Source organism: Halobacteriovorax sp. GB3 (genome assembly GCF_028649655.1).
Classification (GTDB): Bacteria; Bdellovibrionota; Bacteriovoracia; order Bacteriovoracales; family Bacteriovoracaceae; genus BSW11-IV.
In genome coordinates this window covers 115,343-230,685 of the sequence record NZ_JAQSLN010000003.1, presented here as the reverse complement: position 1 = coordinate 230,685, position 115,343 = coordinate 115,343, and the positions used below count along the sequence as shown (strand labels likewise).

The following is a 115,343-nucleotide window of genomic DNA, read 5'->3' as shown; positions in this document are numbered from 1 at the left end:
GTTTAGTTCGGCTGGAAACTCTGAAGGAGATGTTCCAAGAAGTCTTGGCCATTTGAATGCTCTAAATCCCCAGACATCGTGTGGAAGATTCACAAGGGGCTTTTCCTTTCTATAGTTAAGAGGAAGATTCTTTTTGCGAATGGCCTGTGTCGAATAGATGAGATCAAATGTTCCCGTCTGATTTACTTCTTTAATTGTATAAGCGTGACGGATCGTACTGCCAAAGCGAGCTCTAATTTTATAAGTATAGAGTTTTCCCGATGTCACAGAATCTATTTTAATTGGATAGGTATCGTGACGAGAGAGGTTTTCTGTTCCAACCATATCAGAAATATAGTTAAGGAAAGCTGTAACTCTCTTTGGTCCAGCAGGATATTTATCAAATTTATTGACTTCATTTGAAAACATCGCGTAGCGACCACGACTTCCCGTTGGGTTTTTTAGTGCAAAAGGAAGACCGTGCTTTGATGCGAAGATTGCTCTTAGAGCGTAGGCTGCATCAGCGCAGTCATATCTTCCGCCAAAATAAGGCGAAGATTTACTAACGAACATATCTTTATGGACTTCAGGACTTTCAATCCACTTAGAATAGAGATTTTCATATTCTTGATTCCACTGTGTTGTCGTTTGCCAAACTTTTGCTGTTACTGGAGCGCTAAGCCCGAGTAGAAGCGAAAGTGTGATAAGCTTTTTCATAATAGTTCTCCTTGGTGGCCGTAAAAATTACGTATCCACAGGGGAACGTCAATGAATTTTATACATACTTCACAAAAGTTGTGAATAATTACAACGGCAGCGCAGCAAAATAGGTGTAAGAAAATGTTGTTATAATTCCGATAGGTTAGTCATGGAAAAAATAAAGTTTATCGTTTTATCAATAATTTTAACTCTTTTCTCTTTCAACCAAGCTTTGGGGGCCATCAGTCTTGCCTTTTGTGAAAAAGAGGCCGTTTCAGTTTTTAAAAATCAATTAAGTGATAAGCAAAAAGAGAAATTACTCTCGCGCCAATTTCATTTAACACTTCTAAAAATTGCGACTCTTCAAAATAAAGAAGCTCTTCCAACTATGGAGAGTTATTCAAAACAATTTTTTAATGATCTTAGTGATGATGAAAAATCATCTCTGAGTCAGCTTGTAAAAAACTACAAGCAAAGTGCTTATTTAAAAGATTTAGAAACAATCGAAGAAACGATGGTTAAGGCCAGCTATTGGGAACGTTACGAAAGATTTTCAAACCGTGAAGCTTCGGCCTTTGTTCTCGCTCATAAAGTTATGGCCAAGGATTCTCCTTTTGATGAAAGGGATGTTGCCATTCTTTGGTTTGCCTCTCTTGCCTCTGATCTCGCGATAGACGTTGATGGCGAGTTCTCAGCTCTTTATAACCGTTCAAATGTTTCATCGCAAATTATCCAGTACACAGGGGCAATGAAAGGGAAAAGACCACTAACAGTTAATGAGATTAAGAGACTCGTTGATAAAAACGCAAAAGACTACAATCTCGTTCTCGATGAAATAAAAGAAAAATTACAAATTCATTTAAGGGCCGTTGGTTGTCTTAAAGGAAATGAATTTGCTGGAACTTGCCGCTACAATAACGATCAGGCCCATCAATTCTTTTCTCGCTGGCTCGATGGCCTTAAAGACGAAATTAGCCTAGACGAACTTTCTGGCATTAGTTTTGAAGATGATCTCTCTTTGCGCTATCGCGGTAAGGCCATTTTTAAATTTCAAGGAAACCGTGATTCTCGTGTAGAAAATCCAAAATCAGATCAAGAGCAAGAGTATCAAATCATGGAATGGCCCTATCTCTCTGATAGTGAGGGCATGATTAAAACGAGTGAGATTCTCGCTCTCCAAGAAGAGATTAACGATATTCCCGATGAGCTAGAAAAGATCAAAACTTTTCACAGGCACAGTGATCGTACGCGCTATGGGGTTGTTGATAAAGAAAAGGGTCTTATCTCTGTTTATGATAATACGGGAAGATTAGTTGAATCGGCGAGTTTTGAAAGTGAAAAAGATGATCTTCTCTACAGTGGTGGGGCCGGTGTTTTTCAATTTTTAAAAAGAGGAAAGCATGGAGAGCTCTTTACCCAGGCAAAAAGAGATCAGAAAATTCGCCCTTTTGGTGTGGATATCCATCTTGGACTAGAGCGCGGTGATCCCGTTTATGTTCTACCGACAGATAAGAGTAATACCTTTGTTGCTAAAGAAGGAGAACTTCGTTTTACAACAAAAGCATCCAAGAAAAATTATCAGGCCTATAACTACTCTCCAAGAAAAGTTGAGTATAGAGAGATTAAAATTGCAATTAGTGACAGTGATTTAAGATCCCTTGTCTACCAAAGTCCTCCTCGAAATGGAGAGAAGTACCGTGAAGCTCACGCCGTTTATAAGGCAAAAAAAGAAAAGGAAGAGTTCTTTCTAAGAGAATTTTTAGACACTCTTGAAAGTGAAAAAGAAAATCTCATGAAACTCTATAACTTAGAAAATGATGAGTACAACATGCTCGTAAAATTTTCTTTTGGAGTAATGCAACCTGAAACAAAAATGGGAACTCACCCAAGATATAAAATTAAAGAGGATTTTCCATTTCTCATTTCGCTCGTTAAGAAATTAAAGGGAAATAATAGTCCAAATTCAAGAGGGCCTTCACAGATTAAAATCATCCCTAATAAGATTGTTGAAAAATACAAAATTGAAAAGGGCGATCTACAAGAAGCTAGACCAGCGGCCCTTGCCACCCTTGGCTTTGCAGCAGACCTCTTATCCGATCTTAAGCGCATCGAAAAGAATCATCCTGAAATCGATATCGATAATCGTCTGGATTATCTCTATTACTTATTTCGAGGAAAACGAGGTGAAATCACCAAGGCCACGGCAACTCCTGATCTCAATCGAAATGTTCGACAGATCAAAGGTGTCTCAAAAATGATTACGATTTATCAAGAAGAAAAGGAATAAAAAAAAGGGCCATTAGAAGGCCCTTTATTTTTAATCTCTAACAGAAAGTTTCCCACCACCAGTGAAAATCAAAGCGATAAAGACAAAGAGATACATGAAGGCAAGCTCTTTTGCTTTATAAGGATCGGCACCGTGAACGAGAAAGGCCGCAACAACCATTGTCATGGCCGCTGGAATCGCTGCAAATCTTGTTTTAATCCCAAGAATAATCATAGCAGGACAAACCACTTCACCAAAAATAGCAAGCCCAAGAGAAACACTTCCTCCTAGAAATCCTACTGGATCAGGAAATTTTGGGGCGATCGTGCTAAAGTTTTGTAATTTAGGCAGGCCGTGGGCCAAAATCATTGATAGGGATACCGTCACTCTTAAAAATAGAAGTCCAATATTGACTCCATGACGTTGTAATGCTTCCATACATTGTCCTTTTGATTGTGTTAATCTTAACAGATGAAATATGATTGAAATTATAACATGAGTTCAATTTAACTGAAAAGAATTGGAAAAAATGAGCAAAAAGTCACGCCGTGAAACTAGAGAAAATCGTTGTAAAGTCTGTCGAGTAAATCAGAAGTTTTGCTTTTGTGATGACTTAACACCAATTCAAGCTCAAACACCTGTTCATATCATTATGCATGTTAATGAAAGATCTCTTACAAGTAATACGGCCTATCTTGCCGATCTACTTATGGATAAATGCCAAACCCATTTAAGAGGCATACAAGATGATCCCATCCTAGAGAGTGATCTTCTCGATCCAGCTTATCAACCGCTCTATCTCTTTCCAGATGAAGATGCAAAAGAGCTTTCAATAGAATTAATTGAAAGCTTTGATCGTCCTCTCTCTCTTATCGTTCCCGATGGATCGTGGAGACAGGCCAAGAAGTTTAAGTCGCGCATGCCGTTTCTAAAAGATGTGCCCTCTGTAACAATTCCCTTTAGCGGAGAGAGTCAGTATCGTCTTAGAAAATCTCCTTTTAAAGAAGCTGTTTGTACTTATGAGGCCATTGCAAGGGCCCTTGGTATCATTGAGGGGCAAAACTTAAGAGAGCGCCTAGAAGTTCCCTTTATGTCGATGGTAAAGAATCACTTTTACGCACGTTATGGTCGCGTTGCCTATGAGGAAGCATTTGACTCAAAAAAAGAGTGAAGGTATCCTTGATCTTGCTATGATGAGAATTTTACTTTGTCTTCTATTCATTTTTTCTTTTAGCTACGACACTGTGGCAAAAGAGCTCTTTCACGACGATCACTGTCAAGATGTGAGTGAAGTGAATATTTCGGCCAGTGGCGATTGCCATGACAATCAGGCCCACGAAGACCATTCCACTCATTGTCATACTTGTGGTGTGAGCTGTCTTCGCCACTTAAGCGACAACCGAATGATCAATCACAAACTTATCGATGAGAGCAAAGAGCAGAACAATAGCTTCTTCTATCTCAATCTCTATAAAAATCCCTACATTCTCTCTCTCAGTCCGCCACCCATGGCCTAGTCTCCTGACATTTATTTGCATGTAAATTGATTCTATTATCACAAAGGAGATTTTGTGTTTGATTATCTGATTTCATGGTCCCTAAAACGCAGGGGGATTGTGATCTTTTTGGCACTAGGTATTTTGGCCTATGGTGCTTTTGTCTTAGAAAAACTAAACGTTGATGTCTTTCCCGACCTGAATAGACCAACGGTAACGATTTTAACTGAGTCTCACGGCCTTGCTCCTGAAGAAGTCGAGACCTTGGTTACATTTCCCCTGGAAGTGGCCCTAAACGGAACACCAGGCCTTAAGAGGATGCGCTCAAGTTCTGGGATTGGACTCTCTATTGTCTGGCTCGAATTTGATTGGGGCTCTGATATTTATAGAAACCGCCAATTTGTCGCAGAGAAACTCTCCCAGGTAGGACAGACTCTTCCCGAGGGCATTCGCCCAGTGATGGGACCTGTCACATCCATCATGGGTGAGATTATGCTAGTTGGACTTTCCTCTGATAATCCCGACTATAAAGGAATGGATTTAAGATCTCTTGCCGATTGGACAATTCGTCCAGAGCTTCTCGCCGTAGGGGGAATCTCTCAGGTTATTCCCATTGGCGGGGGAGTTAAGGAATTTAAAGTTCACTTTTCTTCAAAAGAGCTGAAAAAGAGAAATCTCTCTCTTGAAAATGTTCAAGAAAACCTCACTCACTTAAGTGATAACACAACAGGCGGTTTTCTCTATGAGGGAAATAACGAATATCTCGTTCGAAATCTCGGGCGCATTGAAACCATAGAAGATATTAAAATGTCAGTCATTGGAACTTACCAAGGACGACCAGTTTTAGTAAAAGATGTCGCCAAGGTCTTTATTGGTAAAAAGGTTCAAAGAGGTGATGCCTCCATTATGGGAGAAGAAGGAGTTATTCTCGCTGTTAAAAAGCAACCGGGAACATCGACTCTCAAACTCACTGAAGATGTCGAGGTGGCCCTCACAAGAATTAACCAAACACTTCCAGAGGGTGTGACTCTTCACAAGGGGCTTTTTCGCCAAGCTACCTTCATTTCCATGGCCGTAGAAAATGTTAAAGAGGCCCTAAGAGATGGAGCAATCCTTGTTGCCCTGACTCTTTTTATCTTTCTTTTAAATTTTAGAACGACTTTTATTACGCTAACAGCGCTACCCCTTAGTTTCGCTCTCACATTTATTGTCTTCTATTTTTTCAATTTAGAGATCAATACCATGACTCTTGGAGGGCTTGCTATCGCCGTAGGTCTTTTAGTTGATGATGCCATTGTCGATGTGGAAAATGTCTATCGGAGGCTACAGGAAAACAAAGGGAAAAAGCCGATTATTCAAGTTGTTTTTAGCGCTTCTAAAGAGGTTAGAAATTCCATTGTCTTTGCCACAATGATTGTCGTTTTAGTCTTTGTTCCGCTTTTCTTTTTAAGTGGGCTAGAGGGAAGGTTCTTTAGACCTCTTGGTCTTTCATTTATTATCTCTCTTTTGGCCTCTCTTGTGGTTTCACTGACAGTGACTCCGGTTCTTTGCTACCATCTTCTGCCAAAGCTTAAAAATGTTGTGGATGGAGAGGAGACGAAATTAGTTCTCTTTTTAAAGAAATTTGATGAACTGATCATAAAAGGCTTTCTAAAAAGACCTCTTTTAATTGTTCTTCCAACGCTCATTCTCTTTTTCGCCTCTCTTGCAACCCTTCCTAAGATGGCGCGCGAGTTCTTACCAACATTTAATGAGGGAACGGCCATGATTAGTGTGACTCTTCCTCCGGGCGTTAGTCTTAGCTATTCCAATGAAAAAGGAAAACTTGCTGAGGAATTCATAAAAACTCTACCCGAAGTAAAATCGGTCTCTAGAAGAACGGGAAGGGCCGAACTTGATGAGCACGCTGAAGGGGTGAATGTTAGTGAAATCGATGTGGATTTCAATCACACCGGGCGAGAGCGATCAGTTGTATTATCAATTATTAGAGAAAAGCTAGAAGAGATTATTCCAGGCGCTGGAATTAATATTGGTCAACCCATCTCTCATAGACTCGATCATCTTCTTTCAGGAGTTAACGCAGAAATTGCCATTAAGATCTTTGGAAATGATATGGATGAGCTTCGCTTAATTGGCTCAAAGATTTTAAAAGAAATGAAATCAACTGAGGGAATTGTCGATGCCCAAATTGAACAGCAAGTTGAAATCCCTCAGGTAAAATCTTATTTCTATCGCGAAGATGCTGCTAAGTATGGCCTTAACGTCGGTAAAGTATCCGATCAACTGGAAATGGCCTTGCAAGGAGAGAGTGTCGCTCAAGTTATTGATGGAAAGCGAGTTATCGATGTCTTCTCTAGGCTCGATGAAAGTTCAAGAAACAATGTGGAGAGTATTCAAAATCTTGTTATTGATGTTCTTCCAAATGGTCAACAGGTTCACTTAAAAGATATCGCCGATGTCTATAAGGCCCGTGGTCCAAACCTCATTAACAGAGAGAATATGAGACGCCGCCTTGTTGTTCAGGCCAATGTCAGCGATCGTGGACTAAGTGAAGTTGTCGAAGAGATTCAAAAGAAGGTGAGTGATAAGATCAAGCTTCCGGCCGGCTATTCCATTCACTACGGTGGTCAATTTGCCTCAGAAAAAGAGGCAACAAGAACGATGATCATTTTAGGGCTTATTGCCATGGTCATGATCTATATTCTTTTATACTCACACTTTAAAGTTCACTTTATTGTCGTGCAGATTATGTTCAGTATTCCCCTCGCTATGATTGGAGGACTTTTTGCCCTCTATTTCACAGAGGGAATTCTTTCGATGGCCTCTCTTGTGGCCCTTGTGACTCTCTGTGGAATTGCAGCAAGAAATGGAATCCTCATGATCTCTCACTATCTTCATTTGATGAAAGAAGAAGATGAGACGTGGAGTGAAAAACTTGTCATTCGAGGCTCTCTAGAGCGTCTTGTACCAGTTTTAATGACGGCCATTAGCGCAATGCTTGGACTTTTACCTCTTGTCTTTTCAAAAGGGGAGCCTGGTAAAGAAATTCTCTATCCCGTTGCAGTGGTAATCGTTGGGGGGCTCTTTAGCTCAACTCTACTAGATATGTGGATTACTCCGGTTGTCTTCTACAAATACGGAAAAAAAGCAGCTTATAAATATTTAAAAATCTCAAATAAAAAGGAAGAAATTCTATGAAAAAACTATTGATTCTGACACTTACATTAGCTTCTATTAACTCTTTTTCTCACGGAGATCACTCAACTCCTGGTGCCATTCCAAGCGCTCCGCACGGTGGTGTTCTTGGTGAAGTTAAGCACAGTGAAGATCATGGTCACAAACATAAACATGAGCACAAAGAAAAAAAGAACCACGCTAATCACTTAGAAATGTTCTTTGAAGCAAGAGTTAAGGGAGAAGAATTAAAACTCTATCCTTTAGCACTTATGAATGAGAAGGAATTTGTCGCCGTTAGTTTAGACAAATTGAAAATGGAAGAAGTTGAAATTGAACTTCCTCGTTCAAAGAAGTCGATGGATCTTAAGCTTCAAGCTAAGGGAGATCACTATGTGGCAACTCTTCCAAAATTTCGCGATCGTCGTTTTATTTTAGAGATAGAATTTGAAAAAGATGGCCAAGATCACGAAGTAAAAATTCAACTTGAAAAGAGGTAGCCCATGAGAAAGAGCTTACTAACTGTCTTTATTTTCTCTCTAAGTGCACAGGCCGCTCAGGCCAGCGTGCTTAGTTTTGAGGAAGGACTAAAGAAAATAGAGCAAACGAGTCTCTATCAAAAAGAGATTCATGAAAAAAGAAAACTCTCTAAGCTGTCTAAGAAAGAATGGATAGGAGAGTTTGCACCAAAGATCGATCTCGTTGGGGCCCTTGAAAAGACAAAGGGTGATAAGGAAAATGAAAGCGAGTTCGCCCTTTATACAAAACTTCATGGAAGCCTTTATGAAGGAGGAAAGTCTCTTAAAGAAAAAAAGAGAAGCTCACTTCTTTATCAAAGTAGCGAATTGGATCTCGATAGTAAAAAAAGAAATCTTATCGCTCGCTACACACAATCATTCCAGTCGCTGATGGCCCAAAAAGAATGGGAAAAGGCCTATGCTAGCTCCCGAAAGCGTCTTCAAACAATTAAGCGCATTGTTGATAAGGGAAATCGCTCAGGGCTTGTTAATAAAAGGTTAGGGATTGATTTAAAGCTTAAAGAGGAATCTCTTTCTTATTTTCTTTTAGAAATTAGGGCGAAAAAAGAGAAGGCCAAATCGAGTATGAGAGAGATTTTTAAAGGGGAGGATTATCTTTTTAAAGGAAAGCTCTCCCATTATCATTTAACAAAAAGGCCATCTGATCTTTCTACGTTAAATTCTAAAAAACTAGTCTTTCTTGAAAAATCAGCAACTCTTGATGAGCAAATTGAGCGCTCTAAAAAGCTTCCAAAGCTCGATTATGAGATCTCATATGGACGTTTAGATGATCTTGAAAGGCTTGAAAAAGGGGATAATGAGTTAAAAGGAGAGTTGAGTTTAACGATTCCCCTATTTAATTATCAAACAAATAATAGTGTTTCTAAGGCCTATCGCAAGGCCCTTATTGCAAGACTTAAATCCGAGCAAGGCCTGATTTCTGAGCGCGAATCTATTTCAACGCTTTTTAATGAAATAGAATCTCTTCAGGAACAGATACACATTGTTGAGAGAAAAGTTTCACTATTAGAGCTGAAATTTAAAACGGCCATTAAAGAACTTCGCTACGGTCAAGTTGACTTTGATGATCTCGTTGAATCTGAAACGGAATTATTTGAACTCGAAGTTCAAAGACCAGAACTTGCGCTTTCCATAACATCAAAAGTTCTCGAGCTTGAGTCACGCCTTGGTGTGGAATTAGAAAAAGAAATTCATCAATTTTGATCAATTATTTGGCCCCATAGTTTTGGGGCCTTATTTTTGTTAATTTTACCCATACCTAATGTTACATTTTTTTAAAAAACGCCTTAAAATCGAATTTAGAAAGTCACTTTTTTAAGGAAATAAGTCATGGAAGAAAATTTGCGCCAAAGAATGGTCTTTTTAATTAAAAATGAATTAGAAGTTCAAAACTTAAAAACAAAAGATCTCGCAGAAAAAATGGGTGTTCAGGCGGCCGTCATCTCAAGGCAACTTAATAGCGGAAGCTCACAGGTTTCATTTTGGAAATTCGCAGAAATGCTAGAAGCTCTTGGAAGAGAAATCAGGATTGATTTAGTTGATTTAAAATAAGCATGAATTGTAAGGCAAAATTGATCAGCTAGTAAAAGGTTTCAATATAGGAGATACTTTGTAAGTTATCAGAAGTATATTGGCTTTACCCCACATAATTAATATTATAGGGGGTTACTTTTTTGCCCCCTATAGCTGATTATTCTAAAATCAAATGCTATTTTTTTAACGAATGAAAAGTTCTTTCAAGTTGATCTAAAAGTTTTTCTGTTTCTTCGTTGCAACCATTTCTCTTCATTTGTTGATTCAGTCCACTGATGGCAAGTCCAAGTGTGACAAATTGATCTTCAGAAATTTTCTCCACGGCCATGGCATCGACAATATCACCGTCGAGATTGTTCTTTCTAAAATTTAGTGAACCACAATCTGTTGACGTTGCAAAAGAGGCCACAGAAAAAAGTACTGTGGCCGCTGTCGTTATAAAGACATTCTTCATGTTTGATCCCTCTTATTGTTCTTCAATAAGATAACCGTCCAAATCGAAAACCTGATTTCCCTCAGAAAATCCAGATGAATATGTTTTTGAAAGGGAATTCACTCTCCCACTCTGTGGCCATTCAAGACTTAAAAGAGAGCCATACTTCCATTCAACAAAAGAATAATTTTCCGTTTGGTAAATACCATCTGGACCACAGCTAGAACCGACTTTTGCTATATTTAGATAAACGATCCCTGGAACTTTTTTAGAATGTTCGATGGCAGATTCATAGCATTCTTTAGCACTTGCCACTTCCTTTTTAAGGACACGATTTGAAGTCTTTTCTACACAGCCAAATTCTGTATCGATCTGCTTGTAAGTGAGGACACATTCTGAGGCAAATGTTGATCCAGTTGAAAGAAGCGCAAATAGTAAGATGGTATTTTTCATTTGTTTCTCCATTAAGAAATTAAAATAGATTTTCTTGTATTTTGCTTTGAATTTAATTTTTGTGATCTAGGGGTTGTTAAAATTTCTCGAAATGTTAGTTTTTTAGACACTATTGGCAGAGATTACCGAATATCGATAATATACAAAGCTTTGTTAGACTAATAGGACTATGAAAACTAACCTTATAAAGACGTCTTCCCTATCTTTAATGCTCCTCTTGCTTCAGTCCTGTGCGAGTACAGAGTTTCAAGCGGAGAATTCTATTAAGAAATTGATCAAAAATAAGAGTTATAAGAGCGACAAAATTAGTATGTCCACAAGCTTGATGCTCGCTAGAAGTGCCTATTTAAAAGGATGTACTGATCAGGCGGTTGCCCTTTTAAAGAACAAAGAGCGCAAGGGCATTTATAAAATATGCCTAAAGAAAGCAGATCGCTATATCAAAGAAGAGGTTTTGAGTATTCTGGATCAGTCTTGATTGAGAACTTTCCAGTGCTTTGCCATATGGGAGAAAAAACCAGATTCGGTATAGGCCTTTTTGATTTCGCCGTTTTCTCTTAGAATCTTAGCACCTTTAAAAAGATAGTCTTTCAATTCTTTTGGGGCCTTTTTAGAGTAGGCCACCACTCGTTGTCCTCTAAGCTTCACTTTAACACCCTCGACAACTTTCAAATGGTACCCATCCCCTATCAAATCCATATTTTCTTTGTTGGGTAGATTTGCCATAAGAAAATCATAGCGCTTCAAGCTAACAAGCTTCACCATAGAGGTCCAAAGAGGCGCATAGAAAATATGTTTTAGATCTAGCGACTTTAAAACCAGAACATCTTCTTTCCAGTGGATTGAAGTAACAGCAGTTAGGGAATTAAGTTGTGCTTTTTGAATGAGATCTCTTACTTTTGAAGCTGTATGAGATGTGTAGATTCCCGCCTCAAACTCTCCCTCGTTGACAAGAACTGGACCCTTCTCATGGTCTTTTATATCACTCTCCCAAACGCTTGTAGCGGCCAAGTCAACACTTCCACTTGATACTTCTCGAAGAAGCCTCTTATATGTGGCCATTGGGACAAAGCTAATTTTTCCTGTGTGCCCACCAAGCTTTAACATTCTCAATATAAGGACCGTCTCGACGACATCACGTCTTGAAAACTTATCCTCATAACTATCAATGGACTCTATTTCGCGACCTCGCATAAAGGCCAGAAAATCAAGGTAGACATCATCGGGAATTCCTATCCTTATTGTGGCAAAGCTTTGGGTACTAATGAATAGGAAGATTATTAAAAGGCGTTTCATCCCTTTAATTTTACGATTAGTTATAAAAAAAGGGAAACACTAATGTTTCCCTTTTTTATTCTTATTTGATTGTTTCAGTTAAATACTCATCAAAAGAGATGTATTTATCATAAGTAAGCTTACTTTGAAGCTTGATAATACGGTTAGCAACCGTTTGAACAAGCTCATGGTCATGAGAAGTAAAGAGAATGATTTCTTTAAATTTTGTCATTCCCTCGTTCACTGAAGAAATACTTTCAAGGTCTAAGTGGGCCGTTGGTCCATCAAAGATAAGAACGTTTGCTTCTGAGAGCATCATCTTTGAAAGCATACAACGAACTTTTTCTCCCCCTGAAAGAACGTTTGTCTTCTTCTTGGCCTCTTCTCCAGAAAAGAGCATTTTTCCTAGAAACCCACGAATAAAAGACTCGTCTTTATTTTCAGAGAAGTTTCTAAGCCAATCGACAAGATCGTATTTTCCATCTTCAAAGTACTTTGAGTTATCAGTTGGAAAGTATGTATGAGTGATTGTTGTTCCCCATTCATAAGTTCCACTATCTGGTTCCATCTCTCCCGAGAGGATTTCAAAAAGTGTCGTTTGTGCAAGATCGTTATCGGAAACGAAGGCAATTTTATCGCCTTTATTAACAACAAAAGTCACGTTATCGAGGATCTTTTCTCCATCAATCGTCTTTGTTAGACCATCAACTCTTAAAATCTCTTTTCCAACTTCTCTTTTTGGAGCGAAGTGAACATAAGGGTACTTACGCGTTGAGATTGGAAGTTGATTTACTTGAAGGCGATCAAGTTGTTTTTGTCTTGAAGTGGCCTGCTTTGACTTTGATGCGTTGGCACTGAATCGCTGGATAAAGGCCTTAAGTTCAGCGGCCTTGTCCTCAGCCTTCTTATTCTCTGAAGCTCTAAGTTGAAGTGCTAACTCAGAAGACTTCTTCCAAAATTCGTAGTTACCAGCATAGGCCGTAATCTTACCAAAATCGATATCCGCAATATTTGTACAAACCTTATTAAGAAAGTGTCTGTCGTGGGAAATAACGATCACAGTATTTTTGAAGTTTAGCAGGAAGTTCTCAAGCCAATTGATCGCTTTAAGATCCAAGTGGTTTGTCGGCTCATCCAGAAGAAGAATATCAGGGTTTCCAAAAAGAGCTTGTGCTAGAAGAACCTTAACTTTTACATCTGCTTGGAGATCCGCAAGGAGAGTTCCGTGAAGCTCTGTAGGAATACCAAGTCCATCGAGCATAACACCAACTTCAGCCTCTGCTTCCCAACCATTCATATCGGCAAATTGAGCCTCAAGCTCACTTGCTCTAATACCATCCTCGTCTGTGAATGGGTCTTTCATATAGATGGCATCTTTCTCTTTCATGATCTCATAAAGAGAACTATTACCCATCATTACTGTTTCCATAACAGTATACTCATCATAGGCATAGTGATCCTGCTTTAGGATTGAAAGTCTCTCGCCTGGAGTGATATTGATTGCTCCTGTATTTGGCTCGATTTCTCCTGAGAGGATTTTTAGGAATGTCGATTTCCCTGCACCGTTGGCCCCAATAAGACCGTAGCAATTACCTGGGGTAAATTTAATATTTACGTCTTCAAATAATTTTCGCCCACCAAATGCTAGGCTGACATTTTGTACACTGATCATGAAATTTCCTTTTTTATTTTCCCCTTGTTCATAACATATTTAAAACTCGTCTACAATTGGATGGGCCATTGTCATGTAAAGAAAATTTGAGCATAATGAGCGCCCAACGACGACAATGAGATGACACCTATGCCTATCCATATGATTCATTTAGCTATCGCTGCCCTAAGTTCTTTAATTTTCATTACTTCTAGCGCCACAGAGCTGGAAGCAGACAAGAAACTAGAGCGCTATATTCGCCAATTTCAATTCGAAGCGCTGGATCTAGAAAGGGATAAGAACCAGGAGCTCTATGCTCTTGGAAAAAAGCTCTTTTTTGATCCCCTTTTAAGTGGCAATAAAAATATAAGCTGCGCCCACTGTCACGACCCAAAAAGAGGCTCGGCCGATGCCCTGCCACTTGGTCTAGGTCAAGGGGCCTATGGCAGTGACCCCCATGAGATGCCTATTCAGAAAAAAGATTCTCAACTGCTCTCTCGCCACACACCTGCGCTTTTTAATGTCGGCCTTAATGTCAATCGCTTCTTTTGGGATGGAAGAGTTGAATTTATCCCAAGGCTTTATATTTATGAGACCCCATCTGCCGGTCTAAATGGTGATTACCCTGAAGACTATGAGATTAGTGATGCTTTATCTGGTGCACTGGCCGCTCAGGCCCTCTTTCCACTTCTTTCCCATGAGGAGATGAGAGGACTCCCTGGTGAAAATGATCTTGCTAATGCAAAGAGTGATCGCGAAGTGTGGAATTTGATTGTTCAAAGAATTATAAATTCAGCCGATTATAAAGATCTCATCAAAGCTGCCTTTGCAAGTGAGTCTATCAATATTGCTCACCTTGCTAATGCTCTCGCAGAGTTTCAAAGCTACTACTTTCTGGCCAACAATACCCCATGGGATCGCTATCTTCGTGGAGATCTAAAGGCCATGAGCTATAAGCAAAAAAGAGGGGCCCTCGTCTTTGTTGAAAGAGGCCGTTGCGTTCTCTGTCACAGAGGAGCACACTTGAGTGAATTTAGTTTTCAAAATGTGGCCGCTCCTGGAGTTGGTGAAGGTTTTGATATTCACAAAAATGATCAAGGACGATTTGAAATCACAAAAAAGCCTGCTGACCTCTACAAATTTAGAACGCCCGCTCTTCGAAATGTCGCCCTAACTGCGCCGTATTTTCATTCTGGGGCCTATCTTAGCCTAGAGGAAGTACTCAATCATTATGAGTCTGGAGTTAAGGCCCTCGATCAATATAAGGGCAAAGAGATGAATAATCAGTATCAGGACTACTATTTGAAAGCTCTCTATGTTGAAACGGCTCCTTATCGACTCTTTAGAAAAAAAGACACCGCTCATCCGGCCCTGCGCTCAAGAGCGATTCGTCTTAATAGTGATGAAAGAGAGGATCTTCTGGTCTTTTTAAAAGAGGCCTTAACTGATGAGAGTTTTTTAGAACGCTAGAGTCACTTATTCTTCGAATTTACTTAAGCTACAGGATATAAATTAAGAAAACTTTATGCTAAACAGATATCATTCTATCTGGAGTTGCTATAAAATATTAAAAGGTCGATGTTTCAATTTTTAAGTAACTTAATCTATTAAAGAAGAAGTGATAATTCATGAAGATAACTGACTCCATAAGAGCTCTCGCGCATTGGTTTTCTCCGGACTCGGCGAAACAATCAAGTGATGTCTTAGAAAGATCCAATTATGCCATTCTTTCGGCCAGTCAAATCATTGCTTCCATAGTCCTTTTAGTCTTTTTTCTCCTAAATATTGTTAATGAAAATCACCGCGTTGCTATTGCTCAAATTGTTAGTGTCGCCATCTTTACGATCAACCTCTTTTCCTACAAAAGAGACGGTCAATATTCTCGTTCAGCAATTCTCTTTATCTTAACTCTAGGCATGCTTCTTTCATTCCAGCAGCTTTATGCTCCGGAGCTTCTTTTTACAAATCTCATGTGGATGCCATGTTTTTCTATTTTTGGTGTTATGCTGCTTGGAGAGTTTCTAGGATTTTTTACGGGGATTATTGTCTCGCTTCTCATGCTCGCGGCCTATCTCTTTCCTAAGGCCTATACGGTTATACCCGATGTCTTTTCAAGAGAAGAAATCTACGTTTTTGATAGTGTGTCCATCGTCTTTTGTTTTGTTACTTTTTATTTTGTCTCAAGGGTCTTTGTTAAGCAAAAAAATGAGGCCATCATCACTTCGGATCAACAACGATTAGAACTCTTTAAACTCAATGAGAAAAATCGCTCTCTTTTAGCTGTTCTATCGCACGACTTAACAAATCCACTATTTGCCATGAAGATGAGTCTTTTTAAAATAGATCGCAAATATGAGAAAATGAGTGAAGATCAAAAGAAGGACCTCTTTTCAAAGATGGGTGAAATCACTTTGAATATGGAGCAATTAATCCATTCAGTTCGTTCTTTGCAGGCCTTTGAAAATGGAAAATTGGAAGTGGCCATTGAAAAAGTGGATCTTCTAGAAGTCGTTCAAGAGGCCCTCACAAATCACCAAGACCTCGCCACACAAAAGCAAATTCAAGTCAAAATAGCGCAAGATAAAGAGCACTACTTTGTAAAATCAGAGAGAACTTCTCTCAAAAACAGCGTCATAACAAACATCCTAACAAATGCCATCAAGTTCTCACCAAAGGGTGCTGATATCGAGTTCAACTTTAAGGAAGAAGACGAGCAAATCAAGCTTGAAATTAAAGATTACGGAATTGGAATTCCTCATGAGATTTTGAAAAATCTCTTTCGCCACGATGTCACGACATCTCGTTCTGGAACAGGTGGCGAAAAAGGAACGGGCTTTGGTATGCCAATCGTAAAATTCTACCTCGATCTCTACGGGGCAGATATAGACGTTGAAACAAACGAAAATGAAAATATTGGCCCAACTGGTAGTACTTTCAAATTGGCCTTTCAAAAATCTGAGTAAATTTTATCAAAACACTTTCAGTCAAAGTAAATAAGGTTTATGAATAGTTATGGAAATAACCTTAACCACGGCCTTAAAAAGAGAGTATCAGAAGCGTTTCGAAAGAAATAGCAACTACTCCCTTCGCTCATTTGCAAGAGATTTAGGCCTAAGTTCAGGCCGTCTCAGTGAAATCTTAAACAAAGAAAGTGCCATTTCTCAAAAGACTCTCGATCAAGTTCACCAGAAAATAGAACTTACTGATAGAGAGTATCAGCTCATTGTTAAAATCGAAGAAAATAAAAGAAAAGGAAGGGCCACTCTCAACGAGGTTCTTATTGACGAGCAATTTGAGCTATCACCCTTTCATATGGCCACACTGACGCTTCTTGATCATAAACCCATGAGCCTAATCGAATTAAAGAAACACGCTCCATTTGATCTTAAAACGCTTGAGGGCCTACTTCTTGATTTAGTTGAAGGAGAGTTCGTTCGGGTCATCATTGATGAAATGAGTTCTTATTCTCTTTGTGAAGCTAAACATGGAAAACTTCTTTTCAAAGATAAAGATAAGAGAACGACTTATATAGAGTCATGCTTTGATCTTTCAAAAAATGCGATTCGCGAAATTCCAAAACAAGAGCGTATTCATTCTGCATCAATTGTTAAGGTTTCAAAAAATGATATTGCTAAGATAAAAGAAGATTTTGAAAAATTCAGGCTCTCAGTCATACAAAAAATTGATGAAAGTGAATTACAAGGTAATGAAAAACCTCATTTACTATGCCTCTCTTTAAATCCATTTAAAACTGGCGATCAATAATGGTGTTAAATTATTGATCATTAGGTTTATAAAGTTCCATTATTTCAACAGTCTATAGTCATTTCATTATATAGCTTTTGCATATTATGTAGCATGAAACACGGCTGCCCCAATCAAAACTGTAATTATCACAAAAAACGCACTTTCATCGTTAAGGATGGAACATTCAAAAGATCCTCCGATTCTCGAATTATTCAGCGATACAAATGTAAGATTTGTAAGACGAGGTTTTCTTCAGCGACATTTTCACTAGCAAAACATCAAAATAAAAGACGGCTTAATAACGATGTTTACAAACACTATTGTTCAAATACTTCAATTAGAAGAATTGCGCTCTTGCTGAAAACTTCGAGAAAAACGGTAGAGAGAAAAATTGAGTTTCACTCGAAAAAAGCAAAGAAAAGACAAGAAAAGCGACTCAAACAGTTAGAAAAGAATCCTCTTTCCAAAGTTCAGTTTGATGACTTGATAACAATTGAGCATACAAAACTAAAACCTTTAAGTGCTTCAATCGCGGTATGTCCTTTAACAAGGAGAATCCTTGCGATAGAAGTCGCTAGAATTCCTGCATTTGGACACCTCGCAGAGAAATCTCGAAAGAAATATGGAAAGCGTAAAAGCGAACATTTTAAAAAATTAAATGAAATGCTTTTTAAATTAAAGCCTATCGTAACCAAAGATGTCATTTTTGAAACAGATGAGCACCCTCTATATCCAAAGGCAATTTCTTTAAATTTTCCACAGGCAATTCATAAACAATATAAAGGTGGAAGAGGTTGTGTCGTGGGGCAAGGAGAGCTAAAACGACTAAAGTTTGACCCTCTTTTTTCTTTGAATCATACTTACGCCATGCTTCGATACTCTATTAATAGACTTGTAAGAAAGTCTTGGTGTACGACAAAAGACCCGAAGAAATTAGAGGAGCATTTAAATATTTATATGGACTATCATAATGAACATTTAATTAAGTCAGCACCAGGATAGTTAGCCAGTTTGAAATGAATTTAGCGAAAAAGAAGTTTTATTTGCTCTTGTTCATGAAGGGGAATTCCAAGAGTTAATGGGTCCACATACCCTCTGTTTGAAGCAAGTATAAGGCCTCCTTCACTTGCTGGAGCTCTTCGATCATCATCTCCGCCTTCATCAACATCATAAGCTGGGCGTCTCGCGCCGTACTTATCTTGCGGACTAACTTTTCTATAACGATTGCCCGCAATGCGATCATCGTCTCCACCTTCATCGAGATCATAGGCCGGGCGTCTTGCTCCGTACTTATCTTGCGGACCAACTTTTCTATAACGATTGCCCGCAATGCGATCATCGTCGCCACCTTCGTCGACATCATAGGCCGGACGTCTCGCGCCATACTTATCCAGGGGATTTCTTGAAGGGGCCACGTATTTTTTTAAACTTTGCAAGTGCATGAGCTTTTTTTGAAGAGCGAGTTTTTTTACTTTGAGTGTGACGATTTTATCGTAGGAAATTTTATTGTCAGCAAGAAGCTTTTCTTCATACTTTTCAACACGATCGTAAAATTTAGAATAGAAAGAATAGAGTTCTTTTAAAGATGGATTTAGCGTTTGAACTTTCTTTTGGCAATTGGCAAATACTTCTATCTCTTTTAGCTGCTCATCTTGAAATCTTAAATCCTCAGTGGCCCTTAAGGCCAAAGTAGAAAAAGACAGGATAAAAAGAAAAGGGATTAAGATTTTCATAAATACCATTATCAAACAGGTTTCACTCATCTACCTATCGTAAATAAAATATCAATACTTTAACCCCTTGTTTCTAAGGAAATGCTACCAATAATATCGGCCACAAGAGAGCTAGATCAATTTTTCTTGAGATAAATTGCTCCTTATTTTCAAGGAACACTTATGGCCTGCGTTTCATGGCCATTGAAAATTTCCCTGCTTATTTTTTTAAGTGAAATTTTAAGAGGGAGGCTCTTTTGTCAGTATTAATCAACTCAAACGACGATCACTTAACAAGTAAGCCACAGAGTTATTACAAAGATAACGAGGTCTACTTAATGCAATCGAAAGAAGAATTAGAAACCGTTTTTCGCTTTCGCTATTTTGTCTATATCGAGCAAATGGATAGACAAGGCCTTAAGCATGTCGATCATGAAAGAAAAATGATCATCGACGAATGGGATCATCTTAATCCTTATATTCTTGGTGTGTTTAAAGACAATAAAATGATTGGCACTGTAAGACTAAATAAACTAGAAAAAGGTCAAGACTATCCCTATGAAGATCTTTTCAACTACAGTTTCATTAATCACTTAAGTCAAAACAACTGCTGCTACACAAGTAAAATCATAACAGACAAGAAATCTCGAGTGCTCTCGACGACTTTAAAGCTAATGAATGAAGTTTATCGTTACTCTCTACATGAGAAGATCACACATAGCTTACTCGATTGTAACGATCCGATACTTAGCTTTTTCAGCAAGTATGGCTTTGTAAAAACCAGAGATGCTAATCATCCTGAATTTGGAAATATACACATCATGCTTTTAGAAAATTTTAATGAACGTTATCTGCAATCGATTCGTTCTCCGTTTTTTAAAATTCTAAAAGAATACCAAGACATTCAATCAATCAACATATTCAATCATCAAAACACTAAGGAGCAGATTAATGGAAAATTCAATGTTCAATAAGATCTACAGTCACTGGGAAGAAGTCATGAAAGAGGTTAATACTTCAAAGGGCTTCAGTAGAATATTAAATAAAGAAATCACATCAATTCACTATGCTTGTATTTTAGAGCAAATTTTTCACCACACGCGTGAAAATCCTCAGATTCAAACCTTTGCTACGGCTTTCTTTAGAGGTCATCAAAGAACTCAAATTAAACCGTTCTATCGTCACGCTATTAGTGAGATTGGTCACGACCAACTTGCTCTTAATGATATGAAAGCATTAGGTTTTGAAACTGAGCACATTCCAAGTTCAAGGCCATCAAATTCGACGACAGCGCTTTTATCTTATGCCTTTTACCAAATTCAATTTAGAAATCCTGTTGGTTATTTAGGTTATCTTTTTCACCTCGAATATATGCCGACGCATTTTGGTAAAGACTATATGGAGGCCCTTGAAAAAGTTGGTGTCTCAAAAGAGGCCATGAGTTTTATCTTTGATCACCATACAATTGATCAAGGACATATCAAGATGATGCAAGGATATATTAGAGAATTAGTACAAACGACAGATGATTTAGAAGAAGTAAAATATGCAATTGAAGTTACTGCCAAGCTTTATTCTGACATGGTTAGCGATGCCATCGCCAAGGGAGATGTTCTGTTTGAACAGGCCATGAATCAGAAAAAAGAAAGCTTCGCTATGGAGCGAGGATCACTTCAATAAAAAAAAAGGGCCATAAATTTGGCCCTCATTTTTTATAATAACATTCTCATTGTTCTTCGAAGAGGCTCAGCAGCTCCCCAAAGAAGTTGATCACCAACGGTAAAGACATTGAGAAAATCATCGCCAAGATTCATCTTGCGAACTCTCCCCACAGGAATTTTCATCGTTCCTGTCACATAACTAGGAGTTAATTTTTCCATAGTGATTTCTTTATCGTTAGGAACAAACTCAGTCCATTCAGTGTAATTGGCAATGAGCTCTTCTACCCTTTTGATATCTACTTTTTCTTTGAGCTTAATAGTAAAGGCCTGCGAGTGACAGCGAAGGGCCCCGATACGAACACAAGTTCCATCGACTGGAATCTCAGAAGCTTTATCAAGTCCTAGGATTTTATTTGTCTCGCTCATGCCTTTCCACTCTTCGCGCGATTGACCGTTATCTAATTGTGAATCGATCCATGGAATGAGTGATCCTGCTAGTGGTACTCCAAATTGATCCGTTGGTAAGTTTTTCGTACGTAAAAGCTCTGTTACTTTGCTTTCTATTTCGTGAATATTTGAAGCTGGGTTATCATTTAAATCTTTGACTGAGAGTCCTAAGATTTCAAATTGCTTAATGAGCTCTCTCATATGTCTTGCCCCTCCACCAGAGGCGGCCTGATAAGTCATGCTACTTACCCATTCGACAAGATTATTTTCAAAGAGAGATCCAATGGCCATGAGCTGCAATGAAACTGTGCAATTTCCACCTGCAAAGGTTTTAATTCCGCGATCAATTCCTCGCTCCATAACCGCCTTATTTACAGGATCTAAAACAATCAGCGCATCTTCGTTCATTCTTAAAGTCGAGGCAGCATCAATCCAATAACCTTGCCAACCAGAAGATCTCAAATCAGCGTAAACGGACTTTGTATAATCTCCCCCTTGGCAAGAGATGATAATATCCATTTCTTGTAAGTCAGAAAGATTTTTAGCGTCTTTTAATGGACCTTGTTTTCCATTCACCTTCGGTCCTAATTGACCAGCTTGTGACGTTGTAAAAAAATAAGGATCGATGACATCGAAGTCCTTTTCGGCCCTCATTCGCTCCATGAGCACGGAACCAACCATCCCACGCCATCCAATAATACCAACTTTTTTCATTCGATCTCCTATAAAAATGATCTGAAACTAGGGTGATTCAGAGTTTCGTCCTTGTCAAGCACCCCTGTTTCTCTTATCATAATCAGACCAAAGAGGTGCATCTTTCAGATAGCTTGATTAAGATTTCAGTGAATCAATGATTTCAAGTAACGGGAGAAGATGCCGAAACGGTTTTCTACACTGAAAGAAAATTTGTTGGTTACTAGGGCTGAATCCCTAGGACTGTCACATGAACATGTGGAGAACTTTGGGGGTCATCAAATAAGCTTTAATTAAGCTTACGCCTCAAAAAAACCTCTCCCATTCATGGACAAATAAAATTGTTTTCTAATTGAAAAGGGAGATCCATATGTCTAATGATTTAATTGTCGCTAAATTTGGTGGCTCATCTATGGCCGATGCAACTTGTATGAGAAGAAGCGCAAAGGTGAGCTTTGACCAAAAGGCCAATCTCGTCGTTGTCTCAGCAACCTATGGAACCACAAACCAGCTCATTCAAATTTCAAACCTTGCCTCTAAAGGCCAGTGGGACGAGTGTGCTGAGCTTATTGAAAAAATTAAAACGAAACACAATGATATTGCCTCTGATTTAAATTGCTATGAATCTGTTAGAGAGCAACTAGAAACTCTTTATAATGAACTGGAAACGCTCTCTAAGGGCGTAAGCCTGCTTCGCGATCTCACTCCAAAGGCCTTTGATGGACTTCAATCCCTTGGAGAGAGAATGAGCTCACTTCTCTTTACTTATGCAATGAAGGAAGTCCATAGCGAGAATAAAGATGTTAGACTACTCGATGTTCGAAAAGTTCTTAGAACCGATGATCGCTTCAATAGAGCGAGTGCCCAAATTGATGAGATTAAAGAATTATGTGATCTTCACCTTGGTGAGATCTCAAATGATGTCATCTTTGTCACACAAGGTTTTATCGGCTCTACAAAAGATGGTGAAACCACAACTCTTGGACGCGGCGGCTCTGATTATTCAGCGGCTCTACTTGCTGAGGGATTAAGAGCAAGGACATTACAAATTTGGACTGACGTTGCAGGTATTGCGACGACTGATCCCAGAATAGTTAAAGAAGCAAAACTTCTTGGCGAGATCACTTTTCAAGAAGCAGCTGAACTTGCAACATTTGGCGCGAAGATCCTCCATCCGACAACACTTACACCGGCCCTTCGCGCCAATGTTCAAGTCTTCGTCGGCTCTAGCTATGAGCCCGATGCGCCTGGAACATGGATAAAGAAATCCACGAGTGAAGCCCCACTCATTCGCGCTATGGCAAAAAGAGAGGCTCAAAGTCTCATTACTCTTTCGACGCCAAAGATGCTTCACACTCATGGATTCTTATTTGAGATTTTTAAAATTTTTAATAACCACCGCGTTAGTGTCGATTCCATTACCACATCTGAAATTTCCGTTTCCCTTACTGTCGATGATTCGACGCTACTCAATAAAACACTTTTCGAAGAGCTCAGTGCTCTTGGAGAAGTAAAAATCGAAGGGGAACTTTCCCTTGTGTCTCTAATCGGTAATAATATTAACCACACACCAGGTCTTGCCGCTCGTATCTTTAACGCTCTTGGCGATATTAATGTGCGAATGATCTGTCTTGGCGCTAGTAAGCATAATTTCTGCTTTCTCGTTGCCAATGACAAGGCCAGTGAATGTATTGAAAAGCTACACAAGGAATTTATCGCATGAAACTCGCCCTCTTAGGTAAAGGAAAAACGGGATCTAAAGTCATAGAACTCATTGAACAAAAATCTCTTCCAATAGAAGTTAGTATCTTTGATTCAAAAACCCCTATCACGATCGATTCTCTTAAAGGACATGATGTGATTCTCTCCTTTTTGCCAGGTGATGCATTTTTAGAGTATCGTGAAACTTTAAAAAGCTCAGGAATCCCCGTAGTTACTGGCTCAACAGGATTTTCTTGGGAAGAAGATTTTAAAAATGATCTTAAGGCACCATGGGTTTATGCGACCAATTTTTCGCTAGGAATGAATCTCGTTCAACAAATGATTAAAACAATGAGTAATGCTCATAAACTTTTTTCTGATTACTCATTTAATATTCATGAAGTCCACCATACAAAGAAGCTTGACGCTCCATCGGGAACAGCAATCACATGGAGAGATTGGACTGGTGAAGATTTTGAGATTACCTCCGATCGAATTGGAGATGTCGTTGGAGATCACACTCTCACCTTTGAAACTCAAACAGAAAAGATCACACTTCGCCACGAGGCCCTCGATAGAAAGATTTTCGCCGAAGGTGCCCTTTGGGCCACAAAGAAAGTCCTAGAGCTAGAAGTTGGACTCTATGACTTTCAAGAAATAACACTAAAAGAACTTTTAAGTTAACCAAGGATAACGAATGAATGTAAAAGACTACGCCCTATGGACAGCGGTTATTAGTCCAATGAATGAAGATCAAACAATTGATTATGATTCATATGAAAAAGTTCTTCGCGAGCAAGAGCAAGCGGGAAATGGAATTCTTATTTTAGGTTCAACAGGAGAGGCCCTTAACCTCGATGAGGACGAGTCAAAAAAGATTTTAGACTTTGCCCTCTCACTGAATTTGAAGGCCCCACTCATGTGTGGTGTCGGTGGAATCAACCTTAAAAGCACGTTAAAATGGGTTCAATACCTTGAAACATTAAAACTTGATGCCTACCTAATGGTAAGCCCACTTTATGCTAAACCAGGTGAACATGGTCAGTATGAGTGGTTTAAAACTCTCATGGATGCATCGACAAAGCCAGTTATGCTCTACAATGTTCCGGGAAGAACTGGTGGAGAGCTTAATATCAATGCCGTTAAAAGATTAAATGATCATAAAAATTTATGGGCAATTAAAGAGGCCTCAGGTTCAGTTGAAAAATTTAAAAGCTACGTTGAAGCGGCCCCTAAGACCATGGTTTATTCAGGTGATGATGCCCTTCTTCCTGACTTTTCACCGCTTGGAGCTTCTGGACTTGTTTCAGTAGCATCAAATGCATGGCCAAAAGAGACGAATCTCTTTGTCAAAAAATGCCTAGATGGAACTTTAAAAGAAGCCGCTCTTTGGAGTGATTGTTCAAACACACTTTTTCTGGCTTCAAACCCAGTTCCAGTGAAGGCCCTAATGGCCAGTGAGAAAACGATTAAAACAAATACAATGCGCTCACCTCTCGATGCTCGTGATCTTCAATCAGTTGAGCCTCTCCTAAAGGCGAGTGAGCAAATTAGAAATTGGTATAAAAACTTAATGTAACAAAAGGAATAAAAATGAGTGATTTAAATTGGAAAGAAGTTCTCGATCTTATGGAAAAAGGCGAAGTTCGTGCCGCTAATAAAGTCGATGGAAAATGGGTTGCAAATGTTGATGCTAAAAAAGCTATTCTTGCAGCTTTCAAAGATGGAACAAATGTTGATATGGGTGATAATCACTACCCTGGTTTTGTAGACAAGCACAATATGGCCCCAAGAAACTTTACACCAAATGATGGTGTTCGCCTCGTTCCAGGTGGATCAAGCGTTCGTCGTGGAGCTTATGTTTCAAGCGGAGTTATCATCATGCCTCCGGCCTATATCAATATTGGCGCCTATGTTGACGAGGGAACAATGGTCGATTCACACGCTCTTGTAGGTTCGTGCGCGCAGATTGGTAAAAACGTTCACCTTTCGGCCGGTGTTCAAATTGGTGGAGTTCTTGAGCCCGTAGGTCTTGCTCCAGTTATTATTGAAGATAATGCTTTCATTGGTGCAGGTGCCGTTATCGTTGAAGGAATTCAAGTTTTAAAAGGAGCCGTTATTGCTCCTGGTGTTATTCTTTCTAAAGGTGTTCCTGTTTATGACTGTGTAAACGAGAGAAAATTAGAAGTTGGTGAGCCAATTCCTGAAAATGCTATCGTTGTCCCTGGTTCTCGTCCTGTCAATGACAAGCTTGGATGGGCAAAAGAGATGGGGCTTACAATGAATTGTGCGATGATCGTAAAATATAGAGACGAAAAATCAAACGAATCACTAGAGCTAGAAGAATTTCTTAGATAGATTCTAATTACGAGAAAGGACAAAGGCATGGCCCTTACAATTGAGCATAAAAAGAGACTTGAGCGCGTGATTAAAAGACTAGATTCTAGTTTCTTCTTCTACGATCTCGATCATCTCAAATCACGCCTCACTTATATGGATAGCGTGAAAGATCCAGATGTAAAACTTTGGTATGCTTGTAAGGCCAATCCTTTGTCTTCTATTTTAAAAATATTTCGAAACCTCAACTTTGGAATCGATGTCGCCTCCCAAGGAGAACTTAACCAAGTTCTGCAAGCAGGAGTTGAGCCAGAGGACATCCTTTCAACTGGTCCATCAAAAGCGAGAAATTATCTTCGCTCCATGATTAATAATGAAGTTAATGTCGTCGTCTTAGAATCACTCAATCAGGCCTATTGGCTTAGTGAAATCGCTGGAGAACTAGGAGCGAGACCAAAGGTACTTCTTCGCGTACAACTGGATTGGGATGAAGGTTCCTCTGTTCTAGGTGGAGATGCCATTACTCCTTTTGGTCTCGATCAAAAAGAGTGGCTAAAGCTAGATTTTGAAAAAACTAAAAATCTCGATTTTCAAGGGTTCCATGTCTTTCAGTGGGGAAATATTCTCGATCTTAGTAGGCTTGAGACCATCTGGGATAAAATTTCAAAAGAAATGGTTGAACTTGCTAAGACAATGAAAATTCCACTCAATATCTTAGATCTTGGTGGAGGCCTTGGAATCTGCTATGAAAAAGGTGACTCCCCTCTCGATTTTAAAGATGTCAGTGTCACGCTCACAAAAATCAAAGAAAAACACGGGTTGAAAAAGGTTTGGATGGAACTTGGTCGCTACGCCGTAGGAACTTGTGGCCACTATCTAACTCAAGTTATCGATAGAAAAACGGTTCGTGGAAAAGAGATTCTTGTCACTGATGGTGGGATTAACCATATTGCTCGTCCGGCCTTAGTAGATCAGGACTTTCCTTGTGAGATGTTTCGTGATTCTGATGCCGAAAAAAGTTCTTTTCAAGTGCACGGTCCACTTTGTACGGCCATCGATAAACTTGGAACTTTTCAACTGCCAAATGATATCAATGAAGGTGATTGGCTTGTCTTCTCTCAAACGGGAGCTTATGGCTTTACAGAGGCAATGCCTTTCTTTCTATGCCACAATCTACCAGCAGAAGTTGTCCTTTACAATGGGGATCTCATGACGCCAAGACCGATAAAAACAAGCACTGACTGGCTCGTTTAGAATTTTGACTCAATTCCAATAAAGATCATCTCGTCCCATACGAGCTCTTCGCGGTGATCCTCATCGGCCTTTGTTAAAGGGGCCACCTTACTGTGTGAAGCAGATATAAAAAGGTCTGTCTTATCATTTACACGATATCGACGTACAAATTCGATTCCTCGCGGAGTCGTACTACCACCGGCATCGTAGTCAATTTTATCGTAAAACAAGGCCACTTCAAATGATGAGACATCTTTACCATCAATGTGGCGATCGACATACTTATAGCGAAGGTCCCCCTTCATACGTACATAGCCAGAGCTTGTTCCATAGACACCAAACTCTCTTCCAAGAGAGATATTTGAAGTAAAAGAAGAATTATGATCTCGATATATATGAAATCGATTACCAAAGTTAACTTCTGTTGCAAATTCTAAATCATCCACCGACTCACTGGAAACTTCATCTGTAATTGCGCTGGCCGCTTTTTTAGCGATCGCTCCATATTGATTATTAACCCCTTCTTTACCGACAACTTTGATATAGAAGTCATCTTTATCTTCAGAGAGTCTAATTTCAAACTTCGCGCCGTCTATTTCAACAGTCTGTCTTGTGCGCTTATTCTCACCACCAACGGATTCAATAACTGTCTTATACTGACCACCACCAAATTTAATCACAGTCGCTTCACCATTTTCATCAGTAATGATATTCATTTTATCTTTAAACGTTTTCTTTACAGAGGCATAACCATCTTCTTTCATCGTTAACATCTCGGCCAAAGAATTCATGGCATCATTAAGAGGTGAAGTATTTTCAAGTTTTAAGTTTAAAAGATCACCTTTTCCATATTGTCTTGTCTTATAATCACAAGGATTTTTTGCTTCACTCAAATAGCGCATGGCCGTATCTTTAAAATCAAAGGCCTCTGCAATCAATTCTTCATCAGTGGGTTCAACAAGGTTTAAGATTTTATTGTGATTATTTAGAATTTTTTTAAATTCTTCATAGGTCTCAAGTGTTGTATCAAACTGGTGCCTAAAGAGCAGTCGACTTGCAAGATGTCTTGGATAGCGCTCAATTTTTCCATCTTTTTCAACGATATAAAGTCTATCTTCCGTATTATAACGAACGCGAAACCCCTCTTTATCAAAGAGCGTTTTCATAAGATCATTAGCGAAACAATTGAAGCTTAGACCTAGGAAAATAAGAAGTAGAGTCTTACCAACGATACTCGAACCCTCCCCCTAGATGATGCTGTAGATCCATCTCACCGTTGCGATTGATTTCTTCTTGCGAATAATCAACGGCCAAACGATCGGTATCATCAGAGACCCCAGCGGTAAAAAAAACATAACCATTTCTTGTTACGCTATATCTTTTTGTGACATCAAAGCGGATAGACCGATCGGTGACATCGTCTACATATTTTTTTCCTTGAACGACAAGCTTCGCTTCCCACGAAGGAAACTTCTCTCCTCTTTGGTTTTCATTTAAGTACTGGGCCTTCATCGTTGCTTTAGCGCGAAGATAATTATCATCATCTGCCCCACTAGTGAAATTCTTTCCAACTTCAGCATTTCCAGCAACACGAATATTTTCCGTTTTTAAGACTTCAAAATTTGTTCCTAAACGAACCTCAGATGAATAGCGAACACTTTTATCCATATGATCTACGTAATTATACTGAACGGCCTTATCACTTAGTGAGTGCCAATTTTCTTGCATCACCTTAGCAAGGCCCCCTTGATCATCTAATACTTCACGCCTAGCAAGAACTTTCCCATAGACTTTTCCAGAGATGGTTTTTTTAACTTCAAGTTCAAGCCCATCAACAGAGATAAACTCCTGATAAACTCTCCCTTTATCATCTCTTCTTTTTTCAATTTCAAAGGGCCTACCAGCGATAGTGATATAAGATTTTTGTGGTGCTAAACGAGAACACCCCTTTGAGTAACTTCTAAGGGCAAGTCCTCCCTTTTCAAATTCGGCTTCAACTCCTGTTGAAATAGCGAAGGTACAACCTCGATCATCACCTTCTATGCCCTTTCCATTTTTTACAAGGCCAAGGTTTTGCTCATTGGCCATTCCATGAAGGAAGTTATCATTTGAAGTCATCAACTCTACTTTTAATTTCGTTAACTCTCCAAGACTAAAAAAACCTTCATCATTCATCTTTAATTTAAAGAGCGCCTCTCCAACTTCATCTTTCACTTCACTCATATACGGCTTAAAGCGAAACTCAGGAGCAGCCGACTTTTTCTTTTTTCGATCTCTAAAGCAATCATCACTCACTTTAGGAGAGAGTGTTGAAAACGCCTCTTCTTTCATCGCAAGGGCAGTAAGAAAGAGATCCTCAGAAGTTGGTGCACTCGAATGTTCAAAGCGCGAGTGACGAATGAGACTCTTTTTGAGTTTTGAGTAGTCGTTGGCACTTAGATAAGTGGCCTTCTTTAAAACGTCTCTATAGCGATGGCGCTTAAAGTAGGTCTTTTTCTTGCCTTCTTGCCAAAGGTACTCCCCTGTATGACGATCGTAGCTGAGAGTATTTTTACTCTTTCCGACCTTATCTTGGTAGAGGATTAGCCCATAACTTGGTAAACTAAAGACTAGGAAAGTAAGAAGTAGTGAATGTCGTAGATATAGCTTTTTCATCAAAAGGCTTATCGGACTCTAATACTCAATTTTAAAAATTTTCTTAAGATTTCTATAAAAACCAATAAGTTAGCACATAGGTGATTATTCCAAAGGTATTATTCATGATGAAATTAGAAACGATCACAATCGGACAACAAGGAAATGCAAATCCACTAGAGCTTCGCCTCTTTCATTTTGAAGGTCACAAGAGCGATCAATCGGCCTTTATTCAGGCCAATGTTCATGGGGCAGAGATTCAAGGTAATGCCGTCATTTACCATATCCTCGTTACTCTTAAAGCAAACCCTGATATCGTTCGTGGAAACATCACTCTCCTACCTCAGGCCAACCCCCTCGCCGCCATTACTAAAATGGGTACATGGACTCTAGGGCGCTTTAATTCGGTGACTGGAGATAATTGGAATCGTCTCTACAAAGATATTTTCGCTAACCAATCTCTCGATCAATTTGCAAAAAAAGATTTTGATAAAGAGCAATTTAAGGCATACCTAGAAAAGGCCATTGATCAAAAACTATTTGCACTCAAAGAGTACGGTGAAAATGAAAATGCTTTTCTCAACTTACATTTACAAAAGATAGCAGCTAGAGCTGATTATGTATTAGATCTGCATACAGGACCTATTGCTTGTGACTACCTCTATGTTGCTGAGTATCTCACAGAAAAATCAAAAGACCTCAACTTCCCTCATCATCTCATCATACCCAATGAATTTGGAATGGCCATGGATGAAGCGAGTTTCATGCCATGGGTTCACCTTAAAAAGGCCCTCGAAAATTCTGGTAAAACTTACGACATTCCATTTGAGTCTTACACATTGGAACTTGGAAGCGAAGAAGTTATCAATACAAAGCTTGCACTAAAGCAGGCCGCAAAAATTATGCATTATCTTTTAAAAAGAGAGATCATTAGCGAGAATCCGCTTGAAGAGCATCTTATTTTAGAAACTCCAAAAGCTTGCCTACTTTCGGATTATAAGACCTACTATGCGCCAAAAGGTGGCCTTGTTGAGTATCATGCAAAACCTGGACAAGAGGTCAAAAAAGGGGAAATCTTATTTAGTATTTTAAGCTTTGAAGATCCTGAGCGCCTCCTTGAAGAGCATAAAGCTAAAAAAGACTGCCTAATCATCAATCATACGACCTCTGGAAATATCAGAAAAGGTATGGAACTCTATCAAGTTATGGAAAATTATCAATAGGCCCTTGTCTTTGATGCTTGAATCCATTAAATGAAGGACTATGAAAGATAACGACCAAATAAATAATGACCAATACGACTTTCGCTTCGGCGGAATTGGAAGACTTGTTGGTCAAAAAGAGTGGGATCTTCTCAAGAGTTCCCATGTAGCAGTCGTTGGAATCGGTGGTGTTGGATCTTGGGTATGTGAATCCTTGGCAAGAAGTGGTGTTGGAAAAATCACCATGATTGATCTTGATGATCTTTGCCAGAGCAATATCAACAGACAAGTTCACGCTCTTAGCTCTAGTGTTGGCCAAATGAAAACTGAGGTCATGAAAAAGAGGATTCTAGAGATTAATCCCCAGTGTGAAATACAAGAGATTCAATCTTTCTATTCTAAGAAAAATTCCAACGAAATACTTTCTCATCGCTATGATTACATCATCGATTGTATCGATTCATTTGAAGAAAAAATTCAACTAATTTTAGACTGTAAAGAACACGATATTCCCTTAATCGTTTGTGGTGGAGCAGGAGGAAGAGTCGATCCTACCCGCATTAAAATCGATGATCTCTCTAAGTCCTATAACGACAAACTCTTACAACGAATAAGAAAAAAACTTCGCCAAGATCATGGTTTTTCTAGAAATAGAAATTTCAAAGTCCCTTGTGTCTTTAGCTACGAAAGGGCCGTCTACCCTGACCCAGCTGGTGGAACATGCCATAAACCAATTCAAGGGGAGTCCACAAGGCTCGATTGCCAAACAGGATTTGGAAGCGCAAGTTTTGTCACGGGGAGTTTTGCTTTTTTTGCCGTCTCTTACGTCGTCTCAAAAATCACAAAAAATCCAATTTTTAATTAAATCTCTGAAATAAGTTCTTCAAAAGAGTTTCTCTTATCAGGAAAATCACGACAGGCCTTCTCATAGTGCTCTTCAACTTTTTGCTTGGCCAAATTCATTTCAATGGACCGCTTAATGAGAACTTCATAGAGTTCAGGGGATTTAAGACCTTGTTGAATCGTATCTTGTACAAGCTTTAGTCCCTCGGCCGCTGTTGCTTGCAAATCACTCACTAAAACCTCGAGGATACGAATCTCTCGGGACTCAGGAAATTGAGAGAGTGCTTTAGAGAGAATGCGATCGAGAAGTTCAATTTCACGCGCTTCTTTAAGGGCCTCCACAAGTGAGGCATAAATAAGCGGTTTACCATCGCAAATTTCACTTGCGCGTTCAATTACTTCAAGGGCCTTAGAGTAAAGCTCACTAGAAGTCTCTTTCTCTTCTTTAAACTTATCTTTGATAACTTTCTTACCGTAAATTGCCATTGAAGCAGCGATATAATTTTTCATATCCTTATCTGGGTTTACGACTTGCTTAAAAGCACTGTGATACTCGAAAATATCATCATATTCAGCGCAGGCCACAGATAGCCACGTCAATGTTGGAAGTAATTCTGGATTCACTGGATAATGATCAATCAAGCAACGAGCGAGTTTATAGGCCTTATGCTTTTCATCTAATTTCACCATAATTTGAAAAAGCTCACTTAAACATTGATAGTGAAGAGGCTGATACTTGAGCCCCTCTTCAAAACAACTTCTAGCCTTTTCAAGTGACTTCTCTTTTAAATAAAGCATTCCTTCATAATAACAGGCAGCCGTTGGTCCTTTTTCAAGTCTTTTGGCCTTATCAAAATAACTGAGGGCCTTATCTGGGTCAGTATAAAAATATTGCTTACCAAGTTCTACGTGTACCTGATACGGCGTAGGATTCGCTTTAGGCAGCATAACTTTTAAAAATTCTTGCTGCAAACTAACAACGGTAAAAGGAACTAGAACGAGCTTATCTACTTGAGACTGAGCGACATGAACGGAAATTTCGAGAGAGTTATTTTCAGAGAGTAAAATAAAGCCTGAAGTAATGCGCTCTGGTCTCAATTTTAAATGAAGTGAAAGAAGCTCTTCATAACTCTCCCCTCCAATCATATAATTGCAAAAGATCCACTCTGGCTTTTGATTTTTTACAATCTCTTTAGCATCTTCAAAATTATTAGCGCCTAAAATATTTGATTTCGAAACCGCGGTTTGTGAAAGCATCTTTTTAATAGAGGCCTTACCGACACTTGAGTTATCGACAATAAGAAATTTCTTTCCTTTCACATACTTTTTAATCTGAGCGATGCTTTTTTCGTCCATTGCCAACCTATATTTTAAATTTATCAAAAAGGTAATTTACCTTCTCTTGTTTCCATCCATACTTCTTATAGTAAGTGTCCCACTGATTTTTATCGTAGAGTAAAAGTGAGATATTCAATTCAACTAACTGCTCATCTACCTTGTGTATACTTTCGACTTTACCAGTGACCATCATATTCGCAGAAAGAAGAACCCTGTTTTCAGGCATCTTCTTCATGAGCTCCAAGCGCTTATTCTGTTCAAAAAAATGAAATTCTAGTTCGTGACCTAAGGCGCACATATTTTTAGGGCAAATAAGTGAAAAGCTCGTTTCATCAAGTTGCCTTAGTCGATTGTTTTCGTAATTAAAACAAGAGGAACTACTCGTTAAATTATGAAAAACAACATATTCACGGCTCGACTCTTTAGAAATAAGCATCATTCTATTTTTCTTCATGCCTCTATTTTAAAAGCTTATCGTCTGGGGTTAAAGAAAAATTAACTTGGGAAATATTTTTCACTAGTTACAATTAACAGAGGAATCTGCGAAACAACAACGCTTTTACATTAGTTTTACATTTATTTGATCTTCGGCCTGATACTCTAGTCTTTGTAAGGAGTCATCATGGAAAGATATCATTTTAAAAACTTAAGTCCTGTTAACACAACATTTCTTGTGTCAACACCACTACTCGCCCTAGGTCTTGGCGGCTATGTTCTGGCAACAGAGGGGCTTCAGTGGCAACAACTATTACTGGCAATCGTTTATTATTTTATAACTGGTCTCTCTATCACGGCCGGCTACCATCGCCTCTTCTCGCACAGGGCCTACAAGGCATCATGGCCTGTTCGTTTGTTTTTCCTAATTTTTGGAGCAGCAACTTTTCAAAATTCTGCCTTAAAGTGGTCTGCCGATCACCGTCGCCATCACGGAAATGTTGATACAGAAGTAGACCCATACAATATCAACGAGGGCTTCTTCTACGCTCACATGGGCTGGGTTCTCTTAAAAGAAAATCCAAAGTACGCCAACCTCTATCCAAAAGATCTGACAAGTGATCGCCTTATCATGTGGCAACACAAATACTATCTCCTACTGTGTGCCTTTTTTGGCCTTATCCTCCCGGGACTTCTCGGGGCCTTGCTTGGAAGCTTTCTCTACGGTTTTGCCATAGCTGGACTTGCAAGAGTGGTCTTTGTTCATCATGCCACTTTCTTCATCAATTCCCTTTGCCATATGGTTGGAAACCAGCCTTATTCCCTAGAACACTCTGCTAAAGACAGTTGGCTTATGGCCTTCTTTACTTACGGAGAGGGATACCATAACTTTCACCACACATTTCAAACAGATTACAGAAATGGCATACGTTGGTACCACTTCGATCCAACGAAATGGCTCATCTATACGCTCTCAAAGTTCAACCTAGCAAAGGGACTCAAAGTCATTGCCGAGGAAGATATTGAACTAGCAAAATTTCGCGTTCAGATGGAAAAGCTCGAACAACTAGAACTCGATCAAACAATGATTGAAAAAGCTCACGCACTCTTTGAACAAATTAAAAAGAATCTACAAGATCAGAAAAGACTACGTCGAAATAACGAATGGGCACTTAAGGACGAACTTTTAGGTGAAATGAGAGAACTCTCTCACTCATTTTACAATATGATCACGCTCGCCAAGACGGCATGCGCTTAAAATAGACCAAAATATTGCTCCGCTTAGCCTAGCGGAGCTTTTTTCCTCCTCCACTGCCTCGATCCTCCCTGTCATAATAAACATATGGGCCATGCACTCAAAGAAAGCTCTCAAGAGCGCTTTCATCTGTACGATGAATTTTTCGACAACTTCACCTCACTCCATACTCGCGATAATTATCGTCGAGATATGGCGCAATTTTTAGAATGGCTCAGCGATAACTACCCCTTAAAGTCTTACCAAGAAATCGAGCGCATCCACATCATACGCTATAGGAACTTTCTAGCTGAAGTTGGTGGACGAGACGGCGAGCCCTGTGCACCAAAAACGATAGGGCGAAAATTGGCGGCCCTCTCAAGTTACTTCCATTTCCTAGTAGAAAAGGGACAGTGTGACTTTAACCCTGTCACAAGTGTTAAAAGACCACGTACAGAAGTCATGACTCCTACCAACGCCCTCTCCGGTGAACAGGTGCGAGAGATGCTTTTAGCTATTGATAGTAAAAACAACTCAGGACCACTTCATAAGGCCCTTCTTTTGACTTTTTTTACAACGGGTCTCAGAAAGAGCGAGATCTTAAACCTTCGCGTAAAAAACTATAAAGACTTAGATGGTAACAAGATTATTCAATATCGTGGGAAAGGTGGAAAGCTTGGACAAAAACTACTCCACCCAAGTTGTATCAATGCCATAGAAGAATATAAACAATGGATGATCGACAAAGAAAGAGAGCACGATCTCAACGACTGGCTCTTTCAGCCAACTAAAAACCCGAGCAATCCAGAGAATCTCAACAAGCCACTCAATCCAAAAACGATCAATGAGATCATTCAAAAATACGCTAAAAAAATTGGAATTAACTTCAAAGTAAGTCCACACTCTGCAAGAGCGACATTCATTAGTGAACTATTAGAAATAGGTGTTGATATTTATACCGTGGCCCAAGAAGTCAACCACGCATCTGTTAAAACGACTCAAGAATACGACAAGAGAAGAAAGAAAATCACTGACTCACCTGTCGTAAAGCTCGACTTCTAACTTAGGCCACAAGCTTTTTAATCTCTCCGAGAACATCGCTTATGGCCTCTAAGAAAGTTTCTTTCTTAAGAACATTCTTATCAATGAGCTTTTCAAAACCCAGGGTCATCATTCGCATTTTATCCATTTCACTCAAAGCATCTGCTGTAATGAGAAAAATACTTGAATGCTGGAAAATATGATTTTCACTCAATTTTACTATTAAATCCTGCCCGTTCATTCCCGGCATATTGTAATCGAGTAGAACGCACTTTGGACGATGCTCCAAAATAGCACTGAGGGCCTCAGTAGAGTCTGAATAGAATTCATAATTTATTTCATATCCACTGAGCATTGAGGAAAAAACCTTCCCCATAAACTTATCATCATCAACAATTATTAAATCCAATTGCGCCATTGGTTACTCCTCAATTTGGGCCTGCTTATCTTTACGGATTTTTTCGCCTTTTTATTAATGATTTATGTCAGTTTAGTCTTAATATTGTCTTTAGCCACTAGATATAGTGGCTCACGCTACATGTCATGGCCCTATATCTTGTGTAAACACACTGCAAAAGACGCGGAGCGAATAGCAAAAACAATGAATTTTTTTCTAAAATTAGCTTACAAATAAAATGTTTTTTCGACCATTTGAAAAACGTTGACAAGACCCCTAAACGCCTTTGGCAAAGGGGTTTAGAGCTTGTAAAGTCCTAATTTCAAGGTCTTCAAAAATAAAGTTTCAGACCTTTTATTTTTTCTCTCAACAAGACTCTTGAAAAATTGTAATCTAGTGCTACTCTTTAATTATTGAAAAACAGAAGGAATTTTTTGCCTCACACACACAAGAATGATTCAAAAACTTCCCTTTTTTTAACAAATAAACACACACAAAAATAAAAAGAAATTTAGGTTAAAACCCACTTTTGAGACACACACGTAAGGAGGCACTGTGGATCCTATTTTAGCTCCCAACGAAGATCGCTTTGTTATTTTTCCAATTCAATATCACCAGATCTGGGATATGTATAAAAAGCATATGGCAGTATTTTGGACGGCCGAGGAAATTGATCTCGCTCCAGATTTAACAGATTGGGAAAAACTCAACGACAACGAAAGACATTTCATTAGTCACGTTCTCGCTTTCTTTGCGGCCAGTGATGGAATTGTTAACGAAAACTTGGCCCAGAGATTCTATAACGATGTTCAAATCCCTGAAGCAAGATGCTTCTACGGTTTCCAAATCGCTATGGAAAATATCCACTCTGAAATGTACTCACTACTTATTGATACATATGTAAAAGATGGTGCGACAAAAGATAAGCTCTTCCATGCTGTTGAGCACTTTGACTGCGTATCTAAGAAAGCAAAATGGGCCATGAAATGGATTGGTTCAGACAGTAAATTTGCTGAAAGACTAGTTGGTTTTGCGGCGGTAGAAGGAATCTTCTTTTCTGGATCATTCTGCTCAATCTACTGGCTCAAAAAACGTGGTCTCATGCCAGGTCTTTGTACTTCTAACGAGTTCATCTCTCGTGATGAAGGTCTTCACTGTGAATTTGCTTGTCTTATTCACTCTCTTCTTTCTGAAGAAGAGCAAGCGAGCAAAGAAACAATCAGACAGATTCTTACTGAAGCTGTTGAGATTGAAAAAGAATTTATCACTGAGGCCCTACCTGTATCTCTTATTGGTATGAACTCAGATATGATGACTAAATATATCGAATTTGTTTGTGACTACTGGCTAGTTCAACTTGGTTGCGAAAAAGAATTTGGTACAGAGAACCCATTTGATTGGATGGAACTTATCTCTTTAGAAGGAAAGACAAACTTCTTTGAAAAGAGAGTTTCTGAATACCAAAGACCAGGTGTTCTTGGTGAAAAACAAAGTCAAACTTTTACATTAGATGCGGAGTTCTAGAATATGTATGTTTTAACGAGAAGTGGTGAAAGAGAGCCAATCAAATTTGATAAAATCACTGACAGAATCGAAGGTCTATGTTTTGACCTCGATAGAAACTTCGTTGATCCAACACTTATTACACAAAAAGTTGTTGAAGGTATCTACGATGGTATTACAACTCAAGAACTTGATAAGCTAGCAGGTGAAACGGCTGCTTATCTATCGACAAAACACCCAGACTACTCAAAACTAGCTGGACGTATTGCCGTATCAAACCTACATAAAGAAACTAAGGGATGTTTTTCTGAAAACATCAAGTCTATGTACAACTACGTTAACGAGAAAACAGGAGAGCACTCTCCCCTCGTTTCTAAAGAGCTTTACGAAGTTGTTATGGCCAACGCTGAACTTCTTGATAAGCACGTAGACGATAAAAGAGATTTCAACTACGACTACTTTGGTTTCAAAACACTTGAAAAGTCATACCTCCTAAAAATGGATGGTAAAATTGTTGAAAGACCAGGACAAATGCTCATGAGAGTTTCTGTGGGAATCCACATGAACAACCTTGAAGCGGCCATTGAAACATACAATGGAATGAGTGAGAAATTCTTCACTCACGCAACTCCGACTCTTTTTAACTCTGGGACAAATAAGGCGCAACTTTCAAGCTGTTTTCTTTTGACAACAAAAGACGACTCTATTGAAGGTATCTACGATACACTAAAGCAAACGGCCCTGATTTCACAATCAGCTGGTGGTATTGGTCTTTCAATCCACAATATCCGTGCGAAAGGTTCTTTTATTAAAGGAACAAACGGTACTTCAAACGGTATCGTACCAATGCTTAAAGTTTTCAACGATACGGCCCGCTATGTTGATCAAGGTGGTGGAAAGCGTAAAGGTTCTTTTGCGATCTATCTTGAGCCATGGCATGCTGACGTTTCTGATTTCTTAGAGATGAAAAAGAACACAGGGGCCGAAGAAACTCGTGCTCGTGATCTTTTCTACGCTCTTTGGATTCCGGATCTTTTCATGAAGCGTGTTGAAGCTGATGAGCACTGGACTCTCATGTGTCCACACGAGTGTCCAGGTCTTGCTGACACTTATGGAGCCGAGTTTGAAGCTCTTTACACTCGCTATGAAAAAGAAGGAAAAGGTAAAAAAGTAATCCGTGCTCAAGACCTATGGTTTCAAGTTCTTGAATCACAAATTGAAACGGGTTCTCCTTATATGCTTTACAAAGATTCTGTTAACGAGAAATCGAACCAGAAAAACCTTGGGACAATTAAGTCTTCAAACCTTTGTACAGAGATTATGGAATACACTTCACCAGATGAAGTTGCCGTATGTAACCTTGCCTCAGTTGCACTTAACAAATTTGTTAAAGTCGAAGATGGTAAAGCGACGTATGATCACGATGAACTTTACAAGACTGTTTATCGCATGACAGCTAACCTTAACAGAATCATCGACATCAACTACTACCCAGTAGTTGAAGCGAAGAACTCAAACATGAGACATAGACCAATTGGTCTTGGTGTACAAGGTCTAGCAGATACATTCTTCCTTATGAGACTTCCATTTGAGTCGGATGAGGCCCTAAAGCTTAACAATGAGATTTTCGAAACGATCTACTTTGCAGCTTGTAGTGCATCAAAAGATTTAGCAGTTCAAGATGGTCCATACCAGACTTATGAAGGTTCACCAATTTCTCAAGGTCAATTCCAATTTGACATGTGGGGAGTGAAGCCATCAAGCGGACGTTGGGACTGGGAAACTCTTAGAGCTCAAATTAAAGAAAGTGGTGTTAGAAACTCTCTTCTTGTTGCGCCAATGCCAACGGCATCGACGTCACAAATTCTTGGAAATAACGAGTGTTTCGAGCCAATTACTTCAAATATCTATGTAAGACGTGTTCTTTCAGGTGAATTTGCTGTTGTTAATAAATACCTAGTAAATGACCTTATCGAAGCTGGTCTTTGGAATGAAGAGCTAAGAATGGAGATTATTGCAAACAATGGTTCTGTCCAAAACATTGCAAAAATTCCTGAAGAGATCAAAGAGCTCTATAAAACGGTTTGGGAAATTAAGCAAAAGGCCGTTATCAATATGTCGGCCGGACGTGCACCATTCATTGACCAAGGTCAATCTCTGAACGTTCACATGCAAGATCCTAACTTTGGAAAGCTCTCTTCTATGCACTTTTATGCATGGAAATCAGGTCTTAAAACAGGTATGTACTACCTAAGATCACGTGCTGCAGTTAACGCTGTTCAATTCACTGTTGATAAGAAATCAACGAGCGAATCAGCAAAACAACAAAATGAAGCGGCCATGGTTTGCTCAATCGACAATCCAGAGGATTGCGAGATGTGCGGAGCATAGTCCTCCATCAAAATGAATCAATCAAAAGGCCCCTCTTATTCGAGGGGCTTTTTTTTGTAAAAAAAACCTACTCCTTGAAAAGATCCTCATAAAAAAGGTAAGACAATAAATAAAAAACAAAAATGAGGACATAATGCTAAAAGTAATGACTCTATTACTCATGATCTCTAGCTCAACTCTAGCAAATTTAACGATTGGCGATGATCAATTCCAACAGTCCCATGAAAACAACTGTTTCTACATTGCTCGATTTGAACTTGAACTAAGTTCAAGTGACACCATAGAACTTTGTCATGGCAGTTCTCCAACGCCAGCAATGTGCTATCGCTTTTTAAGTAAGGCCCACGACCTTGAACTAGATAGCAAACATGCCATAGCAATTTGCAAAAGAGCGAGATCTCTCATGCAAAAAATAGATTGTGTCATCAATTTAAAAGAAAATAGAAATGATTATAGTGCTGATCTAGCCGTTAGGGAGTGTCGAGGGAGATAACTCTCCCTCTCGAAAATTATTATAAAAGTCCACTAAGAGATTTTTTGAAATGGTTCATTTTCTCAGAGTATTCATCACGCATCTTGCGTTGAATAAAGTCGGGAACACCACTTGTTAGGCCACTCCACCCAAGGACCTCTACTAATACGTCATGATCTTCTAGCTGATAGAGTCCGAAACTATAGAGCGTTCCACTTATAAAGCGATTGTACTGAGTCATAACTTGTGTGAGAACATAGTCTGGCGCCATATCAATTCCACTATTGGCCATGAAAGCATGGTAGTGAGAATTTGAAGAGGAAGCAAAGCTCGCATAAGAGCTCATCTTAAAACTTATAGAATAAGGAAAAGACTTTCTTTTGGCCCAAAAGATATTGTCCTTACCTTTTTGAAATTTCGTCTTGCGATTAAGGCGATTATAAGTAGCGCTTTTTAAGTGAAAACTTTCATCTATCTTTGAAAGATCACCCTTGATAACAAAGCGTGAGCGAAAAGAGAGAAAACGCTCCTGGGAAGTCTTTGGAAAAGATCCGACGATGAGATCATCCTCGACAAAGATAACGTCTGCTTTATCAGAAGGACTAAGCTTCACGTAAAAGGCCATCTGATCATCAAGAATTTGACTCGTTTTAAAAAAGTCCAAAGAAACAGCTCTAATTTGCGCCTTCGTCTGGACAGCAGTAAGAATGAGGAAGATTGATAAAAGTGAGCGAATGAACATGATAATCTCCTTATTTTGAAGACTATTTTCACCATTTAAAGACCAAATGTCCAGAATTCAGGGAAGAGACCTTAGCCAGGCAACTTGCCCTTTGAAAGCCTAATATTGAGATGGATAACGTCATTATTGTAGCAAGGATCAGATTCATCACTCAAGCGAACAAGATCTGAGAGTGAATCAATTTGCTTTTCAATAACATTTAAATAGCGAGGAGAAATACGTCTTATCATCATTTTATTAATGAGCTGATCAAATTCAAACTGAGCTGAAAACTCAGTGTCCCAAAGATCAAAACTCTTATAAATCGAATCGATATTCTTATTATAGGATTTTGGAAAGCGAAATTCACTCGATACAGGACGAATTGCCTCATCTTCAACAACGACAATTGCTCCATCTATAAGCGCTGAAATTGATCGATAGAGATCTTTATAAAGAGAAATATCACTAAGGCTCACCTCATCGCGCGAAAGCGTGAGAAGGAGAAAAAGGAAGTAGTTTTCCTTCTTCTCTCCAAGAAGCTGAATTTGACCTAGAGATAATTCTTTTTGACCGCTATTATTTTTTTTTGTTAGGGTTTGATTTTGACTTGAAGAATCAATATCTAACTTATTTTTGCGCTGTTTCTTAGAAACTTTTCCATCAAAAAGATAAGAAAACCCTTCAAACTGATTTTGACAGTAAGCAAGAATCAACTGCTCACCACGTGCTTTGCAAAGCCCATAGGCCATCTGATTCACAATACCAATCGATGGTTGCGCCTGATTCTTTTCAATCTTCACATAGTATTGATAATTGCACTCGAGCCCTCTGGTTTGTAAATAGAGAAAAAAACTTTTTGCCTGATCATAACCAAGTGACGTTCTAATTTTTATCAATTCCTGACCAAAGCTCATTTAAGTCTCCCACAGTGAGATTGTCGCCTTATAAAAGATTTCACAACCCCTTATCGGCCAGCTAGATTGGCTTCATTAATTATTTAGGGAGCTTTATGAGACTTTTTCAATCACTAATTTTGAGTTTAATAACAATAACTTCGTGCTTTGCTGGCCATGGGGTCGAGCGTGGAAAAATAATTGTTCAAACACCAAGCTCACTACAAAGAGACATTAAAACTTATTTAGAGAAAAAGCTCGTTTCGTGTGCAAGCGATCAGCAAGTTAACCAATTTATCGTTACAGATATGAAGCTTAGAAAAGACAGAGTCGACCAAGGTATTGTTGATCTCTACTACACAATTGATCTTCTTCACAAAAACCAAACAGGAAGAATGCTCAACCTTATTCAGGTTGAAGTTGAAGATGTCGACTACAGTAACTATAGACACTATCACGAAAAATTATCAATCACATTACTAAAAGACTTGAACAACAATTGTCACTTATAAGGAGAACACCATGAAAAAAATGATGACACTTGCCCTTTTAATTTCAACAAGCGCATTTGCGACAGTAAAGAACTCAAGCTACGCAGCTCTTCACAACAAGGCCCTAGTTGAGGCCATTACAAATGAATGTAACGAAATGAAAGATCTTACAATCGTTACAACAAAAGAAGAAATCGACCAAGTAGATCAGGGAATTACAGATTACTACTACACAACTGTTCTAACAGGAAAGCAAAGATATGATCAGAATATCTTTGATAAATACACGATCACAGTTGAGTCATCATACCTTGATGGTTATGACAGATCTACTGGTGAAAGTGGAACATACTTCGTAAATAGCGTTAAATGCTCTATGAATGATTAATAAAAAAGGCCTCGAAAGAGGCCTTTTTTTATGGATCAAATCTTAAAACTTTTACTTTATACATTTGAACTTTTTCTTCAAATATCTCAGGACCAAACTGTGGAGTGATATCAACAAACCCCGTCTCATCGCACTTAGGTACTCTTAAGTAAGATCGTAAAACAATGACAGCACCAGGATTGAGGCCGACTTTAATTTTCTGAAGAAAGCTCTCTTCGAGGTCCCCACTAAAATAACTAGGAACATCGCTTAAAGAGAGAAAATCAAACTTCCCTCTTTTTTCAATACAACTAATCATGTCTTCTTGATACGTTTGAAAACTTGCAGATTCTAATGCCTTTTTATTAGCATAGAAAATCTCTTCCTTGGCCTCCACAGGATTTCCATCTTCGTGGCGAATTTCACCATAAAAACAAAGGTGCATAAAATAGCTATTTCTTGCCAGTTGTTCGCTCATCAGGTGATCAAATGCTTCTGTGTAATAGTCTAAGTATGACTGAGAAACATTCTTTTTAATAAAATCACCCTTGTAGAGTAAAGCATTAAAGATGGCCTTATTTCCTAAAAGAAAAAGGACCGTTTTCCATCTCTTCATAGGAAAATCATTTTCAAAGTAGCGGGCCTGATCCTGAATGTGATGGAATTGAAAGATTTTATCGTAATCACGACCAAGTATTTTCCTATTGATCTTAGCAAGCGTTTTAAAAGTCTTTTCCCACTTACCTTCATAGAGAACCGATTGCCATCCAAGTTCTTTATAGACATCTAAGAAAAACTCTTTGGCCTGATCATCGAGTTCTAAATTATAAAATAGCTCACGTCTCTTATGACCATAATCGTATCCGCCATAAGGAGGAAAACCCCAAAAGAGAAGAAAATCATGAAAATCAAATTGACGAATTGTCTCCATTCTAAGAATCGTTAGATAGAGCTGATGAGAAGAAACATCGGCGCAGACGAGTTTTTCAACACCCTCTTGCATAAGAGGCAAGGCGCGAGATCCACTTCCCGCAACGGCAAAAATACTCTTAGGCTTGAGTTTTTTCACCATTTCAACTTCTAAAGTCGTATCTTCATTACCAAGAGTATAATTGAGTTGATTAAAATATTTTTGCGCCAAAATTATTCCTTCGTTAGTGCATGTTTACGACAAAGATTAAATTCTTCTTCTGTAATTATACCATTATGGCCCATGATTGTGGCCAATTTTACGCCGTGATCTTTGGCCATGCGATCGATTTCTACGACTTTGTGATAGTCAATACGACGTGAAAGCGTGAAAGGCTCATAGCGACCTTCTAAAGCAAGTAGCGCCGTTTCAGCAAGACAAGCATAGACCATGGCACCTTCTAAACCTAAGTCAATCTTAATTTCATTCACACCAGGCAAGAGAACTTCCCCACTGGCCACGACCATAACATCGGGACGACTCATGGCCTCATTTTCAGTAATATCAAATGGCCTCGATACATCACAAATAATCGCACCTGGTTTAACTCTCTTAATATCTAAGATCTTTTTCCCCAAGCCACTGGTTGAGGTGATAATTAAGTCTGCATTTACGATGGCCTCATCGGCCTTTGTAGAAACAGAGACCTTTGAATTTGGGAATTCTTTTGTGATCTCTTCTTTTAACTCGATCAATTTATAAGCACGAGGCGCCATAATCGTGACTTCACTCCACGTATCGGCCAGAAATTTTGAACAAACCGCCCCAATACTTCCCGTTGCCCCAATCACAACAGCTTTTCCAAGATATCGCCCATCTTCTTTTTTTACTAAATTCATTTTATCAACAGCGTACTTAGCGGCCCAAAGTGTAGAACAGGCAGAAAGAGAGTTTCCCGTTGTGACAGGAATAGGGCTTCTCTTATTAACACTTACCCCTGCATCACCAACAATCTTAGTATAAGCACCAAGACCAATAATCTTGGCCCCTTGAATCTTGGCGAGCTCACTTAAGCGAATAAGTTTTTTGTAAACCTTCTCAGGATCTTTACTCATAAGTTTTTTAGGAGTTTCAGTCACAGCATAAATAAGCCCATCAACCGTTTTCCCACTTTTAACACTACGAATGCCAGGAATTTTCCCATAATAAAAACCTGGAGCATGCCCCATGATCTCTTCAGCGCTATCTTTAACTAATTTATTTTTCGGCAGAAACTTTAATAGTGGATGTTTAAACAGATAGTCTCCACTTAGAGGGTGAATAATAAAGGCGAATTTTTCAATGGATTGACGATCATTTGAGTTAACATTCATTAATTCATGGAGATGCCCCTTAGGTGAAGAGCTCTCAATCCACTTTATGAGATCTCTTTGTTCGAGGTCTGCTTTATTTTTAGAAAGAAAAATCAGACCTTCTAAAATAGTATATGAAAGTCCCTTACTAACAAGATCTTCACTCATAATAGAGAGGACTTCGTGAACACCAACATCGACAAGTCTTTTTTTCAAACTAGGCGTAAGCATATCAACGATAATACTTTTCCTATTTAAATGTGAGAGATCAATGTAATTAAAAGAAGCTTCATTTCCGACAAAAACGTCACCTTTAAAAAAAGGCGCTAAAACAGGATTATCTTTTTGAAAAAGTGAAACCCTAGAGCGGCGGATAGTCTTTCTTTTTAAAATAGGTGCCATTAATTTAATAATGCGCTTTACGGCCTTCGTCGTTTTTAAAAATCTAGGCATGCGAAAGAAGAAATAAGGATCAGCAAGCGTAATATCAAAATTCATCTCTTCAAGAACACTTGCTTCTCTAAAATTTACCCCACCAGCATAGATTGAAAAGGTCTTCGAATTGAAAAAGCGAGGACGAGCGCGACACTCTCTTCTTAGAATATAAGGAATGAAGATATCTTTTAAATCTTGCCCAGTAAATATTGGCGTCTCATAGGCAAGTGATTTTAATGTTGCCGTTTGAGGATGAATGAAACTCTCCCCTTTTGAAAGATCAATACGATTTGGAAGACCTGAAATACATATTGCATCACACGCACCATCAAATTTTTTAACAAGCCCTTTTGTTAACTCCATATCAAAATTTGTTGAATATTCACTAACTCTATATGTCTGACCTTCAAACTCAATGGTACGATCAAAATGGCTTGTATCCATTCCAAATGCGATTGATACCAGGTGCTTCATAAGACTTCCTCACTATTTAAAAGTGATTTCTTATATCCATCTATAAAAGAAGGCATGCTTTCTTTGAATGATTGATTTAACCCGTCAAAATCGCGGTTAAAATTGTCATTAGAAAATTGCATAGAGTAATAAAAATAAGAATAGAGATCCTTTGGAATGTGGAGTTTTTCAAAAACTATGGGAGCGATCAATTTTACAAGACGAAAATTTCGTACACTCTTTACTAACCCTTTAATGGCATAAGACTTTAGCATCGCCTTAATAAGTTCTTTATTCGATACAAGATTATTATAGACGAGATGGTAATAATTCTTCTTGCCTAAACTTTCCTTGGAAATCCAACTATCCATGGCCTTTGTAATAACATCAATCCCAACAATAGGGAGAATTGATTTCTCAGAATATGGAATTGGTAAAACAGCGAGAGATCGTAGTACTTTTTTATTCTTAGCGATAAGATCCAAAAGAAAATAAGGGCCATCTTTTTTGAAAATTGTTGGTCTATCATTAGAAGCGATAACTATTCCAGGTCTAAAGACAGTTAATGAAACACCGTCTTTGATATGTTCGTGAACAAACATCTCGGCCATGGCCTTTGTTTTCTCGTAATTATTTCCTTCGTAAACTTCGCTCAAAGCAACTTCGTCTGCCATAAAATTCTGTCTACCAAAGACTGCAACAGTTGAAATGTGGAGAAACTTTTTTAAATTAGGTAATCGATTAGAAAAGTTAACTACACTTATTGTTGCTTGAACATTCGACAAATAAAGCTCTTTATAACTTAGATTAAAATCATAGGCCGCCGCTAAGTGAATAACTTGTTCAATATCTTCCATTTCATTAACAAGTTTTGTAAGAAGATCCGTCTCATTTAAAGGACAGTGGAGCCATTGAATTGAATCATTTTTATTTTTTGCTTGATATGGTCTACGCGTTAGACAAATAAGTGAATAATCTTTTGAAGAAAATTGCCTTAGAAACTCTTTACCAATGAAACCTGTTGCTCCTGTAACAAGGATTTTTTTCATGAAAGATCAACCTCCATCCCCGTTGCATAGGGACAAATCTCTTCGCCTCCATAGACGGTCAAGGCCTTCTTTAAATTGTTGATCTCCCAGTACTGTTCACTCGATTCTTTATGAAAGACTTCCCCATCACCAAAGAAGTTTAAGTCTCTATCTTTAGTGAGATTTGTTATAACGGCACTAGAAGTTTCAAAAGAAATTATATTTGAGTCAAAAACAGAGTCTTGGCCCTGAGAAAAACGCAGCATCGCTTGAGCAAATTGTAAACGATTCTTATGCTTAAAAATCGTTATATTAAATAGTCCATCATCATTCTTTGTATAAGGAGCAATTTCAAAAGACTGACCAAACTTCTTTTGATTATTCACCATAATAAGTGGTGCCTGAATTTTTCCAGTGAATTCTCTCGATTCAATATAGAAATCATAAAGTTGAAAAGAGCTTGAGAATAACTCAGTCGTTGCCATGAAAGGATAGATCGTTCGTCCAGTCTTTCCCATGATTGATTTAAAAAGAGGATACCTAACGCGAAGATCATTAATCTTAGAGACGACATGACTTGCAAGTCCAATTCCGCCATTCGTGGCCATAAAGCGCCTATTCACAGAGATTAGATCGATTTTCTTCTTCTTTTTATTTCTTAAAAGATAAGTAATTTCCTTGATCTTTTTACCAACATTCAACTCGCACGCAAGATCATTGGCAGTCCCACCTGGAGCGATAAGAAGATTAATATCGGAGTAAACGAGATTTTGAATGAGTGTGTGAACTGTACCATCGCCACCAACAGAGATGATTGTATCGACACCATTTAATTTATCTTTTTCAATTTCGTAGATGAGTTCTGAGACAGTTCTCGTATATTTAAAGTTTAGATCGGAGCGAAAAAGAACACGTCGCAAAGACTCTTCCCAACGGATCTGACTTGCATTACTCGAAGCTTTATTAATATAAACACTTATTGCACTCATCTTCTTTCCTATGAATATTCAAGTAGATATATCTTAGGGTTAAAGTGCATTTTCTACTACGCTCCCTATAAATTTTACTTAGATATACATTTACAAAGCAAAACAAAGTAGATTCAAAGATATCAGAGGTTTAGCATGAAAATCGCGATTATATGTTCGAAAGTAACATTTGTACCCAACAACTATATGCCCTTCATCACTAAGGCCATTAATGAGTTAAATAAATTAGACATTGAAGTTCATTTAATCATCTCCCAAAACAACTCCTTGGAGTACGTTAAAAAAGGTGCGCTTCTCTTTCTTGCAGGAGCAAGAGACTGTGGTTTGGAGCTTATGAAAAATGAATTGCAAACCCGTTTAAGTTGTCCAAAAGAGCAATATGCTAAACAATCAAAAATTTCTTTTATCAAAGTTTCGAACTTAAACTCCGATATGACTTTGAACTATATTAGAGAAAAAAAGATCGATCTTCTCGTGAACGCGAGAACTCGCACAATCTTCAAAAAAAGGCTTTTAAAAATCGCCCCACTTGGTGCCATCAACATTCATCATGGACTTTTACCAAAAGACCGAGGAACTCTTTGTGATCTCTACGAAATAGCGGAAAATAGAGATGCTGGCTTTAGCATTCATAAGATGAGCGAAAAACTTGATGATGGAGAGATCCTAAAAACATATTGTGTTCAAGGCGCTGAATCAGAGAATAAAGATTTTAAACAATACCAGCTTAAATCGATGCATGATGAAGCTAACCAATTAATAAATCTCATTAAAGAAACTATTGAGCTGAAGACATTACCAACAGGACATCACAATACACACGAAGAAATTCGTTACTATAAAACACCAAATTTAAAAACGATTAGATCGTTACTGGAAAAAGGAATCAAAATATGAGCAACTGTAAGATCTTATTTCATCACGGCTCACCGGGAACGAGTGAGGACTTTGATATTATTACAGATAAGCTTGATAAACTTACCACTTATAAATTACGCCGCTTTGACGAAATGAATCTCGATGGTCCTATTATAGAAGTCGGCTATTCTTGGGGTTGTTTTTATGCTCTTAAAAATGCACTTAAACATAAAAATAATGTAAGTGCGATTATCCTCATTGCCCCTTACCTTTTCCCAACAAAAGTGGGCGCCTTTAAGAAGCTCATTATTAAAAATAAAAAAGTTGGTGACATTATTATTAATAAGGCCTCGTCAAAATCGATTGAACAACACCTCGTTAATAGTTCATATCCAGACAAAGTACCTAACAACTACAAACAAGCGGCCTTAAAATATACCTCCCCTGATCTTATTAGAGAAAGCCTTCTTGAAAAAGATGTAAAGAAGAGTGAAATTAAAGAATTACTTTCGAAAGTAAAAAAATTAGACATTCCTATTTACGTTATACGTGGAAGTGAAGATAAGACCAGTAATGGAGAAGAACAAATAAATCAAATTCGTGAATTTCTAAAAATCAAGCAAGAAGCTATACTTGCAGATAAAGGGCACGCTCTTCTTTGGACAGCAACAAGTGAAGTTGCAAGCTTCATTGAAGAAGTATCTAATACAATTAAGGGAACTCAAAAGCTTGGTTACGTCCAAGGAGAATCAAAACTTAATAATGTGTGTAGCTTTCTTGAGGAGCACTTAGAAAAAAACCCAAAAAAAGAAGTTCTCTGCTGGGTCTCGCCAGAGAATAGATTAAAATGGGCAAATAATCCAACAGACAAGATTGAACACGATTCAGTTGATGTGGAACAACTCCATTATACAGTTGGAAAACTGGCAGGAGGTCTCAAAAAACAAGGCATTCAAAAAGGTGATCGCGTCATTGTTTTTATTCCGATGTCTTTTCCTATGTATGCCATGATGTTTGCACTTCAAAAGATTGGTGCCATTGCCGTTTTCCTTGATAGTTGGGCCAGAAGAGACCAACTAAATGTTAGTGCAGAAGTTGTTAATCCAAAAGCGATTATCAGCTTTGAGAAGGCCTTTCAATTTCTAGAGGGGATTGAATCCATTGATAAAATTGATTTGAAAATCTCTGTCGGCCCCTGTGAAAAAGCTTATTCAACGAGCTTTGAAAAACTTATGAGTGAGCAAACATGGTCAGAGATAGAACCAGTAGAAAAAGAGCATACCGCCTTGATCACATTTACAACGGGAAGCTCTGGAACGCCAAAAGGAGCAGATAGGTCACATCGATTTCTCGCCAGTCAACATTACGCTCTCAATCGTCACATTCCCTATAAGAGTGATGACATTGATATTCCAGCATTCCCAATCTTTAGCTTAAATAATTTAGCAGCAGGTGTTACAACGACGCTCCCAGCAATTGATGTTGGAGCTCCTAATCCACTTGATGCTCCCATGCTAGTTGCACAAATTAAAACGATGAATGTTTCATGTACAACACTAAGTCCATCTCTGATGAATGCACTATCAAGCTACTGTAATGAACATAAAATAATTTTAAATGAGCTCCGCAGAATCATCACGGGAGGAGCTCCTGTATCAAAAGATGATGTTAGACATATCAAGCAATGTGCGCCTCATGCAGAAGTGTTAATTCTCTATGGATCAACTGAAGTTGAACCAATGGCCCACATCAACGATGTTGATATGCTAAAAGAAGATAAACTTTCAAAAGACCCACAATGGGTAGATGAAGGCGTCAACGTTGGACGTTTTGACGAAGGTCTTCAAGTTAAATTTTTAAAAATTGAAAGAGGACCAATCACAGTCACATCAAAAACAGACTGGAGCTATCTGGAAGTTCCCAAGGGACAGGTTGGTGAGATCATCGTTAGTGGTGAACACGTATGCGAGCGCTACTACAATAATGACGAGGCCTTTTACAAGAGTAAAATTGTCGATATCGATGGAACAATCTGGCATAGAACAGGCGACCTTGGACGTTTTGATTCAAACGACAATCTATGGATTGTTGGAAGAATACACAATGCAATAGAGCGAGATGGACAATATCTCTTTCCAGTAAGAGCTGAAGTAATATTGAAGAGAATGCCATTTACAAAGAATGTTGCGTTTTTAGGTATGAAAGATAACACCATTGGGGAAGCGACATACGCTGTCTTCAGTGCAAAAGATGAAGTTGGATCGGATTTTGAACAATGGAAAAATCAAATCCAATCAGTCATGGATAAAAACGATATCCCTGTTGATAAAATTGTCCAAGTCGATGAGATTCCCATGGACCCTAGACACCACTCAAAAGTAGAGTATGCAAAACTAAAAGAACTACTTTTAAAAAGAGAATTAAGTGAAAGCGTGGATTAGTTTTTTAAAAGAGAGATTTGATCCCTTATCAAATACAGCGATGATCACTCTTCTTATTTATTATCACCAAAGCTTTAGTGTGAAAGTCATCACTTATGACCAGATTGCACTTTGCTTTCTTTTTAGCTTTTCATTTTTTTTGAAGCTTAGAATATATGATGAGATCAAAGATTACCAAACAGATCTAATTCACAATCCAACTCGCCCACTTCCTCGTGGATTACTCACCATCAGTAGTGCAAAGAGAGTTCTTTTACTAACATTTTTTATAGAAGCGACCACACTTTTTTATAATCATAATCTCTCAAAACTATTGATCCCTCTTTGGGGCTATTCACTTCTTATGTACAATGAGTTCTTTATAGGAAAATGGCTTTCAAAAAAGCTTACAACTTACGCCATAACACATACGTTCATCATTTTCATTTACTCTCTTTTTATTCAAGAGTTCTTAGATATTGAATTAGAAACGACATCGACAATTATACTAGCTCTAAGTTGCTGGCTATGCTTCAATGTTTATGAATTTGCAAGAAAGGTCTATTGCTCAGAATTTGAAAAGGAAGTTCCAACGTATAGTAATGTATGGGGAATTAAAGGGGCCTTTTTATTAACACTCTCTCAAGTGCTAATGGCAACAACTTGCCTTCTCTTTTTAAGTCATGACTTAATTTTTGCATCTGTCGCAATTAATCTTATGGCCATTTTATTTATGAGTCCACTTTTAATATGGAATGGCCCAAAACAGGCCAAGCTTTTTAGAATGACGAGTAATCTATTTATCATCATTTTTCTAACAACAACAATCGCGTTCAACACTATGGGATCTTAATATGCTTTTAATAGACAAGAATTCAGATAAATTCTTTGCAAAGAATTACTGTGGGGGAAAGGGACATAATCTCTACAAATTATCAAACGAAGGATTCAACGTTCCTTCGTGGTTTGTCATCCCACCACATTTTTTTGAAAACTATAAAATTGAAAATGAAATTGATCAAAAGATCGCCCTCATCCTAGAGAGTAAAGAAGACAATAAGACAAAAGAGCTTTCAATCAAAAATACTATTCTAAGTGCGAACTACTCTTTAGAAATGACTAAAGAACTCTTAAAAAGAAGAGAAGCTTTAAAAAGCGAATACATTGCTGTTCGCTCCTCAGCATTAGATGAAGATGGAGGCGCTCACAGCTTTGCAGGGATGTTAGAAAGTGCTCTTTATATCAAAGATGATGATTTTTTTTTAAAGGCGATAAAAAATTGCTGGGCCAGCGCTTATAGTGAAAGATCTCTCTCTTATAGAAGTGAAAATAAACTCTCCACGACAAATATCGCCATATCCCTAGTCGTTCAAGAAATGATAAACCCCGATATTAGCGGTGTTGCTTTTAGCACGAACCCAATAAACCAAAAGGCCAGTGAATCAATTATCAATGCCGTTTATGGCGTAGGAGAAGGCCTTGTAAGTGGACTTTATGAACCTGATAATTTTGTTATTAACAAAGAAGATAACACGGTTATTTCTAGTGAAATAGCATCGAAAGAAAAGATGCTTGTTCAAGACTTTGAAAACCAATGTCCTAAAGAAGTTGATGTAGAAATAAATGCTCAAAACAATCCAACTTTGAAAGACAAGCACATTAAAGAATTATCAAAATTAATTAAAAAGATAGAACTTTTTTACAAGTACCCACAAGATATCGAATGGGCCATCTACAAAGATGAAATCTTTATTCTTCAGTCAAGACCTATTACGACAGAGGTAGAAAATCCAATGGGACACCTCTATATATGGGACAATTCAAATATTGTTGAAAGTTACGGGGGGATAACGAAACCTCTTACTTTTGGATTTGCCCACTATGTCTACCATCAAGTTTATGTGCAATTTTGTGAAGTTCTCATGGTGCCAAAATCGCAGATTAAAAAGATGGACTACTTTCTTAAAAACATGCTTGGACATATGAGAGGAAGGGTTTATTACAATCTATTAAACTGGTATAAATTAACATCTATTCTTCCAGGATATAAATACAACAGATCCTTTATGGAAACGATGATGGGTACAAATAGTGCACTTGAAGATGAAATCGCACAGAGGACAAGACCACCAGCATTTCAAAATACTTTTTCAGGAAAGCTTAGAAAAATACTCACAGGTTTTAAGTTTTTCTATTTCCATTTAAACATCCAAAATATCGTCGACAATTTCCTTAGCTACTTCTACAAGGAATACGATTACTTCAAGGCCATAGATTTTGAGACAATGAGTAGCGATGAAATCTATTTAAAGTATCAAGAACTTGAAGAAAAGATGCTTTGGAAATGGCATGCTCCCATTATCAATGACTTTCTTTGCATGGTTCACTTTGGCCTCTTTAAAAAATTAACCGATAAATGGCTAAGTCACCTTGGTGATAATTTTCATAATGACCTCCTCGCAGGTAATGGCAATCTTGAATCGGCCTTGCCAACAAAAGAACTTATCCGACTTGCCGGTGTAGCTAGCAAGACCGAAGGACTTGTAATTTTTTTAAAGACCTATGATAATGACTCACTCATTGAGGCCTTAAGACAAAGTGATTTTCAAGATTTCTATCAAGAAGTTGTCACATACATTGATAAATATGGATTTCGCTGTATGAGTGAAATGAAGCTCGAACAAAAAGATCTGTATCAAAACCCTGGGCTCTTTTTTACTTTTTTGAAAAACATCATTAACTCGGGCCAAACAGATCTTGAAGAATTCGAACAAAGAGAAAAGGCCATTCGAGTCAAGGCCGAAGAACTTCTACAAAACAATATTCAAGGTTACAAAGAAAAAATATACCGATGGTCATTAAAGCATGCTCGAAAAGCAGTAATGAACAGAGAGAACACACGTTTTTGTCGTACACGAGTTTATGGAATCGTAAGAAGAATGTTCTTTGCCATGGGTGAAGACTTCACAAGAAGAAATGTTATTAAATGTCCTGAGGATATCTTCTATCTGGCACTCTTTGAACTTAAAGGTGCACTTGAGGGAACGTTAAACATTACAAACTTAAAAGCAATTATCGAAACAAGAAAGTCTGAGTATCAAGAATTTGAAAAAGAAGATGATCCTCTCTCACGTTTTCACACGAGAGGGCCTGTCTATTGGAATAACACATTCTTTGCCAAAGAAGAGATCGTTATTGATCGTGAAGGACTCAAAGAAAACGAACTTGCAGGCCTTGGTTGTTGCCCAGGAATTATCGAGGGTACAGCAAGACTTGTTAATGGCCCTGATGATGATCTCAATCTTAACGGTGAAATTCTTATAACAAAGAGAACCGACCCAGGCTGGATTCCACTCTACCCTTCAATTTCGGCACTTCTTGTTGAAAGAGGTGGTCTACTCTCCCACTCAGCGATTGTCGCAAGAGAAATGGGACTTCCAACCATTGTTAGTATAGAAGGTCTAACAAAGAAAATTAAAACGGGAATGAAACTTCGTATTGACGGAGAGAAAGGACTCATCGAAATTCTCGAGGAGAATGAATAATGAAACAAGAATTCTGGCTTCAGGCCTGGGAAGAAAATAACATTGGATTTCATCAGAGTGAAACAAATCCCTTACTTCTAAAGTATGAAACACATTATTTTAAAAGAGCAAAGAGAGTTTTAGTTCCACTTTGTGGGAAAAGCCTAGATCTTCTCTATCTAAAAGATATTTGCCAAGAGGTTGTTGGCGTTGAAATATCGAAGAAGGCCATGCAAGACTTTATAGATGAGAATAATCTAAAGGCCATCCGATCGACTCGAGGGCCCTATGAATGTTATCAAATTGATAATTTAACATTACTCTGTGGCGACTTCTTCGAACTTTCTTCCTTTTTAGAAAAGTCCAATCAAAAACCATTCGATCTTATTTACGATCGAGCATCCAATGTAGCTCTTCCCCCTGAAATGAGAACTCTTTACTATGAACATATGAAAAAGCTCCTCTCAGATGAAGGTCAAATCTTCTTAGTAGGACTTTACCAAGATGTGGATCTAAGCTTTGGACCTCCATTTTCGATTTCTAATGAAGAGCTTTTCAATGGCTATGGAGAACATTTTCAAATTAGCGAATTGGAGACCAATGAATACAAAGCAAATGGTCGTTTTAAAGATGCTGGCATCAAAAAATTAAAAAGAACAGTGTACTCTATAGAAATGAAAAAAGGCCCATAAGAGGGCCTTTTTCTTGCGTTAAATTGTCATTTAATCTTAGTACTTAAAGATCTCACCATTGCCATTTACATAAAACAATTCACTCGACTGGATAAACTTTAAAACAGTCTTTGCAGTATAATCAATGCGAATCGATGCTCCTGCCACTGGGTTTTCTGATGATCCCGAGTTTGTGATATTAATAAGTGCTGATAGAGCATTGAAATCAAACCCCCAAGCAACAGATACATTAGAGGCAATCACTTGAACACCTGTTAAATAGCTCCCCTTACCTTCATATTGCCCACCACCTTGCATAATCACAGTATAAACGAAGCTGATTACCTTTGATCCAAATCCGTTTTTGTAAACAACTTTGAAACTCTTCGCCTTAGGCGCTTTCCAATTTGTCATTTCATAGAAAGTAACATCTGGAGAAACTTCTTTTCTAAAAGGTAGAACTGAAATTGGCGTATTCATATTAACATCAACAACAGGCTTACCAGCTTCAACGATAGGCCAAACTTTCTTCCCTAGAGCGATAAGCTTATCAACGATAGTGATAACACTTCCAATTTGATCGGCATAACCTTTGTCTACTAGTGAAATTTCACTAGGCGTTTCAACTGGTTCTACTTCAATTTTTGAAATCGTAAAATAAGGATCATCATTTTTTGACTCAAAACGGTCTTGTTGCGTAAATGGCAGATCTTTAGCGAATGCACTTGTCGATAAAACGAGTGCGAAAACAAATGTTAAAGTCCATTTCATTCGTCATTCCCCCTTCCTTAATAGATCAATATGATCTTGAATAATCGATATGTGTGTTGGTGCGTTTAAAATAAACAGAACGGGGGAATCCGTCAATTGAGGATTTGATGTTTTAATCTAACAAATACTTAATATTAAAGGTAAAAAGAGGTCATAATGACACTAGCTCTCCCAATCTTGAAAGCTCTCTAAAAAGCCTCGAACAATTTGCTGTTCGATCTTTCCCTTTTCATGAGCAGGCACTGTCACACGCACATTTAGTTCTAACTCATTAACTTTACAAAAACGTATATGAACACGTGGTTCAAGCCCTGGAGTTTGAAGATGGGCCTTCTTTTGGACATAATCAATATAACGCTCAGCTTCTTCTTTATAAGGTGTGTAAGCGAGATGGGCCTGTTCTAACAAGATCTTACTGGCCTTACTCCAGTTGGCCTTGACATTTAAAGGAACAACAAATGTATGAAGCACATAGTTTTTAGTGAACGATTCATTTTGAACATTGTGCGAAAGAAAAAGTGAATTAGGTACTGTAATGGAGCGACCTGTGTATTGGTGTGTTCTCTGCCCTGGACCAATTTCTAATAAGCGAGTAGAAAAAAGTCCTCGATCAATAACATCACCCCTAATCCCATTGACTTCGATTCTATCTCCTAGATGAAACATTCCTGATGTAGCTCGGTAAACTCCACCAAGAAAGCATAGAATCAACTCTTTTGTCGCAACGACAACAGCGACCCCAATGGCAACGAGAGAAAGTGCTAAATTTCGAAGTTCATCATTCCAAAGACTAATAAGAAAGAAAACGGTCACAAAAAGAGTGAGAGCATTAAAGTTAAGAACTGTTTTTCTCTTTCTGTCTCTATTATAACTTTCATTTTTTAAAATGATTGCTGAGAAGATATTTTTAAAAAGAATGGCCAAAAGTATGATAACCAATGACCACTCAAATTTAGATAAAGATAAACTTTGAATTTTTTCTAACATAACAATTCTATTTATTTCAGCTCTTTAACCTTAGAGCTTCCGGTTATATTCACTGAGCATACTTTAACATAACTTGGGCACGTGATGCTAGAGCTAGATCGCATCCCATAGGTATCAGAAGTATTTACATGAGCTAATTTTGAAGAAAGCCAATCAATATTATTGAATATTCTGTGGTAGGAATCATTAATTCTAAGATTATAAAGGTGCGATGTTATTTTTCCATTTTCCATCAAAAGTGTTCCAAAGCGAGAAGTTCCAGTGAACTCTCCTTTTGCAGCATTTGTGATATTCATATAGTGAATATAGGGAATAAAGAGGGTTTTCTTTTTAGAATTCTTAACTACCTGATCAAATGTCTCTGGGCCATCTCCTTGATGAACTTTAATTGAGGCCACAGAGAAGTCATTATTTATATCTAAGCTAAAACGGTCACAACTATCTTTATCAGAATAGAAAAGATTTGATAGAACACCATCAGTTATCAGAGGAAAAAACTTTCTTTCAACACCATTTAATCCAACAGGTCTAGCATAGAGAATATCTGGATCATTTGGATCATCGCTAATCGTAACATTATCGCCAAAAACTTTAGTGCCAATGGCGTGCTTATCTTTTTGTAACATTCCCGACTGATACTCAAATCTCTCGCCACTAAGGGCCATCCAAGACATATAATTTGTAATTTCAGCGAAAGCATCACTTGAAAAGACAATATCATACTCTCCTGGCTCAAGATCTAGACGTGTTGTTTCTTTCTTTATCTCATAAGTTTTTTTAAGGCCGTTGATGATCTCATCAGAATTAAATTCATTGAAAAACTCGCCAACACGGGCCTCACGAATTTCTTTTTTATCGTCTTTTAATAACTGTAAGACAACTTCTACGTTCCAATCACTACCTTGGTAATAAATGGCCTTTTCAACAAGAGTATTAATTACGCAATATCCGTGAACTCCAGCACTAAAGGCGCCAGAAAAGTCTACTTCACCTGCATTGATTTCCTCTGCAAAATTGGAGCGAACCTTGGAAAAAAGTTCGACGAGCTTAGCGCTTTCAAGGTTAACAAGCGTTTGATCATATTTGTTTTGATTGAGTTCCCCCTGAGCAATAGGCCTCATAGGTCTTAAGTGCTCTACTTCGCTCATAAAATCAATCTTATTATAAAGCTCGACGATGAAAGTCTTAATAGCATCAAGCTCACGATCTAATTGATTTGAAACAACAGCAGAAATTTTCTTTTTAACTTTAAATAAATCAATATACAGGCGAGTTGAACACTCTTCAACATTGAGTGAGATTTGAGATCGCCCGGCCCTCACCAAATGAGAAACTTCACTTCTATATGTTAGAGAACCTTCAATATGACTATCTTTTAAAAATTGATTCAACTCTTCTAAATATGTTTTTACTTTATTTAATTCTAACATCATTAATCTCCAACCTGAACATTTGAAAAGACACACACGGGAACTCCGTGGCCAAGGCGCATGATTTGATTCGGCTGCCCTTTTCCACAGTTAAATGTTGGCATAAGTTTCCAAGTTGACTGATCTCCAACATACTTAAGAGCATTCCAAAACTCTAAGCTCTCTCCACGATAACTTGGATTTCTAACCACTCCTGTTACTTGTCCCTTTTCAATACGCCATCCTATTTCACAGGCAAAGTGAAAGTTCTCGCGATTAGAACCTATCGACCATGATCGAGGTGTATCGAGAATAACTCCGTTATCAATTTTTGAAATAAGCTCTTCAAAATTTCCATCACTGCCAAAGTCGATATTAATATTATTCATTCTCTCAATAGGCATGCGGTTATAGCTTTCTGCACGGCAAGTAGCACCAGATTCTTTAAAAACCTCACGCTTTGCAAGAGCATTTGCTTCAACGACCATTTGTCTTGATGTGATTGCATCTTTTAGAATTCCCTTTTCAATCATAAGGACATTCTTTGCCTTCACTCCATCATCATCGAGGCCGATGCTTCCTGGTGAATTTTTGACCGTACCATCGGCCCTCGCATTTAATTTAGAGCTACCAAATTTAAGAGTGCCGAAATCTTCAAGGGAAATATGAGAACCACCAGCATAAGATAATTCATAACCAAGAATTCTATCGAGTTCTAAAGCGTGGCCAATCGTCTCATGCGTTTGAAGGGCCATCATATCGTTAAGTAAAACGACATCCATTTTACTTTTATCTAAAAGAGGAGCATCGAGTATTTGCAGTAACTCTTCTTTGATTCTTTGGGCCTGGTCGAATCTCTCTGTTTTAAAGTTCTCAAAACCACTTGTTCCTTCACTATCTAACCAAAGGCCATGGCTTCTTCTTTGATTTAGACCATCACAATCTTTGGCCATGATAAATTGGCCTCCATCGATTTCCATAAGAGAGCGAACAAATTCAGTCCCTTCACTATCGCAGTAGAAGATCTCTCTTTTATAAAATGAACAATAGGCGCCCCAAAAATCGAATCTCTCATGAGAGAGTTTACGATCGACATCAAGTAAGCAATTGAGCTTTTCTTCCAAAGAGACTGAGAAAGGATCAATTTCAAAAGACGATTTATAAGTTGTTTTTACGATTTCCTTTGGTGATTGAACAATGGGGTAACGAATGAGCTTTGAACTTGCCTTGGCCTTATCAATGGCCCTTTTAGCACATTCTAAAACACCTTCCTTTGTTAAGGTCTCACTGCTAGAAAAACCCCAAGCTCCATCAAAAAGAACGCGAATCCCAAGGCCTTTCTTTGTCTCTAACGAGTAATTTTTAAGAGAGCCATTGAGAGTTGAAATATGTTCTTGCTCGTCGCGTAAATGAAGCCGTATATCAGCATAGCTTGCACCCATGTTGATTAATTCACTAATAACTTCTCTAGAAATTTCTTTCATATAAAGGCCCTTTTTATTTTCTTATTTTTTGAATAGATGAATCACACTTTACTTCATCACGATCACACCAAATAGTGGATTTTCCAACTTTGGAAACACAGCGCTTAAGAACTTCAGACTTCGCTTCAAGCTCACTTTCTCCATTCCCTGAAAATACGCCATTGAAACTCGTAGATAAAGTGCAATGATAAATTTTAGTATCTACAAGCGCTGTCTTAACTTCAATTCCACTTTCAAGTTCATAGACTCTATTTTGAAGATGCCAGACCGCTCTTTCTAACTGGTGAATTCTCTTAATCATCTCTTTATTACTTTGATACTTATCTTTTCCAACTTCAATGCGTAAGATTTTTTCTCCATCTTTTAACGTAATCTCTTTAGAAAATGATGAAGCTGAAAACGTTGTCATAACTAACGCAGAGAAAATGGTCATAATTTTAGTTTCGAGACCTTTATTTTTCATTGGAAATACCCCTCAGTATTGATCACTGTTGATTTTGCCCTTTCATAGCAAACGCTGACATAATAGGTAATTTAGCCTCGATATAGAAGTTTTTTTTAAGGCTTGACTTACGCAAAACTTACGCGCAAAATAGATTTATGGCCCTAACAAAGAAACAAAAAGAAATTTACGATTATATCTGTTCATACTTCGATAAAAATGGAGTTGCACCGACCCAAAAAGAAATCAAAGAGCACTTCTCTTTTAAATCTTTTGGCTCCGTTCAGCGCTATATCAAATATCTCAAAGATGAAGGTCTTCTCGAAACGGACTGGAATGCACGCCGCGGATTAAAGCCGCAGACCAAAAAAGAGCAAAATAGCACTAACACATCTTCTGCTAACTCTTTCGAAGAAAATGAAATAGCACTTCTTGGTGATGTGGCAGCAGGTATTCCAATTGAGGCCATTGAAAATCCGACCAATACAATCTCAGTTCCTCCAGGACTTATTAATAAGTCAGGAAAGCACTTTGCTCTTAATGTCTGTGGAGATTCCATGATTGATGATGGAATTTTAGACGGAGATATTATTATCTGCCGCTATCAACAAACGGCCAATCAAGGACAAACAGTTGTGGCCCTCGTTGATGGTGAGGCCACCGTAAAGAGATTCTATAAAACGAAGAATATCATCGAACTTCACCCGGCCAATAAAGCAATGAAACCATTTCGAATTGATCCTAGAGAGCAAGAAGTCTCACTTGCCGGAGTCTTAGTTGGTCTTATTCGCTCTTATGAATGATTACCTAGATAATAACAATTTTCTTCCAAAACAAATTCCTAGAAAAATTATTCATATTGATATGGATTGTTTCTATGCTCAAGTAGAAATGAGAGACGATCCCTCACTAAGAGAAAAGCCACTGGCCATAGGAGGCCCGCCAGGTAGACGATCAGTCCTGTGTACGGCCAATTATGTAGCTAGAAAATATGGAGTAAGGGCGGCCATGCCAAGTACAACGGCACAAAAGCTCTGCCCAGACCTTATTTTTATGGCGCCAAATTTTAGTAAATACAAAGAGGTCTCCTCTGTTATACGCCTTATTTTTCAAGAGTACACCGATCTTGTTGAGCCTCTAAGTCTAGATGAGGCCTATCTCGATGTCACTAATTGCACTAAATGCAACGGCTCAGCGACACTTATAGCAAAAGAAATCAAAGAAAAAATCTATGAAGCGACAAATCTCACAGCTTCAGCAGGTGTTGCGCCTAATAAGTTTCTAGCAAAAGTTGCTAGTGATTGGAAAAAACCTAATGGCCTCTACGTCATCACTCCTTCTGAGGTTAGAGATTTTGTAAAAAGTCTTCCCGTAAAAAAGATAAGTGGTGTTGGCCCGGTTACGGCAGCAAAATTAGAGAAGCTTGGAATCAAAACCTGCCAAGATATCCTTTTAAAAGGAGAAGAAAAACTATCCAGACACTTTTCAAATTACGCCCCCACTCTTTGGCAATATGCTCATGGTATCGATAATCGCGAGGTCGTCACAGATTGGGTAAGAAAGAGTCTCACCCATGAAGAGACCTTCATGGTAGATCTCATTGATCTTGAAGAATGCCAATCTAAAGTCGTTGAAATTCTCGAAGAAGTGATAGTAAGACTTAAGAAATTCAAAGAACAAAAGGGTGAAGAGTGTGAGATCTCACTTGGTATTGTTAAGTTGAAATTTAATGACTTTAAAAGTGTAAGTGTACAAAAAAGCCGATATGATGACTTCTTTGAAGAAATTTGGGAGAATGGAAAGTATCATATAGAGCATGTTGAGTTTTTCAAAGATCTGATGGCCCAGGCATTTTTCAAAGGAAATAGACCCGTTAGGCTCATCGGTCTTGGTTTTCGGTTTAAAGAAAAAGATGAATTCAAACAGCTCAACTTTTTAAACTTATGTCAGGCCAATTCATAGGCAAACAAATGGATACGTCATATGAGTCGTGAGATAGTCTCTCTCTTTGAAAAACAGGCCAATGAAATCTTCATCATTTCAGGTGATGCTTCTTATACCTATGACGATATCTATCAATTATCACTTGCTCACCATGAGACACAAAAACATAATTCGATTATTTACAACGATCATAGTGATCCGATCGACTTTATCACTCTGTTATTTTACACTTTAATTCATTCTAAAGTTCATATTGCCCTTGACTCAAATCTACCAGAGAAAACAAAAGAGCTTCTTATTGAAGAGGTTGAAAAAGAGCCTTTTAATGACCATGATGACCTCGTCATTTTTACCTCTGGAAGCTCTGGAAAACCTAAGGGCGTTATTCACTCCCTCGAAAGTATAATACTTAGCTCAAAGTCAACAATCTCTCATTATTCAATTGATCACTCTGATGCTTGGGGCTTAAGTCTTCCCCTTTTTCATATTGGTGGAATGATGATTGTTTTTCGTATGTTCTTCACTGGCGCTAAAGTTGTTCTTGCAAAAAATAATGATCTATCAACTTTTTTCCATCCTGAGATTACCTTCTTGAGCCTCGTTCACACTCAACTATTACGCTTAGTAGAATCAATTGAACAAGGAAAATTCAAGCGTCCAAACTTCAAGGGAATCATCCTTGGGGGAGCAAAAACATCTGAATCTCTACTTGAAAGAGCGATTCAACTAGACCTCTCTCTTTCAAACTCCTATGGATCTAGCGAACTGTGTGCTCAGGCCATTGCTACGCCACTGACTCAAGACTTAAACATCCTACGCACAGTAGGCTCTGTAATGCCCTATCGACAAATATCAATAAATGAAGGACATCTTCAATTCGAAAGAACAGCTGACAATCAAATTCTCTTTCATCGCTACCTTGGAGATGGACCAAAGAATATTAAAATCTTTCAAACGACTGATTTGGCCAGAATGAGTGAATATGGAATTGAGATACTTGGTAGAAGTGATCATATTTTTCAAAGTGGTGGTGAAAATATCAATCCACAAGAAATTGAAATGGCCCTTAATCAAAATAAAGAGATTAAAGACTCTCTTGTGTGCTCCTTTTCTCACGATCAATTTGATCTTGCGCCAATGGCCTTCATTGAAGTCAATCAACCTCTCGATCAACAAACTTTAAGAGATCACCTCAAACATACCCTTTCCACTTACAAAGTCCCTAAATACTTTATTCAAGACAAGACTTTGAGCTATCTAAAAAAGGGAATTAAAAAAAGTAGGGCACTAGCGAGTAACTTTACCATGAAGCAAAACTCTTACCATTTTAGCTTCTATGGTAACGCTAAGAATCCTGCCCTTGTGATGATTCATGGATTCATGGGTCAATCAAGTGACTTCTTAAATATAGTTAATCATATGATGCAAAATTATTTTATCTGCCTCATTGATCTTCCTGGCCACGGCCAAAATTCGCATAAGACATTTAAAAGTTGGGATATTTTTTTAGCTGACCTTAAATCACAAATCCCTTTTGAAAAATACAATCTATTTGGCTATTCCCTAGGAGGTCGAGTTGCCATTGGCCTTAGCTACATAGATGATCGCATTAATAAAATAATCATCGAGTCTTCTAATTTAGGCATCTATGATCATGAAAAAGAAAAGCGTAGAGAATTTGATCAAACTCTTTTTGATGGCATCCAAACCCAAGCTGATCTCGACTCTTTTCTAGAGCACTGGTATTCGATGGAGATCTTTAAAGGAATAACGAATACACCAAAAAAATCAATCCATTCTTTAAATGGATGGAAACAATGCCTAAATTTTCTATCAGTAGCAGAACAGCCAAATTACTGGGATTCTCTAAGGGCCTTAAAGCCACTTCACTATATTTACGGAAGTGATGATTTAAAATACGCTCGCTTCGCTCTGCGCTTGGGTCTTGTAGGTCATAAAATCTATAAAATTGAAGGTGCCTCTCACAATGTTCACCACATGAAAGAAGATGAATTTCTAAAGTCGTTCAAGAGAGCTCTAACTCTCTGAAATAACATCCGTAAACGATCCTAAACTAAGGCCTAAACGCGAAATAACCGACAAGTAAGGTATGGCAACGATCAACAAAATCATTCATGCCCTCAATAGAAAATCAACAGACAAGCCTGTTCAAAAGCTTGTTGATGAACTTCGTGAAACGAATAAGCGAATCTACGAAACGCAAAGAGAATTAAAATTAGAACAAATAAAGCCTCACCAAGCGAAGGGTTCACCCTATATTGAAGACAGGGAGTTCTTTGACCCCTCCGTCAGACAAGATTCAGACCTTGAGGCCTCGTGGCGAAATGAACCAAAATCCAGAGCGGAAAAAGCGCAGGAAATTTACAAAGAAGAGAGCTTGAAAAAATTGAACATATATTAAAAAAAAGGGAAGCATTAAGCTTCCCTTTTTTTATTTCTTAGACTTCTTTTTCTTTTTCTTTGTTTTCTTCTTACCTTTTTTCATTCTCATAAGAACAAAGGCAACGACTGCAGCACCAATGATATACATGATCATATCATTTGAACCATCACTTGCACCGGACTTCTGTCTCTTTCTAGCTCCTAAACCGATATCCAGAGCATCCGATCCATCTTCAACAAACTCACCTTCACCAGGTAGTGAGCCATCTCTTGCTTGTCTAACAAACTTAGTTGGCGAGTTTTTCATTTGAGCGAAAACTTTTAGCGACTCAACAATTCCGTCAATAACTTTTGAATAACTACTATAGTGATCTTTAGAAACAGAGAATGTTACCAAAACCCCAAGGTCACCTTTAACAGTTGCAAGATAGCGAGTATAAAAACCAGGAACCTCACTAGCGAGATGAAGAGAATCAACCCACTTGTGCCCTTTGATATCTTTGATATTTGTATACTTTGGCTCACTCACCTGCTTCTTTCCACCAGGGATCTTGAACTCTTTTGTATTCTTTAAATACGTTTGGTAGTGAGAAAGACTATCTTGTCCACCTTTAAGCTTGGCAGCAAGAATAATGATTGCCTCTTTCTTTCTATTATTATTTGTCGACTGACAAACCCATTCAGAGCCTTCCATTGCACACTCCCAACCGTTAGGAAGGAGGAACTCTGTAAACTGACTGGTAAAGACTTTAGCGTGAACTCCAAAGGAGATAAGTGCGATGGCAACCAATAAAAAACGTTTCATCATTTTAATAACCTTTTAAATATAAGCGTTAATTTATTTTACTCTAACTTAATCTTAGGCCCAAACAACTGGTCATTTTTTCCTGATTTCAGTTACTTGCTCTAGCAACAAAACCTTTCAAAATGGGCATCTTTTTATAGAGCTTTTGCAGGCGAACGATAGACCAATTCGCTCCAAGCTCGACGATATGCCCACTAGCTACCAAGACGTTTCCACCGAAGTAGTCCGTTTTATAAATATCGAACTTCATTCCCTTTTCGACATCTTGAGCTAAACCATGATCAATTTTTACGAACTTACCTCTCGCAGAAACTTTTAAAACAGTGGCCTCTATTGTGTATTCCTTAAATTTATTAATTTTCTTTTGAGAAGATGTGCTATTGCCCTTAGATTGATAAGTTAGTTGAATCCCAAGAGATGCACCTTGGTCAGTGGAGACCCCACGAAAAACATTAGCAAACTCACCACCAATTTTAAAATTGCCAAAGGCCATGGCCCCACGAATATAACCGGCCGTATGGGCGCGATTTACGGAATTAAAGAGAGCTGAAGAACTTGGAGTTGATTGAAATGGTCTTTCATCTTCACTATCAGCACCGAGAGATTCAATACCTTTCACTCCTAAATCAATTCCAAAACGATTGTAGTGAAAAGATGTTGAAAGATCGTAAACAATCTCTGGACTCAAACCATTTGGAGGAGCGTTGTAGGCCAAATAAGCATCGAATGCATTTGTTTGAGACCTAAGCCAGCTGGCATACATACCAAGCTGAAATTCCGATCCAGAGTCACCAAGAACTTTATCTTCAGAATCGACAGCTGCTGAAGTTGCATAGTCTGTATTTGTATACATTGTCTTTCTAAAGCGAGCGTTTAGAGCATAGCGCATATTTCCAACAGGAGAGAAGGGATACTTAACACCTAGCCAATATGACTCTCCACCACTAACAGTTTGAGCTTCTCCCGATACGGTGTCTTCATATGTACGATAGCGACCACCGAGGTTGAATTCGAAACTATCATTGAAAGAATAATACAAATTTGTATCAATATCTCTTTTTATAAAACCATCATCTTCATTGTCGTAACTAACTTCATTACCATCAACATCGTATCGAGCAAGAGTTTCAAATTGCGTTGCTGAAACACTTAATTCAAATTGTTTTTGATAGAGGATCTCAGCTTTTGGACGATAGACAATATCGTGAGCATAGACAGAAGATATTGACAGACATGAAATGAGAAGAGAATTTTTAATATTCATATGCATCCTTAGTTGATTCAACTATAGGATACTAAAAAAGTTCTTTATCTTGTAGAAAGCGAAGCTTTTGCCCTAGGCCGATTTTTTCTCTTCAAATTGTCCTGGCCTTGGAAAATAGATTTGACTCACCCACTGGCCATTCTCTATTTTAAAGGCGAAATGACCACCGATAGAGCGAAGAATTTCATTAACGGACTCGAGCCCTAGACCCGATTCATTTTTCACCTGATCCATCATAATAATTTTCCCTAAATCATCGGCCAGGCTAGAAGATCTCTTTTCTGAGAGTTTTGATATTGTATTTTTAACTGTTAAATGAAGGCCATCATCTGTGTAATCAAAATTAAATTCTACGCTTGAAGGTCCAGCTTCTGCGATATTCTTAATGATATTATTTACGACTCTATAAAAAGATGGGTAGTGCACCATTGCACTCGAGCGAATTTCAAGAGGTGCCTCTGATGCCGCTGCGCCTTTAAAAAAGAAAAAACAATTAAATTGCTCTGAAGGTAAAAAATTATCGACAAGATTTAAAAGCCCAATGCGCGCAAAATCAAAACTAACAACATCATATGTATTCACAAGATTTTTATGTTGATAACCGAAATGATCCTTTACTAAAGATTGAATTAATTTAATCTCTTTATAGAGAATGAGAGTGTCCTCTTTTGTTAAACTCCCATCGCCGTTTTCCTTAGTCGCTAAGAATAGATTTAACCCATGTGTGTGATTGATGAGATCGTGAAAAAAGAGGCGGTTTTTTCTTTGCTCACTGACAGGCATCGTTTTCTTAGAACGTCGAAGGAGAAAATCAACCAAGGACTTCTGTCCTGCTAGAACAAATTCATTCGAAGTATAGATCAATCCCATAACCCACGATGAGAAAATAAGAAAGAGCGCTCCATCGACATAAGAGATAAATTGAACATCATTAAAAGTCCCAAGTGCTAAAAATGAACATCCTCCAATGAGAAAGAGAAACATGCCCTTTCTTTCATTAGCACTGATTCCGTGTTCGTCTCGATAGAGAAAAAAGAGCGTTGCACTCACACAGGGAATTAATCCCAAATAGAGCCCTGCCAACGACTGATACTTAAAAGTAAGTCCAATAAAACATAACGTCTGGAAAAGAAAAAATAAGGGGTAATTTTTCAAGGCCTTATATTCTTTTGCATGATGGTAATTTGTTGTGAAAAAGAGATAACTTCCAACAATAAGAGTGCTTTCTATAAATGAGTTTGGAAGAAAAGTTCGATCTTTGAAATAAAAACTCAACCAAAGAGTTGCTGAAACAACGAGTGAAAAGAAGCAATAGAGATCAAAAACGTGTAGTTTTGAACTTATTTGTCTTAATTTATGAACCATAAAAAAGGCCTCAATAGAGAGGCCTTTATTATTGATACTTATTTAATAACATTAAATTTTGCATCACTACCAAGGGCCTCTTCGATTCTTAGTAGCTGATTGTATTTTTCCATTCTGTCTGAGCGGCTGGCAGAACCTGTCTTAATATGTCCAGCGGCACAAGCAACGGCAAGATCAGCAATGAAGCTATCACCAGTCTCACCTGAGCGATGTGAAATAATGGCACTATAGTTATTCTTAAAAGCAAGATCGAGTGTCTCAAACGTCTCTGTTAAAGAACCAATTTGATTCACTTTTACAAGAATTGAGTTGGCCATTTTTCTATCAATTCCCTTTTGGAGAATCTTTTTATTTGTTACAAAAACGTCATCTCCAACGAGAACGACCCTATCTCCGAGTTCGCGAGTCAGTTTTTCCCAACCCTCGTAATCAGACTCATCAAGTCCATCCTCAATAGAATAGATCGGATATTTATCGCAAAGATCTGAGTAATATTTCACCATTTCTTCACTGGAAAGAGCTTTGTTTTCGATGTGATACTTACCATCTCTGTAGAACTCACTAGAGGCTGAATCAAGTGAAATAGAGATATCGCGACCTGGCTCATAACCAGCATTCTTAATGGCCTTTAAAATACATTCAATGGCCTCTTCGTGCCCTTGTAAATTCGGAGCAAAACCACCCTCATCACCTACGTTAGTTGAGTAATTCTGTTCAGAAAGAACTTTCTTAAGAGCATGGAAAGTCTCAACTCCTGCTCTAAAGTTTTCGGAGAAACTTTTTTGCATATGAGGGACAATCATAAATTCCTGAATATCAAGATTATTAGAAGCGTGCTCTCCACCATTAATGATATTCATGAGAGGAGCCGGTAGATTCATAGAATCACTATCCATAGGAATCTTCAAAAACTCATTCATATAACGGAATAGTGGCATCTTCTTATCCATTGCTCCAGCACGACAAACGGCCATTGAAACGGCAAGAATAGCATTTGCTCCAAGTTTTTCTTTATTCTCTGTTCCATCAATCTCAATCATTTTATAATCGATATTTCTCTGTTCAGTAACTTCCATACCAAGAACCTGAGGCTTGATGATGTCGTTAACATTAGAAACAGCTTTTCTAACTGACTTTCCTACATAATAAGACTTGTCACCATCACGAAGCTCAAGTGCTTCACGAGTTCCTGTAGAAGCTCCAGAAGGAACAGCTGCTAAGGCAACACTACCAAGTTCCGTGTGAACTTCGGCCTCAACTGTTGGGTTACCTCTTGAATCGAGAATTTGACGGGCAATAATATTTGTAATCTTTGACATGAGATTCCATCCTTTCAAAGTGAATTTATTACGTTAAACTATAAACTTTCTTCAAAGCTCTGGCCACGGCCTAGTGATTGGAAATTCCTGCTTAATGAAATCTTGATGTCGGGCACTAGAATAAAAATAGAAATCGATCATTGTACCATCTACAGAGGTAGAGGCCTGTCCCATCAAATCACTAATACGATTGGCCACAGCGCGACAGGGACTCAAGACCTTTGCGCCACTTATTCTTTGAATATACTTTGAGACCAATGGGTAGTGCGTACATCCTAAAATATAATACTCGTAGCCTTTTGTAAGAAGTGAAGAGAGTTCATTGCGAATCTCGCTTTCAAGGCGCTCTTGTTCTTTTTTTTCCCAATAAGCAGTCTCTACGATTTGAGCAAGGCCTGGACAACTATAGTGTGAGAGATAGTTATTGGGATCGAGTTTTTCTTTCAATTTATTAAAACGACTACTCTTACCTGTAAGTGGCGTTGTAAGAATAACCGCCTTCTTCTTATCATCCCAAGGAATTTGATTCACAATATTTACATAGGGCTCAATTCCTACAAACTGAATCTCTGGATAGCGCGTACGTAAGTCATCAATACACACGGCCGTTGCGGTATTGCACGCAAGGACAATGAGATCGATTCCAAGCTCAATAAATTTATCAACAATGACAATTGATCGCTCTAAAAGGACCTCATCACTCTTACTGCCATAGGGTGCGAAAGCATCATCGGCGAAGTAGTATACTTGTGCATCAGGTCGAATTGTCAGTAAACTAGACAGAATACTGAGACCACCAATTCCTGAATCAAACATTCCAACTTTCAAACAAATCCCCAAAGATAATCAATTATGTTATGTTTAAAATATCATAAACCTTTTCACTAAAGATGTTAATGGAGAGAATGTGGCAAGAGTTAAAATATCTATTCCATCCAATAAAATTTATGAGACTCAGTTGAGCGTTCGAGTTAACGATATTAACTACGGAAATCACTTGAGTAATGATGCTCTTTTAAGATTTGCTCATGAAGTCAGATTACGCTTTTTAAATGAACTGTCTTTTGACGAGTTAAACTTCTACGGTGGCGGGCTGATCATGTCCGATGCTGCACTCCAATATAAGAATGAAGGCTTTCTCTTTGATCAGCTTCATTGCGAACTTTATATTGATGAGATTACGACACATGGATTCGAATTCGTTTATAAATTTATTCGATCTAGAGACAAGGCCACTATTTGTGTAGTAAAAACAGGCATGGTCTTTTTTAACTACGAAACAAAGAAAATTGCTTCGTGCCCACAAGGCTTTGTGGACAAATATAAGGGTAGCTAAAAATGTTTTCTCTCTTCAAAAAATTAACGATCGATGAAGTAAAAGAAAAACTCTCGAAACTTTCTCTTGATGAGTATCAATGGTTATCTCTAAGTATTAACGAGGGAATCAAGTTTCAAGATGAGAAAAAGAAAACATTCCAGTTAATTGGAAAGAAATCATTCACAATAGAACTGAAAAAAATAAACAGCGAACTAAAGCTGACACTCGACAATCAAAACCTAACGATAGCACATGATAACGAAGTAACGTTTAATTTCGATCAGTTCTTGAATGAGAGTATTAGTTCATTTATCGATAGAAAGAAGGAATGCCTAAACGAGGGAAATAAAGACGTACTTGATTTTGAAGGAGAAACAAAGGCGCATGAATGGATTCGGGTGAGCTTCGAAGTATTAAAGCGCGCGCTAGAAGAAGCAAAGAAAAAAGAAGATTTACTCGTTGAATATCGTCTTTTTATGGGCAGACGACCAAATAGCAATGAAAACCTCATACGCCTTCTCGCTTACAATCTCGATATAACTTATCACTTTCGTTCTAATGGAGATCTTCAAGTTATTATCTATAACGATAAAAATGCGAGTAGAGGAAGCGCAAAGGAGCCTTCACTTTCGGTGATTTTTAAGGCCATGAAAAACCAGGCCTACGATGAGCTCATTAACTTGCTTTCTATATGTGCTAAGAGCTCAAACTTTTAATTTCGACAAGAAATATTATACTTGTCCATGACCGCCATAAATTTCACATAAACTCTTTTTTGGACCTCAGATTCTGATTTCTTCAAAGGACATAGTGTTTTGCTAAGTTCTAGGGCCTTGTCTTTGCCAATATCTTGTTTTATGGCAAAATTTATCGATGCTATTTTTCGATTACTCTGTCCTTGTTTCACACTTTTCACGATACATTCATCTCTTATATCTTTACGTTTTTTTGAGTTCATTAACTCTGCACTTGATAATAAATGAAGGACACTTGAGAGTGAATTATCGACAATTGAGTCGCAAGATTCATAGAGCGATGTAATCAACTCATCGTCATTTAGAGAAGAGATTAAGAGTGCTGCAGATAATTGAACTCGTGCATTTTTAATTTTTAGCGCTCTTTTAATTCCTTCCTTATTTTCAACAGTATAAAGGCCATCGTTTATTTGCTCAGTTAACAAATCAAGACTCTTTGAAAGCGCTCGATGATATGTTCCCTCATTAGGATCATAGTAGCGATCAAAAGACTTAGAATCTTTACAGGAATCAGACTTTATACACCGAGATAAATCATTAATAACCACTTCTACATCTCTAATATCTTCAAGAGTCAATGCTTCATCACGATATTCTTTACGGATGTCTCCACCTTTGGGGTCTACAATCTTTTCAATGAGTTCTTTATTCTCTATTTTTACTGTCTGTTCAACAATTCTCTTACTCTGCGTCTTCACGTCTTCAAGTTCCGTAGATTTGAAAACATTTTCTCCAAAAATCGGACTCTCTTTTCTATTGAGATAAAATAGTGAAACAAAGGCCGCAATAACAACGACTATTCCAATCTTCTTCATAAAGACTCCACATAACGAATTCGCATCCAAACCCAACCTTCAAAACCGCTCTCAGTTACAATTCGATACCAAGGGTCTCCCCAATCTTTCTCTTCTAGAACAACAACGCGCTCTCCCGGATGCAGGACCTGACCAGTATCTTTTCCACGATTGTAATCAGTTCGAATACGCACACCGCCAGTAGCAATACCATAAGTTTTGCCCTGTTCGCCCTTTAAGATTTTTTTAATAAAAGTTGAATACACATAAGCTTCACCTGATTCACACTTAGACCCTTTAAATTCTTCAAAAGAAGGTGAATAAACTTTTTGATATCCGTTTATAATCTTAGGTTCGACAATTGAGATTTGAATCAATGAAGAATCCGAAAGGCTTTTAGTGTTACCACAAAGAGTCTCTCCTGATTTAGGTGCAAATCGGATATTTATTCCCTGACCTGAAATATAATGGTCAAATGTTTCATTGTGAACCTTTGGTAACTCCCCTTCATAATCGACAGTCTGTTTAGAGGCCTGTAAATCTTCTTGAAGCTTTTCTTTTTCCTGTTCAGCATCTTTTGCCGTTCTTTCAATTTCTTTAATTTCACTTAGAGTTGACTCAATTTCGTTTGAATAATCGTGTTGATTATTTGAATGCTCTAAAATTTTGAATTCTACTTCAAGAAGCTCTTCATTAATAACTCTTAAAGAATCACTCTTTTTAATGTTAAAGTTTTTAAGCATGCGAAGCTCTAGCTCTTGATAAAATTCTTTTGTTTTAGAAACAGTTGATGCATCTTGATACTTCGAAATAATTTCACTCATTTCCTGTTCTTGTTTATTAATTCGATCAAGAATAACCTGAATACCACTTTTTTCTAATTCGGCCTTTGCCTCTTGCAATTCTTTTCTTTTAGCATACAGTGACTTAAGGACTTCACTACTTCCACTTGCTTTACTTTGTTTACTCTCTAAATCTTCCAACCTCTTATAGAGTCCAGGTAATTTAACTCGATATATATCGTTATTAGATTTCTCCGTCAGGTCATCAATAAGTTTTTCTAATTTGCTCTGGGCCTTCTTTAAGCTCTTACTCACACTTTCATCTACATAATCACTTGCGGCCCCTTCCGTATAAGGACGATCCAAATAATTCATGTAATCAGTTTTAAGAACTTGCTCAATGTATGTTCTTTTATTCGAGCCATTCTTAACGTTATTGACAATTTCCTGTAAGGCCTTTCTCTCAAGAGAGGCGGCCGGAAGATAGAGATGAAGATAGGATTTCTCTTCAAAAAGAAATGATACAAAGTTTTCCATGAAGTCCCAGTCATTCTTTTGGAAGCGACAAGAAAATGAATTCAAGTCAATATTTCCATCGAGCTGATTGTACTCGTATCTCTCAATAACATTCTTTAAACTTTGGTTATTTTTTTGAAAAGCGTAGTTATAATCGAAAAAAGTCTTCTCATGACCATCTCGATAACGCTTATAAATTTTCTTTAAACAATTCATACTGTCATGAAATCGACAGGCCCTTTCAATAGAGTGTCCTCCATTATAATTCGACCATGCAGAACGAATAAGATTATAGTAGTACGGGGCCCCTTTTATATCGAGACAAGGAAATTTCGATTTATCATTCCCCTCACCTGCGTTTCGATTAAATGAGTAGTACAAGTGATCGATTCCATCATCAATGAACTTCTTCGTTGAAAAGACTCGACCAGAACTAAAAGCATCTGGATTTGCCTTCATGTTAAACATCATAATACCAATATCATTATAATCGTAACTAACAAGGAGTTGATCTACATCACTTCCAAGTTCATCACACTTAACGATTTCATTTTCACCAGTTAACTGATCAAATTTAGAAAGAGCTTTTTTAGCTGAGAATGCCTTCCCCTCATTAGAAAGAATATTTTTTTTCTCTTTCTCAAGTGCTTTCTGGTCAATTTTAAGATTCTTTACAGCTCTTCTATTTTCAGCATTTTCACTTGCTGTCATTTTTTTCTTATAAGCGATATTAAGCTCATTTATTTCATTCTGTATTGAAGCGATTTGTGCATCTATTGTCATTCGCTTCTCTTTAAATAGTTCACGAATTTCATCTTTATTTAATTTGTAACTATCATTAGTTACAGAGGAACATCGAGACTGATCCCTTCTTCTCATATGTACATAGCGACTTTCATGGTAAGGAACTAAAAGAGTCGCAAGTAGAAATGCATTGTAGGTTTGATAAATTCCATCACTTTCAAAGTACCAGTCATCACGAGCATGTCTATCTGCTGATTGCACAAGAAGACCAAAGATCCTCTTCATGTACTCTCCATTTCGATCAGCACTCTCAATCGGCCCCTCTAGCTTTGTCTGTTCATCCAAGGATAGATATATATGATCAGGAAAATAATCAGGAAAAGTTCTCGTAACAACGGATGCCGGGCGTCGATCCTTATTTCTTTGATAAAAAAAGTGACCAACCCCTAGGGTGATGGCCAAAAAGAGGATAGAAATTTTGCGCACAATTTACTCCTTAATCCGACTTATCGTCTCAAAAATTAGAAAATTTGATCATAAAACGATAAAAGGCAATAACTCTAAATACTTACAAGTCCTCTTCAAAATAAAACGAATAGAAAAAACCGATAAATTTTACCGAACTTATTGAAAATAATAGGGCCTGACCTAAGATAGGCCATCACGAAATTTATGGATGGTACACGATCATGAAAAAGGCCCTCATTTCAATATTCACTCTCTGTATTGCAAATGCCACTATGGCCAAATTAGATCGAAACCAAACCCTTAAAGTCATGGATCACCTCTTCTCTATTTATGAAGTTGAGATGCAAAAAAACCTACCATTAAGAGTTGAGCTAAACTGGGATAGTGATAAAGCTCAAGCATCTATTGGACAAAACGACAAAGAAGTTCATGCAACAGTCCATGGTGGACTAGCAAGGCTAAAGTATATGAGCACTGATTCCCTTGCGCTTATTCTCTGTCATGAAATTGGTCATATTATTGGGGGTGCTCCGATGGTGCAGCCATCAAGAAAGTACTCATCTGAAGCGCAATCCGATTACTTCGCAAATAAAACTTGCTTCAAAAGGTATATGAAATCAACTAGTACAGAAAGCGAAATGAATTTAACCCCTGAAGAAAAGAGACTTTGCCCTGAAGAAGACCAGGCCTGTATTCGCCATCTCAATGCTATCAAAACAGAGTCCTTATCATTTAAAGAAGCAGGTCTAGACTATCCAACGACTCTACTAACCAGCTCGACTCACTATGCTTCTATTACACTATATAATGACTATCCTGATAATGTATGCAGACAGGAAACGGCCATCAAGGGAGCTCTTGATAAAGAGAGACCGATTTGTTGGTACAATTCAAATGAGGCCAATATGGAAACGGGTTACATTATATTGAAAGATGCACCTGAAGCACAAATAGTAGCAACTGTTCAAGATACAAAAAAATGGAAACATGGCTGTGCATACAAAGTTAGCTTTCTCGAGTTATGGAACCCAAGCTACTTCAATCCCTTATCAGACAGAGAGATTACACAAAACTATATTCATAGCTACCAAACATGTAAGCTATCCAAGGGAGATACACTTTCAACTGTTGTGACAAAAGTTGATGAGCGGCTCTATATGAATGTAGAATCAAAGGACAAGTGAATTTATTTCATTTCAAATTCAACACGAACCTTTGCAACAACACCAACACTACCTTTCTCAATCGCAGGCGCTGAACTCATTGCCTTCATCTCATAACGAACTGGTGATGGCATACCAGAGCGCTCAAAGCTCTCTTCAATCTTAAGCACTTTGCCAAGTTTTAATTGAGCTCTTTTGGCCAAACGATCAGCTTTATCTTTAGCGTTATCAAACGCCATCTCTAACGCCTGAACTTGCACGAGATCTGATTTTGAAGAAGAAAAGTTGATAGCACCAATTTTAGTGACACCTTTCTTTGTTAGAAAATTAATGATTGTTGAAATATCATCAATTTTCTTAATTGAGACCGTCATTTCATTGTGAATTTTCATGCCTTCAAAAACAGGGGCCTTGCCACGAGGGTAACTGTAATAAGGGTTCAATTGATAGCGAGATGTCTTAATATCAATTTCTTTAATTTTAAATTTATTTTTTAGCCCCTTAAGCGCCTTATTCATAATTTTTGAATTTTCATCTTGTGCAATGAGACTATCTTTATTCTGCGTCTCAACACTGAAAGATAAACTGGCGAGATCTGATGTTGTAAAAACTTGAGATATTCCATCGACGACAACACTAGAGGCCATCGTATTTAAAGATAAAAAGAATAATAAAATAAGATTTTTCATAGAGTCCTCTTAATAAACGTTCTAATTCTATTAGGTCACAGACTCATGAACTTGACAAGGATTGGTTTGTAAGGTGTTTGTAAGGACTATGTTTTAAAACGCTTAACAAGCATCTTCATGTCTTTTTGGTGCTTGTCATTAACTTCAACCATCCTCTCTTCGAAATCTTCACGTTGCTCTTTTAATTTTTCATCAGAGCGATTTCTGGCCTTCTCAATGGTCGTTTCATATTTTTCTTTAAGCTCACTAAGCTCTCTGTCTTTACCTTGAATAACATTTTTAAATGATTTTGTGATTTGAGAGAGTTCATTTTGAAATTGCTCCTGCATTTCTTTTCTCTCTTTCATAAAGCGTTTTGATATTTCTGAACGCTCTTTAGCTCCGTCTTCTTTTACTTTATCGAGTTTATCTTTCATGTCCTTTGAAACTTCACTAACGTTTGCATCAAAAGATTTCTGAGCATCAATTCGATCTTCAGTATAGGCCGTTTTAATATTCTCTATTTTTTTATGATTTTGGGCCTCTTTAGTATCGAGAACCTCATCATTATTCTTACGAATCTCATCGATTTGATCGCGTCTTCTGCTTTCAAGTTTTTGAATTTTCTGATTGTAGTAATGGCTATTTTGATCGATTGTTGTCATTGTTAAATCCTCACATATCTATTCTATCGGGAATTAACTGAAATCTTAATGGTGAAGAACTTGCCTAAAATGAAGTGAAATTTTATTGAAAAGACTTTGAAACCTATCATCTCCCAGACTGAAACGATCAACTAATAGGTGATGATATTTATTATGTGGAGATTTTTGAAAATAACTGACTGAAAGACCCTTTTTTTCATAAGAGCTAACATCTACGAGTTCATCTTCTTTATCAATGATAAAAAGATATTTCGAGTGGTTTTCAAATTGAAGATGATCCACTAAATGACATAGGCCTTGATAGGCTGATTTATTAGTAAATGAATGAAGTCTGTAATTTGGGTAATTAAAGCTTGGAACACTTTTCCATAGAGGAAGTTTACTCATTAAGCACATAAGCCGACCTGGAAGATTCAAGGCCAATGGAAATGAGAGAAAGGCCATACTTTTAAAACTTTTCTCATAATCAAGAAATAAGAGACCTCCAAGAGATTGACCGATAAAATACAGATCCCGATTCTTATAATGATCGATGAAATCAATTACTTTTTGCTGCCACTCAGCTAAAGAGCCTTGATTGTAGTCTATAGAAAAAATATGAGTTTCATATTGAGTAGAGAACTCTTGAGCTAATTCAGAAAGAGCTTTTGGATTTAAATTCAGGCCAGGGGCCAATATCAAAACAGGTAACGACCTTGTTTCAAGGGCCATTGAAATAGAAGACATGCATAAAAAAAGGGCCACAAAAATGGCCCTCATTATTTTATTAGAAATCACAGCTTTTTGGTGTTCTTGGAAAAGCAATAACATCACGAATATTTGGCATTCCCGTAATGTACATAATGGCCCTTTCAAAACCTAATCCGAATCCTGAGTGAGGAGCCGTACCAAATTTTCTAAGTTCTAGGTACCACCAGTAACCCTCTTTTTCCATTCCATCTTCATCCATCTTTTTGATGAGTTTATCAAGATCTTCTTCTCTTTGCGATCCACCAATAATCTCACCAATTCCAGGAACAAGGACATCCATAGCACGAACAGTTTTACCATCTTCGTTTTGCTTCATATAGAAGGCCTTACAATCTGCAGGATAATCCGTTACAATGACAGGCTTCTTGAAATGCTCTTCTGTAAGATATTTCTCGTGCTCAGTTTGAAGCTCTTTCCCCCACTCAGTAGGGTACTCAAATTTAACATTTGTTTTACTTAAAATCTCAACTGCTTCAGTATATGTGATCTTTAAAAACTCACTATCTCTTACATTTTCAAGTACCGAGCGGTGAGATTTATCAACATCAGAAAAAGGAATCCCCCAAATAAAGTTCAACTCTTTCTCACATTTCTCAAGCGCCCAAGCGACAAGAAACTTGATATAATCAGCAGCAAGATCGGCCACTTCATCCAAATCGGCAAAGGCCACTTCTGGCTCGATCATCCAAAACTCAGAAAGGTGACGTTTTGTGTTCGAATTTTCAGAGCGGAAAGTTGGTCCAAAAGTATAAACACTTCCAAGCCCTAGTGCGTGACACTCCCCTTCTAATTGTCCAGTAACACACAAAGAAACATCTTTACCAAAATAGTCTTTTGAATAATCAACATTTCCTTTATCGTCTTTTGGCAAATTCTCAAGATCAAGAGTTGTAACTTTAAACATCTCTCCAGCACCTTCACCATCAACTGCCGTGATGATTGGTGAGTTCAGATAATAAAATCCTCTATCAGAGAAGAATTTATGCGTAGCCTGAGCTAGTTCGTGACGAATTCTAAACACTGCTCCAAAGAGGTTTGTTCTCGCTCTTAAGTGGGCCTTCTCTCTTAAAAATTCAAGAGATGAACCCTTTTTTTGCAATGGATAAGACTCATCCGTCTTTCCATAAATATGAATCGATTCAGCCTGCATCTCAACGCTTTGACCTTTTCCACCAGACTCAACAACTTTCCCTGTAACAGAAACAGAAGATCCTGTTAGAAGAGAAGCTACTTCTTCATAGTTTTCAAGATCAGCATCGATTACAATTTGTAAGCTATCTTGATAGGAACCGTCATTTAAGACCATGAAGCTAAATTTCTTTGAATTACGGATAGAGCGAATCCATCCTTTCACAGTAACTGTTTGTCCAACAGGCTCAGTTTCAAATACTTTTTTAATTAACAATCTACCAGTCATGTTTCACCACTTAATTTATAATGTTTCTTTTTTAATTTGTTCTACTTGTGATTTTTTTAGTCTTGCCCCAAATTGAGTTACAAGTTGGCTAGATAAACTACAGGCCAGTCTTGCAGACTGAGCATACGATAGTCCATTTGTGATCCCGTAGAGAAAAGCTCCTGCGAAAAGATCGCCCGCACCATTTGTATCAACGGCTTCAACCTTATTTGTAAGTACTTCAATAGTCTCTTGACCATCAAAGACATGAGCGCCTTTTTCACCAAGTGTAATCGCAAATGTTTTCGCAATTTTCTTAAGCTCAACACTCGCTTGCTCAATTGTTTCAGTACCAGTGTAAGAGAGAGCTTCCGCTTCATTACAAAAGAGAAGATCAACACCCTCACCAATCATCTCGTTAAATCCCTCTTTAAAAAAAGAAACAACTCCTGGATCAGAAAAAGTAAGGGCCGTTTTAACGTTATTTGCCTTGGCAATTTCTTTGGCCTTAATAGCAGCAGCTTTTCCAGTTGGTCCAGTGACAAGGTAACCTTCCATATAAAGGTATTTGGCCTTCTTAATTTCTTCTTCTCTTAATTCACTTTCACTAAAAGTGGCCGTAATTCCAAGATATGTATTCATCGTACGATCAGCATCAGGAGTAACAAAAACCATACATTTTCCTGTCGTCCCTTTTTCACGCTGTTCATTAATATTTGAACTGACACCCTCTTTAACAAGGTCTTGATAGTAGAAATCACCTGTTTCATCACTAGCAACCTTACAAGAATAAAAGGCCTTTCCACCTAGTTGTGATACTGCAATCATTGTATTAGCAGCACTACCACCACACGATCTCTTATGTTGTTTACCATCTAAATTTTCAAGAAGTTCACTCTGACGTTCTTGTTCTACAAGAGTCATAAGTCCTTTTTCTACATTCATCTTTTGAAGAAAATCATTTGTTACTTCAAACTCCATATCGACGAGTGCATTTCCAATTCCATAAACATCATAAAGACTCATAATCTTTCCTTTTCAAAATGAGACGGTTTCAACAAGGCCTTAATATTACAGGCAGAAACACAAGTTGCAAAGTTTCGAACTTGGCAATTTTTGATAAAGGGAAACGCAAAATCAAGGAATCTACGAAGCTTCAAAAAACATATAAACCCATGAAATTACGAGATTAAGAGAGATACTTTAAACAAAAAGCATTCATTAGTCGATAATAATAGTGCCCTATACAAAAAGGATAGAGATATGAGCTTGCAGGATTTTTTGAAAAAAAATAATAAGAAAATTGGAAAATCAGTCAAAACCGGCCAGGAAGAACTTCGAAAGAAGTGTCATCAACTTCTGACAAAACTACAAGAAGAAGGCCACGATAAATACGAAGAGCTCTTCAAAGTTTTCATGTTCCGCTACGACCATCTCAACGTACAAATCCATAAGATAGAGAAGTTCTACGATGATCTTTGCGATGAATTGAAAGATATTGGAAAAAGACCAGCAGAGGTCTTTAAAGAATTTGAACAAAGAGCTGAAAAATCCATTAACAAAACCAAGGCCAAAGAAGTCTATTCACAAGTAAAGAAAACAACAAAAAGGGCCATCTCGAAAGCAAAAGAAATTAAAGAAGAAATCGAAGAGGAAATCTCAAAAAAAGCAGCAAGCTCCACTGCGAAGAAGAAAAGCGCTTCGAAAAAAGCTTCTAAAAAAGTTGATAAGAAGAAAGTCACTAAGAAAAAAACGGCCTCTAAAAAAGTAGATAAAAAGAAAGTAACTAAAAAAGCTCCAAAAAAAACGGGTTCCAAAAAGACAAAAAAGAAGACAACAACGGCGGCTAAAAAGTCTGGTAAAGTGACAAAAAAGAAAGTTGCCAAGAAAAAAACAGCTAAGAAAACAGTAAAAACAAAATGATCTAAAAGATATCTCGGGGCCTTAGGGCCCCAAACTTGAACAAAGTACAATTATCCTTAGATCTTAACAATTTTTATTAAACAAACCATAACTTCAATTAAAATAATCAAGAGTTATAAATGATTAAAAAAGGCAACCCCTATTAATGTTGAAGCTTAACCTGACCAAAAAATTAATACTGGGCATCTTTATATACGCCTTAGTCTTCGCTTGTGCGCTCTTTATGATCGTAGAAAAAGAAGTCATTCCGGCCATGTTAAGCAATAAAGTTAATCAGGAAATTGAAATTGGAAATAATGTTGTCTCCAAGCTTCACGCAAAGATTATTCGCTTTGAAACACTTGCAAGAACATTAGCAAAAATCGGTAAATCAAAAATCCAAGATGAAACAGTCTTAAAGAAATTACTTGTTGAAACAATAGACTACGATCAATCTCTATCTATTGCCGGTGGAGGAATTTGGTATGAACCCTATGCCTATGATTCAAAGAAACGTCAAAAAAGTTTTTTCTTAGCGAGAAATGAAGATGAGAATCTTCAATTTATAGATGATTATAATATTCCTTCACCAATTTTTGATAAAGAAAGATTTGAAAAAGATCGTGACTATAGAAGAGAGTTTCTTCACTCTCCAGGATACCATAATGAAAACTGGTATGTGACAGCTTCTTTTTTGAAACGATCGAGTAGAACCATATGGAGCAATGCCTACACAGACCCTCATAGCTTAGAGCCAATGGTCACAGTTTCTGCTCCAATTATTGAAAATGATAAGTTCATTGGAGTTGCAACAATAGATGTTCGCTTATCATGGCTTACCTTATTTCTTTCAGAAGTTAACTCGTCAAATGTTAAAACGCAATTATTTGATAAAGACGACAACCGAATTATCAAAAATCCACTCGCCAAAAAGAAGGAAGAAACAGTCGAGCGTCTATTAACAAAAATAGAGACGACAATTAAAGATAATAATAATTATTCTAAAGAAGAGACTGAAACTATAAAGCAGAAGCTCTTAAAAAATACTTACAATTTGAATAACAAGGCCGCTTTCTTCTATGCTCTATCCATACTGAATATCTTTTATGACAATCATCAATTAAATAACTACAAGCTCTACAATGAAACTAACCAAGAAACTAAAGTCCTCTATACTACCTTCTTAGTTCCCTATACATATTGGAAGATAATTAGGACTGTTCCTTTAAAGGAAAGTTTTGCTAGAACTTATGAAACAAAGAACAATATTCAAGCTATCTTTTTAATTCTAACAATTCTCTTAACGATTTTGGCCATTACAGGACTTAGGAAACTTGTTTTCTCTCCGATGAATAAAATTAGAGAAAAGATGGCAATGATGGCCGGTAAAATTAAATCACAAGATAATCTCGATGAAGTTGAGCCCATTAGAATCAAAGGCCTAGCAAGAGAGCTGCATGAGTTTACAAGTTCCTATAATAAATTGCTTACTCTTCTCCAAGAGAAAGACGCTAATTTAAAGAAAAGTCTAAGCTCACTTGAGCAAACAGTTCAACGTCAAAAGGACACGGAAAAAGAACTCCTCTACTCAGCAAAATCTAAGGCCCACTTCCTGGCCAATATTAGCCATGAAATAAGGACCCCTCTCAACATTCTTCTTGGCGCCATAGAGCTCGTTCATGAAAATAAAATGAACAAAGAGCAACTTGAGTACTTTCAGATGATTAAAAACTCTGGAGAAAATATAAAGTCTGTCGTGGCCAAGATCCTCTACCTTGCCAAGATCGATCACTCTACAAATATTAAACTCGAGGAACATTACTTTAATCTTAGAAAAACTTTCGAAGAAATAAATGCACTCATGAGAATTCACGCTTCAGAACTAAATCTTACTTATGATGTTGAAATCGATCCTCTTTTAGAATTCGATGTTATGGGTGATGAAACGAGAATTAATCAGGTCTTCACCAATCTCATTAGCAATGCCATTAAGTATACAGATGAAGGGAAAATTCATATCTCTTTAAAGCGTTACAATACAACAAATGCAAACAAAGAAGGATTCCTTTTAACTGTAGCCGATACAGGAATTGGTATCCCTAAAAAGCAACTCGACTCTCTCTTTCTTCCCTTCTCGCAGCGAGCGATCCAAGAGGTTGTTAGAAATGGACTGGGACTTCAAGTATCCCGATCAATTATAGAGGCCCTTGGTGGTGAAATACATGCATCGAGTGAAATAGGAATAGGAACAACGATTGTCGTAAAATTTGAACTCAATCGTGTTCAAAAAGATAAAATGATTGAAGAAGAAATGATCGAAAAAACAAGAGAGATAAAGTTTAGAAAGAGAAGTGAAAACGATAAATTTAACATTCTCATTGCTGAAGATACTGAAGATAATAGAAAACTCCTCGATTTCTATTTCAAAGACACCGAGTTTAAAATTCAATTTGCAGAGAACGGAAAAAGGGCCGTAGAGCTTTTTGAATTAAATGAATATGACCTTATCATCATGGACATGCAAATGCCCGTCATGGACGGCTATGAAGCCACTAAACTTATCACGAAGCTTAAGAAAGAAAGAAATATCCTTACTCCAATCATTGGTCTTTCTGCCAAAAGCTTTGACGAGGATATTCAAAGAGGACTTAAGGCCGGTTGTACAGAGTACATAGCAAAGCCAATCAAGAAGAAATCCCTAATGAAAAAGATTTTTAAATACGCCAGTTAAATTTGATTGAGAAAGTACAAAGGTACAGATAAAGAAGAACTTATCTCAGGCTCAACAATATCGACAATCTTAATATTCTTATCCTTTACTGTTGAAGGCCAAACCAAATTGAGCTTTGAAACACCTTTTTGGTAAGCTGGCCTTGCGACATAGACAGGCCTTTTAAAGACAATATTATCCATTGAAGAATACTGCTCTTTTGATTTAAAAGGAATTCCTACAGAAATTAGATAGGCATCATATCTCTTTTGGTTTTTCAAAGAAAAAACATCTCGCCAGGCCTTTAGATCTTGCCTGCCCGACTGATGAAAAACAGTAACAAGAGTTATTTTCAATTTGGCCTTTTTTTCCAACTTCTTTTTTGAATAGTAATACAAGAGTTTCTCTAAGACCTGATGTCCATGATACTTACGGCCTTTGAGATCTTCTTTTTGACAAGTGTTCTCAATTGTAGTCTCTACAAAGTCCAACTCAATTCCACTTGGTAATACAAGGGCGCTTGGACAAAAAAAGGTATCCACCAATGCGATATGATATTGTTTAATTGCCAAAGAAGATATTGAAAAGAAACAAAGGGTCCCAATCACGAGACCCTTTGCCATATAAGATGAAAAATTAAAGAGAGAAGTCAAAAGGTGCATGTAAACCTTGGTTACTATCAACTTTATTGTAAAGTGAACGTGAATGCGATTTAAGCTTTTTGTGACCATCTTTAACGTCTTCAAGAGCTCCATCAATAAATAGCGCACCGTAAAGTCTATTTGTAATTGCCATTGTAAAATCTCTCGAAGTTGGCTTCCAAGAAGAAGTCGCACTCTTCATTACATAGTAATAGTTGTAGGCAAAAAGATAAAGTCCAATATTGGCAACTTTAACGCTCTTTTTTACTATTTTTCCAAGTTTATTGTGAAATAGATTCTTATCTCTTTGAACAATTCTTGCAATATCCTTATCTCTTGATACGACACTTCCACTAGCAAGATAAGCTTGGTTGATATTATGGTTTTCATGAATAGAGCGAATCATTGCAACCTGAATTCTTTTTTGTATTTGATCATTTGTATGAAAGTAGCTTTCATCACTGATCTTGCGAATCCCTTCAATCAACTCATCATTCGTTTTAGAAAAGAGTGAAGATAATGTCTTAAGATCAACAATATCAGAAGAATCCGAAACAAGTAAAACAGACGAGGAACTCAACTCTCTATTGAGTCTATTGTTTAATAGAATAGTTTGAATTTCTTTTTTCTCACTTCCATACTTGAATCCAAGCGACTTCGAATGCTTTAGCGCTCTCATCTTAGAAGAATATTCATTAAAGTTTTTATCATCATTTAAATACACAAATGACGAGTCTTTTGCTTTTAACATCAATTGATCGAGTGACGAAAGACTATTTTTATTATTTGTAAAGACCTTGGCCTTAGATAGACCCTTTTCTAAAACAGATTTATTACCAGAAAGAGAAGTATCTAAAACAGCTACTCTTGAAGCTCCACCGAGTTGTTCAATCAAATGATAAATGTCATTATTTCTATCACTTCCATTAACGAGTGCAACAATTCCCGAATCTTTCATTGAGAATCCCTCTTTGGCCACGACTTTAAGCTGTTGCTCATTTTGCCCTAGTAGGATTCCATCTTTATAGATTTTTGCTTGAAGATAAAGATCTTGGTAAGCATCTTTTTTATCGGAAACCAAAATCGAAGCTCCCTTTAGTGCAGCACTCCTAGAGATGGACTCAAGATCATTAAAAGAAGATCTAACCATACCATCTAAGCTAGCTTGTAATTTGATTTCAATCTTCCCCTTGTACGAGCGAATGGCACGCGTTGAAACAGTAGCTTTAACCTGATTTTCTTTACCAACAATTAGATCACCACTAATCGATAAATCTTCTACTGTTAAAGGATAAAGGACATTGAAAGAACCACGAATACTAGAATTTAGAATATCTCCTCTTTCGTGATATAGACCCTGGATTTTTGTTTCAGCTGTAAGCGGATAACGGACCGTCACATTGGAAACAAAAGAAGACCCGAGTCGGTTGGGTGCGATATCTTTTGCTGCGCCTTGTACCGTAACGCTAGATGCCCCAGGAATTTCATTGATCGTATAGGTTTTATTTGAACCAACTTTAACTTCAACATTTTTCGCTGGAGCTTTCCCAAAGTTTGAAATCGTCATATTTATGTAAAGGGCCTCATTAGGCATGACAATTCCATCTCTTTGCCCAACTTTATTAACCCCACCATCGACAAATGAATGACTTTCATACTTTAAAACGGCATGTTTTTGATAAATATCAAGGACATCATTTTTTCTCTTTACTCGAGATTGTTCAAGATAGAGAGGATACTTTAATTGATAAACACGGTTTTTCTCTTGAGCGAAAACCTTATCCTTAAGAATATTGTACTCTTTTTCGTAAGCAGTTTTAAAAGTTACTTTATATTGCTGTTGATATTCAGATGAATCTTTCAACGGTGAACGTCTATAGTGTTCCAACTTATCTTTATAAGCCTTTTGATAGTACCCAGTGTAGTGATCACCGTAGGCCTTTTTATGACCAGTCGATCTTCCTCTAGCAATTTCTTCTTGATAAGTTAGTTCAAATTTTGATCGATAATTTTCATTATACACATCTTCATAGACTGATTCATAGATGCTTGAAACGTTCTTATAATAAGATCTTTGAATCTCATCTGAATATTTGAACTCATAACCATCACGATATGATTTCTCTACCACTTTTCTTTTAAAATCTTTATTAGGATTATAGGCCTTTCCTCTATAATTCAGAGGCATCTTAGGAATAACTTTTGTAAAAGCTCCAGCGAATTGACCAGGAAGTGAGACTTTTTTAAGTTTCTGACTCTCTTTCTCCTTGATCGCTTCTTTCATTCCAAGATCAGAACCATCTAAATTTCCCTCTTTTAGCGCAAGTTCATTACCAGCGATTGAGCCTTCTCGAAGTCCCTTTGCTTTTGCATCAGATATTTTAGCAGCTTCAAAGGCATCTTTTTTTGCTTGATCGATAGCAGCGAGTTTATTTCCTTGAATTCGACCCTCGCGCTCACCATTTTGCCTTCCTTCAATTTGTGCATCGGCCTTTCCAAGTACTAGCCCCTCAGCATAACCTTTATCATAATCTCTGCGCTTAGCGTCACTTGCCCCTTCGCTCAGTCCATCCTCACGGCCATCTCTTTCCCCGTAACTTTTACCCAGACGATAAGCAAGTTCATAACCATCATCATAAGCATCTTCAGTAGCTCTTAGCGCCCCTTGATCGTTCACAATGAGCACTCTCTTTATCAGGTCTTGACGATATTGATCACGTCCTTTTTGTGCACCAATTAAAGTATTCTTTGCTCTAGTTGATTCGCGCTCAGCTTTTTGAACAATACTGTGGCGGTTTTCAACATCACGCTTTAATGGAATGAGATCTTTTTTATTCTTTATATTTTGCTGAACCTTCTTTTGATTCGCTAACTCTAAGGAAGAACTTCTCTTTTCAAGACGACTAATAACAGCGCTATTTTTAGTAAGGTTACTTTGAATCTTATCTCTGGTTTTGATGAGTGATGCTAACTGAACGACCAATTGATCTCTAAGTGTACTTTTGTTTTTAATATTTAGTTTTAAGCTAGATATTTTTTGCGTACATTGATCAGTTGGTGCTGCCTGACACTCTGCTTGTACTTTTTTAAGGCTTGCCTGAAGATTACTAATATCTTTTTTAACACCTTCAATTTGGTTATTCTTCTTAGTAATCTCTTCCTTTTTAGAACTGAGCGCCGTAGAAAATTGCTTGTTTGAATTTTTTAATTTTCCAATCTCCGCCCTATTAGTTGAAATTTCAGTTACATGATTTGCTATTTCAGTTTCGATTTGACTGATAGCTCGCTCCATAAGAGAGAGCGATTTAACGGCTTCGTTTAAGCGTTTAACTTCACGATCAGTAAGTTGTTGTTTGCTGTTGTAGAGTCGTTCTAAACGTGAAACTTCTCTCGTTAGATTAGAGAGATTTAAGTCCTCATTTAATTTGAAACTTGGATTCCCTATAAAATCATCTTGCCATCTAGCCTGAGCTAGTGGAGATGAAAGCAAGATCGTTCCTATAGATAGTAAGACCAATTTGGATTTCACAATTCCCCCTCGTGAATATATCGAAATTAAAAATGTGTCATTTTGAAACCAATAAGAAGACATCAGGGCCAAATTGCCCTTTAAAATAGTGTCAACTTGAGAAGAATCCTTCTTCTATAGCTCAATTAACACAATTAGGAGCAAGAACAATGCCAAAGAGAAAATATGAATTATTTACAACGAATAAATTAAGTTTAATGGACAAATGGGCCTTTCAAAGGCCCATTTTAATTGAGAATAATTAAGACTGATCTCTTTTGAAAACTAAGTTGAGATCATCAGAGGCCTTTGCATCATAGAGATAACCCTGCTCGTTGAAATCTTTAAGACCAGATACTTTTGTAATTTGATTTTCAATGATGTAACGACTCATCATTCCCCTTGCTCTTTTAGCAAAGAGGCCAACGACTTTATAACCATCATTTTTCTTTTCCATAAAGTGGCATGTGATAACGGGTACACTTAACTTAGAAAAGTCGAGAGAACTAAAGTACTCTTTAGAAGCGAGGTTAATAAGAGCACAATCTTTATCTTTTTTTAACTCTTTATTGAGGTCTTCAGTTAGCGTATCTTTCCAAAAACCGTAGAGGTTCTTATTTCCTTCACAAGGTAGTTTTGTTCCCATCTCTAAGCGATAAGGTTGAATAAGATCGAGCGGTCGAAGGACGCCGTAAAGACCAGAGAGAATACGAAGAGACTTTTGAGCATAATTAGCCTCGTCTTTTGAAAAATCAACAGCTCGAAGACCTTTGTAAGTATCACCTTGAAAAGCATACATGGCCTGTTTAGCATTTTCTAGATCAAATGGTGGATTGAAAGATTTGTAACGATCGACGTTAAGCTTAGCTAAGCTATCAGAAAGCTTCATCAGTTTAGCGATATCAGATTCTGTATATTTTCTAAGAACATTGATAAGCCTTTTTGACTCGTCTAAATATTTTGGACTGGTGAATTTGCTCACAGGAGCGAATTCATCAAAATCAAGCTTTTTAGCAGGTGAAACAATAATTTTCATAGTGACTCCTTTTTCAAGGAGTCTACCACGAAGAATTTAATTTTTAAAATGAGAGATCGATTAAATCACGATACCATGAAAGTCCACGATAACCGTAGTGACCGCCAGATTGGAGCGTGATGGTTTTTTCGATTGGAGAAAAAGCTGATATTGGCTCATTTAAAAAGTCGTTATCAGTAGTTAAAATACGAATATCGTCGTATCCCCCATCTCTAGCGAGATCTAACCAATAGTTAATATCACCTTTTTTACTCATCATCTCAATGCGAGCTTCTTTAGCGTAAGTATCAAAATACTTTTTGAACGTTAAATTCTTTCTCCACTTTAAATGTTTTTTAGAAAGTGTGCGCCAAAAACGACCAGGAATTTTATTAAGATTATTCAATCGATCGTAAAGTATTGTAGAAGCAATGAGATCACGATGAAAGCCAGCACCAATAACTAAACTCATCGCCCTATTCTCAGAAAATTTTTCGTGATCTCTATAGTCAACATTTCGACAAAAGGACACCAAACGATACAGAGACTTTACCAAATTATCATTTATATAAGGCCTAGACTCATTAACATAATAATCTAATCTAGAAATCGTTTCTCCCAAATGGAAAGGAGGCGATAAGATCGTCGTGTCTTTCAAAGGAAGAGGATAATTATCTTTTACATTAAAAGCACTGATCATGGCGGAGAGAAAACTTCCATAACTCACACCTACTAATCGTATGCTTGGAACAGCGTAGCCATCGCGCTTAAGTTTTTTGAAAGTATTTAAAAACGTCTCATAGAGAACTTCACCCTCGTAAACAAAACTACCTATTGGTGCTTTAACTCCTAATTTAATGAAGTCAGTTCCCCATGGATTTGGAGTTGTCACAACGTTATAGCCTTTTTGTAGAAAGAGATCCATAAGGTGTCTTCCTTGATTGTCATCAAGGTTATTGAAGGCCCCTGGAATAAAAAAGACAAAAGGAGCACTTTTGTCGATAACATCTTGTCTCTTATATACACTCGCTAGGCGAATATTCATCTTCTTACCTTTAAGAAATGAATTTTTAATAGCAACTTTCTCAACATGACCACCCATTCTTCTATAGTGGCCTTTAGGCTCCATACAGGTCCCCGTTAGAGTTGTTGCAAATTGTCCCTGTAATTGCATAGGAAATTGATCAGCATGCTCATAAACTTCTTTAGACCAAAAAGCGTGAGAGCTAGAACTAACAAAGTAGAGAAAGAAAAAGGCGTACAATAGACGACACATAAAAATCCCCAAATTAAATCGTTTTAGTTCTTAACGGAAATTTTTGCCGGCACTTTAGAGAGGTAAACGCTTGGTTACTTATGGTAAATTTTGGTTAAATTATGATGAAATTAAACAAAAGGAGATTTCTACCTCTTGAATGGAACGGAGCTTTGAGAGAAATTAACTAGTGACAGTGAAACTCTCCATGGAGGCCCATCAATGCTTGTTGACCTTTTAGCTAAAACAATGAAATCAATTTCCAGGTCCCACTCATTAGGACAACTCGAATATGGAAGCCCACTCAATCTCATCCTTTCCGATGATAATTTTGAGACACTATGGGATGTTGAAGTTCTTAAAATGAACGGGGCAAAACTCTACCTCAAAAGACCTGCAGATTTCATTTCAAAAAGCGATCAAGTCGTCATTCGACTTGTGGGAGAAAGAGCTAAAGTTGAGCTCAACTGCAAAAAAGATTTAGAAGAAAAAGAAACAATTCTCTTAGACTTCATGGATCTTGAAAAAAATGAGCAAAAGCAAATAAAGAAGTTACTTCTTGCCAGTTAAGTAAACGTCATAGCGCGTACTCTTTCCAGCAAAATCCATTGAAGGGTTCTTAATCTTCTTTTCTTTAATGGGCCTTTTTAGAATGACGCGCTTAAATTCTGAATTTAAAAAACCATCAATCTTATCATCAACATCTTGATCACCTTCCATGATTTCATGAAAGATCACCATCTCTTTTCTAGGCTTGGCTTTCCTTTTTTTAGGCTCGCTTGGATACATTGGATCGTAATAAAGACCATATTCAGAACTCTCCACATCCCCAATTTGAAACTCTCCATATCTAAGCTCAAAGCGTTCTTTTAAAACCATGGACAATGGACCATCGGCCTTATAGGCAAGATGAAGAGCTGTCTGCAAGAGTAAGTGAATTGTTGGAACCCTTTCATAGGCGATAATTTTTGCGCCAAAAGAGAGCATCAACAAACTATCTTTACCGCTACCACAAGTTGCATCAATAATTTTAGGACACGGCTCCTTTGTTCGACCTATGGCCTTAGCTAAGGGCTCTTTTTTGAGTGTATAATTTTTCTTAGAGTGATAATTCCAAAGTTTAACGAAATCAAAGGCAATAGAGTCCCCAGATTGTGACAAATAAGAGATCGACTCAGGTTCTTTATAAAAAAGTCCAGAAGTTATCTCATTGGCACAAAGCGTAACCTCAACTTCATAAGGAAGCTTTAATAATTCTACAAATTTTTGACACGAGGCTATTTCATCCTCATTTGAAACAAAGAGCGTTATATTATCCATAAGACTACTAAACATTGAAAGTTACTAGCAAAAGCCATGACATTCATGGTAAAACATAGCGCATTTTATCTATTTTAAAGGGTGATATCAATGAGAAAAGAATTTGAAAAATTAGGCTACGACCCAGAGAAACTCGAAAGAGAATTAAAACCATATTATATAAGTGCAACAGAAGAAGAAATCTCACAGATGCTCGACTACTTAGGTTACGAAAAAATCGAGGATGTCTTCTCTCACCTTCCTTCAAATATTCAATTCAAAGAAACACCCAACGTGTGCGAAAGACTTGAGTATATCGATCTCATCAATGACGTTGAAACGATTGCCAATAAAAATAAAATTAAAACATCGTTTCTAGGTGATGGACTTGCTCAATATAAAGTTCCAAGTATTGTTCCCTATGTATGTAATATTCGCGGGCTAACTACGGCCTATACTCCATACCAACCAGAGCGAAGCCAAGGGACACTTCACACTCTTTGGCTCTATTCAAGTGCTCTTTCAATGCTAACAGGTTTTGAAGCAATCAATGCTTCTCTCTACGATCGTTCAACTTGCCTTTTTGAGGCCTTTAATACGAGTCTTCGAATTGTTAGAAAAACAGATACTGTTTTTGTTTCAGAAGGTGTTTATCCAGGAGATCTAGAAGTTGTTCAAACTCTTTCAAAAGAAACGAGTATGAACATTGTGACAATTGCTGTTAATGATCAAGGAACTGTGGATCTCAATGATCTCAAAGAAAAACTTGAAACTTACAAAGGTCGAGTTGGCTCATTTGCCTTTTGCCAAGTGAACAACCTTGGTATTTTAGAAGATGTTAACGCTTTAACAGACCTATGTAGTGAAGCTAAAATTCAATCTATTGCCATCATCGATCCAATCCTTCTCGCTACAGAGGGACTTCTTTCTCCATCAAAGTACGGCTCGAATGAACAAGGTGCAGACATGATCGTTGGAGAGGGACAACACCTTTGCCTTGGCCCTAATTACGGAGGCCCAGGGCTTGGAATCTTCGGTATTCGTTTTAATGACAAATATAAAACGGCCATTCGTCAAACAGCGGGAAGATTTGTTGGGAAGGCCATTGATAGCAATAATCAAGAGTGTCTTGCCATGGTTCTTTCAACGCGTGAGCAACACATTAGAAGAGAGAAAGCGACAAGTAATATTTGTTCAAACCAATCATTTATTGCAACAATTGCTGGTGCCGCAATCCTAGAAAGAGGTGAAAAAGGTCTGACAGAATCAATCTTAAAAGCAAGACTTTCTGCCATTAAAACACTTGAAAAGCTTCAATGTCTAAAAGGAATTGAGCTTGCTTACGAGCAACCATTTTACAATGAATTTACAATTCAACTCGACAGAGATGTCGATCAGCTCATTGAGCTAGCCAACGAGAAAGATCTCCAGATTGGTATCAATGTTTCCAAGAGAACAGAAAAAAATAATCTTTTAAAGATGTCCTTTTTTGATATCCATGAACAACAAGATCTCGATAAGCTTGTTGATTTTTTCATGAGTCAATTTGAAGTGGAAAAAGATCATTCCGATGTCATCGACATACCATCAGAGCTTAAGAGAATGGACTATGTCGATCTTCCAAACTTTTCATCACAAGAATTAAAAGACTTCTACGATAAATTAGGAGAACTCAATGTTTCTCCTGATGACAATATCTACCCTCTTGGTTCGTGCACAATGAAATACAACCCGTATATCAATGATTATGCCGCTGGACTCAAAGGTTTTACAGATCTTCACCCGCAATCAAATGTTGAAGATTCACAAGGAGCACTAGAAATCATCTATGGGCTTCAAGAAATGTTTAAGGCCATCACTGGACTACCGGCCGTAACGACACAACCTGTGGCAGGAGCTCAGGGAGAACTCGTCGGTATTAAAATGTTTCAGGCCTATCACCGTGATCGTGGGAATGCTGAGAAAAAAGATATTATTCTTATTCCAAGATCAGCACACGGAACAAACCCAGCCACGGCAACCATGGCCGGTTACGAATCGAAAAAAGTTGGTGATCAAGTTTATGGAATCATCTCAATCGAAGCCAATGATTGTGGTCAAATCGATATGGATCAATTCAAGTCTCTCGTTCAAACTTATGGTGAGAGAATTAGTGGGATCATGATTACGAACCCAAATACTTCAGGAATTTTTGAAGCAGACTTCAAAGAAGTTGCCGAGCTGATTCACTCAGTTGATGGTCTTGTCTACATGGACGGTGCCAATATGAACGCCATTGCGGGATGGGTTGATCTCAATGAGCTTGGAGTCGATGCTGTACACAACAACATTCATAAGACATGGACAATTCCACATGGAGGAGGAGGCCCTGGAGATGCATTTGTTGCTGTTAGTGAAAAACTTATTCCTTATATGCCCGGAATTCAGGTTAAAAAAGAAGGTGAAAGCTTCTCTACCTTTACTCCAGAAAAGACTATCGGATCATTCCACAGACATTGCGGAAATTTTGCTCATAAAGTTCGTTGCTACACTTACTTACGTGCACTTGGGAGTGAAGGTGTTAAGATGATGTCGGCCGTTGCTGTTCTTTCTGCACAATATCTGTATAAAAAATTACAATCGACATATCCTGTTCTTCCTCAAAATAAAGAAGTAACAAGAATGCACGAATTCATCCTCACTCTTAATGATCAAACTTTTGCTCGTATCCAAGAAGGTGGAACACCAAAAGCTAATGCTATTGCAAAAGTTGGAAAGCTCTTTTTAGATTTCGGATTACACGCTCCGACAGTGGCGTTCCCAGAAGTATATGGACTTATGGTTGAGCCGACTGAGAGTTTTTCGAAAAAGGAACTCGATGACTTTGTAGAAGTTGTTGAAACAATTCATACGATGATTAACGAGAATCCAGAAGTACTGACAACGGCCCCTCACTTCACACCTGTTTCTAAGGTTGATGAAGTCTATGCCAACAAAAACTTAATATTAAGTGAAACAATTACTTCACTACCAAGCTTGCCTCAAAACAAGGTATCACCTAAGGAACTTTCTACTCTTGGAGTTAAGAAGGTTTATGAAATGATCCTTCAAGCGCACAATTCTTAGAGTATCTATAGCGGAACTTAAGCTTTCTTAAGTTCCGCTTTTAATCGTAACGATTTTTACTTAAAACAGTTAAAATAATAGTAATGAAAAAAATACTACTTACATTACTATTACTTACTGCATGTTCGACGTCTATAGCACAAGAGAAAGCACGTGAAGTCTTTTTAACGACGATTGAATATCCACCCTACGTAGATTCCAATCAAATCGACAATGGCTATGTGGCCCATATAGTAAAAAGATCATTTGCTGAAGAGAATATTGACGTCACAATCTTATTTCGCCCCTGGGCACGTGGTCTCAAAGGGACAATAAACGGTACTTTCACAGGAGTTTTTCCAACTTTTAAGACCAAAGAAAGATTAAAAGACCTTCTTTATTCTGACATTATTGATTACAACATTCTAACCTATATCGCACGCTCTGAAGACCAAGGTAAGATAGAACGTCTGAATGGAGATATCAAGTCATTGCGCCTTGGACTTGTAAATGGATACGCAAACACGGCAGCAATTGATAATAACGATAATCTTACGAAAGACTTTGCACTAGATGACGTTAACAATATTAATAAACTTTGCAGAAATCGAGTTGATCTAATCGTCATTGACTTGTATGTCTTTAAAAGCCTGTACAAAAAAGGGCGATTTAAAGACTGTCCTAAGATCAAACCGATTCTTCAACCTCTTGCCTATAAACCTTTCTATTTAACTTTTAATAAAAATGATGAACATGCAAAAGAATACAGAGAAAAGTTTAATAGAGGTCTAGAAAAAGTAAAAAAACAAATGGATAGAATTAAAAAGAATTATCAATTAGATTAGAAACAAATCGCAGGCACTAGACCGGGGAATCACACGAACTTGAACATCACATGGGAACTTTATTTGAGCTTTAACACCAACAACAACTATCAGATAAAGTGGCCTATGCGCCTGCGAAACTTGTAAAAACATATCTACTCTCCAGCCTTCCAGTTGTCTCCTTAAAACTTTACTGTTTGTAACTATTACATAGACCAATAGTGGTCAGATTGTTATATAATTCCTTTTAAATAAATTCATAATGTTAATTAAATAATTTAAGGATAAATCATGGCCGAATTTTCACCAGAAAAGGCAAAACGCGCGACATTTGCCATCATCTCCCACCCGGATGCCGGTAAGACGACAATGACAGAAAAACTTCTTTGGTTTGGTCGAGTCGTTCGTGATGTAGGGATGGTTAAATCGAAGCAAGGAAATTATGCAAAATCAGACTGGATGGAAATGGAGCAAGAAAGAGGTATCTCAATCACTTCATCAGTCATGAGTTTCCCATACAGTGAAAGGGCCATGCACCTTCTCGATACACCAGGACACAAAGATTTCTCTGAGGATACATATAGAACATTAACGGCCGTTGAGTCTGTTCTTATGATGATTGACTCGGCCAAAGGGGTTGAGGAGCAGACCAAAAAGCTTATGGAAGTTTGTCGTATGCGAGATACGCCAATCGTCTCTTTCATGAATAAATTTGACCGCGATACAATGGACCCATTTGAACTCATTGATGATGTTGAAAAGACTTGTTCAATCACATGTGCACCAATGACATGGCCAATTGGTTCGGGTGTAGACTTTAAAGGAGTCTATGACCTGAGAACAAAAACGATTCAAAGTTTTAAAGAAAGTAATGATCCATTAAGCCCTACTGTTATCGATGCTACAGATCTCGACTCTGCAGCGGTTGTAAACTATATCGGCGAAACTCTTTTAGAAAAGCTAAAAGAAGATCTAATGATGGTTGAAGAGATTCTACCTAAGTTTGATCAAGAGGAATTCTTAGCAGGAATTCAGACTCCAGTTTTCTTTGGATCCGCGCTCAATAATTTTGGGGTTAAAGAGACTCTCGATATGATTGCTAAAGAATCTCCAGGTCCATTATCCAAAGAAGTTATCATCGCTCCTTTTAATGAAGACTCTGAAAAAAGAACTGTTGCTCCGAATGAAAATAAATTCACAGGCTTTATTTTCAAGATTCAAGCAAACATGGATAAAAACCACAGAGACCGCGTGGCCTTCCTTCGCGTTTGCTCAGGTCGATTTGAAAGAGGTCAAAAGATTCATCACACTCGTACGGGTAAAGATATCAAGATCTCAACTCCCCTCATGTTTCAGGCACAAGACAGAGAGATTACAGAGATCGCTCTCCCTGGCGATATCATTGGTCTTCACGATAGTGGAAAGTATCAAATCGGAGATACATTTTCTGAAGGAGAAAAGATTCAATTCACAGGGATTCCAAGCTTTGCTCCAGAGATTTTTAGAAAGGTTCTTCTTAAAGATCCAATGAAAGGCAAACAACTTGATAAGGGACTTCAACAACTTTCAGAAGAGGGAACGGTTCAGCTTTTCAAGCGTCACGGAACAACTGATAAAATTCTAGGTGCCGTTGGTGTTCTTCAATTTGAAGTTGTTAAGCACAGATTAGAAACGGAATACAATGTTCGTGGAGACTATGAGGCCTACCCATATGTCGGAATTCGTTGGCTTAAGTTTAAAGATGAGCTGCAAAAAGATAGCTTCATTAATAAAAATAGTGCTCACATTGTTTATGATAACAAAGAGAGAGCATGTTTTGCTATTCGTACGATGTGGGATCTGAAGCTTGCTGAAGAGAAAAACCCAGAAGTTCAATTCTTTAAAACATCAGATTTTAATTAAATATCCAGGCCCTTGTTCTTCATGGATTGAGGGCCAATTTTTTCCTGAAAATTGCCAAAATTTGGATGAAAACTTGAAAAGATTAGGTTTTCAAAAGATCTTCAAACTCAATAAATATTAAACCCTTAGGTAATTGTTAATAAGATTTTTTACTAGAGTATTAAAATCTTGAGACTAACAATATTTCCCCACATTCTAGACCATTTAAAGACTCTCTAGCGTGATAAAATGATCAAAACCCATCTAAAAGGCCTGGAATGAAAAACTTTATCATCAACTACTTTCTCCCTATTCCAAAAGAGCTTAACTTAAACCCTATTGAAAAGCTCTATAGAGAAAAGCAGTCGACATTTCTCATCTCAATACTGTTTATTGTCTTTCTCGTTATTATAGGAATGACACTAACCAAGGCGATGATCTTTAGTGAATTTGATAACTATGCTCCCGGTGCCTTTACTATTAGCGGTGTCATTCTTCTATTGGCCTTTGTTCATAAAATGATCGATCAATTCAAATTATGCTCTCTCGTGACAACGGGGCTGATCTTTTCCTATCTCTCTTATCGCATCTATATGGATGATGGCTTTCACTCTAATTTTCTTTTCTTCTATATGATCTTTCCGGTTTGTTCATGTTTTCTCTTTGAAAAGTTATATCGCTACTTATCTTTTTTCACACTCATCACTGTGACACTTATATTCTTTTGGCCACAAGCTGATATTCAATCTGTTCCCATGCTTCGCGATATCTATTTTAAGTTGATTATCATTTTAAGCGGTATTACTGCGACGTTCACATCCATTGAATTTCTTCTTGAACAGAAAGAGTTATTTCTTGATCACATCTCGAGTATTGAAAAGAGAAAGGCCATTGATGAGCTCATTAAGATGTATCACCACGAGATCTCTAACCCGATGACTAAAGCAAAAGGGAATCTAGAACGTTTTGAAGATGAGAGAAACGAGAAAACACTTGGAAAGGTCAAAGCTGCTCTTAGTGAGATGGAAGAAAATATTAATAAGATTTCGACATTCAAAAGTAGCCTTAAAGGTGATTGGTCTAGCTTAAAACATGAAAACGTCATTATTCGAACAACGGGAAAAAATCATGGGCGCTAAGAAGATTCTCTTTATTGATGATGAAATTGATCTTTTAGAAATCGTTGAATACTTCCTCGAAAAAAGAGGGATTCACGCCGACTACGAAAGTAATCCCGTAAAAGCACTAGAACGCATTATGAACGATCACTACTCTCATATTTTCTGTGATGTAAGAATGCCAAAACTTACGGGAATAGACCTATTAGAGGCCATTAAAAAGAATGGCGTACCAATCGAGCACTTCGCCTTCATTACAGCATACAAAAGCCTTTCTAAAAAAGAGGCCATGGAACTTGGAGCTAATAATATTCTCTATAAACCCTACTCTCCCCAAGACCTTCTAGACTATATTCGCGATTTGAATATAAGCGCCCCTAGCCTTTAGTAACAGAATCAAGTAAGATCCAATTGGCCAGATTGTGTAAAATTGGAGAAAACGTGTCTGAGAATATCTTAAAAAATCGTCTTATAAAGATCTACAAACATAGAAAGAAGTGGGCAAAGAAAAATAAAATCGAGGCCTATCGTCTATATGAGCGCGATATTCCAGAGTTTCCTCTCATTTTCGATATCTACGCAAACAATGTTGTTATTTATGATCAAAGTGATTCTAGAGACAATCAAAAAGAACTTCTTCAACTAGCTAAAGAAGCTGCCCTAGGCCTTGATTTTCAGGAAGAGAATATTGTCATCAAAGAGAGAAAGAAGCGCCACGGGCTTGAGCAACATACAAAGATTGATGATTCCAAAAACTCATTCTTTATTAACGAAGGTCCAATTCGTCTTGAAGTGAATATTCACGATTATCTTGATACGGGAATCTTTCTCGATCACAGACCTATGAGACAACTTTTTCAATCGATGAATTTAACAAATAAAAAGTTCTTAAACCTTTTTAGCTATACAAGCTCAATAGGACTAAGCGCAGCTTATAGTGGTGCAAAGACGACCAATGTGGACCTCTCTAAAACTTACCTCGCCTGGTCTAAGAGAAATTATGAACACAACGAAATCCCTCTTAATGATCATCACTTTGTAAATGCCGATATCTTAGAGTATTTAAAAAACTATGAAGGATCAAAGTACGACTATATATTTTTAGATCCTCCTACTTTTAGTAATTCTAAAAAAATGCAAGAAACCTTCAGTGTTGAAAATCATCAAGTATTTCTTATCGAGCACTGTATGAACCTTCTAAATGAAGGTGGGACACTCTATTTTTCTAATAATAAAAGAGGGTTTAAATTGGATAGTGAAATCGAAGCGAAATACGCCCCAAGCGAGATCTCACATAAAACAATCCCAGAGGACTTTAGAAATAAAAAAATTCACGTCTGCTATGAATTCAAAAAGGGATATCATCAGTCGTAATGACTTCATTTGGATCTGCTGATTCATCCTCAAGAAGTGCTCTTATGTCTTTAAGACTAGGAGTTTTTTGATCCCCCTCTAAAAAGTCGATATGACGAGCGTGGATTTCTACAATCTTTCGATGAATCTGTTTTTGATCTGTATACTCTCTAGATCTTAGTGGCCCCTCAACATAGATCAATTGACCTTTCTTAATATTTTGGTAACAGGAAAGAGCGAGATCGTTAAAACACAAGACTCTATGCCAAGTGGCATACTCAGTTTTCTCACCCTTAGAATTGATCTTTATACTTTTAGTGGCAAGAGATAAGCGACAAAAAGGCCTTTGCTCTTTTGTATACTGCAACTGAACATCATCAGTGATCTGACCTATTAGTATCGCTTTATTCATAGAAAATTATCTCTTATTTTCAACCATAGTTCGAAGTCTTAAAAAAGATAGCACTGCATTTCTTGCATTATCTACACCCAGCCAAATTCCACCTTTATCGATCCATTCATAAATCATAAAGGCCTCTGTTGGCTTTTCGCGCATTGTATTTTCAAGAACAGGAACATGCAAGCACATATCATTAGCATGAATCATATCGGGATCAGTGACAAGACATATATTAAAGCAATCCTTATCAATTGTTCCACTCGATCGAAGCTCTAGCCCTTTATCCTCACAAAGTACGCGTGTGCGGTTGATCTCATTGTTCATGTACTCATATTCCATGACTCCACCATCGACGATGAGATTAACCGTATCCATTTTTTTAAGACTTGAATCGATGAGAGAAATAAATTGAACGATCTCATTATGACCACCAACTTTCGCCGTCAAAACGGGATTTCCCATAGGCATTTGCAACATGGAAAGCAGGGCATCGATTCCTCCAAAATGGGTTTCAACAGGAAGGCCAAATACGGGAACCTTAGTCAAACTTGAAACGACACCAGGAAGTGAGGCGGCAAGACCAGAGCCAGCAACGACGAGATCATAATTATGCTTATGGAGCATATTTTCTATTTTTCTTAAATCATTGTAGACAGAGACAACATGAAGTGTAACTTCATGAGTTTCTTTTAGAGATTCGACCAAAGGTTTAAAGCAATAACCTTCGCGGTCTGATTCGAAAAGTACTAAGATGTTCATAAAAACCTCACATCCAAAGAGGGTTATTTTTTAAATTATATCATGAACAATGAATGACTATTGTTGGAATAGGTGGGCCTTTCTTGACAGTGTAGACTTCCCTTGAGCTTAGCGAACTGTACTCAAGGGAAGATAAATTATTGACAATAATTAAAGCGTTGGAAGTACTCAGAACAGACAAAACTTAGCTGAGTACAGCTTCCAATATACATCGAGTAGTAAGGACAGTACTTTCCACCACCATTTCTAACCTCGACACTTTGAGTTCTCGATTGAACTTCAAGGCCATCTTTATAAGCAACAAATGTCACTTCGTTTGTTCCTGGAGCTAACAGGGGTCTTTGAAAAAGAGTTCTAATCCAAAGATTAAGTCTCTTTTTAGAACGGTTCTTTTTCGTGTCGTATTTCACATCTTTTTTAACAACTTTTCCGCTTTCCCAGGTACTTGTCACTTTAATTTCATCTGCATCTAATTGTTCACTAACAACATAATCCATCTCTGTTGGAGATAAGATATTTTGGTAACACTGAACCGTATGAAATTGAGTGCGTCTATTTTGGTCCTGACATTGAACGCGAACACTTCCTCTTAGTTGTTGATAAGTAAAAGTATCACCTGAGCGAAATTCAAGAGCAAATGAGCTTGTCATAAGCATGGTCATAAGAATCAAGGCCTTCATTGGTCCTCCTTTTGAAGTATATTTCATTAATTTTATCGAGTTTCGTGCAGGAGATGAACGATAATCCTTCAACAATTTCTTACATTTAGATGATGGAATTGGGCAAAATCTTACATTTTCAAACATAACTTATTGATCCTCGTTAATATATGATAAAATAACAGAGAGGAAAGAACTAAGAGGATGTTGCAATGCGAACCTTACTTTTAGATAACTCCTACTTTCCGGTTCAGATTGTTAGTTGGCAAAAAGCGATTCTCTTGCTTTTCACTGGTCGGGCCGAGGTTGTAGATGAATATGAGGAACACCACATTCAAACGGTGAGCTCATCTTATCCTCGCCCCAAAATCTTACGTCTCTTCTCACGCCATCAAACCTCACGCTCCGTAAAATTCTCTCGTCAAAATGTTTTCCTTCGGGACAATTACACATGCCAATATTGCTTTAAACCCTTCCCCCATCAGCAGTTAACCTTTGACCACGTTATCCCCCAAAGCAAAGGTGGACCAACGAGTTGGCAAAATATTGTTACCTGCTGTCAAAGATGTAACAATAAAAAGGGCAACAAACTCTTAAGTGAAATGGGAATAAAGCTTCAAAAAATTCCCTCCGAACCAGATTGGCATCCCACCATGTGCCTCAAGCTTAAAAATGATGACCCTAAAGAATGGTTTGATTGGTTACGCCTTAAAAAGAAAGAAGAATCTCTCTGCGCATAGTCTTAACAAGTTGTCTGAACACTTCTAAGATAAAAGAATGAACATCATCGAACAACTAAAGGAAGGCGCGTCCTTTTTAAATATTACACGCCAGAACGAACAATTTCTTTCACCAGAAAAAAGTGATGATCAACTTCACCACTTTGAAATCATCGATACAGGAATCATTCTTGTGGCCCCTAAAGTAATGACTAAAGAAGAGGCCATCATTCTCTCCTGTGCCATACACGGTAACGAGACAGCTCCCATTGAAATATTAGATGAAATACTCATCGATGTTTTTGCTGGAAAGATCACTCTTAAATCGCCTTTTCTCTTTATTTTTGGAAACCCAAAGGCCATGAATACGGCCACACGCTTTATCGACTATAACCTTAATAGACTTTTTGTTGGTGCCCATAAGAAAAAAGAGCCTTGCTATGAGACTCAGCGTGCGGCGCGACTAGAGGAAGCTGTTGATTATTTCTATAAGAGTTTTGATTTTAATTCTAAACTTCACTACGATTTACACACGGCCATAAAGCCTTCGGCCTATGAGAAATTCGCCATCTATCCCTATTTAAAAGATAGAGAGCACTCCAAAGAGCAGCTCTTTTTTCTCTCAGAACTTGGACTCGATGCCATTTTATTCTCAAAGTCAGCATCAACAACTTTTTCTCACCATACAACACAAAGATACAAGGCCCACGCCTTTACAGTTGAACTGGGAAAAGTTCACTCCTTTGGAAATAATCCAATGGAAAAATTCACCAAGGCCAAAGAGACATTAAGAGCACTTGCTGCGGGAGAATTTCAATTTTCAGGCCCACCACTTCCAAAAGATCTCGCACTCTTTGATATTGAAATGAAAATTATCAAACACGACGATAGTTTCTCATTTATCTTTCCAAAAGAAACGCCAAACTTTACAAGCTTTAAAAAAGGACAACCACTGTACAGAGAAGGTGAACAAGAATTTCTCTGTCCAAAAGAAGGTCTATGCATTGTCTTTCCAAACGAAGATGTGAACAACGGACAACGTGCTGGCCTTCTTGTAAAAAAGAGATGAGATAAAACTTGTCGATTTTACTCACTTTTTCTATTCTATAAGGGTCTATACATTTAAATTTACAGGGACGTTTATGGATCAGATCGAACAAACACCTCTTGGTGGGAAAAACTTAGGTGATATTTTAAAGAAAAATACCATCGAAAGGCCCTCAATAGGGCTCTCTAAGCTTCTAAAGCAAAACCTCGCGGCCAGCGAAACAGAAGTTCTTCAAGACAAAGGAAGTCTTGCCAGTGAATATGATCAGCTTGAAGCTGATATGGAAGAGAGTCAAAACCTTTTAAAGTCTGAGCGAGAAGAGAATCAGAGACTCTCAGCTCTCGTCGAGTCAATCAACGATAAACTAGATCGCTTAGAAAAACTTGAAGACTTTGAAAAACGTGCGATGCAACAGATCAGTGAAACAATCAAAGAAAATATGATTGAAGTAACACCAATGACAGCGCCAGTTGAAAGAATCATCGAAACGAGCACACATAAAGATGGACTAAATCTTGATATAAAAAAAATCCTCTCTCTAGTGGGGCTTAGTTTGATTGTAGGTGCTTTCATGGGAAATTTTCTCTTTCCTAAAACTCCTGAAGTTATCGTGAAAGAGATCGTTAAAAAGATACCGGCCAAGGTTCCACCAAAAGTTATCGAAACAAGATTTGTTACGCTAAAATTTGCCAATCTAAGAGATCAAGCATCTCCTAAGGGCGAGCTTATTCAAACACTATCACCGAATCAATCAGTTAAGTTTATTGAGCAAAAAGGTGGTTGGCACAAAGTGGAATACCACGATCTCATTTCTGATAAAAAAGTCACGGGTTGGCTTTGGTACGAATTAATCAAAAAACTAAAATAAGAGCTTACTTTAGGTAAGCTTTTATTTTTCACATAGAATACGCTAGAATATTTTTAATGAAATTGATCTTTGCAACTCTCCTATTCATTCTCACTGTCAACATTCATGCGAATGTTGTTCTCATTGACCCAGGTCATGGAGGAGAAGACTGTGGAGCGAAAGCAAAAATCTGGAAAAAAAAGAAATTATCCGTACTATGTGAAAAAGAAGTGGCCCTTGAAATCGCGAAAAGAATTCACAAGAAGCTCAATAAAACGGATCACATTAAGGCCTACCTCACTCGCACAATTGATCGAACTCTCACACTAGAGCAAAGAGCAGAATATGCAGATAAAATAGGTGCCGATATTTTCGTCAGTATCCACTTGAATTCATCTCACTCTCGAAGCTCAAATGGTGTTGAGACCTATTTTCTGAATAACCACGAAGATGCTGCGGTAAAAAAGATTGAGCAAGTAGAAAACAAAAACAGCAAAGGTGAAGAATTGATTATTAATCAAATTCTCGCAGATCTCGTTATTGGACTAACTGCTCCAAAATCAAAGAAGCTTGCCTACTTCATCCATGCAAATATCTCAAAGCGTGTTGTTCCAAAGTACAAACTTTCTGATCGTGGAATTAAGCCGGCCCTTTTTTATGTACTCGCACTTTCTAAAAGACCGAGCGTTCTTCTTGAAGCGGGATTTCTTTCCAATAAAAAAGAAGTCCAAAAAGTTCTCTCGGACCAATTCCAAGAAGAGTACGCCTCGGCCGTCTATCGCGGGATCGTTCGCTATTTTGGAAAAAAGAAAAAGAAAATTCCTCTTTTCTAATTGCTATTGTTCTCTGAGTGCACAAAAAAGATCAATTTGATTTCCATCAGGATCTTCGACACTGGCATATCGCTGCCCCCAAAACATATCCTCAGGACTTTTTAATACCGAATACTTTTTCTCACTTAAAAATTGAAATCGCTCATCTAACTCAGAGCTCGTTTCAAACTTAAAGCAAAGAACCATTGAATTTCCGCGCTTAATCTCTTTAGCTGGATAAAGCTTTTTCATAAGTTCTTTTGAATCGATCATTAGACGTACACCACTAGGAAGAAGTGCTTCTGCATGTTCATTTTCACCAAATAACTCGAAGTCCAATCCAAAGCATTGGTAGAATTCGATAGACTTATCCATATCATCACTAATAATCCCAATTGCATCTAAACTCAAAGCTTCCCTCCTATTTTAATTCAACGATCTCTATTTTAACTGATGAGAGCATCTGAAACAAATTTCTTTGATCTACCATAGGCCACCATTCGTAGAGAAAAATATTGATCGGCTTCCACATAGAAACCCAGCCAATAAGTAAAAGTCCCTCTTTTAAAACAATTTTCAAATACTCATCATCAATCATTTTACTAAAGTGATAAGAAATAAAAATGGAAATACTCAAGGCCAAAAGTCCAATAACAAGTGTTCTTAGACCAAGATAAATAATGGCCCTAATCTTTTTAAGAGTGATATCTTCGCGGTAGAGAAAAAATTCATGGAGCCCCTTGCTGATAATATCAATCTTGTGCTCCCCGGCCCCTTCCATGGTGAGAATGCGAATCTTACCAACTTTCTTAGGGCCTATCTCACTAGCGCAACTTAAGATATACTCGGCCGCATCATCATCAAGGTCACGGCTTCTAAATGGGTTTGGATCTCTTTTATCAAAGAGCTGCTCGAGGGAATCGGTTCTAATCTCAATAACGTATTTGCCATTTTCAACAAGGTACCAATCTTTCTTTTTCATACAATCCTACAGGAAGAAGAATAAGAAAATGATACACCTTTTATAGAAAAAGACATTAAAAAAAGGAGTTGCTTAATTAGCAACCCCTCTGAACATTAAAACTACTGCTTAATCACTTGATGAATAAATGCAGCATTAATGAAATTTTGTATTTTCTGTGCTTCTTCATATTTTGTTTGGTCTACGAAGACGTGCCCTTCAAAATTAAAATTTATAAAATTTTGACCCAAGAAATCCGTTGGAGCTTTTTGATAACTTTCATAAACATCATCAAATTTGAGATCCTCTTCTATTTGAAAGTACAGTGGGGTAATATCGATACTTAGATACTTATAATAGAGAACTACTGGTTGAATTAGATATCCCCATAAAGGATCTTGTGTCATATAGTTAATCATAAGAGGACCTTGATAATACTCTATATCAATTGGTGTCCATGCTTTAAAAACTGACTCCTTGAATCTATAAGAAGGTTCTCCATATAGTGTCTTCAATGTGCCATCATCTTCCTTTAAAGAAGCAAGTCCAATACGATCACTAGGCGACAAGCTCATTACGGCATCGGGAACAACATAGGCTTGATTGTCTTCTTTGTTTAACTTGGACAAATGCGATGCCAAAAGAATAGATAATTCAGCTCCCTTAGAGCCTCCCCACAATATCACCTTAGATCCATTTACAAACTTTGAATTTTTTAACCACTTCAATGGTTTATAGACATGTTCATAAATATCAATATTGTTAAAATTATCCGGTGGATAATTTTCGAATCCTTTATGGTTTTTCTTACAATCAAAATAACAAAGGGCATATGTCACAAAACCTTGACTTGCATAGTATCTCGCAATTTGTGGGGCAACTGAATTCTCACCCACATTTGACTCATTGAAACCTTCACTTTTATAGTAATCTCCATTTCCGCCATCAGAACCATGTAAAAAGATGATTGCAGGATAATCCCCTTCTTTTTTTGGACCATAAAGATAGCCAGGATATGGTGATTCATATTCTTGAATTTCAAATGGAACACTGGCATTAGAAGAAAATGAAATCACTAACAGAGAGAGCAAAAATAACTTAAACATACTTAGAACTCCTATCACTACGTTAAGTTTTATAGGTACCAACAGAGTGGATAGGACTTCAAATAAATTTAAAAAAATGAATAGTATTTACATCAACAAATCATTATTTTTTTTTACAAAATAGCAAAACTAATGAAATCGGGAGGTCATAACTCTAATTTTTAAAACTCTGAAGCGTTAGCGCGTGGGTTTTTATGACCATTTGTGAAGAAGCAAAGTCTTGCAAATATATATAAATGGTCGGACCGACCTGATTCGAACAGGCGACCTCTACCACCCCAAGGTAGCGCGCTACCAAGCTGCGCTACGGTCCGACACTAGAGATGATTAATTATCTCCAAAAAAAATAAAAAGAAAAGACCCCAGGAGTTAAAACAGGTATTTGACGCGCCTCACATTAAAAGGTGACGAAAATTCTATCCCTAAGGCCTAAAAAGCCATGGCCACTTTAAGACCAAACCGTTAGCTTGGCTCCCATGAAAAATTTAATCCTCCTTCTCGTTCTTTTTTTGATTTTACAAAAAACTTTCGCTTCAGAAGCAATAGGTTTTTATTCAAGTGGATCACTAATTGATGGTATTCACATTCAAAATGAGACACAAGAAATTGATAAACTCTTCATCATGAGAAAACGCTTTTATACCACACAAGAAATGGCGGATCTACTGATTGAACTCAATACACACATGAGAGCACTAGACTCTCAAATTGAAACTCTCCAGTTAGGGGACCTTTCAAAAGATGGTGGAGGAAAGGTCGCTGGGCACAAGAGCCACCAAAATGGACTCGATGTAGATGTTGTCTACTATCAAGTAGATTTTAACAAACAAAGCCCAGAAAGCTCTTCATGGAAACATAATTTCGTTTACAAAAACAACGTGACTCAGAATTTTCATATGAACAACAACTGGGAAGCTTTTAAGTTTCTTGTGCAAACAAAAACAGTCAATCGTATTTTTGTTGATTGGGCCGTAAAAAAAGCATTCTGCCAGAATAAAGAAGAACTCTATCAAAATGACACAAAAGAAGTTGTCGAAGAAGTCCTTCGTCGTCTAAGGCCTGCAAAACATCACAAGACTCACTTTCACATAAGAATGTTTTGCCCAAGTAAGGATACTCGTTGTAAAGACCAAGCACAACCAGTTAAGGGGACGGCATGCCGTGAGGCCATTAATGGACCTCCTAAACCAATCCAAAAACCGCGCGATCACCAAACAAGACGTCGCGATCGAAGATAAATGGACCCCTTAAATCAATCCCTATTATTAAAAGCTAAAGAATTTCTTTCTTTAAAAAGCGTTTTTTCGAGGCAGGCATCTCTAAGTAAAGAGCTCATCACATGTGATTGCTCAGGTCTATTTAATCTTCTTTTTAAAGAAATCGTCGACCAACAATTTATTAGTCTTAAGGCCTTTCAATATTTTGATCAGATAGAATCACAAGAATCAATTCATAAACTTCTAATCCAAAAAAAAAGTAAAGTAACTCAACTGAATGTTGGAGATGTCATCTGTTGGAGAAAAAGGCTTATTCCTAAATGTGGCGATACCGGTCATATGGCCCTTGTAACAAAAGAGGCGAAGAAAGTTGATCATCATTGTTATGAGTTAGAAATTTTCGATTGTTCAAAGACACTCCATGATTTTGATACAAGAGAAAATTCAATTAATGCGATTGGAATAGGGAAAATTAAAGTTTATACAAATGATGATGGCGAGATGATTGGACTTATGTGGTCGAGTGATAAAAAGAAAATAAAAAGGACCCCAATCCTTGGGGCCCAATTTTACTTATAGATTTTCTTTAATCATTTTAACAAGAGACTCTAATTGGTCATTACTGGCCTTTCCTTCAATCTTAAAAATTAATTTTCCAGATTTATCAAATAGAAGAACATTTGAAGAATCATCTTTTAATTCCCATTTAGACACCAATACTTTTTTCAAGTCTTTAACATAAAGTGTATCAGGATACTTTTCTTGCTTCTTTTTAAGTGCACTTTCAAGAGCGAAATTAGGTAACCAAGTTGCATCCATATTTATGACAGCAATAGAAGCATAATTCTTTCTATCAAAATTTTCTTTTTTCAGGCGCTCCCCTACGTGCTCATTGAGTTCTTTTTCATCAGGGTCAACGTAAAATAAAACATGAACTTTATTCCTAAGAGAATCTGAGGACCAGGCCGTCCCATCAAGTTTGCCACCCAGCTCTTTTTCAAGAGTTACAGGGCCTAGAGCGAAGGCACTACCTATGAAACCGACTAGAGCAGTTAAGTATTTGATTTTTGTGATAAATTTCATGAAGATTCTCCCACTTTTTTTTCATTAAAATAAATTATATCGTATAATATAATATCTATGAGCGAAACAATAACTTTAAAAAAAGGCGAATTCCTCCTTCTTGAAGGAGAAGAAAGCCAGGAGATGTACCTTCTAGTTGAAGGGCAACTAAGTGTTCTAAAAGGAATGGGCGAACAAGAGCGCGAAGTTTCCAAGATCTTTCCAAAACAATTAGTTGGAGAGATATCTTTTTTAGATGGCGAACCAAGATCAGCATCAGTTCTTGCCCAAAGTGACTGTAAATTAATCGTTATTAGAAGAGCGCATTTTAATGAAGTTATAGATAATCAGCAAGATTGGTTTAAGAAGTTGGCCCTCACCCTTTGTGACCGATTACGCAAAGCAAGTGAACGAGCTAAAGTATAATAGATTTCAACGGTAGCAGATTGCAGATGTTTAAAAGAACAAAAATTCTTCTTCTCTCAAAACCAAATGGTTTAAGTGATGTTATCACTTTTAACTTAGAGAGTGAGTTCTCATTTGAAGTGAAAGGTTTTCAAAGTATAGGAGACTTGAAAACTTTTACAGAGGCTTCGCAGGACTTCTTTGCCTATATTACCGAGGGATCGATGAGTCTTGGTGCTATAAAAGAGCTCTACGACGATTACTCTTCAAGTAAAAAAGAAGTCCCTTTCTTTGTTGTGGCCAATAAAACTTTTTATGAGGAGCTAGAGGCGCCTAAGGCCATTTATATCGATAAGGAAAAGCCAATTGAGGCCATTAATAATTATATCAGTGAACTCTTTATGGAAAACCCCCATATTAAGCCTCAAGAATACTGCCCTATTAGCTTCAAGTTACTAACAGCTTTTGAAGGAGCTAAAACAGATGTCTATATCCAGCTTCCTTCTGGACGCTATTTAAAACTCTTTCAACAATATGACAAAATTACTGAAGAAGATGTTTTAAGGTTTCAAAAAAAGGGCGTACAGACTCTCTATTTAAAAAAGAGAACGGCCCAATGGATTTTAAAACAATTCACAACAAATCTTCGAAGCACGATTGAATCCATTGAATCCGGTAAGAAAATAAAAATGAAGCCCCTTCCTAAAGAGGAACAAGAAGAAGTGCAAGCTGAGCAAGAGAGTTCTGGTGGACTTGCCGACATGCTTGCTGAAATTAAAAAAGAGCGTATGCAGGCCCTCGGGGAAGAATCTGATGAACTTGGACCAATTAAGGTTCACGCAGATGACCCTGTAGAAGAACCGGTAGAACAAAATCAAGAAAATGAAAAGATCAAAAAAATTGAGCAGCGAATCGATGGAACATTTGCTCTTGATGAGGAATTCAAAAAAGAGATTCAAAAAAAGACAGTAAAGGCCGTGAAGATTATGGCGAAGAAGCCGTCTTTAAAGAAACTCCTTGAGAAAATGCAACTCAATCGCGATCCAAATGACTATGTCAAAAACCATGTAAACCTACTGACAAGAGTTACTTGCTCCCTTGCTCACCTTATGGACTGGTCACACGAATCAACTTTGGAAAAACTCATTTTTGTCTCTTATATGCACGATATTACCCTTGTAGAGCATCCCCATCTAGCAAAAATTCAAACTCTAGCAGAGTATAAAGAAATCGAAGGAACACTTAGTGACGAAGAAAAGAGACTTTTCATTAAACACCCTGAGGACATAAGAAAAATCATCGAAGAATTAGAAGAGGCCCCTGTTGATGCCGATAAAATTATCTATCAACATCACGAGCTTCCAGAGAAAGATGGTTTTCCTAATCAACTTGGTCACCAGAGAATTTTGCCCTTGGCCTCTCTTTTTATTATTGCTCATGACCTAGTCGTTTATATTATTAATCATGAAGATTGGACAATGAAAGGTTATTTAAAAGAAGCAAAAGAGAAGTATATAGGAAGTAACTTTACGAAGATTTTAAGAAAAATGAAAACATTAGAACTATAAAAAAGGCCCTCTCGTGAGGGCCTTGTTATTTACATCATTGACTGTTGATAGCGCTCAATTCCGATTTTATCGATAAGCTCTAATTGAATCTCCATCCATTTAATATGGTCTTCTTCTGTGTCTTTTAAAAGTTCAAGAAGAATATCACGGGATGCAAAGTCACATTCACTTTCACAAACACGGATCGACTCTTTTAAAAGATCCATATTCTTATATTCAAGATCCAGTTCAAACTGGAGAAGATCACGAACATTGTCACCAACTTCATAATCTAGTCTCGTTTTAATATTTGGCTTCCCTTCAAGAAAGAGAATTCTTCTGATCAACTTATCTGCGTGGAGTCCTTCATCGTCTTTTTCATGATCAATGCGCTCATAAAGTTTATTGAGTCCCCAATCCTCATAGAGTCTTGAATGAATGAAATAAACGTCAATCGCCGTCAATTCACAGGCCAGAAGTTTATTGAGAGAATCAACAACTTTTTGATTTGTTTTCATATGAGAATCCTTATTATTTTAAGTATTTCTCATATTGTAGCGAAGAAATTGAAATTGAACAACGTCTGCATAAATTCTACAATTTGATAAAGTTCTTTAAAAATAAAGAGTTAAAAATCGCCAAAAACTTATCGAATGACTATAATAATGTTCGGCCGTTAAAACTTCTGTTAAAAAAGCTAACTCATATGAAAATAGATAAAATAGAACTTAAATTATCTCTTGAAAGCACTCTTGAACATGACCTGAATAAGGCGAAAGAGGCCGCAAAAAGTACGCACGATCTTGTCACAGCAGATGATATGCAACAAGAGGGGAAATACGATACGAGAAGAATTGAGGCCAGTTATCTCGCAGGGGCCCAGGCTAGAAGAGTTGAAGAACTCACTCAAGACTACAACCTTATCAAGAGTTTTCATCCAAGAGAATTTGATGAACAAAGCGAGATTAATCTTGGTGCCTTTGTCGTTTTAAAAGACGAAAACAATAAAAAAACTCACTATTTCATCACTCCCGCTCTAAGCGGAATGACCATTGATTTTGAAGGACTTAGAGTTCACTGTCTAGCACTTGGCTCGCCCATGGCCCAAGAGCTTCTTCGCCTTGAAAAAGGAGATAATGTTGAGATTGAATCCCCTCAGGGAGATTTAGAATTTGAGATTGTTGAGATCTACTAATTCTGATATAAAAATTAAATTCAAATTTTAAGGAGTCCTCATGTCTAACCCTGCCTCATCACACTTTCCAAGTACTCAGTGGTGCTGGGACATTTCTCGTTCTGAGCAAGAAACAGTAAAGATCCTCCACCCTAGCGGTCTTGCCTTTGTTTCACCTGTTGTTTTGAACCGTTTTGATAGACTTGAGGAGCACGATAAGAAGCTCTACAATCTTACAGAAAAAGATAGCTTTCTCCTTAGTTACACTATTGATTATTTTAAAAATAAGTCCCGCGTAAAGGGTCTCTCAACTCAAGAATCAATTATCCTGTCGGCCAATCTCGTTTGTGCCTATCGCTTTAGAAGTCCTTTGAATGAAGAAGGTTTCACTGATCTTGGATCGACGAGAGAAAACTTTAGAAAATTCGGTGAGCACCATATCGAAAAAGATTCCAAACGTTATGAAGTCTTTGTCATCGGACATAATAAGGAGACTCTTATTGCAATAACGATGGAAGATATTGATGAGAAGATTAAAAAGCTAGAGACACTAGAATTACCAAGAAGCTATTTTATAAGATTTGAGGGCGCCTAGCCCCCATTATTCACAAGCGATCTTTCTTTCAATTTCACCTGTTTCACTATTTATTGATAGAGCGTAAAAGTAGATGATTCTATCACCTTCTAATCCGAGATGATTTTCTACAACGACTCGATCTCCACCACTTTCATAGCGCCAAACAACTTCATCTTTTTTTTGATCATAAAAAGTTTCAACGTCATTACTCTTATATTGCGAAGTCTGCTCAAAAGTCCAAGAGGCCCTTTTCTTGGCCCTTTGATAAATCATAAGATCACTCTTATCTCCTTCAGCATTAAAAGAGAGGCGAGCATATTTAAAACCTGATCGACCGTGACAATTTAAAAAACGATTGGAGAACTTAAATCGAGAACAATTCCCAAGTCCAAATGTAGTCTTAACTTCAACCAGACGTTCTAGGACATCTCTATCACTAGAGTCAATCGTTGCCGATTCTAAGCAAGCTAAAGTATTTAAAGAAATAAATAGAAATGAGAAGATTGTAATTTTAGAAATTATTTTAATCATAATATTGTCCTTTCTCTAATTTTAAAGGCATGCTTTAAAAAGAGAAAGGACAAGAAAGAATTTCACTTATAATAATTTTTCGAGGCCTAAAGAGGTAATTCTCGTAATGTCCTCACCATAAAGGCACTCTTCACGACGATCACCTTCGACACAAATATTTACTGTCATTGTGCCATCATCCTGATCTTCAAAATCTTGACTTCCACGAACAAGAATTCCTTCTACTTCTTTTGTTTGAGCATTTAGAACTGGAGATCCAGAATTACCAGAATAAGCATCGAGATTAGCAGAAAAGAAATGAGTCGAGTCGTTATGCCAAACATAACCATTCTTTGTCACTTTCTTAGGTAGACCAAGAGGATGTCCGATCATAACAAGTTCCTGATCATTAGAAATTTTACCAGAACTTCTAAACTTTAAGGGTTCACGATCGAGAACTTTTTTATCAAGTCGAATCACAGTAAAATCGATTCCCTCTTCAGGAAGAAACTTCGTTTTAACGATTTCTTTACATGAATAAGCATCTTCTTTTTTAAAACGAAAATCTTTTGCCTTATCCAATGAATAATCAAAAAACCAATAATGACTATCACAATCTTTTTTATCTTTTATACAGTGAGAGGCCGTAACAAGTAGTTCGTCAGAAATTAAAAAACCACTACATGTTGGAAGAAGAGGCTGCTTCAAAAAGCTTGCACTTCCCTGAACACCTAAAGTCTCAAGACTGATATATTCAAAATTCAAATATCCTTTGAACTCCCATAAACGATCTTTTTCAACCATTCCAGCGACGGCATCTTTTTGTGACCAGTATTCGTAAGCATAAAAGCTGTCAGCTTCAACACGATCATCCTCTCCATAGAGAATTTTATCAGATGAAAATGAACAGAGAGAAATCACAGAGAAAATAAGGATTGTTGGCAATGAGCGCATGATTTTTTCCTTGAAAAAGATACCTGTGTCTTTTACGGACACAGGTGCTCATTGTCAATTTTAGAGTCGTTATATTTAAAGCTAAGCTACTTAAATCACTAAATCTATTAGTGAATAATCTTTGATAGAAAAGACTTCGTTCGCTCGTGG

111 protein-coding genes, 1 tRNA gene and 1 riboswitch (2 of these 113 running past the window's edge) are annotated in these 115,343 nt (G+C 37.6%); of the genes, 59 read left to right on the top strand and 53 right to left on the bottom strand.

What is annotated here, in order from left to right; genetic code table 11:
* Window positions 1-696, bottom strand: the 5' portion of a protein-coding gene (locus HBN50_RS07280) for a hypothetical protein (protein ID WP_273868948.1). The gene continues 582 nt to the left of window position 1, outside the view; 696 of the gene's 1,278 nt are visible here — the first part of the coding sequence; its start codon is at window positions 694-696; its stop codon lies beyond the left edge, outside the window.
* Between the two features lie 151 nt (window positions 697-847).
* Here HBN50_RS07280 and HBN50_RS07275 point away from each other — a divergent pair, with 151 nt between their 5' ends.
* Window positions 848-2,965, top strand: a complete 2,118-nt coding sequence (locus HBN50_RS07275; protein WP_273868947.1) for a hypothetical protein — start codon at window positions 848-850, stop codon at window positions 2,963-2,965.
* A 30-nt stretch (window positions 2,966-2,995) separates the two neighbouring features.
* On the opposite strand, the gene HBN50_RS07270 is transcribed toward HBN50_RS07275, so the two are convergent.
* Complete coding sequence (locus HBN50_RS07270; protein ID WP_273868945.1) at window positions 2,996-3,382, bottom strand: DoxX family protein; 387 nt, start codon at window positions 3,380-3,382, stop codon at window positions 2,996-2,998.
* Between the two features lie 91 nt (window positions 3,383-3,473).
* Here HBN50_RS07270 and HBN50_RS07265 point away from each other — a divergent pair, with 91 nt between their 5' ends.
* From HBN50_RS07265 to HBN50_RS07240, 6 genes are all read left to right on the top strand, one after another.
* Window positions 3,474-4,115 carry a tRNA-uridine aminocarboxypropyltransferase gene (locus HBN50_RS07265; protein ID WP_273868943.1) on the top strand — a complete coding sequence of 214 codons (642 nt, stop codon included), beginning with the start codon at window positions 3,474-3,476 and terminating at the stop codon, window positions 4,113-4,115.
* Window positions 4,096-4,461 carry a hypothetical protein gene (locus HBN50_RS07260; protein ID WP_273868942.1) on the top strand — a complete coding sequence of 122 codons (366 nt, stop codon included), beginning with the start codon at window positions 4,096-4,098 and terminating at the stop codon, window positions 4,459-4,461. Before HBN50_RS07265 ends, HBN50_RS07260 begins: the two co-directional genes overlap by 20 nt.
* Window positions 4,462-4,515: 54 nt before the next feature.
* Complete coding sequence (locus HBN50_RS07255) at window positions 4,516-7,638, top strand: efflux RND transporter permease subunit (RefSeq protein WP_273868941.1); 3,123 nt, start codon at window positions 4,516-4,518, stop codon at window positions 7,636-7,638.
* Window positions 7,635-8,114 (top strand): hypothetical protein, encoded by a 480-nt coding sequence (locus HBN50_RS07250; protein ID WP_273868939.1) that lies wholly within the window; start codon window positions 7,635-7,637, stop codon window positions 8,112-8,114. Before HBN50_RS07255 ends, HBN50_RS07250 begins: the two co-directional genes overlap by 4 nt.
* Window positions 8,115-8,117: 3 nt before the next feature.
* Entirely contained in the window at window positions 8,118-9,356 is a 1,239-nt protein-coding gene (locus tag HBN50_RS07245) for a TolC family protein (RefSeq protein ID WP_273868938.1), read from the top strand.
* Between the two features lie 126 nt (window positions 9,357-9,482).
* Window positions 9,483-9,704 carry an XRE family transcriptional regulator gene (locus HBN50_RS07240; RefSeq protein ID WP_273868937.1) on the top strand — a complete coding sequence of 74 codons (222 nt, stop codon included), beginning with the start codon at window positions 9,483-9,485 and terminating at the stop codon, window positions 9,702-9,704.
* Window positions 9,705-9,861: 157 nt separating this feature from the next.
* Here the strand turns inward: HBN50_RS07240 and HBN50_RS07235 are convergent, their stop codons facing one another.
* The gene (locus tag HBN50_RS07235) at window positions 9,862-10,140 is read right to left on the bottom strand and encodes a hypothetical protein (RefSeq protein WP_273868936.1); all 279 of its coding nucleotides are present in this window, start codon (window positions 10,138-10,140) and stop codon (window positions 9,862-9,864) included.
* Between the two features lie 12 nt (window positions 10,141-10,152).
* On the bottom strand, window positions 10,153-10,572 hold the full coding sequence (locus tag HBN50_RS07230) for a hypothetical protein (protein ID WP_273868935.1): 420 nt from the start codon (window positions 10,570-10,572) through the stop codon (window positions 10,153-10,155).
* 169 nt (window positions 10,573-10,741) lie between these two features.
* Between HBN50_RS07230 and HBN50_RS07225 the strand changes: the two genes are divergently transcribed.
* On the top strand, window positions 10,742-11,050 hold the full coding sequence (locus HBN50_RS07225; RefSeq protein WP_273868934.1) for a hypothetical protein: 309 nt from the start codon (window positions 10,742-10,744) through the stop codon (window positions 11,048-11,050).
* Here the strand turns inward: HBN50_RS07225 and HBN50_RS07220 are convergent.
* Both HBN50_RS07220 and HBN50_RS07215 read right to left on the bottom strand, forming a co-directional pair.
* A complete protein-coding gene (locus HBN50_RS07220) occupies window positions 11,041-11,868 on the bottom strand; it encodes a hypothetical protein (protein ID WP_273868933.1) in 828 nt (275 codons plus the stop codon). The genes HBN50_RS07225 and HBN50_RS07220 overlap by 10 nt on opposite strands.
* 61 nt (window positions 11,869-11,929) lie before the next feature.
* On the bottom strand, window positions 11,930-13,519 hold the full coding sequence (locus HBN50_RS07215; RefSeq protein WP_273868932.1) for an ABC-F family ATP-binding cassette domain-containing protein: 1,590 nt from the start codon (window positions 13,517-13,519) through the stop codon (window positions 11,930-11,932).
* Between the two features lie 141 nt (window positions 13,520-13,660).
* On the opposite strand from HBN50_RS07215, the gene HBN50_RS07210 reads away from it, so the two are divergent.
* The 4 genes from HBN50_RS07210 (at window position 13,661) to HBN50_RS07195 (ending at window position 18,247) form a co-directional block, all read left to right on the top strand.
* Window positions 13,661-14,968, top strand: a complete 1,308-nt coding sequence (locus HBN50_RS07210) for a cytochrome-c peroxidase (RefSeq protein WP_273868930.1) — start codon at window positions 13,661-13,663, stop codon at window positions 14,966-14,968.
* A gap of 158 nt (window positions 14,969-15,126) precedes the next feature.
* Window positions 15,127-16,461 carry a sensor histidine kinase gene (locus HBN50_RS07205; protein ID WP_273868928.1) on the top strand — a complete coding sequence of 445 codons (1,335 nt, stop codon included), beginning with the start codon at window positions 15,127-15,129 and terminating at the stop codon, window positions 16,459-16,461.
* 49 nt (window positions 16,462-16,510) lie between these two features.
* Window positions 16,511-17,263 (top strand): DUF4423 domain-containing protein, encoded by a 753-nt coding sequence (locus HBN50_RS07200; RefSeq protein WP_273868927.1) that lies wholly within the window; start codon window positions 16,511-16,513, stop codon window positions 17,261-17,263.
* 93 nt (window positions 17,264-17,356) lie between these two features.
* Window positions 17,357-18,247, top strand: a complete 891-nt coding sequence (locus tag HBN50_RS07195; protein WP_273868926.1) for a hypothetical protein — start codon at window positions 17,357-17,359, stop codon at window positions 18,245-18,247.
* 20 nt (window positions 18,248-18,267) lie between these two features.
* On the opposite strand, the gene HBN50_RS07190 is transcribed toward HBN50_RS07195, so the two are convergent.
* Entirely contained in the window at window positions 18,268-18,978 is a 711-nt protein-coding gene (locus HBN50_RS07190; protein WP_273868925.1) for a hypothetical protein, read from the bottom strand.
* Window positions 18,979-19,214: 236 nt separating this feature from the next.
* Here HBN50_RS07190 and HBN50_RS07185 point away from each other — a divergent pair, with 236 nt between their 5' ends.
* Together HBN50_RS07185 and HBN50_RS07180 are read left to right on the top strand one after the other, a co-directional pair.
* Entirely contained in the window at window positions 19,215-19,931 is a 717-nt protein-coding gene (locus HBN50_RS07185; protein ID WP_273868924.1) for an N-acyl amino acid synthase FeeM domain-containing protein, read from the top strand.
* Window positions 19,909-20,637, top strand: coding sequence for an iron-containing redox enzyme family protein (locus tag HBN50_RS07180; RefSeq protein WP_273868923.1), 729 nt, complete (start codon window positions 19,909-19,911; stop codon window positions 20,635-20,637). Before HBN50_RS07185 ends, HBN50_RS07180 begins: the two co-directional genes overlap by 23 nt.
* Window positions 20,638-20,669: 32 nt before the next feature.
* On the opposite strand, the gene asd is transcribed toward HBN50_RS07180, so the two are convergent.
* Window positions 20,670-21,779, bottom strand: coding sequence for an aspartate-semialdehyde dehydrogenase (gene asd / locus HBN50_RS07175; protein WP_273868922.1), 1,110 nt, complete (start codon window positions 21,777-21,779; stop codon window positions 20,670-20,672).
* A gap of 82 nt (window positions 21,780-21,861) precedes the next feature.
* Window positions 21,862-22,035: riboswitch (Lysine riboswitch) on the top strand.
* Between the two features lie 93 nt (window positions 22,036-22,128).
* On the opposite strand from asd, the gene lysC reads away from it, so the two are divergent.
* Genes lysC through HBN50_RS07150 form a run of 5 tightly spaced genes read left to right on the top strand, consistent with a single transcriptional unit; the run spans window position 22,129 to window position 27,050 of the window.
* Window positions 22,129-23,481, top strand: a complete 1,353-nt coding sequence (lysC, locus tag HBN50_RS07170; protein WP_273868921.1) for a lysine-sensitive aspartokinase 3 — start codon at window positions 22,129-22,131, stop codon at window positions 23,479-23,481.
* Window positions 23,478-24,143, top strand: a complete 666-nt coding sequence (locus HBN50_RS07165) for a 4-hydroxy-tetrahydrodipicolinate reductase (RefSeq protein ID WP_273868920.1) — start codon at window positions 23,478-23,480, stop codon at window positions 24,141-24,143. The genes lysC and HBN50_RS07165 overlap by 4 nt, the downstream gene beginning before the upstream one ends.
* Before the next feature lie 13 nt (window positions 24,144-24,156).
* Window positions 24,157-25,038 carry a 4-hydroxy-tetrahydrodipicolinate synthase gene (gene dapA, locus HBN50_RS07160; RefSeq protein WP_273868919.1) on the top strand — a complete coding sequence of 294 codons (882 nt, stop codon included), beginning with the start codon at window positions 24,157-24,159 and terminating at the stop codon, window positions 25,036-25,038.
* A gap of 14 nt (window positions 25,039-25,052) precedes the next feature.
* Entirely contained in the window at window positions 25,053-25,817 is a 765-nt protein-coding gene (locus tag HBN50_RS07155) for a 2,3,4,5-tetrahydropyridine-2,6-dicarboxylate N-succinyltransferase (protein WP_273868918.1), read from the top strand.
* 27 nt (window positions 25,818-25,844) lie between these two features.
* Window positions 25,845-27,050 carry a PLP-dependent decarboxylase gene (locus HBN50_RS07150; protein ID WP_273868917.1) on the top strand — a complete coding sequence of 402 codons (1,206 nt, stop codon included), beginning with the start codon at window positions 25,845-25,847 and terminating at the stop codon, window positions 27,048-27,050.
* Here the strand turns inward: HBN50_RS07150 and HBN50_RS07145 are convergent.
* Both HBN50_RS07145 and HBN50_RS07140 read right to left on the bottom strand, forming a co-directional pair.
* Window positions 27,047-28,195 carry a hypothetical protein gene (locus tag HBN50_RS07145; RefSeq protein WP_273868916.1) on the bottom strand — a complete coding sequence of 383 codons (1,149 nt, stop codon included), beginning with the start codon at window positions 28,193-28,195 and terminating at the stop codon, window positions 27,047-27,049. The two genes, HBN50_RS07150 and HBN50_RS07145, sit on opposite strands and share 4 nt — an antisense overlap.
* Before the next feature lie 55 nt (window positions 28,196-28,250).
* Entirely contained in the window at window positions 28,251-29,684 is a 1,434-nt protein-coding gene (locus HBN50_RS07140) for a hypothetical protein (protein ID WP_273868915.1), read from the bottom strand.
* A 104-nt stretch (window positions 29,685-29,788) separates the two neighbouring features.
* Between HBN50_RS07140 and HBN50_RS07135 the strand changes: the two genes are divergently transcribed.
* Both HBN50_RS07135 and HBN50_RS07130 read left to right on the top strand, forming a co-directional pair.
* A complete protein-coding gene (locus tag HBN50_RS07135; RefSeq protein WP_273868914.1) occupies window positions 29,789-30,886 on the top strand; it encodes a succinylglutamate desuccinylase/aspartoacylase domain-containing protein in 1,098 nt (365 codons plus the stop codon).
* 40 nt (window positions 30,887-30,926) lie between these two features.
* Entirely contained in the window at window positions 30,927-31,730 is an 804-nt protein-coding gene (locus HBN50_RS07130) for a tRNA threonylcarbamoyladenosine dehydratase (RefSeq protein ID WP_273868913.1), read from the top strand.
* Here HBN50_RS07130 and HBN50_RS07125 read toward each other — a convergent pair.
* Together HBN50_RS07125 and HBN50_RS07120 are read right to left on the bottom strand one after the other, a co-directional pair.
* Window positions 31,727-33,064: a hypothetical protein gene (locus HBN50_RS07125; RefSeq protein ID WP_273868912.1), complete on the bottom strand. Its 1,338-nt coding sequence runs from the start codon at window positions 33,062-33,064 to the stop codon at window positions 31,727-31,729. The genes HBN50_RS07130 and HBN50_RS07125 overlap by 4 nt on opposite strands.
* A gap of 7 nt (window positions 33,065-33,071) precedes the next feature.
* The gene (locus HBN50_RS07120; RefSeq protein ID WP_273868911.1) at window positions 33,072-33,500 is read right to left on the bottom strand and encodes a hypothetical protein; all 429 of its coding nucleotides are present in this window, start codon (window positions 33,498-33,500) and stop codon (window positions 33,072-33,074) included.
* A gap of 168 nt (window positions 33,501-33,668) precedes the next feature.
* Between HBN50_RS07120 and HBN50_RS07115 the strand changes: the two genes are divergently transcribed.
* Together HBN50_RS07115 and HBN50_RS07110 are read left to right on the top strand one after the other, a co-directional pair.
* On the top strand, window positions 33,669-34,739 hold the full coding sequence (locus HBN50_RS07115; RefSeq protein WP_273868910.1) for an acyl-CoA desaturase: 1,071 nt from the start codon (window positions 33,669-33,671) through the stop codon (window positions 34,737-34,739).
* Window positions 34,740-34,823: 84 nt separating this feature from the next.
* Window positions 34,824-35,777, top strand: coding sequence for a tyrosine-type recombinase/integrase (locus HBN50_RS07110; protein ID WP_273868909.1), 954 nt, complete (start codon window positions 34,824-34,826; stop codon window positions 35,775-35,777).
* Between the two features lies 1 nt (window position 35,778).
* Here the strand turns inward: HBN50_RS07110 and HBN50_RS07105 are convergent, their stop codons facing one another.
* A complete protein-coding gene (locus HBN50_RS07105; RefSeq protein ID WP_273868908.1) occupies window positions 35,779-36,174 on the bottom strand; it encodes a response regulator in 396 nt (131 codons plus the stop codon).
* A 534-nt stretch (window positions 36,175-36,708) separates the two neighbouring features.
* Here HBN50_RS07105 and HBN50_RS07100 point away from each other — a divergent pair.
* The 3 genes from HBN50_RS07100 to HBN50_RS07090 all read left to right on the top strand — a co-directional run bounded on the left by HBN50_RS07100 (window position 36,709) and on the right by HBN50_RS07090 (window position 40,540).
* A complete protein-coding gene (locus tag HBN50_RS07100; protein ID WP_273868907.1) occupies window positions 36,709-37,677 on the top strand; it encodes a ribonucleotide-diphosphate reductase subunit beta in 969 nt (322 codons plus the stop codon).
* A gap of 3 nt (window positions 37,678-37,680) precedes the next feature.
* Window positions 37,681-40,047: a ribonucleoside-diphosphate reductase subunit alpha gene (locus tag HBN50_RS07095; RefSeq protein ID WP_273868906.1), complete on the top strand. Its 2,367-nt coding sequence runs from the start codon at window positions 37,681-37,683 to the stop codon at window positions 40,045-40,047.
* 133 nt (window positions 40,048-40,180) lie between these two features.
* Window positions 40,181-40,540 carry a hypothetical protein gene (locus HBN50_RS07090; protein WP_273868905.1) on the top strand — a complete coding sequence of 120 codons (360 nt, stop codon included), beginning with the start codon at window positions 40,181-40,183 and terminating at the stop codon, window positions 40,538-40,540.
* A gap of 19 nt (window positions 40,541-40,559) precedes the next feature.
* Here HBN50_RS07090 and HBN50_RS07085 read toward each other — a convergent pair whose 3' ends face one another.
* Entirely contained in the window at window positions 40,560-41,261 is a 702-nt protein-coding gene (locus HBN50_RS07085) for a hypothetical protein (RefSeq protein WP_273868904.1), read from the bottom strand.
* 71 nt (window positions 41,262-41,332) lie between these two features.
* Window positions 41,333-42,157 (bottom strand): hypothetical protein, encoded by an 825-nt coding sequence (locus HBN50_RS07080; RefSeq protein ID WP_273868903.1) that lies wholly within the window; start codon window positions 42,155-42,157, stop codon window positions 41,333-41,335.
* Between the two features lie 95 nt (window positions 42,158-42,252).
* Here HBN50_RS07080 and HBN50_RS07075 point away from each other — a divergent pair, with 95 nt between their 5' ends.
* The gene (locus tag HBN50_RS07075; protein ID WP_273868901.1) at window positions 42,253-42,648 is read left to right on the top strand and encodes a hypothetical protein; all 396 of its coding nucleotides are present in this window, start codon (window positions 42,253-42,255) and stop codon (window positions 42,646-42,648) included.
* A gap of 10 nt (window positions 42,649-42,658) precedes the next feature.
* Window positions 42,659-43,015 carry a hypothetical protein gene (locus tag HBN50_RS07070; protein WP_273868899.1) on the top strand — a complete coding sequence of 119 codons (357 nt, stop codon included), beginning with the start codon at window positions 42,659-42,661 and terminating at the stop codon, window positions 43,013-43,015.
* A gap of 28 nt (window positions 43,016-43,043) precedes the next feature.
* Here HBN50_RS07070 and HBN50_RS07065 read toward each other — a convergent pair whose 3' ends face one another.
* Genes HBN50_RS07065 through HBN50_RS07050 form a run of 4 tightly spaced genes read right to left on the bottom strand, consistent with a single transcriptional unit; the run spans window position 43,044 to window position 48,161 of the window.
* Complete coding sequence (locus tag HBN50_RS07065) at window positions 43,044-44,135, bottom strand: DUF3419 family protein (protein ID WP_273868897.1); 1,092 nt, start codon at window positions 44,133-44,135, stop codon at window positions 43,044-43,046.
* Between the two features lie 2 nt (window positions 44,136-44,137).
* Window positions 44,138-46,165 carry a hypothetical protein gene (locus tag HBN50_RS07060; RefSeq protein ID WP_273868896.1) on the bottom strand — a complete coding sequence of 676 codons (2,028 nt, stop codon included), beginning with the start codon at window positions 46,163-46,165 and terminating at the stop codon, window positions 44,138-44,140.
* Window positions 46,162-47,193 (bottom strand): SDR family oxidoreductase, encoded by a 1,032-nt coding sequence (locus tag HBN50_RS07055; protein WP_273868894.1) that lies wholly within the window; start codon window positions 47,191-47,193, stop codon window positions 46,162-46,164. Before HBN50_RS07055 ends, HBN50_RS07060 begins: the two co-directional genes overlap by 4 nt.
* Complete coding sequence (locus HBN50_RS07050; protein ID WP_273868893.1) at window positions 47,190-48,161, bottom strand: diacylglycerol/lipid kinase family protein; 972 nt, start codon at window positions 48,159-48,161, stop codon at window positions 47,190-47,192. The genes HBN50_RS07055 and HBN50_RS07050 overlap by 4 nt, the downstream gene beginning before the upstream one ends.
* A 135-nt stretch (window positions 48,162-48,296) precedes the next feature.
* Here HBN50_RS07050 and HBN50_RS07045 point away from each other — a divergent pair, with 135 nt between their 5' ends.
* Genes HBN50_RS07045 through HBN50_RS07025 form a run of 5 tightly spaced genes read left to right on the top strand, consistent with a single transcriptional unit; the run spans window position 48,297 to window position 55,655 of the window.
* Entirely contained in the window at window positions 48,297-49,058 is a 762-nt protein-coding gene (locus tag HBN50_RS07045) for a formyltransferase family protein (RefSeq protein ID WP_273868892.1), read from the top strand.
* Window positions 49,055-51,460: an AMP-binding protein gene (locus HBN50_RS07040; protein ID WP_273868890.1), complete on the top strand. Its 2,406-nt coding sequence runs from the start codon at window positions 49,055-49,057 to the stop codon at window positions 51,458-51,460. Before HBN50_RS07045 ends, HBN50_RS07040 begins: the two co-directional genes overlap by 4 nt.
* Window positions 51,444-52,292: a UbiA family prenyltransferase gene (locus tag HBN50_RS07035; protein WP_273868889.1), complete on the top strand. Its 849-nt coding sequence runs from the start codon at window positions 51,444-51,446 to the stop codon at window positions 52,290-52,292. The genes HBN50_RS07040 and HBN50_RS07035 overlap by 17 nt, the downstream gene beginning before the upstream one ends.
* Before the next feature lies 1 nt (window position 52,293).
* A complete protein-coding gene (locus HBN50_RS07030; protein WP_273868888.1) occupies window positions 52,294-54,984 on the top strand; it encodes a phosphoenolpyruvate synthase in 2,691 nt (896 codons plus the stop codon).
* On the top strand, window positions 54,984-55,655 hold the full coding sequence (locus HBN50_RS07025) for a hypothetical protein (protein WP_273868886.1): 672 nt from the start codon (window positions 54,984-54,986) through the stop codon (window positions 55,653-55,655). Before HBN50_RS07030 ends, HBN50_RS07025 begins: the two co-directional genes overlap by 1 nt.
* A 36-nt stretch (window positions 55,656-55,691) precedes the next feature.
* On the opposite strand, the gene HBN50_RS07020 is transcribed toward HBN50_RS07025, so the two are convergent.
* The 5 genes from HBN50_RS07020 to HBN50_RS07000 form a co-directional block, all read right to left on the bottom strand.
* Window positions 55,692-56,405: a hypothetical protein gene (locus tag HBN50_RS07020; RefSeq protein ID WP_273868885.1), complete on the bottom strand. Its 714-nt coding sequence runs from the start codon at window positions 56,403-56,405 to the stop codon at window positions 55,692-55,694.
* Between the two features lie 162 nt (window positions 56,406-56,567).
* Window positions 56,568-57,392, bottom strand: a complete 825-nt coding sequence (locus tag HBN50_RS07015; RefSeq protein WP_273868884.1) for a mechanosensitive ion channel family protein — start codon at window positions 57,390-57,392, stop codon at window positions 56,568-56,570.
* Window positions 57,393-57,403: 11 nt separating this feature from the next.
* A complete protein-coding gene (locus HBN50_RS07010) occupies window positions 57,404-58,825 on the bottom strand; it encodes a metallopeptidase TldD-related protein (RefSeq protein WP_273868883.1) in 1,422 nt (473 codons plus the stop codon).
* Entirely contained in the window at window positions 58,825-60,285 is a 1,461-nt protein-coding gene (locus HBN50_RS07005) for a TldD/PmbA family protein (protein ID WP_273868882.1), read from the bottom strand. Before HBN50_RS07005 ends, HBN50_RS07010 begins: the two co-directional genes overlap by 1 nt.
* Window positions 60,286-60,298: 13 nt before the next feature.
* Window positions 60,299-60,748 (bottom strand): hypothetical protein, encoded by a 450-nt coding sequence (locus HBN50_RS07000; protein ID WP_273868881.1) that lies wholly within the window; start codon window positions 60,746-60,748, stop codon window positions 60,299-60,301.
* 137 nt (window positions 60,749-60,885) lie between these two features.
* On the opposite strand from HBN50_RS07000, the gene lexA reads away from it, so the two are divergent.
* The 4 genes from lexA (at window position 60,886) to HBN50_RS06980 (ending at window position 65,093) form a co-directional block, all read left to right on the top strand.
* Complete coding sequence (lexA, locus tag HBN50_RS06995) at window positions 60,886-61,530, top strand: transcriptional repressor LexA (RefSeq protein ID WP_273868880.1); 645 nt, start codon at window positions 60,886-60,888, stop codon at window positions 61,528-61,530.
* The gene (gene dinB, locus HBN50_RS06990; protein ID WP_273868879.1) at window positions 61,505-62,689 is read left to right on the top strand and encodes a DNA polymerase IV; all 1,185 of its coding nucleotides are present in this window, start codon (window positions 61,505-61,507) and stop codon (window positions 62,687-62,689) included. The genes lexA and dinB overlap by 26 nt, the downstream gene beginning before the upstream one ends.
* A gap of 21 nt (window positions 62,690-62,710) precedes the next feature.
* Complete coding sequence (locus HBN50_RS06985) at window positions 62,711-64,720, top strand: alpha/beta fold hydrolase (protein ID WP_273868878.1); 2,010 nt, start codon at window positions 62,711-62,713, stop codon at window positions 64,718-64,720.
* 61 nt (window positions 64,721-64,781) lie between these two features.
* On the top strand, window positions 64,782-65,093 hold the full coding sequence (locus tag HBN50_RS06980; RefSeq protein WP_273868877.1) for a hypothetical protein: 312 nt from the start codon (window positions 64,782-64,784) through the stop codon (window positions 65,091-65,093).
* Between the two features lie 30 nt (window positions 65,094-65,123).
* Here HBN50_RS06980 and HBN50_RS06975 read toward each other — a convergent pair whose 3' ends face one another.
* From HBN50_RS06975 to HBN50_RS06955, 5 genes are all read right to left on the bottom strand, one after another.
* Window positions 65,124-65,882 carry a hypothetical protein gene (locus tag HBN50_RS06975; RefSeq protein WP_273868876.1) on the bottom strand — a complete coding sequence of 253 codons (759 nt, stop codon included), beginning with the start codon at window positions 65,880-65,882 and terminating at the stop codon, window positions 65,124-65,126.
* An 85-nt stretch (window positions 65,883-65,967) separates the two neighbouring features.
* The gene (locus HBN50_RS06970) at window positions 65,968-67,143 is read right to left on the bottom strand and encodes a hypothetical protein (protein ID WP_273868875.1); all 1,176 of its coding nucleotides are present in this window, start codon (window positions 67,141-67,143) and stop codon (window positions 65,968-65,970) included.
* A 72-nt stretch (window positions 67,144-67,215) separates the two neighbouring features.
* Window positions 67,216-68,508 carry a GHKL domain-containing protein gene (locus tag HBN50_RS06965; protein ID WP_273868874.1) on the bottom strand — a complete coding sequence of 431 codons (1,293 nt, stop codon included), beginning with the start codon at window positions 68,506-68,508 and terminating at the stop codon, window positions 67,216-67,218.
* 38 nt (window positions 68,509-68,546) lie between these two features.
* Window positions 68,547-69,827: a phosphopyruvate hydratase gene (eno, locus tag HBN50_RS06960; protein WP_273868872.1), complete on the bottom strand. Its 1,281-nt coding sequence runs from the start codon at window positions 69,825-69,827 to the stop codon at window positions 68,547-68,549.
* A gap of 51 nt (window positions 69,828-69,878) precedes the next feature.
* Complete coding sequence (locus HBN50_RS06955; protein ID WP_273868871.1) at window positions 69,879-70,655, bottom strand: glutamate racemase; 777 nt, start codon at window positions 70,653-70,655, stop codon at window positions 69,879-69,881.
* 79 nt (window positions 70,656-70,734) lie between these two features.
* Here HBN50_RS06955 and HBN50_RS06950 point away from each other — a divergent pair, with 79 nt between their 5' ends.
* Entirely contained in the window at window positions 70,735-71,163 is a 429-nt protein-coding gene (locus HBN50_RS06950) for an acyl-CoA thioesterase (RefSeq protein WP_273868870.1), read from the top strand.
* Window positions 71,164-71,165: 2 nt separating this feature from the next.
* Window positions 71,166-71,861, top strand: a complete 696-nt coding sequence (locus tag HBN50_RS06945; RefSeq protein ID WP_273868869.1) for a hypothetical protein — start codon at window positions 71,166-71,168, stop codon at window positions 71,859-71,861.
* On the opposite strand, the gene HBN50_RS06940 is transcribed toward HBN50_RS06945, so the two are convergent.
* Together HBN50_RS06940 and HBN50_RS06935 are read right to left on the bottom strand one after the other, a co-directional pair.
* Complete coding sequence (locus HBN50_RS06940; protein ID WP_273868868.1) at window positions 71,858-72,715, bottom strand: hypothetical protein; 858 nt, start codon at window positions 72,713-72,715, stop codon at window positions 71,858-71,860. The genes HBN50_RS06945 and HBN50_RS06940 overlap by 4 nt on opposite strands.
* Entirely contained in the window at window positions 72,712-75,222 is a 2,511-nt protein-coding gene (locus tag HBN50_RS06935) for a hypothetical protein (protein WP_273868867.1), read from the bottom strand. The genes HBN50_RS06940 and HBN50_RS06935 overlap by 4 nt, the downstream gene beginning before the upstream one ends.
* 203 nt (window positions 75,223-75,425) lie before the next feature.
* Between HBN50_RS06935 and HBN50_RS06930 the strand changes: the two genes are divergently transcribed.
* Window positions 75,426-76,388, top strand: coding sequence for a hypothetical protein (locus tag HBN50_RS06930; RefSeq protein ID WP_273868866.1), 963 nt, complete (start codon window positions 75,426-75,428; stop codon window positions 76,386-76,388).
* A 2-nt stretch (window positions 76,389-76,390) separates the two neighbouring features.
* Here the strand turns inward: HBN50_RS06930 and HBN50_RS06925 are convergent, their stop codons facing one another.
* The 5 genes from HBN50_RS06925 to HBN50_RS06905 form a co-directional block, all read right to left on the bottom strand.
* A complete protein-coding gene (locus HBN50_RS06925; protein ID WP_273868865.1) occupies window positions 76,391-77,056 on the bottom strand; it encodes an SIMPL domain-containing protein in 666 nt (221 codons plus the stop codon).
* Window positions 77,057-77,142: 86 nt separating this feature from the next.
* Entirely contained in the window at window positions 77,143-77,700 is a 558-nt protein-coding gene (locus HBN50_RS06920; protein WP_273868864.1) for a hypothetical protein, read from the bottom strand.
* 45 nt (window positions 77,701-77,745) lie between these two features.
* Entirely contained in the window at window positions 77,746-78,444 is a 699-nt protein-coding gene (locus HBN50_RS06915; RefSeq protein ID WP_273868863.1) for a hypothetical protein, read from the bottom strand.
* Between the two features lie 22 nt (window positions 78,445-78,466).
* Entirely contained in the window at window positions 78,467-79,867 is a 1,401-nt protein-coding gene (gene asnS, locus HBN50_RS06910; protein ID WP_273868861.1) for an asparagine--tRNA ligase, read from the bottom strand.
* A 15-nt stretch (window positions 79,868-79,882) separates the two neighbouring features.
* Window positions 79,883-80,872: an adenosine kinase gene (locus tag HBN50_RS06905; RefSeq protein WP_273868860.1), complete on the bottom strand. Its 990-nt coding sequence runs from the start codon at window positions 80,870-80,872 to the stop codon at window positions 79,883-79,885.
* Window positions 80,873-81,109: 237 nt separating this feature from the next.
* Between HBN50_RS06905 and HBN50_RS06900 the strand changes: the two genes are divergently transcribed.
* Together HBN50_RS06900 and HBN50_RS06895 are read left to right on the top strand one after the other, a co-directional pair.
* Window positions 81,110-81,769 (top strand): hypothetical protein, encoded by a 660-nt coding sequence (locus tag HBN50_RS06900; protein ID WP_273868858.1) that lies wholly within the window; start codon window positions 81,110-81,112, stop codon window positions 81,767-81,769.
* A 223-nt stretch (window positions 81,770-81,992) separates the two neighbouring features.
* Window positions 81,993-84,479 (top strand): hybrid sensor histidine kinase/response regulator, encoded by a 2,487-nt coding sequence (locus tag HBN50_RS06895; RefSeq protein ID WP_273868857.1) that lies wholly within the window; start codon window positions 81,993-81,995, stop codon window positions 84,477-84,479.
* On the opposite strand, the gene HBN50_RS06890 is transcribed toward HBN50_RS06895, so the two are convergent.
* From HBN50_RS06890 to HBN50_RS06875, 4 genes are all read right to left on the bottom strand, one after another.
* On the bottom strand, window positions 84,476-85,030 hold the full coding sequence (locus tag HBN50_RS06890) for a hypothetical protein (protein WP_273868856.1): 555 nt from the start codon (window positions 85,028-85,030) through the stop codon (window positions 84,476-84,478). The genes HBN50_RS06895 and HBN50_RS06890 overlap by 4 nt on opposite strands.
* A gap of 64 nt (window positions 85,031-85,094) precedes the next feature.
* A complete protein-coding gene (locus HBN50_RS06885; protein WP_273868855.1) occupies window positions 85,095-88,628 on the bottom strand; it encodes a hypothetical protein in 3,534 nt (1,177 codons plus the stop codon).
* A 241-nt stretch (window positions 88,629-88,869) separates the two neighbouring features.
* A complete protein-coding gene (gene yaaA, locus HBN50_RS06880) occupies window positions 88,870-89,643 on the bottom strand; it encodes a peroxide stress protein YaaA (protein WP_273868854.1) in 774 nt (257 codons plus the stop codon).
* A gap of 43 nt (window positions 89,644-89,686) precedes the next feature.
* Window positions 89,687-90,898 carry a hypothetical protein gene (locus HBN50_RS06875; RefSeq protein WP_273868853.1) on the bottom strand — a complete coding sequence of 404 codons (1,212 nt, stop codon included), beginning with the start codon at window positions 90,896-90,898 and terminating at the stop codon, window positions 89,687-89,689.
* A 201-nt stretch (window positions 90,899-91,099) separates the two neighbouring features.
* On the opposite strand from HBN50_RS06875, the gene HBN50_RS06870 reads away from it, so the two are divergent.
* Window positions 91,100-91,447: a hypothetical protein gene (locus HBN50_RS06870; protein ID WP_273868852.1), complete on the top strand. Its 348-nt coding sequence runs from the start codon at window positions 91,100-91,102 to the stop codon at window positions 91,445-91,447.
* Here HBN50_RS06870 and HBN50_RS06865 read toward each other — a convergent pair.
* Window positions 91,430-92,197 carry a class I SAM-dependent methyltransferase gene (locus HBN50_RS06865; protein ID WP_273868851.1) on the bottom strand — a complete coding sequence of 256 codons (768 nt, stop codon included), beginning with the start codon at window positions 92,195-92,197 and terminating at the stop codon, window positions 91,430-91,432. The genes HBN50_RS06870 and HBN50_RS06865 overlap by 18 nt on opposite strands.
* A 90-nt stretch (window positions 92,198-92,287) precedes the next feature.
* On the opposite strand from HBN50_RS06865, the gene gcvPB reads away from it, so the two are divergent.
* The 6 genes from gcvPB (at window position 92,288) to HBN50_RS06835 (ending at window position 100,457) form a co-directional block, all read left to right on the top strand.
* Entirely contained in the window at window positions 92,288-95,281 is a 2,994-nt protein-coding gene (gcvPB, locus tag HBN50_RS06860; protein WP_273868849.1) for an aminomethyl-transferring glycine dehydrogenase subunit GcvPB, read from the top strand.
* Between the two features lie 83 nt (window positions 95,282-95,364).
* Complete coding sequence (locus HBN50_RS06855; protein ID WP_273868848.1) at window positions 95,365-96,105, top strand: substrate-binding periplasmic protein; 741 nt, start codon at window positions 95,365-95,367, stop codon at window positions 96,103-96,105.
* 270 nt (window positions 96,106-96,375) lie between these two features.
* Window positions 96,376-97,986 (top strand): peptide chain release factor 3, encoded by a 1,611-nt coding sequence (locus tag HBN50_RS06850; RefSeq protein WP_273868847.1) that lies wholly within the window; start codon window positions 96,376-96,378, stop codon window positions 97,984-97,986.
* 257 nt (window positions 97,987-98,243) lie between these two features.
* On the top strand, window positions 98,244-99,104 hold the full coding sequence (locus tag HBN50_RS06845; RefSeq protein ID WP_273868846.1) for a hypothetical protein: 861 nt from the start codon (window positions 98,244-98,246) through the stop codon (window positions 99,102-99,104).
* The gene (locus tag HBN50_RS06840; RefSeq protein WP_273868845.1) at window positions 99,094-99,471 is read left to right on the top strand and encodes a response regulator; all 378 of its coding nucleotides are present in this window, start codon (window positions 99,094-99,096) and stop codon (window positions 99,469-99,471) included. The genes HBN50_RS06845 and HBN50_RS06840 overlap by 11 nt, the downstream gene beginning before the upstream one ends.
* A 53-nt stretch (window positions 99,472-99,524) precedes the next feature.
* Window positions 99,525-100,457: a class I SAM-dependent methyltransferase gene (locus tag HBN50_RS06835; protein WP_273868844.1), complete on the top strand. Its 933-nt coding sequence runs from the start codon at window positions 99,525-99,527 to the stop codon at window positions 100,455-100,457.
* Here HBN50_RS06835 and HBN50_RS06830 read toward each other — a convergent pair.
* The 3 genes from HBN50_RS06830 to HBN50_RS06820 all read right to left on the bottom strand — a co-directional run bounded on the left by HBN50_RS06830 (window position 100,432) and on the right by HBN50_RS06820 (window position 102,275).
* Entirely contained in the window at window positions 100,432-100,848 is a 417-nt protein-coding gene (locus tag HBN50_RS06830; RefSeq protein ID WP_273868842.1) for a single-stranded DNA-binding protein, read from the bottom strand. The two genes, HBN50_RS06835 and HBN50_RS06830, sit on opposite strands and share 26 nt — an antisense overlap.
* Before the next feature lie 6 nt (window positions 100,849-100,854).
* A complete protein-coding gene (locus HBN50_RS06825) occupies window positions 100,855-101,595 on the bottom strand; it encodes an AIR carboxylase family protein (protein ID WP_273868840.1) in 741 nt (246 codons plus the stop codon).
* Window positions 101,596-101,732: 137 nt separating this feature from the next.
* The gene (locus HBN50_RS06820) at window positions 101,733-102,275 is read right to left on the bottom strand and encodes a hypothetical protein (RefSeq protein ID WP_273868839.1); all 543 of its coding nucleotides are present in this window, start codon (window positions 102,273-102,275) and stop codon (window positions 101,733-101,735) included.
* A 191-nt stretch (window positions 102,276-102,466) separates the two neighbouring features.
* Between HBN50_RS06820 and HBN50_RS06815 the strand changes: the two genes are divergently transcribed.
* The 4 genes from HBN50_RS06815 to HBN50_RS06800 all read left to right on the top strand — a co-directional run bounded on the left by HBN50_RS06815 (window position 102,467) and on the right by HBN50_RS06800 (window position 105,701).
* Complete coding sequence (locus HBN50_RS06815; protein ID WP_273868838.1) at window positions 102,467-102,994, top strand: HNH endonuclease; 528 nt, start codon at window positions 102,467-102,469, stop codon at window positions 102,992-102,994.
* A gap of 37 nt (window positions 102,995-103,031) precedes the next feature.
* Entirely contained in the window at window positions 103,032-104,042 is a 1,011-nt protein-coding gene (astE, locus tag HBN50_RS06810) for a succinylglutamate desuccinylase (protein ID WP_273868837.1), read from the top strand.
* 73 nt (window positions 104,043-104,115) lie between these two features.
* The gene (locus HBN50_RS06805; RefSeq protein ID WP_273868836.1) at window positions 104,116-104,889 is read left to right on the top strand and encodes an SH3 domain-containing protein; all 774 of its coding nucleotides are present in this window, start codon (window positions 104,116-104,118) and stop codon (window positions 104,887-104,889) included.
* Window positions 104,890-104,945: 56 nt separating this feature from the next.
* Window positions 104,946-105,701 (top strand): N-acetylmuramoyl-L-alanine amidase family protein, encoded by a 756-nt coding sequence (locus HBN50_RS06800; protein WP_273868835.1) that lies wholly within the window; start codon window positions 104,946-104,948, stop codon window positions 105,699-105,701.
* 3 nt (window positions 105,702-105,704) lie between these two features.
* Here HBN50_RS06800 and HBN50_RS06795 read toward each other — a convergent pair whose 3' ends face one another.
* From HBN50_RS06795 to HBN50_RS06780, 4 genes are all read right to left on the bottom strand, one after another.
* Window positions 105,705-106,091 (bottom strand): VOC family protein, encoded by a 387-nt coding sequence (locus HBN50_RS06795; RefSeq protein WP_273868834.1) that lies wholly within the window; start codon window positions 106,089-106,091, stop codon window positions 105,705-105,707.
* A 10-nt stretch (window positions 106,092-106,101) separates the two neighbouring features.
* Window positions 106,102-106,662, bottom strand: a complete 561-nt coding sequence (locus HBN50_RS06790; protein ID WP_273868833.1) for a hypothetical protein — start codon at window positions 106,660-106,662, stop codon at window positions 106,102-106,104.
* 101 nt (window positions 106,663-106,763) lie between these two features.
* Window positions 106,764-107,747: a hypothetical protein gene (locus tag HBN50_RS06785; protein ID WP_273868832.1), complete on the bottom strand. Its 984-nt coding sequence runs from the start codon at window positions 107,745-107,747 to the stop codon at window positions 106,764-106,766.
* Between the two features lie 237 nt (window positions 107,748-107,984).
* A tRNA-Pro gene (locus HBN50_RS06780) sits at window positions 107,985-108,061 on the bottom strand.
* A gap of 162 nt (window positions 108,062-108,223) precedes the next feature.
* On the opposite strand from HBN50_RS06780, the gene HBN50_RS06775 reads away from it, so the two are divergent.
* Together HBN50_RS06775 and HBN50_RS06770 are read left to right on the top strand one after the other, a co-directional pair.
* Window positions 108,224-108,985 carry a penicillin-insensitive murein endopeptidase gene (locus tag HBN50_RS06775; RefSeq protein WP_273868830.1) on the top strand — a complete coding sequence of 254 codons (762 nt, stop codon included), beginning with the start codon at window positions 108,224-108,226 and terminating at the stop codon, window positions 108,983-108,985.
* Window positions 108,986-109,543: a hypothetical protein gene (locus HBN50_RS06770; RefSeq protein WP_273868829.1), complete on the top strand. Its 558-nt coding sequence runs from the start codon at window positions 108,986-108,988 to the stop codon at window positions 109,541-109,543.
* Here the strand turns inward: HBN50_RS06770 and HBN50_RS06765 are convergent.
* Window positions 109,538-110,047, bottom strand: coding sequence for a YtfJ family protein (locus tag HBN50_RS06765; protein ID WP_273868828.1), 510 nt, complete (start codon window positions 110,045-110,047; stop codon window positions 109,538-109,540). The genes HBN50_RS06770 and HBN50_RS06765 overlap by 6 nt on opposite strands.
* A 57-nt stretch (window positions 110,048-110,104) precedes the next feature.
* On the opposite strand from HBN50_RS06765, the gene HBN50_RS06760 reads away from it, so the two are divergent.
* Window positions 110,105-110,452 carry a Crp/Fnr family transcriptional regulator gene (locus tag HBN50_RS06760; protein ID WP_273868827.1) on the top strand — a complete coding sequence of 116 codons (348 nt, stop codon included), beginning with the start codon at window positions 110,105-110,107 and terminating at the stop codon, window positions 110,450-110,452.
* Window positions 110,453-110,478: 26 nt separating this feature from the next.
* Window positions 110,479-111,999 carry an HD domain-containing phosphohydrolase gene (locus tag HBN50_RS06755; RefSeq protein ID WP_273868826.1) on the top strand — a complete coding sequence of 507 codons (1,521 nt, stop codon included), beginning with the start codon at window positions 110,479-110,481 and terminating at the stop codon, window positions 111,997-111,999.
* 29 nt (window positions 112,000-112,028) lie between these two features.
* Here the strand turns inward: HBN50_RS06755 and bfr are convergent, their stop codons facing one another.
* On the bottom strand, window positions 112,029-112,496 hold the full coding sequence (gene bfr, locus HBN50_RS06750) for a bacterioferritin (protein ID WP_273868825.1): 468 nt from the start codon (window positions 112,494-112,496) through the stop codon (window positions 112,029-112,031).
* A 188-nt stretch (window positions 112,497-112,684) separates the two neighbouring features.
* Between bfr and HBN50_RS06745 the strand changes: the two genes are divergently transcribed.
* Window positions 112,685-113,173: a GreA/GreB family elongation factor gene (locus HBN50_RS06745; RefSeq protein ID WP_273868824.1), complete on the top strand. Its 489-nt coding sequence runs from the start codon at window positions 112,685-112,687 to the stop codon at window positions 113,171-113,173.
* Window positions 113,174-113,213: 40 nt separating this feature from the next.
* Window positions 113,214-113,747 carry a hypothetical protein gene (locus HBN50_RS06740; RefSeq protein WP_273868823.1) on the top strand — a complete coding sequence of 178 codons (534 nt, stop codon included), beginning with the start codon at window positions 113,214-113,216 and terminating at the stop codon, window positions 113,745-113,747.
* A gap of 6 nt (window positions 113,748-113,753) precedes the next feature.
* Here HBN50_RS06740 and HBN50_RS06735 read toward each other — a convergent pair whose 3' ends face one another.
* From HBN50_RS06735 to HBN50_RS06725, 3 genes are all read right to left on the bottom strand, one after another.
* Window positions 113,754-114,260, bottom strand: coding sequence for a hypothetical protein (locus tag HBN50_RS06735; protein WP_273868822.1), 507 nt, complete (start codon window positions 114,258-114,260; stop codon window positions 113,754-113,756).
* A 66-nt stretch (window positions 114,261-114,326) separates the two neighbouring features.
* Window positions 114,327-115,193 carry a trypsin-like serine peptidase gene (locus HBN50_RS06730; protein ID WP_273868821.1) on the bottom strand — a complete coding sequence of 289 codons (867 nt, stop codon included), beginning with the start codon at window positions 115,191-115,193 and terminating at the stop codon, window positions 114,327-114,329.
* Between the two features lie 107 nt (window positions 115,194-115,300).
* Window positions 115,301-115,343 carry the final stretch of an amino acid ABC transporter ATP-binding protein gene (locus tag HBN50_RS06725; RefSeq protein WP_443135168.1) on the bottom strand. Its footprint extends 713 nt past the window's final position, so 43 of the gene's 756 nt are visible here — the last part of the coding sequence; the start codon falls outside the window, past its right edge — the gene reads right to left on this strand; its stop codon occupies window positions 115,301-115,303.

Bases quoted from the DNA above. Each gene is read 5' to 3' on its own strand.
- HBN50_RS07275 (WP_273868947.1), top strand. From the start codon at position 848: ATGGAAAAAATAAAGTTTATCGTTTTATCAATAATTTTAACTCTTTTC.
- HBN50_RS07270 (WP_273868945.1), bottom strand. From the start codon at position 3,382: ATGGAAGCATTACAACGTCATGGAGTCAATATTGGACTTCTATTTTTA.
- HBN50_RS07265 (WP_273868943.1), top strand. From the start codon at position 3,474: ATGAGCAAAAAGTCACGCCGTGAAACTAGAGAAAATCGTTGTAAAGTC.
- HBN50_RS07250 (WP_273868939.1), top strand. From the start codon at position 7,635: ATGAAAAAACTATTGATTCTGACACTTACATTAGCTTCTATTAACTCT.
- HBN50_RS07245 (WP_273868938.1), top strand. From the start codon at position 8,118: ATGAGAAAGAGCTTACTAACTGTCTTTATTTTCTCTCTAAGTGCACAG.
- HBN50_RS07240 (WP_273868937.1), top strand. From the start codon at position 9,483: ATGGAAGAAAATTTGCGCCAAAGAATGGTCTTTTTAATTAAAAATGAA.
- HBN50_RS07235 (WP_273868936.1), bottom strand. From the start codon at position 10,140: ATGAAGAATGTCTTTATAACGACAGCGGCCACAGTACTTTTTTCTGTG.
- HBN50_RS07230 (WP_273868935.1), bottom strand. From the start codon at position 10,572: ATGAAAAATACCATCTTACTATTTGCGCTTCTTTCAACTGGATCAACA.
- HBN50_RS07225 (WP_273868934.1), top strand. From the start codon at position 10,742: ATGAAAACTAACCTTATAAAGACGTCTTCCCTATCTTTAATGCTCCTC.
- HBN50_RS07220 (WP_273868933.1), bottom strand. From the start codon at position 11,868: ATGAAACGCCTTTTAATAATCTTCCTATTCATTAGTACCCAAAGCTTT.
- HBN50_RS07215 (WP_273868932.1), bottom strand. From the start codon at position 13,519: ATGATCAGTGTACAAAATGTCAGCCTAGCATTTGGTGGGCGAAAATTA.
- HBN50_RS07210 (WP_273868930.1), top strand. From the start codon at position 13,661: ATGATTCATTTAGCTATCGCTGCCCTAAGTTCTTTAATTTTCATTACT.
- HBN50_RS07205 (WP_273868928.1), top strand. From the start codon at position 15,127: ATGAAGATAACTGACTCCATAAGAGCTCTCGCGCATTGGTTTTCTCCG.
- HBN50_RS07200 (WP_273868927.1), top strand. From the start codon at position 16,511: ATGGAAATAACCTTAACCACGGCCTTAAAAAGAGAGTATCAGAAGCGT.
- HBN50_RS07195 (WP_273868926.1), top strand. From the start codon at position 17,357: ATGAAACACGGCTGCCCCAATCAAAACTGTAATTATCACAAAAAACGC.
- HBN50_RS07190 (WP_273868925.1), bottom strand. From the start codon at position 18,978: ATGAAAATCTTAATCCCTTTTCTTTTTATCCTGTCTTTTTCTACTTTG.
- HBN50_RS07180 (WP_273868923.1), top strand. From the start codon at position 19,909: ATGGAAAATTCAATGTTCAATAAGATCTACAGTCACTGGGAAGAAGTC.
- asd (WP_273868922.1), bottom strand. From the start codon at position 21,779: ATGAAAAAAGTTGGTATTATTGGATGGCGTGGGATGGTTGGTTCCGTG.
- lysC (WP_273868921.1), top strand. From the start codon at position 22,129: ATGTCTAATGATTTAATTGTCGCTAAATTTGGTGGCTCATCTATGGCC.
- HBN50_RS07165 (WP_273868920.1), top strand. From the start codon at position 23,478: ATGAAACTCGCCCTCTTAGGTAAAGGAAAAACGGGATCTAAAGTCATA.
- dapA (WP_273868919.1), top strand. From the start codon at position 24,157: ATGAATGTAAAAGACTACGCCCTATGGACAGCGGTTATTAGTCCAATG.
- HBN50_RS07155 (WP_273868918.1), top strand. From the start codon at position 25,053: ATGAGTGATTTAAATTGGAAAGAAGTTCTCGATCTTATGGAAAAAGGC.
- HBN50_RS07150 (WP_273868917.1), top strand. From the start codon at position 25,845: ATGGCCCTTACAATTGAGCATAAAAAGAGACTTGAGCGCGTGATTAAA.
- HBN50_RS07145 (WP_273868916.1), bottom strand. From the start codon at position 28,195: ATGAAAACGCTCTTTGATAAAGAGGGGTTTCGCGTTCGTTATAATACG.
- HBN50_RS07140 (WP_273868915.1), bottom strand. From the start codon at position 29,684: ATGAAAAAGCTATATCTACGACATTCACTACTTCTTACTTTCCTAGTC.
- HBN50_RS07135 (WP_273868914.1), top strand. From the start codon at position 29,789: ATGATGAAATTAGAAACGATCACAATCGGACAACAAGGAAATGCAAAT.
- HBN50_RS07130 (WP_273868913.1), top strand. From the start codon at position 30,927: ATGAAAGATAACGACCAAATAAATAATGACCAATACGACTTTCGCTTC.
- HBN50_RS07125 (WP_273868912.1), bottom strand. From the start codon at position 33,064: ATGGACGAAAAAAGCATCGCTCAGATTAAAAAGTATGTGAAAGGAAAG.
- HBN50_RS07120 (WP_273868911.1), bottom strand. From the start codon at position 33,500: ATGAAGAAAAATAGAATGATGCTTATTTCTAAAGAGTCGAGCCGTGAA.
- HBN50_RS07115 (WP_273868910.1), top strand. From the start codon at position 33,669: ATGGAAAGATATCATTTTAAAAACTTAAGTCCTGTTAACACAACATTT.
- HBN50_RS07110 (WP_273868909.1), top strand. From the start codon at position 34,824: ATGGGCCATGCACTCAAAGAAAGCTCTCAAGAGCGCTTTCATCTGTAC.
- HBN50_RS07105 (WP_273868908.1), bottom strand. From the start codon at position 36,174: ATGGCGCAATTGGATTTAATAATTGTTGATGATGATAAGTTTATGGGG.
- HBN50_RS07095 (WP_273868906.1), top strand. From the start codon at position 37,681: ATGTATGTTTTAACGAGAAGTGGTGAAAGAGAGCCAATCAAATTTGAT.
- HBN50_RS07090 (WP_273868905.1), top strand. From the start codon at position 40,181: ATGCTAAAAGTAATGACTCTATTACTCATGATCTCTAGCTCAACTCTA.
- HBN50_RS07085 (WP_273868904.1), bottom strand. From the start codon at position 41,261: ATGTTCATTCGCTCACTTTTATCAATCTTCCTCATTCTTACTGCTGTC.
- HBN50_RS07080 (WP_273868903.1), bottom strand. From the start codon at position 42,157: ATGAGCTTTGGTCAGGAATTGATAAAAATTAGAACGTCACTTGGTTAT.
- HBN50_RS07075 (WP_273868901.1), top strand. From the start codon at position 42,253: ATGAGACTTTTTCAATCACTAATTTTGAGTTTAATAACAATAACTTCG.
- HBN50_RS07070 (WP_273868899.1), top strand. From the start codon at position 42,659: ATGAAAAAAATGATGACACTTGCCCTTTTAATTTCAACAAGCGCATTT.
- HBN50_RS07060 (WP_273868896.1), bottom strand. From the start codon at position 46,165: ATGAAGCACCTGGTATCAATCGCATTTGGAATGGATACAAGCCATTTT.
- HBN50_RS07055 (WP_273868894.1), bottom strand. From the start codon at position 47,193: ATGAAAAAAATCCTTGTTACAGGAGCAACAGGTTTCATTGGTAAAGAG.
- HBN50_RS07050 (WP_273868893.1), bottom strand. From the start codon at position 48,161: ATGAGTGCAATAAGTGTTTATATTAATAAAGCTTCGAGTAATGCAAGT.
- HBN50_RS07045 (WP_273868892.1), top strand. From the start codon at position 48,297: ATGAAAATCGCGATTATATGTTCGAAAGTAACATTTGTACCCAACAAC.
- HBN50_RS07040 (WP_273868890.1), top strand. From the start codon at position 49,055: ATGAGCAACTGTAAGATCTTATTTCATCACGGCTCACCGGGAACGAGT.
- HBN50_RS07030 (WP_273868888.1), top strand. From the start codon at position 52,294: ATGCTTTTAATAGACAAGAATTCAGATAAATTCTTTGCAAAGAATTAC.
- HBN50_RS07025 (WP_273868886.1), top strand. From the start codon at position 54,984: ATGAAACAAGAATTCTGGCTTCAGGCCTGGGAAGAAAATAACATTGGA.
- HBN50_RS07020 (WP_273868885.1), bottom strand. From the start codon at position 56,405: ATGAAATGGACTTTAACATTTGTTTTCGCACTCGTTTTATCGACAAGT.
- HBN50_RS07015 (WP_273868884.1), bottom strand. From the start codon at position 57,392: ATGTTAGAAAAAATTCAAAGTTTATCTTTATCTAAATTTGAGTGGTCA.
- HBN50_RS07010 (WP_273868883.1), bottom strand. From the start codon at position 58,825: ATGATGTTAGAATTAAATAAAGTAAAAACATATTTAGAAGAGTTGAAT.
- HBN50_RS07005 (WP_273868882.1), bottom strand. From the start codon at position 60,285: ATGAAAGAAATTTCTAGAGAAGTTATTAGTGAATTAATCAACATGGGT.
- HBN50_RS07000 (WP_273868881.1), bottom strand. From the start codon at position 60,748: ATGAAAAATAAAGGTCTCGAAACTAAAATTATGACCATTTTCTCTGCG.
- lexA (WP_273868880.1), top strand. From the start codon at position 60,886: ATGGCCCTAACAAAGAAACAAAAAGAAATTTACGATTATATCTGTTCA.
- HBN50_RS06985 (WP_273868878.1), top strand. From the start codon at position 62,711: ATGAGTCGTGAGATAGTCTCTCTCTTTGAAAAACAGGCCAATGAAATC.
- HBN50_RS06980 (WP_273868877.1), top strand. From the start codon at position 64,782: ATGGCAACGATCAACAAAATCATTCATGCCCTCAATAGAAAATCAACA.
- HBN50_RS06975 (WP_273868876.1), bottom strand. From the start codon at position 65,882: ATGATGAAACGTTTTTTATTGGTTGCCATCGCACTTATCTCCTTTGGA.
- HBN50_RS06970 (WP_273868875.1), bottom strand. From the start codon at position 67,143: ATGAATATTAAAAATTCTCTTCTCATTTCATGTCTGTCAATATCTTCT.
- HBN50_RS06965 (WP_273868874.1), bottom strand. From the start codon at position 68,508: ATGGTTCATAAATTAAGACAAATAAGTTCAAAACTACACGTTTTTGAT.
- eno (WP_273868872.1), bottom strand. From the start codon at position 69,827: ATGTCAAAGATTACAAATATTATTGCCCGTCAAATTCTCGATTCAAGA.
- HBN50_RS06945 (WP_273868869.1), top strand. From the start codon at position 71,166: ATGTTTTCTCTCTTCAAAAAATTAACGATCGATGAAGTAAAAGAAAAA.
- HBN50_RS06940 (WP_273868868.1), bottom strand. From the start codon at position 72,715: ATGAAGAAGATTGGAATAGTCGTTGTTATTGCGGCCTTTGTTTCACTA.
- HBN50_RS06930 (WP_273868866.1), top strand. From the start codon at position 75,426: ATGAAAAAGGCCCTCATTTCAATATTCACTCTCTGTATTGCAAATGCC.
- HBN50_RS06925 (WP_273868865.1), bottom strand. From the start codon at position 77,056: ATGAAAAATCTTATTTTATTATTCTTTTTATCTTTAAATACGATGGCC.
- HBN50_RS06920 (WP_273868864.1), bottom strand. From the start codon at position 77,700: ATGACAACAATCGATCAAAATAGCCATTACTACAATCAGAAAATTCAA.
- asnS (WP_273868861.1), bottom strand. From the start codon at position 79,867: ATGACTGGTAGATTGTTAATTAAAAAAGTATTTGAAACTGAGCCTGTT.
- HBN50_RS06905 (WP_273868860.1), bottom strand. From the start codon at position 80,872: ATGAGTCTTTATGATGTTTATGGAATTGGAAATGCACTCGTCGATATG.
- HBN50_RS06900 (WP_273868858.1), top strand. From the start codon at position 81,110: ATGAGCTTGCAGGATTTTTTGAAAAAAAATAATAAGAAAATTGGAAAA.
- HBN50_RS06895 (WP_273868857.1), top strand. From the start codon at position 81,993: ATGATCGTAGAAAAAGAAGTCATTCCGGCCATGTTAAGCAATAAAGTT.
- yaaA (WP_273868854.1), bottom strand. From the start codon at position 89,643: ATGAAAATTATTGTTTCACCTGCTAAAAAGCTTGATTTTGATGAATTC.
- HBN50_RS06875 (WP_273868853.1), bottom strand. From the start codon at position 90,898: ATGTGTCGTCTATTGTACGCCTTTTTCTTTCTCTACTTTGTTAGTTCT.
- HBN50_RS06870 (WP_273868852.1), top strand. From the start codon at position 91,100: ATGCTTGTTGACCTTTTAGCTAAAACAATGAAATCAATTTCCAGGTCC.
- HBN50_RS06865 (WP_273868851.1), bottom strand. From the start codon at position 92,197: ATGGATAATATAACGCTCTTTGTTTCAAATGAGGATGAAATAGCCTCG.
- gcvPB (WP_273868849.1), top strand. From the start codon at position 92,288: ATGAGAAAAGAATTTGAAAAATTAGGCTACGACCCAGAGAAACTCGAA.
- HBN50_RS06855 (WP_273868848.1), top strand. From the start codon at position 95,365: ATGAAAAAAATACTACTTACATTACTATTACTTACTGCATGTTCGACG.
- HBN50_RS06850 (WP_273868847.1), top strand. From the start codon at position 96,376: ATGGCCGAATTTTCACCAGAAAAGGCAAAACGCGCGACATTTGCCATC.
- HBN50_RS06845 (WP_273868846.1), top strand. From the start codon at position 98,244: ATGAAAAACTTTATCATCAACTACTTTCTCCCTATTCCAAAAGAGCTT.
- HBN50_RS06840 (WP_273868845.1), top strand. From the start codon at position 99,094: ATGGGCGCTAAGAAGATTCTCTTTATTGATGATGAAATTGATCTTTTA.
- HBN50_RS06830 (WP_273868842.1), bottom strand. From the start codon at position 100,848: ATGAATAAAGCGATACTAATAGGTCAGATCACTGATGATGTTCAGTTG.
- HBN50_RS06825 (WP_273868840.1), bottom strand. From the start codon at position 101,595: ATGAACATCTTAGTACTTTTCGAATCAGACCGCGAAGGTTATTGCTTT.
- HBN50_RS06820 (WP_273868839.1), bottom strand. From the start codon at position 102,275: ATGAAGGCCTTGATTCTTATGACCATGCTTATGACAAGCTCATTTGCT.
- HBN50_RS06815 (WP_273868838.1), top strand. From the start codon at position 102,467: ATGCGAACCTTACTTTTAGATAACTCCTACTTTCCGGTTCAGATTGTT.
- astE (WP_273868837.1), top strand. From the start codon at position 103,032: ATGAACATCATCGAACAACTAAAGGAAGGCGCGTCCTTTTTAAATATT.
- HBN50_RS06805 (WP_273868836.1), top strand. From the start codon at position 104,116: ATGGATCAGATCGAACAAACACCTCTTGGTGGGAAAAACTTAGGTGAT.
- HBN50_RS06800 (WP_273868835.1), top strand. From the start codon at position 104,946: ATGAAATTGATCTTTGCAACTCTCCTATTCATTCTCACTGTCAACATT.
- HBN50_RS06790 (WP_273868833.1), bottom strand. From the start codon at position 106,662: ATGAAAAAGAAAGATTGGTACCTTGTTGAAAATGGCAAATACGTTATT.
- HBN50_RS06785 (WP_273868832.1), bottom strand. From the start codon at position 107,747: ATGTTTAAGTTATTTTTGCTCTCTCTGTTAGTGATTTCATTTTCTTCT.
- HBN50_RS06775 (WP_273868830.1), top strand. From the start codon at position 108,224: ATGAAAAATTTAATCCTCCTTCTCGTTCTTTTTTTGATTTTACAAAAA.
- HBN50_RS06770 (WP_273868829.1), top strand. From the start codon at position 108,986: ATGGACCCCTTAAATCAATCCCTATTATTAAAAGCTAAAGAATTTCTT.
- HBN50_RS06765 (WP_273868828.1), bottom strand. From the start codon at position 110,047: ATGAAATTTATCACAAAAATCAAATACTTAACTGCTCTAGTCGGTTTC.
- HBN50_RS06760 (WP_273868827.1), top strand. From the start codon at position 110,105: ATGAGCGAAACAATAACTTTAAAAAAAGGCGAATTCCTCCTTCTTGAA.
- HBN50_RS06755 (WP_273868826.1), top strand. From the start codon at position 110,479: ATGTTTAAAAGAACAAAAATTCTTCTTCTCTCAAAACCAAATGGTTTA.
- bfr (WP_273868825.1), bottom strand. From the start codon at position 112,496: ATGAAAACAAATCAAAAAGTTGTTGATTCTCTCAATAAACTTCTGGCC.
- HBN50_RS06745 (WP_273868824.1), top strand. From the start codon at position 112,685: ATGAAAATAGATAAAATAGAACTTAAATTATCTCTTGAAAGCACTCTT.
- HBN50_RS06740 (WP_273868823.1), top strand. From the start codon at position 113,214: ATGTCTAACCCTGCCTCATCACACTTTCCAAGTACTCAGTGGTGCTGG.
- HBN50_RS06735 (WP_273868822.1), bottom strand. From the start codon at position 114,260: ATGATTAAAATAATTTCTAAAATTACAATCTTCTCATTTCTATTTATT.
- HBN50_RS06730 (WP_273868821.1), bottom strand. From the start codon at position 115,193: ATGCGCTCATTGCCAACAATCCTTATTTTCTCTGTGATTTCTCTCTGT.